The following is a 115,343-nucleotide window of genomic DNA, read 5'->3' on the forward strand; positions in this document are numbered from 1 at the left end:
CGAGATCTTTGTTTAAGTAGTTCCTTAAGAATGATACATCCCATTCGATTTCGCGTACTTCAAAGATTTTGTCACGGCCAGATCCTGGTTTTACACCGCGTCGTTTCATTTCTTCTGTCGGGTTATTGTAGCGCTCCTCTATATCTTCAAACATTTTAATACCTAGGTAGTATGGGTTAATACTTGTTTTTGATGGTTGAACTACACCTGCATTAAGCTTTGCGAATTCAATCGCTTCAGAAGATGTTAAGTCCATTTCACGGAGTATGCGTTGATGCCAGTATGATGCCCAGCCTTCATTCATAATTTTTGTTTCAAGCTGCGGCCAGAAATATAGCATTTCCTCACGCATCATCGTTAATATATCTCGCTGCCAATCTTCTAGCTCACGGCTATATTCTTCAATGAAGAGGAGTAAATCTTTCTCTGGTTGCGGCGGAATTTTCTTCTTTTTATGCATATTAGGTCGTTCTCTCTTTTTGTTTCGATCATCTAAATTCCATAAGTCATCGTACTGTGATATCTTTTTCTTTTCTACATCCTCTTCTAAATCTTCAATACTCCACGCAAGTTTTGGACGCATAATCGATGGGTCAATATGCTCTTGAATGGCAAGTACGGCATCTAAAAATGTTTCTACCTCTGCTTTTCCGTACTTATGCTCATACGCTTTCACACGGTCCGCTGTTGCCGCCATACTTTCTACCATATCTCGCTTCGTATTTGAAAAACGAATATTATTTTTGAAGAAGTCACAGTGTGCTAAAACGTGCGCTACAATTAATTTGTTTTGAATTAACGAGTTCGTATCTAATAAAAAGGCGTAACATGGATCAGAGTTAATAACGAGTTCGTATATTTTACTAAGACCTAAATCGTATTGTAATTTCATTCTAAAAAACTGTTTTCCAAAACTCCAATGTGAAAACCGCGTCGGCATCCCATATGCACCAAATGTATAAATAATTTCCGCTGGACATATTTCATAACGCATCGGATAAAAATCAAGCCCAAATCCAGTCGCAATTTCCGTAATTTCCGCAATCGCATATTGCAGTGCTTTATCGTCACTTGCTCTCATTATTTTCCCTCCTTACACTTTCCCTTAAGAAAGTGTATGATGGAGAACAAGCTTTCATGAGGATTGATTGCATAATAAAAAGACACCCCCGCAAAAACGAGAATGTCTTATCTATTAACCTTCAATAATCTCCATCTTCTCCGTAATCGGAGTACGAGCTTTTCCTTCTGGTGCTTTATCGAAATAGCCAAGGTGAAGAATTCCAACGATACGTTGACCTCTTGTTAAACCAAGTCCTTCTATAAATAATGGATTATAGTTTAATCCGCCTGATTTCCAAACACAACCTAATCCACGTTCCCAAGCAAGCAGTTGGAAGTTTTGCATAAATGCACATGTTGCAGCGTAATCTTCGTCACGTTGAATTTGACGTGGATCTTCATTAATATAAACAACGATTTGTGCGGGCGTGCTTAAGAAACGATCTGATAAAATTTTGCCGCGTTTCGCTCTTTCTTCTTCTGTGAAAGAGTTTAATACTGCGTCTACTAATTTTTTGCGACCTTCTCCAATGTATAATTTACAATTCCATGGTTCACGGTGTTTATGATTCGGTGCCCACGTTGCGTCGTTTAATAGTTCAATTAATAACTCTTTATCTACAGCTTTATCTGTGAATGTACGTACAGAGCGTCTTTCTTTAATCACATTTGCGATGGAAGTATATGTAGTCATATTTTTCTCTCCCTTATTTTTATCTATATGTATACATTTGTTATTGATATTGATTTTCAATTTCGATTATACCTTAGTTTTTTACTATTAATCAATGTTTTATGTTGGAAAACTTCTAAAAATGTCATTTAATACTGTGAATAAAAAAACTTAACTTGTTCACAAGTATTTCACATTTTATGGAAATGATATGTGTACAGTTTTCTACATTATCCATCTAGGAGGAGTTTATATGTACAAAAAAATCGCAGTAAGTATGACCATGGCAACATTATTATTCGGGGCAACCGTCTTCCCTACTTTCGCTGCCACGCCAAAAGAAGTAACATTGCACCATCATAAGCCTATTTCAGAAGAAGAAATGCAGTCGCTAGAAAAACTCGGCTACAACAAACATGAAATTTGGAGAGCTGCTCACATTGCAAGAATCAGTAAAAAAGAAATAAAAGACGTTTTAGCTTACTATAAGCAAAATAAATCTTGGGAGAAAACAGCCGAGCATTTCGGTGTAGATCCAAGTAAGCTGAAAAAACATCATATGAATAAAGAAACAAAGCAAGCACTGCTACAACAGTTAGCAACTATGCAAAAATCCACACCGGATCAGCTAAAACAAAAAATGAAAGAATATAACATCAAATTGCGTCACCTTACTGTGTTAACAATCATCTCTCAAAAAAGCAATACCCCTCTTGATGATGTATTAAAAATGAAAAAAGATGGAATGGACATGAAACAAATTGCCGAAAAATTAAATGTAAAAAGAGAAGATATACGGGCGGAAATGATGAAATTAGTGAAGTCTATTAAAGAACAAAAAACAAATTAAAATGCTAAAAAGGAAGAGCCATTCACCACTCTTCCTTTTCTTTATGAACTTTCAATTTTTAAGTATAAATTCCCGTCTTTCCCAAAAACTAACACAAGTAAATGATGTAAGTTAGGGGTGAGAAAATGTTCGGTTTATCATCTAAGAAATCAAAAAAGACTAATACAAAAACACTTTGTTCTATCCCAGAATTTATACAAACCATGAAAGAATCAAGCGATTTTGTCTCTTATAACATACTTAAAGATGAAACGTTGTGCTTATTTTATTATAAATCTGTCGTGGAAGCACTTATTATTAAACAATTCATTTTAACTCCTCTAAAAAAGGAATCGGAACAAATCCAAAACATCTCTGATTTATGTAATATCATCTCTATTGAAGACATTATTACCTCCCCTTCTATTGATGATATTCGTGAAAAATTATTAGGTGGATACATTTTAATACGATTAAAAAACAATTCGAATCCTGATCAATATGCTTTAATTCGTGCCGAAAGTACTGTTTTAGGAAAACGATTATATAACGATACAGAAAATGAGTATAGCGTAATCGGGCCTAAAATCGGTTTCGTTGAAAACCTTGATACAAATATACACTTATTACGTCGAAATATTGTAACTGAGCAACTCATCTTTAAAGAAGTTACCGTCGGATCTATATCAAAAACGAAAGTAGCAGTTGCTTATATAGAAGGAGTTACAAATGAACAATTCATCAACACCGCAATACAACGGCTAGAAGACATTGACTTTGATGTCCCATTTGATTCAACTATGATTGAGCAATTTATTAGTGATAATAGCAATTCACCTTTTCCTGTTCTATTACCTACAGAGCGATTAGATCGAGCTGTATTTGCGTTAATTAACGGGGAAGTTTTAATTTTAACAGATGGCTCTCCATATGCTTTATCAGGACCAACAACGTTACTGGATTTTTTCATTTCACCAGAAGATTATTATTTACCGTGGATGATTGGATCGTTCTTTCGTATTATTCGTTTTTTCGGAGCTATATTTTCTCTGTTTTCCTCCGCTATTTATACAGCGGCTTTAACATATCATTATCAAATGATTCCTGCCGATTTACTAGGTCCTATTATTTTCTCGAGAGCTAACGTACCTTTCCCTCCTATTCTAGAAGCACTCTTTTTAGAAATTACAATCGAATTGCTTCGTGAAGCGGGAGCGCGTTTACCGACAAAAGTCGGACAAACGATTGGAATTGTTGGGGGGATTGTAATTGGCCAAGCATCTGTTGAAGCGGCTTTGACAAGTACTATTTTACTAATTGCAGTTGCTTTATCCGCTCTTGCATCATTCACAACACCAACCGTAAAGATGTCTTCTACTATCCGGTTGTTACGCTTTCCGCTTATTCTTTTAGCCGGTGCATTCGGAGGATTAGGCCTTATTGTCGGATTTGTATTTATTTTAGCTCATTTAATTAAATTAAAATCACTTGGATCACCTTATTTATTACCTTTATATCCATTTCGTGGTTTAGGTACAGCAGAAGGTTTTCTTCGATTACCATTTAGTCAAACGGCACAAAGACCTTCTTTTCTTAGACCAAAATCAAAATGGCGCTATAATCCAAACAAATCGAAGCAAAAACGTGATGGTGAGAATGAATGAAAAAAGTTTTATTGCACCTTATCATTATCTTCTTCGTTTTACAAACTGGCTGTACACAAACGTATATAGTAGATGCACAGCGTATTATTCATATTGTTGGATTTGACATCACAAAAAACAAAAGATTCCAAGGAACTATTCTATTCCCAGAGTACACACATGGTGTAAAGTCTAAGCCAGAGACGCAAACAACATCTGCCCGTTCACTTGAAACAATTGCTTCACGATTGAATGTGAAATCTCCTCACAATGTTGTTGTAGGTCAAATGCGTGTCGTCCTATTTGGAAAAGCTCTAGGAGAACGCGGAATGGGAGAGATTATTACTAACTTACAACGTGACCCAAATATCGGGCGTGATGTACAACTAGCAATTGTAGATGGATCGGCTGAAGAGCTTTTAAATTACGGAAAAAAAAATGGGTCTTTATATATTGCTGATTTACTCGAACAAAATATAAGAAATGAGAACATTCCACAAACCACATTAAACATTTTTTTATATAATTATTACTCTTCTGTATGTGATGCCTATGTTCCTTATATTAAAATGGACGATAATCATTCTGTCGCTGTCAAAGGACTTGCCTTTTTAAAAGGCGATAAAGTCGTCATGTATACGGATAAAAGACATTCTGTTTTAGCAAAATTACTTATTAACCCTACGAAAAATGGACGTTACGAAGCTGCGATAACAAAGGATAAACATAAAGGCATGGTTGTTATACAAAACTTAGCTGGGGAAAATAAGTATGATATAGATCAATCTGGCGACATACCAAAAGTAAAAATCCATTTAAAATTAAATGGATTAATTAAAAACTCTCCTAATTGGATTGATTTAAGAAAAAAAACAAATATCAACTATATAAAAAAACAAATTGAACGAAATGTCGAAAAAGACTGTGAAGATTTAATAAAACAATTTCAAGAAAAGGAAATTGATCCTTTAGGAATACGAGATGAAATTAGAAGCCATACAAGAAAATGGAATATAAAACAAATTCGAAATATGTATAAAAATGTAGCGGTGGATATAAATTTAGATCTTAATATTGTACAATCTGGAATCGGAGAATAGTGAGGTGAAATAAGCAATGAATACAATAAATAAAACAAAGACAGTCTCTCCATATTTTGCATTTATTTTATTGCATTCTCTCCAGATTGGTATAGGAATTCTCGGATATCAACGTGTAATTTTAAAAAACGCTGGTTATGATGCCTGGATTTCTCTTATTATTGCGGGAATTGCAACTCATATTGTGCTGTTTTGTATGTTAAAAATGCTTGAAAAAGACGGAGATTTAATTAGTATCCATACAACAACCTTTGGAAAGTGGTTTGGCTCTATATTTTCTGTAATTTTCACTCTTTATTGCTTATTATTTTGCCTTACTGTTCTTCGTACATATATGGAAGTGATACAAGTTTGGATTTTCCCTACCATTAAGTTATGGAAACTTACGCTTATGTTTTTGTTAGTCACTTACTACATTATAAAAGGTGGCTTCCGTTCTGTGACAGGGATATGTTTTTGGGGTATTGTTCTTCCTATTTTCGTTGTATTCTTTTTAATCTATCCAATGAAATATGCTCATTTCCGTAATATTTTACCTATTTTTACACATTCACCTTTTGACATGCTTATATCTGCAAAACACTCTGCATTGGAATTTCTGGGGTTTGAAACAATTCTTATCTTTTATCCCTTTATTGAAAAAGGAAAATCTTTAAAACGATGGGCCCATGCTGGAATTGCTTTTAGCACCTTAATTTATGTAGTTTTAGCTATCGTATCCTTTATGTATTATAGTGAGGGTCAATTAAACCGTACTATTTGGCCTACTTTAACAATGTTAAAAATAATTAAAGTTCCTTTTATTCAGCGTTTTGAATATATTATTATTTTCGTTTGGTTTTTAATTATTTTACCAAACCTTTGCTTAACCATTTGGTCATCATGTCAAACGATGAAGCGTTCCTTTCATATTTCATTTAAATTTACATTACCGTTTTTTATTTTCATCATATTTTCAGCTTCTCTGCTTTTCACAAACCGTGAAAGTATCAATACATTAAATACCGTACTATCTCAAGCGGGTTTATATATTGTATACGCTTATATCCCAATTTTATTTCTATTTCATTCGCTAAGATGGCGTTTCAAAAATCAGTCGAAAAAATCTTCACCCGACACTCCATAATCTCTGATACAATTTGATTAATACATTTGTAAAGGGGACAAGCGAATGAAAAAGTATGTATTTTCTTTACTTGCAGTACTAAGCTTAATTCTTGCTGGATGCGGAAGTACTGGTACAAATGACAAAAAATCTTCTGAATCAAAAAAAGAAGAACATGACCATGCATCCCACACTCAACAAGCTGACATTCAAGAGAAAACAAAAGGAGTCGACACACTTCCGACCTTCCTAGATAAGCTTGATCCACAAATGAAAGATATTTACAGCGTCGCTGGGCAAAATGCAGAGCTATTAGATTGGATTCCATGCTATTGTGGTTGCGGTGAAAGTGTAGGACATAAAAATAATAAAAACTGCTTTATTCGTGAAATTAAAAAGAATGGTGAAGTTGTTTGGGATTCCCACGCAACGACTTGCGTCAATTGCCTAGAAATCGCAGTTGAATCTGCTTCCATGAAACAAAAAGGAAAATCAACGCTTGAAATTCGTAACTATATCGATAATAAATACAAAGAAGGCTATGGCAAACCAACACCTACGCCAATGCCAAAAGCTTAAAAAACGAGGGAATTCCTCGTTTTTTCTTTTCATTCTCTTTTTTTCTTAACAAATTCTTTCAAGTGTATTTCTCCTTACTTATCACACACTATATATAACTCTCGGTAAGGAGGGTACACAGTGCAAACATATAACGACTATGATAAAGCTCTCTATTACACGTATTGCTGTAATTGGGATAAGTTACTCGTTCTCATGGTTCAAACGAACGATCAATTATTTTCTAAGCGTATTGAGCATTTTTTACACGCTTATCAATACAGCAAAGAACTACCAGAAGTTGATAAACAACTGCAGCTCCTATTTCAATATATTGACCATGCATCCCAAAAGTCGCATGTAGAAGAAGTAGAGCAAATTCAAATGTAAAATATAGCGCTATTCTCTTTAGGAGAATGGCGCTTTTTTAAAATATTAATACCAATAAAAGTTTCCTCTTATAAAACTTTTATTGATAAACATATTTTTTCTTTCTTTTCTATACCACTTCATACTATAATTTAGTATGTAACTATTATAAGAGAGGTATAAAATATGGGACGAGAAAAAAAGCAAGAATATGCTTTACTTACCGCATGGGGAGCTTCTTTTGTCGCTACACTAGGAAGTCTGTACTTTTCCGAAATCATGAAATTTGAGCCTTGTGTCCTTTGTTGGTATCAACGCATTTTTATGTATCCATTCGTTTTATGGCTTGGTATTGCTGTAGCAAAGAAAGACTATCGCATCGCAAGTTATTCTTTACCAATCGCAACTATTGGCGCTTGTATTTCTTTATATCACTATGCAATTCAAAAAGTCGCAGCATTTTCAGCAGCTGGGGCAGCTTGTGGACGTGTACCATGTACGGGAGAATACATAAACTGGTTCGGCTTTGTGACAATCCCGTTTTTAGCACTTATCGGCTTTATTACAATCGCTGTTTGTAGCTTTATTGTCATTAAAAACAAATAAGGAGATGAAAGAATGAAAAAAATGCTTATATTTGGTGGTATTATTATCGCCTTGTTCGTGGCAATTTTTGCAGTAACACAAATGGAAGAAAAAAATGCTACTAGCCAAAAAATTGATAATCCTACTGAAAGTAAGACAAACGGTTCTGACTACTACACAAATAAAATCTCTCTTTCAGATCTTCAAAAGAACTTAAAAGAGAAAAAAGAAGAAACAGTATACTTTTATCAAACATCTTGCGTTCATTGCCAAAAATTATCTCCTGTCGTAGTGCCGATGGCTAAAGACTTGAACGTTGATATGAAAGTTATGGATATTGAAAAATTAGATGCTCCTTGGGATGAATATAAAATTCAAGGTACACCAACAATCATTCATTTTAAAGATGGCAAAGAAGTAAGCCGTATTAGCGGTGAACAGCCAAAAGACAAATTAAAAGAATGGCTTGAGCAAACGAAAAATTAACGAGAAAAGGAAACTCCTTCTACACATGAAATGGGCGTAAAATCCCACACTAATGTATAAGGAGGGGGTTTTATGCCAGAAGTAAGATGTTCTGTTTCCAACTGTTCTTTTTGGGGACAAGGTAACTTTTGTCAAGCAAGTGCAATCGTCGTTCAGCCTGATGCAGATGAAACTGGTCAAACTGAAAATGATTCATATACAGCTGCTGTTTTAACAAACGAGACGCTAGAAAGTTCTGTAGCAACGAGTGTAGAGACTTGTTGTCATACATTTAAGCCTAGATATTAACAATTATTCCACCTCATATACGTGAGGTGGTTTTTTCTTTCCCTCTTCTTGTTTACGTCATCTCTAATTCTCCCTATAATAAAGTTAACATTTTTATGAATACGAAGGTGAAATACTATGGCTAAAACAATTGCAGATATCGCCAAATTGGCTGGAGTTGCAAAAAGCACAGTCTCTCGTTACTTAAACGGCGGATATGTAAGTGATAAAACAAAACTTAAAATCGAAGGTATTATTCAGGAAACAAATTTCTCTCCCAATACATTTGCTCAAAGTTTAAAAGCAAAAACAACAAATTTAATTGGTGTCATCATCCCCCGATTAGACTCCTTCGCTACAATGAAAACACTTATCGGGATTGATAAAACATTACAGGAAAATAACTATCAAATGCTTGTAGCAAATGCAAATCAAACAACCGAAACTGAAATACAAGCTATGGAAAACTTTATAAAACAAAGAGTAGCTGGCATTATTTTATTAACAAAAACATTAACGAATGAACATCAAAAAATTATGGCTAATTCAAACATCCCTATTTTATTCGTCGGGCAAGAATATAAAGATCAATATTGCCTCGTTCACGATGATTATGATGCAGCTTATGAGTTAGGGGCATACGTGTTATCACAAGGTCATCGACATATTGCCTATTTAGGGATAGAAAAAGATGATATTTCTGTTGGAATAAATCGAAAAAATGGTTTTCAAAAAGCAATTGAAAATTTAGAACCGGCTTGCAACGTTTCATATTACGAAACAACTTTCCGCATAGAAGATGCCATGAAACAAGTACAACATATTTTAGATAATAATCGCCCAACTCTTATCGTATGTGCTACAGATAACATCGCTCTTGGCGCAATGAAAGTGATTCACTCCCACTCCCTTTCTGTACCAGGTGATATTTCTGTAACAGGATTCGGTGGATATGATATTTCAGAAATGGTACACCCTAGCTTAACGACAATTGCGTTTGACTATGAGTATGCTGGAAAGCTTGCTGCCACTTCTCTTTCACAGCTTGTTGAAAACAAAACTATACCAAAAATATTACACTCTCGTTATACATTAAAAATCCAAGAAAGCGTTGACAAAATATAAAGGCGCTCTATAATAAAATTAAAACCGGTTCCACATTTTAAAAACAGGATTTTCAACATCATTTCCCTGTTTTTTATTTTAACTTATTGCGGAACCGGTTCCACAAGAGAAATTTATAGTAAGGGGGAATTTTTATGGATATGAAACAAATTGCAAATCAAGTATTACAGAACATTGGTGGAAAGGAAAACATTGTTCGTGCCACACATTGCGCGACTCGCCTTCGTCTTATATTAAAGGATGATACGAAAATAAACGCTGCAGAAATCGAAAACATCGATGGAGTAAAAGGTGCTTTCGCAACGACCGAACAATATCAAATTATTTTTGGAACTGGCATAGTAAACAAAGTATATGATGAATTCTCAAAACTAATTGGAATAGCCGAACTAGATTCTACAACATCAAACGATATACCTAAGAAAAAAATGAATCCTATCGCCCGCCTAGCAAAGACACTATCCAATATTTTCGTTCCAATTATTCCAGCTATCGTCGCAAGCGGTTTACTTATGGGTCTACTCGGAATGTTGAAAGCGTTTAAATTAGTTCCTGGAGATCACTCACTTATCCAATTACTTGATATGTTCTCAAGTGCAGCTTTCATTATTTTACCTATTTTAATTGGAGTAAGTGCCGCTAAAGAATTTGGTGGAAATATTTTCTTAGGGGCAGTTGTTGGTGGTATATTAACTCACCCAAGCTTAACAAATCCTTGGACTCTTTCAAATGCAAAACCAACTGTTTTACATTTCCTTGGCATGGATATTGATATGATTGGCTATCAAGGTACTGTTTTACCTATTTTATTATGCGTATACGTTATGAGTACAATTGAAAAAGAACTTCGAAAACGTGTTCCGAACTCTTTAGATTTATTAGTTACACCATTCTTAACAATTATTATAACTGGCTTTTTATCACTTATTATTATTGGACCAATTGGATATAAAATCGGTGACGGTATTACGTACCTTTTAAATACAATTTATCAATTTGCAGGACCAGTAGCTGGTCTTATATTCGGTGGTCTATATTCAACAATTGTTCTTACTGGCTTACATCATAGCTTCCATGCTATTGAAGCAGGCTTACTCGCAAATAAAGATATCGGTGTCAATTTCTTACTCCCTATTTGGTCAATGGCGAACGTTGCACAGGGCGGCGCTACTTTAGCTGTCTATTTCAAAACAAAAAACAAAAAAACGAAAGAAATTGCAATTCCGGCAGCAGCTTCAGCATTTTTAGGAATTACAGAACCAGCTATTTTTGGTGTCAATTTAAAACTAGGTAAACCATTTATTGCAGCAGCTATTGGCGGCGCAATTGGAGGCGCTTACGTTGTTTGGATGCAAGTAGCAGCTAACGCATACGGTTTAACAGGTATTCCGATGCTTACAATTGTTGCACCTCTTGGCATGATGAACATGATTCACTATATAATTGGCTTCGCTATTGCAGTTATCACTGCTTTTGTTGCCACATTCATTTTATATAAAGAAAGTAAATAATAACGGGGTGAAAACCTATGTCAAAATATAAAACAATACTGCAATCTAATAAAGACGAATTACATTCTTTATATGAAATTGCAAACCAAGATTCATGGAAACCAATTTATCATATCCATCCACCATTTGGATTAATGAATGATCCTAACGGTGTATCATACTACAATGATGAATATCACGTTTTTTATCAATGGTATCCATTTGGTCCCATTCATGGAATGAAGCATTGGGGACATGTGAAGTCAAAAGACCTTATTAACTGGGAGCGTATGCCTGTAGCCATCATCCCTACTGAAAGCTATGAATCACACGGTGCATATTCTGGTAGTGCTATCGTAAAAGATGGCCTTCTTCATTTACTTTATACAGGGAATATAAAAAATCCTGATGATTCCCGTGATGCAAAACAATGTATGGCAACAATGGATTCACAATATACGATGACGAAATATAGTAATAATCCTGTTATTGATATAATTCCTGACGGATATACAAAACATGTACGTGATCCAAAAGTCTGGAAACATAATGATATGTACTATATGTTACTCGGTGCCCAACGTGAAAATACAACAGGAACTCTATTACTATACAAATCACAAGACCTATACAATTGGCATTTCCAAGGCGAAATTACAACAAATTTAAAAGAATTTGGATTTATGTGGGAATGCCCCGATTACTTCCAATTATCAGGGAAAGATGTACTTCTCTTTTCACCGCAAGGAATTGAAAAAGACGGAGAAAACTTTCACAATGTATACAATGTCGTTTATGCTATAGGTCATTTCGATATTAAAAATTTATATTTCCATATTGATTCCTATTACGAAGCTGATAAAGGATTCGATTTTTATGCCCCTCAAACTTTAGAAGACGCTACTAGTCGTCGCCTATTATTTGCTTGGGCAGGATCAAGTGAAATCACATATCCTTCTGATGATTATATGTGGGCTCATTGCCTAACACTTCCACGTGAATTAACATTAGAAGATAACATCATAAAACAAAAACCAGTTTCAGAATTAACAAAACTACGAACAACAAAAAAAGACATTTCAGGAGATATAACAGCTGGATTAAATGTATTATCAACGCTTGATGATGAAGGCTCCTATGAATTAATTGTTACACTTAAAACAGAAGATGCAAAGCGTTTTGGGCTTTCTCTCTTCCACAATGAGGAGGAATGTTTCCCCATTACATTTAATCGGGAACAAGGTACTATTTCTATAGACAGGGGCAACTTCTACCATCAATTTGGCGGAGAATATGGATTTGAACGCTGTAAAAAAATCGATATTCAAGATACGATAGAACTACAAATATTTGTAGATAAAAGCATCGTGGAAATTTTCTTATACGATGGTTCAACAGTCTTTACGTCCCGAGTTTTTCCTCGAAAAGACATGAAACATCATATCGCAATCTTTTCAGATGCAAAACTAAACTTTACCATCACACAATATAAGCTGAAAAGAGGGATTGTATGAGAAATGTCTTTTGTATAGGTGAACTATTAATTGATTTTGTGTGCCGAAATACTAACGTTTCTTTAGTAAACGGTTCAGATTTCGAAAAAAAAGCTGGTGGAGCACCCGCTAACGTTGCTGCTGCGATTACAAAATTAGGTGGACACGCTACATTTATGGGGCAAGTAGGAAACGACCCATTTGGTGAGTTTCTTGAACAAACTTTAGAGCGTGCGCAAGTCGATACATCCATGCTCATAAAAGATAAACAAACAACACTTGCATTCGTATCCATCGATCAAGATGGCGAACGTGATTTTACTTTTATGCGTGGTGCAGATGGTGAATATCAATTCAATAGCATTGATTTATCAAAAATACACACAAATGATTTAATACATTTCGGTTCAGCGACAGCTTTACTATCAAGCCCATTAAAAGAAACGTATTTCCAGTTGTTACAATATGCGAAAGATAACGGCCATTTTATTTCTTTTGATCCAAATTATCGAAGTGCACTCATTACAAATACAGAACAATTCTCTCAAGATTGTCTAACCTTTATAAAACATGCACACTTCGTAAAAGTAAGTCAAGAGGAAGCTACTATGCTCTCTAAAGAAAGTGATTTACAACAAGCTGCACTCAAATTATTAAATTATGGCGCAAAAGTAGTAGCTATTACACTTGGAAAAGACGGTACCCTTCTTGCGACAAATGAAGGTCAAACCATTGTCTCTTCTATTTCCATTCAACAAGTCGATACAACTGGTGCTGGTGATGCTTTCGTTGGAGCAATGTTATATCAGATTGCCCAAAGTGAACATACACTTTCGTATCATTTCAAAGACTTAACAGCGTTTATCTCCTTTGCAAATAAAGTAGGCGCTATCACATGTACAAATTACGGTGCAATTGCCTCTCTTCCATCATTAACAGATATAAAAGCATACGATTAATCGTATGCTTTTTTTACATTCCTCTCCAAAAATCATGCATAATAAAAAAGTACAAAATAACGAGAACGGCCGTCCCGCATAGGGTAATGCGCCGATATATACTCTTCTCTCCTTCCCTTGCTTTCACAAACGCCCAAATAAATCCGAAGAACAATATTAAATCAACATATGGAACATAAAAAGAAAAGACGAGAAACGCATATAAATACACGATAAATAAACAGGTCGTTACTAAGAAAACTTTAAACGCAAATTCACTTTTCATAATATAACCGCCCCCTATCTGTACTGTATTATATTCAGCAAAATACAATAGTTGCAGTTAAACTCCAAGTATAAATAAGCTACCGTCTATAATACGGTAGCCATTACGGAACATTGTATTTCCGTTTATATATATTACTTAAAATCGAAGAAGGAATTTGCTCGTAACGAATTTTCTCTCCTGTTTCATCTATAATATACGAATTGTTTCCTATATAATATATTCCATCTTTTCGTTTTGAGTACACTGGATATCTTTCATTTGGCAATACCGTTTTCACTTTCGTTAACTGTCCATTTGGTTCTTGCCAATATATATCCGCGCGGTCTACTAGCGTAAGTACTCCAATTTGTTCTTCTTCTATTTTTCGACCATTCCAGCTCACAACGCGATAACCAAGCTTATTCGCTTCATATTCGGGACTCGTATGAAAACGAGAAATGATTACTTTTGTTTGTAATTGTACTCGGTCATATAACCATTGTATATCCCTGTCATGCATGCGAATACAACCATTTGATTCCCTACTTCCAATCGTCCATTCCCGATTTGTCCCGTGAATCGCATATTCATTCTTATCTAGTCCCAGCCACCTCGTACCGAGAGGGTTATTCGGTGCACCCCCAGGTATTTTTTTTCGATGGTATTCTTTATTTTTAAATTTAGTTATAATACAAAAGTTACCTTCAGGCGTAGGTGTACGCTCTCTTCCAGTCGTTACTGGAAATGTTTTTGTGTAATTTCCATTTTCAAAAAAAGACAACTGGTTTGTCGTAAGATTTACTAATATTAAATGATCTGTATTAGCAAAAGCACTAACCGGTAGGATGAAAAATAATAGTATGACGAAACATGACTTTTTCAGCTATATCCCCCCTAGTGCTCACTATAATAAGTGGAATTAACATTACTTTGCTCTTATAAATGAAAACTATCCATTTACAATAACTCCCCCATTTACATGTATCATTTGTCCGCTAACATAGGATGAATCACTAGACGCTAAATATACATATGCTGGCGCTAATTCATATGGTTGACCAGGTCTTTGCATCGGAACATTGCTCCCAAACTGTGATACTTTTTTCTCATCAAAGCTTGATGGAATAAGTGGTGTCCAAATTGGTCCTGGCGCAACACCATTTACACGAATCCCTTTTTGCACTAACGATTGGGAAAGTGATCTTGTAAAAGCTACGATTGCCCCTTTCGTTGCGGAATAATCAATTAAAGTTTCATTTCCTTCGTATGCAACGATAGACGCTGTATTTATAATGACATCACCTTGCTTTAAATGAGAAAGTGCGGCTTTCGCAACGTGAAAATAAGAAAAAATATTAATACGAAAAGTCTTCTCTAGCTGTTCTGCTGTAATATACTCTAAGCCTTGCTGCGGATATTGCTGCGCGACATTATTTACCAAAACCTGTAAACTACCTAACTGCTGGACGGTCTCTTGAACAACATCTTTACAATGCTGTTCATCACTTAAATCACCCGGCAACAATACACACTTTACACCTTCTTTCTCAACATATTGCTTCGTCTCATTAGCATCCCCCTCCTCATCTAAATACGCAATCGCAATATTTGCTCCCTCTTTCGCAAAAGCGATGGAAACAGCTCGTCCAATTCCGCTATCTCCACCTGTAATTAATACATTCTTTCCTTTTAACTTTTCGCTTCCTTTATAATTGGGATCTTCAAACTGCGGTAGAGGATTCATTAATGATTCAATGCCAGGCTGTTTATTTTGATGTTGCGCCGGCATTGTTACAAAGTTTTTTTGCTGTGGCATAGCTTCTTTCAACTCCTTTTTCTTATAATGTGCATAATAAAAACTGGAATTCGCACATCATATTACGATTAATATTCGAATTTAAGACACAAAATATGAATTGTTGTAAACTTTTTATGCAAAACTATTGCAAAATAGTTAAAAAACGAATATTATATATAACTGTTGTGAAAATTATTCGTAAACAGAAAGGATGTTTATATGTTTAACCTTTCAAAACATAAAACTTCTATTAAAACTGAAATTATGGCAGGTATTATTACCTTCTTAACAATGGCATATATCATTGTCGTAAACCCTGTCATCCTTGGGGATGCAGGTGTTCCATTTGAACAAGCATTTACAGCAACAATTATTGCTGCTGTTGTCGGAACATTATTTATGGCAATCTTTACAAACTTACCAATCGCAATCGCGCCAGGTATGGGATTAAATGCTTACTTCTCTTACTCTGTTGTAAAAGCACATGAAGGCATGACTTTCGCAATTGCATTCTCTGCTGTATTCGTAGCAGGTATGATTTTAATTTTGCTATCATTTACATCTTTCCGTACAAAATTAATGGAAGCAATTCCTGAAAACTTAAAACATGCAATTACTGCTGGTATCGGGCTATTTATCGCCTTTATCGGTTTACGTTTAACAGGTATCGTTACAAAAAATGATGCAAACTTAGTTGGACTTGGTGATCTTCACTCTGCTCCAGTTCTACTAGCATTAGCTGGACTTGGAATTACTATTATCCTTATGTCTTTAAATGTAAATGGCGCACTATTTATCGGCATGCTATTAACTGGTATTATCGCTTTCTTCACAGGACAATTAACATTCTCAAATGGTGTTACATCAATGCCTGGATTACCAGAAGGAATTATCGTTTCAAATCCAATTACTGCTGTATCTGACGTAATTAACTACGGATTATACGGCGTTGTATTCTCATTCTTCCTTGTTACATTATTTGATACAACAGGTACATTACTTGGCGTTGCACAACAAGGTGGATTTATGAAAGACGGAAAGCTTCCAAAAGCAGGACGAGCTCTTCTATCTGACTCATTCTCGGCAACAATCGGTTCTATGTTCGGAACAACACCATCAACAGCTTACATTGAATCTTCTGCTGGCGTTGCAGCTGGTGGTCGTACTGGTTTAACAACTGTTACAGTAGCTGTTCTATTCGCACTAGCAGCATTCTTTGGACCATTAGTAAGTGCCGTTTCTGGTGTATCAGCTATTACTGCCCCATCATTAATTATCGTTGGTAGTCTTATGATGGGTTCAGTTCGCCACATCGATTGGGACGCATTTGATGAAGCATTCCCAGCATTCTTAGTAATATTAAGCATGCCACTTACATCAAGTATCGCAACAGGTATCGCACTTGGATTTATTTCATACCCACTTATGAAAGTAGCAAAAGGTAAATTCCGTGCTGTTCACCCACTTGTGTATGTATTTGGAATTTTGTTTGCTTATCAATTAATTTTCTTACCACATTAAAATCCCTCATAAAGAGGGATTTTTTCTTTTGTTACTTTTAACACTTCTCATTTACTTGTAATTCTTTACTGTACTTTTGAATGAACACTGACGAAATAACCATTACCATCCCTACACTCAACCCAATAAGCTGATCTAGTAGCATTTCATCATGAATGAACCAGCGCAGTAAAAATACACCACCAAAAATAAGCAACATAGTAAATCCAGTATGTCTAAGACCTTTATATACATTTTCCATATGTATCACCTCTTCACATACTTTTATCCATATTATACCATACATCCATCAAGCAAACGTATTGTCCTCTGGCAGCATGCAGCTACCTTTTGATCGTGTGTTACAACTAGCACCGTTTTCCCTTGTTTATGAATCTCTTTTAAGATGCTCATAATTTTCTTTCCGTTTTCTTGATCAAGAGCACCCGTTGGTTCATCAGCGAGGATAATTTTAGTATCTTGTGCTAAAGCCCTTGCTATTGCTGTTCTTTGCTGTTCTCCACCTGATAACTCGTAAGGATATTTGTTAATATGCCTCTCAATCCCTACCATTTTCAGCATTTCTTTTGAAATTTGCATACGTTTCTTATGAGAAATTCTTCTATATACAAGCGGAAGCATTACATTTTCAACAACTGTATAATCATCTAATAGCGAAAAGTTCTGAAACACAAATCCCACTTCCGTATTTCTATACTTATGATAGTTTGCCTTTAATGTACTTGTATCCACTCCATCTAAAAAATACTTTCCAGTAGAGGGGCTATCAATTAAGCCAATAATGTTAAGAAGAGTAGATTTCCCTGAACCAGAGGGGCCCATAATAGCTATCATTTCGCCTTGTTCTATTGTAAGATTAATATCTTTTAAAGCACTAAAATTACTATGTCCAAAGCACTTCGCTACATTTTCAAGCCTAATCATCTATAACACCTCTTTCATATATATTTTTTTATTTTTAATACAGTGAAATAAATGATTGCATATATAATGAAGATCATTATAATTGATAAAGCACCTATAACAACCAATGATTCTATAGAGACTTTTAACGTTCCAAAGAAAGATACTATACTATTTTCTAGCCCTTTCTGAATTTCAATTACTCCGCTATTCTCCCATTGAAAATACATTATTCCTAAACATATCGATAAAACGAATAGCAACATATACTCAATAATAAATGGAAGACATATTTGAAAAGTGCTTGCACCTAACGCTGATTTAATAGAAATATTTTTACACTCCATATAAAGTGCTGCCATTGATGTTAATACGATAGATAGAAATGAAAAAAATAAGACTGTACCGCTTAATAATAAGGGGTATGACATATTATCAATACCTTGTTTTTCATTTTCTAACAATTTATTCGGATTTGTAACATAATACGAATAACCCTTACCTTCTGTTACCTTTAATACTTTCTTTTGAAATTCATTTATATTTATCTTCTCATTTGTTTCTATAATTAACCCATTGTATAAAAGTTCTGCACTATAGAACTCTATTTCTTCTGTTCCAATTGGTAAAATCGCCATGTCATCTAATAATGTAATACGATTATCCGATATTTCACCGCTTCGAGGATATGTGAATGGTGAATTTTTTTCTAAAAAGCCAATTACTTTTAGCTTCATTTTTCCAGATGGTATAACATCACCAATAGATACCTTACCTATATAATTAGCCCCTAATATAACAGGTCTAATATCAAATACTGATTTATGAAATTCCAATTCCTCAAAATATCTTCCTTGTGAAATTCGTATATGAAAGTACTTATTAATATCTTTATCAACAATAAGAGTCTTTATCGTTCCATTTTCTTCTTTTAAACTAAGTGAATAGTTACGGAACAAATAATTTGTTTTATTTGTTATTGGTATCGTATTAGATAACCCTTGCATGAAATGTTGATAATCATTTTTCGCTTTTTCTTCGCTAAACAATGTTATATCTTGCGTCGCATAAAGTTCATAGAAATTTTTATGAGTCGATAAATTATTTGCTATCGTCATCATTTTTCGATATCCGGAAAGATTACTAACAAATTCTATTGCTGAAGAAAATGCAATAATTAAAGAAATTACTATAATCAAACTTGGTAACAACCGTTTTTTCACAGACCGTATAGAATCAAATATAAAAAACATGAAGACCTCCTACGTTCTTAAATGTTTTCCGGGATATATATTTATAATGTGCTTGATTGGAATTACAGTAACACAAATTGTAAGAAGAATTATAAAAACAACATTGCATATCAATACATATAGTGTTAACGGTTTTACTAAGTATGTCTGAAAATAAGTATGAATTGTTCCCGAAAACATTTCTAACGTAATAAAAACTAAGAACATCGCTACTAGAGAAATAAACAAAATTTGAATATATAGTTCGCAATAAATAGATATATTAGAAGCACCTACTGCTTTTTTTAATGAAATCTCTTTTTCTTTTTTATAAATCCAAAATAAAACCGCAGAAATGCCAGAAACAATTGCAACAAGAATGAATTTATAGTAATACTTATTTGCTGGATCTACATGTGTCACATCTAGTTCCTGAAGATTTCGTTCATTCAGTATTTGAACATCTCCCGAAAGCACTTCTTTACTCCTACCCATAAACTTTTTTATTTCGTTATGAATAGATGATGTAGGATTAACAACTGTTAATTGTAATTGTTTACTCGCGATAATACCTTTTTTAGATATAGTAGGTAAGTTTTGAAGTGGAACGTATATGCCTGCTACACCGACGTCACTGTCCTTTCTTGATATAGTTCCTATTTTTTTATATGTATCATCAAATTCATATAACTCCTCTACATTCGTTTGATCGCCAACAACCATATCGTTTACATTTTCACGATGAAAATATTGTCCTTCAGAAATATATGGCTTCCAATAATAATCATCTTTTAAGTTCACAGCTATGATCTTTGTTGCCCCTGAACTATTCAATGCTTTTAAATTTTCTACGTAAATATCACTTTTCACAAAAGTATCTTGTATGAGGGGAATTATCGTTTCCAATTCGGTTTCATTCGCTATCGGAACAGTTAACGTTTGATTCTTTTCTGGAAAACCAATTTGAAAGGCAGCTATAAAATTTCGTTTAGACTCTGTTAAAAGCGCGGCTACTGATATAGAAAGAAAAGAAATAAAAAATGACATAAGAAGAATTAAGAAAAACAGTTTATTACTTTTTATATTTTTAAAAGCTAGGTACATGTCTGTGCTCCTTTTAAATAAGAAGGAGATGATGAACATCCCCTTCTCCTTATCCAAATATTTATAAAAACAACTGTTTAATATTTTTTACCACTGTAATCGTAAGTTACCATTACTATCAAAAGTACCTTTGTGTGTATCTTCTTGATAGTCATTATTCTCATTCGCATAGTGCTCCGAGTATAGTCCTTTTGCACCAAAGGCGTTATATGCACCATTACTCACAGTTGCGTTTAATGCTCTTCCAGATTCATGGGATCCTAATTTGTCTGAAGCGCTTTCAATATATGAATTATTTCCATTTGATTTAATAAAAGAAATTGCTACTGAACAACGAGATGCATTTTGATTCGTAGTAGTTTGAGCTCTGTAAGATAGTAGGTTACCGCTTTTGTGACCGCTTAGAGTTGGATAGAATGCACTTGTTGAGATTGATGTTGCTAATAATACTAAAGTCGTAATTGAAAAAACTTTTCCTTTCATTAACAAGCACCTCATAAATTTAATAGTTTAGTAGCGCTACATCATCATAATATCCTTCAAATAAATTCTCCTCAATAAGAAACCTCGATGTTTTACAAACTCTTTAAACACTTAAACATTCATACATTTTTAAAAAGTAACGTATAAGTAGCAATATAAAAAGACTGCAGAGAAATTCTTCTCCGCAGCCTAATCATTATTTTTGTAAAAACGACTGTAAATCTGCAAACTGTCTCTTTGCATCTTCATAGCCTTGCTCGTATAAATTTTGTAGTTTTGCTGTATCTTTTTCCATACGATCTACTTGAAGCGGCACTTCTGGGCGAATAACAAATAAATTACCCGCTTGCTCTTCTTTTTCAATGTAGTGAAGCGTTTCATTATACACTTCATAACGATTCAGCATCGTGTTAACAAGGTTCGGATATTTTTTATAAGCTTTCGCTGCAACCCATCCAAACTTTGATTTTTTCTTCGCGTAACCATGATTTCTCGTTAAAATAACGACTGATTTTTTAAAACCATCTTCCTGTGCTTTACGAACTGGAATTGGATCCGAAATCCCGCCATCTAATAATTGCTTACCACGGTAATTTACTACAGGTGCAATGAAAGGCAATGAACTAGATGCTTGTAATAAATTTAGTGCATCATCATTCGTTCCTTCTTTTTCAAAATAAACAGACTGTCCTGTTTCACAATCTGTCGTTCCTACAAGGAAACGCTCTTGGCTATTAAAGTATGTTTCAAAATCAAACGGAACATGCTTTTCTGGAATCTCATGAAAAATGAACTCCATATCGAATAACTGGCGTTTTCTCCATAAATTTTTATACGATAAGTATTTTGGGTGTGATGCATAATCAATATTTACTGTTTTATTTCTATTTCTTTGTCTGGAAAGATACGACGCTGCATGACAAGCACCAGCTGATACACCGATTACATATGGAAAATATAAATCTTGTTCCATAAAGTATTCTAATATCCCGCCCGTGTACACACCACGCATACCGCCGCCTTCTAATACTAACCCCGTATTTTCAAGCATGTTACTCTCTCCTCTATATATATTGACTCTTTAATTATTCACCATGTTAAGTATCTTTTTCTATTATATATGAGTTCTTTCAGAAATTATATTCAAAAGACTTGAGAAAAAGGAGTTTTTTCTTCCAATTATATTTCCAAATGGTTGGAGACATCCTTTATAAATCTTTGAATAAAATCTTGCTCTTCTTTCGTATATCTATCTAAAAATAACAGCCACTTTTCTTCAGCTTGTTTATGTAATTTATCATGAGCTTTATATATTTCATTTCCGCTTTCCGTTAAACGGAAGAAGATTTCTTTTTGATTATCTAACATTTGCATCTTCTCAACGAATTTCTTTTGAAACAACTTTGTACAAATTTTAGAGATTGCACCCTTCGTCATTCCCATTTCTGTCGTAATAGCAGTTACATTCATCAAACCATTTTTCCCGATACACTCGATCACATGTAACTCAGATAAAGACATACCACTTATACCTGTCTCACGAAGAAATTTCTCATTTTGCCCTTTCAAATGTTCTTCTTTTTTATGCAAAAGTGTACGAATGTCCGAAAGTATTTCCATTTGTTTCGTTGCATAATCCAATCCGTTCGCCTCCTGAGTTTCTAAAGAAACAAATTAACTATATACCATTTTAAAATCATTTTTTCATATTTACAAGTGAGAAAATCATGTTAAAATAAATTTAGTTTCCGAGGAAACTAAATGACAAGGAGGTTAACAAGATGAAAAAATCCAAAATACATTTCATTTTATATGTCGTCTGTATGAGTGCCTTACTCGGTTCCTTCGCTCAAAATATTTACACGCCTATCTTACCGATGATTCAAGGTTCTTTTCACACTTCTCTTTATCTTGTAAATGTAACAGTTTCCCTTTTCACATTCGTTCTTGCGATTATGCAGCTCATATATGGACCTTTGATTGATACAAGAGGGAGAAAATCTGTCCTTATCCCTAGTTTGATCATTAGTACAATTGGTTCAATCGGATGTGCTTTTTCAGCGAACATATATGTATTTCTATTTTTCAGAGCTGTTCAAGCTATAGGAATAGCAGCTATACCTGTAGTAGCAGCAACGATTATCGGCGATTTATTTGAAGGAAAAGAACGAGGAGAAGCAATGAGCCTGTATCAAATGTTACTTGCTCTTGCACCTGCGATCGGCCCTCTCATTGGTGGTTATCTAGGCAGTATAAATGGCCACGTATCCGTATTTCTCTTTTTATCTATACTTGGCATTCTCTTATTAACGATAAATATTTCACTACTTCCAGAAACAAAACCAACTGTAAGTAAACAACCGCAAGCAAAAAAGAATTACTGGTTTATCTTAAAAAATAAAACTGGATTTTCTATTACTCTTATTGGCTTCATTCAATTTTGTATTTACTTTTGCTTCCTCGTTTTTTTACCGAGCATTTTAACAAATTCATTTCACTTAACTGCAAGTAAAATTGGCCTTATATTTGTACCAATGTCCCTTTCTATTATGTTAGGAAGTTATTGCTACAAGCTTTTGCAAAAACGCCTCACAACAAAGCAAGCTTTATTCATCACTAGTTTCTTCAATATTATATGTGTCACTTTATTCTCTTTCACATATAGCATCAATATCCCATTCACCATTATCGTTACATCTTTATACGGTTTTAGTATGGGACTTTCTATGCCAACTCACACTACTTTATTAACGGAAGAATTCGTACAAGAACGCGCAACAGCCATCGGTATGTATAACTTCATACGCTATCTCGGTATGGGCACAGGGCCACTTGTAGGTGGATTTCTTGTATTTAATCAAAATTACTTTTGGATTTTCTTCCTAGGTGCAATTACATTTCTATTTATCATTTTATGCGCACTGAAAATGCTACGTTTTCAGGCTGTACAAAAAGCAAAATAGAGACCTATAGATGGTCTCTATTCTAAACTCTTTGATCTGCAACGATATGAATATCAATATACTTCGTTTCTCTCATAATTTCATTTACAATTGAACCTTTTCGAATTTCTTCCCACCTTGTTCTTGCTGATTGTCCGAGTAAAATTTGCGTTACTTGTAGTCTTTTCGCAACTTCAATAATAACATCCGCTGGCTTTCTTCCTTTTGCCTCTTCTAAAACAAAACTCGCATCAAATTGATTCGTTAACGACTTCCACTCTTCAATCGTCTGCTTTTTCCCAGCTGAAATAGAATCTATATTTTCCCTCTCAACGTTTAATACGTACAATTCAGCATTTAACCGATCAGCCATGCGCCATCCCCGTCGTATTAATTTCTCCGCTGTCGAACTGTATTGTACACAAACAAGAATTTTTTCTTTTACACCAATCGGTTCTATTACTGTTTGGCTAATTTTCTCGTCCATATCATCTGCCACTTCCCGAAGTGATAATTCTCTTAGTGCCCCTAAATTATTAAGCGTAAAGAAATTTTGTAAGCTTTGCTCTATTTTTTCTTCCTTATATATCTTTCCATCTATTAACCTCTTCCTTAATACTTCCGGCGTTGCATCAACGAGCTGAATTTCATTTGCTTTTTGTAAAATAAAATCTGGAATACGTTCTCGCACTTTAACATTCGTAATTTGAGCAACAATGTCATGAACACTTTCTAAATGTTGAATATTAAAAGCTGATAAGACGGATATACCGGCATCTAGCAATTCCTGTACATCCATATAACGTTTCTTATTTTTAGATCCAGGAATATTGCTATGCGCAAGTTCATCCACAACAACGACTTGCGGTGCACGTTTTATAATTCCTTCCACATCGAGTTCATAAAATACTTTCCCTTTATACTCTATTTCTTTTAAAGGAACTTTTTCTAAATCAGCAATTGCTTCTTCCGTCTCTTTTCTACCGTGCGTTTCAATTAAACCAATTACAATATCCGTACCATCCTTTTTCATTTCTCTTGCATCAAAGAGCATTTTATAACTTTTTCCTACTCCTGGAGCCGCTCCTACATATAACTTTAACTTCCCGCGGTTTTGCTGACGAATATATTCTAAATACTCTTCTGGTGTTCGCCTTTGAAAAGTTGGTTTATAGTCATCCGCATACAAAACACTCACAACCTTTCTTTCGAAACAACGCTACCTCAATCCGTTAGATTGAGGTAGCGTTGTTTCTATTTCAGTAGTTTCTGCAATTCTAAATTTAACTTTAAAACGTTTACGCGGTTCTCTCCAAATAAGCCAAGTGCAGCACCTTCTGTTTGATCTTTAATCAACTGATTTAGCGTTTCTTTCGGAATATTCGTTAATTTAGAGATACGATCCACCTGCACAGAAGCTGCCTGCGGACTAATATCAGGATCTAGCCCTGAACCTGAATTCGTCACTAGATCAATCGGCACTTCTGTTACCGGAACAGCCCGATTTTGTTTCTTCCACTCTTCAATACTTTTCTCTACTCGTTTCTCTAAATCTGGATTAGATGGTGCATAGTTATTTGAACCAGATGCTTCAGCCTTATATTCAATACTAGAAACACGCCCTTGAAAATAACGTGGATCCGTGAAGTTTTGACCAATTAATTTAGAACCAATCACTTCATTTTTATCATTATATATTAGACTTCCATCCGCATTATCCTTCATTACTGCTTGTGCAATACCAGTAACAATAAGCGGATATACAAGCCCGCACAACACTAAAAATGTAAAAGTAATACGGATAATTGGTGATAGTATACTTTGTTTCTTCGCCATCTTTTTCCCCTCTTCCTTATATGAACAAGCCGACAATTATATCAATTACTTTAATTCCAATGAATGGTACAATCACTCCGCCAAGTCCATAAATAAGTAGGTTTCGGCCAAGTAGTGCATTCGAACTCATTGGTTTATATGCGATACCTTTCATCGCCAATGGAATGAGTAATGGAATAATAACTGCATTAAATAGTAATGCTGATAAAATCGCTGACAGTGGTGATGTTAGTTTCATAATGTTTAATGCCTCCATTTGCGGAATCGCAAGTGTAAACATCGCTGGAATGATTGCAAAATATTTTGCAATATCGTTCGCAATACTAAACGTCGTTAACGCACCACGCGTCATTAACAATTGCTTACCAATCCCTACAACCTCAATAATTTTTGTCGGGTTCGAATCTAAATCAATCATATTCGCTGCTTCTTTCGCAGCTGTCGTACCACTATTCATCGCTAATCCAACGTCAGCCTGCGCTAATGCCGGCGCATCATTTGTACCATCACCTGTCATCGCTACAAGTTTCCCTTTATCTTGCTCTGCTTTAATAACCGCAATTTTATCTTCTGGCTTACACTCAGCAACAAACTCATCTACCCCTGCTTCTTTTGCAATCGTTGCTGCTGTTAACGGGTTATCACCTGTACACATAACCGTTTTAATCCCCATTTGGCGCAATTGTTCAAAACGCTCACGCATACCTGGCTTTACTGTATCCTTTAAATAAATTAAACCGTAAATACGATTATCCACTGCAACTACAAGTGGTGTCCCGCCCTCTTTGGAAATGGAATCTGCTTTTTGATTTACATCTTTCGGAATCGTTCCACCTTGTGACCTAACCCATTCAATTACGCTACCTACAGCACCTTTTCTCACTTTCGTTCCGTCCTGTAAATCCACACCACTCATTCTCGTTTCTGCTTTGAACGGAACAAAATCACCTTGCTCTGCAATTTCTCGATTATATGATATAGCTTTCGTTTTTACATATTCTATAACTGATCGACCTTCTGGTGTTTCATCTAAAACTGAACTAATCGCGGCCCATTTCCCTACTTGCTCAATCGTCTCATTTCCTACAGGAAGCAATGTATGTGCCATTCGGTTCCCGAAAGTAATCGTACCTGTTTTATCTAAAATGATTGTATTAATATCACCCGCAGCTTCTACTGCTTTACCCGACATCGCTAACACATTGAACTTTGTCACGCGGTCCATCCCGGCAATACCAATTGCTGATAATAAACCACCAATTGTCGTTGGAATTAAACAAACTAACAACGCTACAAGTACAGCTGTATCAATTTGAAATCCTAAATAGTTTGTAAAAATCGGCAACGTCACAACAACGATTAAGAAAATAAGCGTTAAACTCGTTAATACTGTATTTAAAGCAATCTCATTCGGCGTTTTTTGACGAGCAGCTCCTTCTACTAACGAAATCATTTTATCAATAAATGATTCACCAGGATTACTCGTAATGACAATTGTAATCTCATCACTTACGACCATCGTCCCGCCTGTTACGGAACAAAAATCGCCGCCCGCTTCTTTTATTACAGGAGCTGATTCCCCTGTAATTGCAGATTCATCTACAGATGCTAACCCTTTGATTACTTCGCCATCATTCGGAATCATTTCTCCTTGTTTTACGATAACAACGTCACCTTTTCTCAGATCAGTTGCTGAAACTTGGACAATGTCTCCATTTTCTTTTACAACATTTGCAAACACATCTTTCTTCGACTGCTTTAAAGAATCGGCTTGCGCTTTACCACGACCTTCTGCTAATGCTTCTGCAAAATTCGCAAATAAAACTGTAAATAATAGAATGAGAGAAACTGTTATATTAAACCAACCTGGTATACTACTAGAACTACTTGGAAGAAAAGATAAAATGAACGTAATGATAAATCCAATTTCCACAACGAACATAATCGGATTCTTTATCATGACTTTCGGATTCAATTTCGCAATGGATTGCTTCATCGCATGTGTTACGATATCACGATCCATCGTTTTCGCTTGTCTAACTTCATCTTCTACAGCATGTATTTGTGACTCATTTAATTGTTTTTCTTTTACTACTACCGGTCTCATCATTTACCCTCCATTACTTCAATGTAAGAAATTCTGCAATTGGTCCGAGTACTAACATCGGGAAGAATGTTAATGCACCAACAATTACAATTGTTCCGATAAAGATACCACCAAATAAACTATTATCTGTACGGAACGTTCCGACTGTTTCTGGCACTACCGTTTTTTCTTTCAACGAAGCTGCCACAGCTAGCATCGTAATTAAACTGAAGTAACGTCCTAAAAACATAACTAAACCAGTCGTAATATTCCAAAACGGTGTATTATCTCCTAATCCTTCAAATCCAGATCCGTTATTCGCAGCTGACGATGTATATTCATATACAACTTGCGTTAAACCGTGGAAACCGGAATGAGAAATAGCATCCGTCCCTAAATTTGTTGAAAGAGCTAATGCCGAAAAGCCTAAAATGAGCAATGGATGAAATAGTATCGTGACCGCAATTAATTTCATTTCCTTACCTTCAATCTTTTTACCTAAAAACTCTGGTGTCCGTCCAACCATTAACCCAGATATAAACACTGCAATAATTGCATACATAATAATATTTACAAAACCTGCTCCAACGCCGCCATATACTGTGTTTAACATCATATTTACAAGTGGAACTAAACCGCCAATTGGTGTTAACGTATCATGCATCGTATTAACGGCGCCTGTTTCAGCAGCTGTCGTTACCGTTGCGTATAGTGAAGAAAATACTGTTCCAAATCGTACTTCTTTCCCTTCTGTACTTCCTTGTACATGTTCGATACCCATTCCATTTAATGCCGGATTCCCGTTTAGTTCAGATGTCGTAATTGTTATAAATCCTAGTAGAAACACCATGAATAGTGATACGAAGAGAATACGACCTTGTTTTTTATTTCCTACCATTCGTCCGTACGTAAATGGAAGTGCTGTTGGCAATAACATCATAAGCATCATTTGCAAAATATTACTCATTTGTCCTGGGTTTTCAAAAGGATGCGTAGAGTTTGCTCCGAAAAATCCACCGCCGTTATTTCCAAGTTCCTTAATGGAAACGAATGATGCAACAGGCCCACGTAATATACTTTGTTTTGCCCCATCAATCGTTTGTGCTGTAACCGCTCCATCTAACGTTTGCGGTACACCAAGTGCGACAAAGACTAGCGCCGCAATAAATGCGATAGGAAGAAACACTCTCGTTAGTGCTCTCGTAAAATCAACGAAAAAGTTACCAAGTTCTTTTCCAGCGAGCCCTCTTATAAATGCCATAACGAGTGCTAATGTCGTTGCCGGTGCTGCAAACATTAAAAATGTAATTCCGATTAATTGTGATAAATAAGATAAACCATTTTCACCGCTATAATGCTGTAAGTTTGTATCAGCCATAAAACTAATTGCTGTATTAAAAGCGAGCGTAGGCTCCATTCCTTCAATATGTGCTGGATTTAGCGGCAACACACCTTGTAATCTGAAAATGAAATATACGACAACAATCATAAATCCATTGAGTAAAACTAATGATAATGCGTACTGTTTCCACGTTTGATTGTATTCTTTTACACCCGTAATTTTAAAAATAAGTTTTTCAAAAGGGCCGAATACTTTATCTAGCATTTTGCTACCTTGAAAAGCTTTTTCTAAATAAATCCCCATTGGCTTTGCTACTAAAATAAACAAGAGCATTGTAATAATGACTGCAACCCAAATCATAATGAATGATTCCCCCTAATTAAAACTTCTCTGGATTTAATAATGCATACACTAAATACACTGTAATTGCTGCGACTATAACCGATAAGACAATCATCATGATTGCTTTCCTTCTTTCACAACTTTATCTGACCAACTTGCAAGACTTGCCATCGATGCAACTAATAAAATAAAAATCCCGACCATTACAACATCTAACATAACTATCCCTCTCTTCATTTTGTTAAAATTTACCATTTAAATATTAAAAAAGAACACTGAGCTCTACTCAGTGTTCAAAAAATGAACAACAAAAAGTAAACCTCCTCTCTAAACGCTTACGAGGTTAGCTGTCGGATTCGGGCCTAAAGAGTAGCCCTACTTTCAAAACTGAAAGATTCACCCCAAGTGACGATGCACAAAATTGGTTCCCCCGCTCCATTTCTGGAACTCAGCGATTTTAGGTTTTTTTGGAAATTTTATGAATGATTTATGAGAGTAAATATACTCCTCTATATTTCACTTGTAAAGGGGTAAATTACTGAAAATAAGAAAATATCCATCTATTTAAACGCTTACATTGAGTATTATTAATATTCTTTCATCTATTTACTCGTCTTTTCTTTCATTTTCACAGAAATGATCTTTTCAATACGAAATAAAAAGAGCGAATGACATAAAGTGCATAGCTTGTTGCACTTAGCATTCGCTCTTTTTATTTCACTATTTATTCTCCTCGTAAAAAAGCACGTAAATTTCTCCCGCGAATATAAACCTGTGACAATTCTGCATGTAGCTGCTCATATTCGGTAATATCCACCTCTAAATACAAAGCATCTTTTGATGGTAATATAATATACGGCCCTGGAAAAAGGGGATCGATCTGAACCAATTCTTGAACTCGCTCTACCGATACTGCCCAACGATTTGCTATATCTCCAAGTAATAGTACCTTCATCATTTCTTCCCCCGCTCTATTCAAAAAATAAAAAAGAAATATTATTACAATTTGTAAACACGACAAACTTAGCTCCAATTGTTTCATAGAGCCTCGCTGGATATCGTTTATTCCTTGTAACAACAGTAATAGGTGCTTGAAAAGAAAAGCGAATGTGTTCTGTGAAAAAACTAACGATTGGAAGCTCATCCCCTAGTAAAATCACCTTCTTAATACACTCAAAAATACTAGTAAAGTCCTGCTCCTTACTGCAACTATAAGTCCAATCAAACCCACAATTCCTAACTTCAGCCGCTATCTCTTCATTTGCCGTAAAAATAATTAACTCATGTTGAAATGATACTAGATCTCTTAAACTATCTACCTTACTTTCTTCTCCAACACAAATAAGTGTTAGTTCCATGTACCTCATCCTCCTTAGTATAAAAGAAATCAAACATAGATTGATATTCCCCTATACTAATCAGATCGATGAAGTGATGTATCCATCATGGCACCGTCCTCTCTCAAGACGCTTACGAAGTTAGCTGTCGGATTCGGACTTTGAGAGTAGCCCTACTTTCAAATTTGAAAGATTCACCCCTAGTGCAGACGCACAAATTGGTTCCTCCGCTCCATATAATTGGACTCAGCGTTTACAAAAAAATATATTCTGGCTGATATATTACTCCTGTATTTTGAAAAAGTAAACAGAAAAAAAGCCAGTTATAAAACTGGCTTTTCACTTATCTATACACGCTTTCTATTCACTTTATACGCAAAATGATTCGTCGGTCCATGACCACTACCAATATTCAATGGCTCTTCAATTGCTATACTAATAAATCGTTTTGCTTCTTGAACAGCATCTTCAATTGAGTATCCTTTCGCAAGTCCTGCTGTAACCGCTGAAGCAAATGTGCACCCACTTCCGTGCGTTTGCTTTGAAGGAATTCGCTCGCTTCTAAACTCAATAAATTCTTCTCCATCAAAGAGGAAATCAATTACTTCATTACCTTGATATTCTGCATGTCCGCCCTTCATAAGCACATATTTAGCACCTAATTTGTGCAATACTTTTGCAGCTTCCTTACTATCTTCAACATTATGAATCTCCATCCCAGTTAACACTTCTGCTTCTGGAACATTCGGTGTTATAACGGTTGCTACTGGTAATAAATATTCTTGTAATGCATGAACTGCTTCTTGCTGTAATAATGATGCACCGCCTTTTGCGATCATAACAGGATCTAGCACAATATTATTCCAGCCAAATTTTTTAATTTGTTCTGCAACAATTTGAATTATTTCACTACTAAATAACATTCCTAGTTTCACTGCATCTGGTGTTAAATCCGTACCAATTGAATTCAGCTGTTCTGTAATACCTTCTAAAGGAACAGGATATACCCCTTGAACGCCAAGCGTGTTTTGAGCAGTAATTGCCGTAATAGCCGTCATTCCGTATACACCAAGCTCTTGGAATGTTTTTAAATCTGCCTGAATTCCAGCACCACCGCCGCTATCAGACCCTGCAATTGTTAAAGCTTTATTCACTTTCATCCCACTCATCCTTTTCTATCCAAAATAGCGATGATAAATCGTTTTTGCTTCGCTTATATCTTTCGTTCCATGTACGAGCACACGGCCATCTTTAAAGGCGACTAACCTCTTGTCTTCAACAGAAAATGATAATAAATATGGATTTACATTTAAATCATTCACGCGACCTTCCAGCAACTCTTTATATTGTTCAAAATTTATTTCTTCTTTATGAGGTGGTCTAATTTGAACTGTATTTCGTCCGCATAAAACTGCTGTTTTTGATGTGTTCTCTTTATTTAAATATGGATACAATGCATTCTCTCCACATGAAGGACAATTATGCTGGCGAAGCTTTTGTACATTCATACATAAATACTCATTCTTCCACATATCAAACGATACAAGCCCATCTCGAAGTGATTCGTAATCTTCTACTAACAGTTTAAGAGCTTCTGTTACTTGATGAGAAACGACAAGAGATACAGCAGGTGATATAATACCCGCTGTATCACATGTTGCCCCGCCAAGCGGAATCGACTGTAATAAACATGATAAACATGGTGTTTTACTAGGAAGGATTGTGTAAGAAAGACCGTAACTACCTACACATGCACCGTAAATCCATGGAATAGAATATTTTTGTGCTATATCATTCACAATAAAGCGTGTTTCGAAATTATCAGTCGCATCAATAATTACATCAACGTTTGTAACAAGTTCTTCTAGCTCTTCAGCTGTTACATCTTGAACGAGAGCTTTTATTGTTACATCGCTATTAATCTCTTCTAAACGTTTTTTAGCCGCTATAGCTTTTGGGAGATTATTCTTTACGTCGCTCTCTGCATACAATTGCTGTCTTTGTAAATTACTCCAATCTACATAATCACGGTCAACAATTGTTATCTTGCCCACACCCGCTCTTACAAACATCTCTGCATTTGCACTACCTAATGCACCTGCACCGATAATAAGTACATGCTTTTCTCTTATCTTTTGCTGCCCTTCTGCTCCAATTGGAGAAAATAGTTCTTGGCGAGAATATCGATTATTCAACTACGCTCATTCCTTCTAAAGGACTACTTGCAGTTGCACAGCGCTTACGTGCAATACGACCTGCTTCAAATCCTAAACGGCCTGCTTCAATACTTAGTTTCATTGCTTGTGCCATTTTAATAGGATCTTTTGCTCCTGATACAGCTGTATTTAATAACACACCATCTGCTCCTAATTCCATTGCAAATGCCGCATCAGCTGGGCTACCAATACCAGCATCAACGATAACTGGTACTGTCGCTTGTTCAATAATGAAGCCCAAATTTAATGGATTTACAATACCAAGTCCTGATCCGATTGGAGATGCTCCTGGCATAATCGCATGCACGCCAAGCTCTTGTAATTTACGTGCTAATACAACATCATCAGATGTGTACGGAAGTACGATAAATCCTTCTTCCAGTAACTTTTCAGATGCCTTTAACGTTTCTACCGGATCCGGTAATAACGTTCTATCATCACCAATAACTTCTACCTTTATCATGTCACAAAGCCCAGACGCTTTTGCTAATTTTGCAATGCGAACAGCCTCTTCAGCATTTTTTGCCCCTGCTGTATTTGGTAATAACGTATATTTTTTCACATCAAGTTTCTCTAATAAATTAGGTTGCTTTGCATCAAAGATATCCATACGACGTACTGCAAACGTTAAAATTTCAGCTTCAGAAACGTCAATTGCCTTTTGCTGTACGTCAAAATCAGGGAATTTACCTGTTCCTAATAAAAGTCTAGAATGAAATGAAAATGGTCCAATGTTCAACATAATCAACCGCCTCCTACGAAAGTTACAATCTCAATTTGGTCTCCATCAAAAACAGATGTATCTGTATGATCATCTTTTTGTAAAATATCTTTATTACGCTCTACTACAACAATTCTGTTATCTAGCTCTAAATGTGTAAGTAACTCAGCTACTGTTTTTACACTCGCTGGCACTTCAATTTGGTTACCATTAATTTTTAAATTCAAACTTCCATCCCCTTTCTAAACTCTTCTAGAAAGCAATGAATCTAGCAAATGATTCTCTTGCTTTCCTTCTATTAAATCAGCCATATATTGGCCAGAAATAGGACTTAATAAAATACCGTTTCGATAATGGCCCGTGCAAGCATATAAACCTTTTATTTCTTCATGCTCTCCCATATAAGGAGCTTCATGATTCGATTGTGGTCGTAATCCTGCCCACGTGCTTTCCCATTCTGCTTCTTTTAAAGCTGGCAATATTGTATAAGCACGCTCTAATATAGAAGTTATACTTTCTGGCTGCACAGTTTTATTGAACGTATGTGGCTTCATTGTTGCCCCAATTACATAACGTCCACCGCGCTTTGGAGTAATGTAAAATCTTTCTTGAAAAATAGGTGCTTTTAAAAGTTGTTTTCTACTTCTTACCGCAACCACTTCTCCTTTAACTGGATATGTACCCCAATCACGGTGAAAATAACTGAGTAACTGCGTGCTCCATGAACCTCCTGCAATAACGACTTTCTCACATGTGACAATACCTTCACTTGTAATAACTCCAGTCACTTTATTATTTTCAATACGAATATCAAACACTTCTGTCTGTTCATATATATCAGCACCGGAAATTGCTGCAGAATGTGCGAATGCTTTCGTAAGCTCTGGTGCAATAACATGACCGTCTTTCGGATAATATACTGCTCCTATAATAGATTCGGATAGATATGGCTCTTTTTCCCGCACATGGTCTCCCGTTAGAAAATAAGAATCTTCACCTGTTTTCTGCTGCCAATCCATAATGTGAAGAATTCTTTCCTTCTCATCTGCATTTTGAGCAATACGATAAATTCCTTTTTCTTCATATCCAATATCAATACCCGTCTTTTCACGTAAAACTGCTGCAAGTTGTGGAAATATAGCTCGGCTTTCTCTAGCAAGTTCAAATAGCGGATCATACGCATCCCATTCTGCCTGAACCCCGAGTAAACCAGCAGCTGCTTTCGAAGCTTCCGATGCAATTTTTTGCTTCTCTACAATCGCTACTTTATGTCCTCTTTCTGCTAGAAAATGTGCAACTGAACTACCAATTACACCACCACCAATAATCGCTACATCATACTTCTCACACATGTTTTTCCGCCCACTTTCTTATTGATTCCTTATAAGACTTCGCTTTGCTATACGGGTTACTACTACTTACAATTCCAGACATAACTGCTATACCACTTACACCGTTAGTAAGAACATCCACTGTGTTTTCTGGGGTAATTCCTCCAATTGCTGTAATCGGTATAGATAAACACCTTGCAATGTCTGAAATTTCTTCAAGCCCTCTCGCTGGCACACCTTTTTTACAATCTGTCGGAAATACATGGCCATAAACGAGTGAATCCGCTCCATTTTTAAAAGCTACTATTGCTTCATCTAGCGAATGCACAGAATAACCGACATGCAAATACGAAAACTTTTCTTTCACTGACTTTACATCTGTACTTCGATATCCTAGTTGAACACGAGGAATATTTAATAAAATGGCGATATCAATTCGATCGTTTATGACAATTTTAGAAGCCGGAAAGCCCTCCATTAATAGACTTTCCACACCTTCATATAATTCCTTCGTACTCTTCTCACGCTCACGAATATGCAAATAATCAATCTCACTCTCAATTTGCATCGCTACATTCACTAACTCTTCGAATGGCATATGGCCATTTGAGATTACGTGGAGCTCATTTTTCATATTCATTCGCCTACTTTAAAATATTTTCGAATAGTTCATCGGCTGGGACGGTTTCTTTCGTCATTCCTTTGTCTTTCAGCCATTTATTTTGTTTTTCCCATGATTCTTTTGAATCTGATAAAAATGGCTCATCTTTCGTTTCCATCTTCTCTAATAAAATTTTCATACTTTCTTTTTCAACTTCTGGCACAAGCGGGAAGTTTTCTTTTTCTTGATGATTTAATAAAATATTTAATGCTTCATCTGGATTTTTCTTCATGAAATCATAGCCTTTTTTCGTACCACGTAAGAAGGCTTGCAACGCTTCTTTATCTTTTTTCAACGTTTTATCACCTGTTACAAATACAAGCTCATGATAATTCGGTACACCATAATCTGCTGGATTAAAGTACGCTGGTTCATGACCTTCATGACGCATAACAGGTACTTCATGGTTAATGTATGCCCCTGTTACCGCATCCACTTTTTTCGTAATTAATGCTGGTACTAAATCAAAGCCAACATCGACTACTTTCACTGTATCTGGATTACCACCAGCTTCTTTTACCATCGTTTTTAAATACATCTCACTTAAAGGTGTTCCAGAATAGCCAACTGTTTTCCCCTCTAAATCTTTTGGCGATTGAATGCCTGCTGATTTCAGCGATACAACATGATTTAATGGTGAACGTACGACAGCTCCAATTGATTTTACTGGAATTTGTTCATTTGCTTTTGCCATGACAACATCTGGCTGATAATATAAACCAACCGTTACTTTTCCTGCAGCTGCTAAAGTTAATGGATCAGTCGGATTAGAAGGGAATTTTATATTCACCTTTACTCCTTCTTCTTTAAAATAGCCTTTTTCAATTGCTGCATAAATAAAGCTATGTACCGCATTTGGGTACCAATCAAGCATGACCGTTATTTCTTTTTCCTTTTTACCCTTATCTGACGCTGAGTTACTAGAACATCCAGCAATCATTGCAACTAATAATGTCAACACAAAGATGCTTTTTAAAAATTTCATGAATACTTCCTCCAACTAATAAATTTCTTTTCTAATACTGAGATAAGTATGACGAAGAAAATAGCTAATAATGATAACAATACAATAGGTGCAAATACGCCAGCTCCATCTAACTGCGTCATCATTCTCTTACTGAAATATCCAAGCCCAGCTTGTGCACCGAGCCATTCTCCAATTGCTGCTCCGATAACACTAAGCGGAACTGCAATTTTTAAAGCTGAGAAAAAATAAGGAAGAGCAGATGGCAACTTTAATTTAAGAAAAACATCTTTTTTCGTTGCCCCATACGTAACTAATAGCTCCTCCCATTCTTTTTTCGTACTGCGTAGTCCATCATACGTATTGACCGCAATTGGGAAAAACGTAATTAAAACTGTGACAACAACCTTACTCCAAATTGTGTATCCAAACCATAAAACAAATAGCGGAGCAAGCGCAGTAATCGGAATCGTTTGTGAAGCAACTAATAATGGATAAAATGCTCTCTCCATCCATGTACTCACATTCATTAACATCGCTAGCCCTACACCTAATACGATAGAGATAACAACACCTATTAAAACGACGTATAACGTTGCAGGTAAATGAACTGTAAATAATATGTCTTTTAGTTTCCATATCTTCATTACAATCGCAGAAGGTGACGGTAAAATGTACATCTCATCTACAATTCTTGCTCCTATTTCCCACACAGCTAGTAAAGTACTAAAAAGTGTAATAGCAGGAACTAATTCTTTCAATCGGTTCATCACACAAGTACCTGCCTTTGTAACATACTAAGAAGCTCATCTTTCAGCGCTAATACTTCCGGTTTATATAAATCTTTTCGTGTTCTGTTATGATCAAGCGGTACAGTCCGCTCAGTCAAAGTCGTTATCGGCTGCTGTTCCACTACTAAAACTCGGTTTGAAAGAAATAACGCTTCTTCAACATCATGAGTAATGAATAAAATTGTTTTTTCCCACTCTTGCCATTGTTCAAACAACCATTCTTGCAAAGAGGTCTTCGTTAAAGCATCCAATGCACTAAATGGTTCATCTAACAGCAATATTTCCCCGCCTGTTAATAAAGTTCGAATAAAAGATACACGTTGTCTCATACCACCAGATAAATCTTTCGGATATTTTTTCTCATACCCTTGCAAACCAAATTTATGTAACAGTTCCTTTGCCTTTACTTGTGCTTCTTTCTTCTGTACACCTTGGCACTCTAGCGGCAGGGCAGCATTCTCAATAATTGTTCTCCACGGCAAAAGCATATCTTTTTGCGGCATATATCCTACAGGATGGTGCTTTGTTTCTGTCAGTTCTATCTGTCCAGTACTTACCTTTTCTAGACCTGTAATAAGGCGAAATAAAGTACTTTTCCCACATCCACTCGGTCCGATAATACTGACAAACTCTTTCTCATGTATAGAAGCATTTAATTCATGGATGATTGGTTTCTCATCATAATGAAAAGAAACATTATGAAACTGTAGTATGTTCTTGCTCCTCAAATCCCCACATCTCCTTACGATAGGACATATCCCAGAATAAATATTCAAATCGACTGGAATATAAGAAAATCTCCTCTAATCTTTCTAGTTCTGTCTCAGACTTTCCAACTGCCATTTCATTTAATAAATCTATTAACCAAATACACAGATTACCGTATTCTTCCGAACTATATCCTTGAATCCACTCACCAAAAAACTCATGATCTCTTGCTCCAGGAATATCATTTAAACGCTTTCCAATTTCCCAATAGCTCCACATACATGGAAGAAGCGCTGCTATTAATTCCGCAAGTGTGCCATTTTGAGATACAGACATCATGTAATTTGTATAAGCTAAATTTTTAGCAGATGGTTTCGCAGACTCTATCTCCTCTATAGAAATTCCAAGTCTTTTTGCATATTGTTTATGGATTGTCATTTCGCCATTTAATATTCCATCAATTTGTTCAGCGAACTTTCCCATTACTTGTGGATTCGTTGCTTTTACAACACCAATCGCATATAACTTTGCATAATCTAGCAGATATAAATAGTCTTGAATAATATAATACTGGAATTTATCTTTTTCTAACGTGCCATCTCCCATACCCACTACAAACGGATGATTATGACTCATCTCCCAAACCGGTTGCACAGTTTCTAATAATCTATCGCAAAATTTCATTTCTCTATCCCCTTTCAATATATGTATCTAAATAAAAAACCACTTCTATATATAAGAAGTGGTTACAGCAAATAAAGTTATACATTTATTCGATGTTCCACTTCCCTTCGCTAGTATTACCTAGATCAGGTGTTGTAAGGGTTAAGGATTATTCCTCTCTCAGCAAATCAAGCACCCCTAGTGGTTTCAATATGAAATTTTTAAATAAAAAAGCCCCGTTTCTATACGCAAAGAAACGGGGACTCATTGTTAGTGTCCGAATTGCTTCCCTACGCTAGCATAATCTAGATCAGGTAATAAAAAGGATCAAAGGCTTACGGCCTACTCTCAGCTGGCAACACCAGCTCTCCTAGCAAACTATAAAATTATCACTGTCAGTATAACACCCTAATAAGACATCATCAACTTTTTTAATTTTCTTAATTATTAACAGAATATCAAAGTTATACAATACATACATTCTATTTTAGAAAATAAAACCCCAATTAATTGCATAAGAAGGAATCATTATCCTCAAAAAATTTATTTTTATATTGATTTCATATTACATTTATGTGAATACACCCACTATATTATATCTTTATACTATAATAAAATTACAACTATACAACTAGAGGAGGTCTCTATTCCATGAATATGAAAGCTACTGCTTTAACAGCAACTACTGTAGCGATTGCTTCTTTACTTCCTTCTATGGGTGAAACAAATGTACAAAAAGCAAACGCTGAACAATTATCTAATATTAAAACTGGGTATGTCAAAGTCGATCAAGTAGCATTACATACAGAAGATAACGTAAAAAGCACATCAATTGATACAATTCGCTTTAATACAAAAGTGAACATCCTTGAAACAACTAATGAGTGGTATAAAGTATCTGTTCATAATAAAGTAGGTTATGTACAAAAAGATGCTATTTTACTAAAAAACAAACTTCATTCTAATGATCAATACATCGTTAATGCTAATGCATTAAACGTTCGCTCTGAACCTAATTTAGAATCTTCCATTTTAGATGTATTACCAAATGGCAAGTTTATTACCGTTCAAGAAGATCAAGGCGAATGGTATAAAATATCGCATAATGGCCAAACAGGTTACGTACAAAAAGCATTCATCTCTAATGGTTCACAACCCTTAGTAAAAGGAATCACCGTTCAAAATAATACAAAATATACTGTTGCAACACCTAATCTAAATGTACGTAGCAACGCTAGTACAAGTAGCGCTCTACTCGGTTCATTACAAAACGGTACACAAGTACAAGTAGTAGAAACTGTAGGAACTTGGTATAAAATTCGTTTTGGCACAGGATACGGGTATGTAGCAAAACACTATGTAGTACAAAATCAACCACAAGCTAAAACAGATCAACCTTCATCAATTCCAGCTGCTTTCAAATTCCCTGCTCAAGGAAGAATTAGCTCAACCTTTGATATACGCTGGGAACAAATGCATTATGGTATAGATATTGCCGCTCCAGGAAACGTCTCTATCCAAGCTGCTGCTGCAGGTAAAGTTGTGAAATCTTATTATTCAGCTAGCTATGGCAATGTTGTTTTCATTGCGCATCAAATCAATGGGAAATTATATACAACTGTTTATGCTCATATGAAGGATCGCACTGTACAAGCTGGTGATCAAGTACAAACTGGACAATTAATAGGTCATATGGGAAACACAGGTCATTCATACGGGCAACATCTTCATTTTGAATTACATAATGGAGAATGGAATTTTGAAAAAACAAATGCAGTAAATCCACTGCCATATTTAGTTAGGTAAATTGTATGCCACGCAATATACCTCTTATAATTGAATACGTAGCCTTTTTAGGTTTAATCTGTTGTTTAATCATTTACAATACAAACATTGTATTTTTATCTATTATTATTGCTTTTGTTGCATTAGAAATTATGATGGAATCATTTCAAGTGCAACTAAAACAAAAAATTGCCCATATTTATAATGCTATTTTTCTTTTGAGTGCTCTCATAACAAATATAATTAGTAATGGCTTTTATTTATCTACTGTATTTCCAGTATTCTTTATGGCTGTTTTATTATTTGTAGCTAGATATATTAATGTCCCTTATAAACAAAAACAAGAACAAGAACACGAAGCTTAGAAAGAGGAGACACTGTGTACCAATCTTTCAAAGATACTCCAATAAAATACATATTGAATTTGTATAAGAAAGCCAATACTTTTTTTGGTATACAAGGAAGTTATACTGCACAACTTCTCCTATATGGAATGTTGTTTCTTGTCTTAATCATTTTCTCCTTGTTTTACTAACAAAAAAGGATCTCACATAAACTGGAGATCCTTTTTAATTTATATTAATTTTTCATATCGAAAATATTGTTTATCCACAAGCATATTTTTCATAAATAAAGCTCAGATTATATTTTTTCTCTAAGCTCATTCGTTGTTCGTCATCGCACCAATAGAAAAGAATATCATGAATCGTTGCATAACGCTTATTTTTAAGAAATAGCCTAAAGAATGATGGTAAACAATCATGTAATTGTATAAATATATAATTGCGTAGTGTTTCTTCTTTATATTCAATGCCCTTACAAATATACAGTAATTCTTCACAATAATATGCATGCTGTGGAACTTGTATCATTTCGAAAAATGGCACATAAGATAGTAGCTTTCCAATAAAATGACCATATCGATCCATTACTCCTATCGTCATATGCTCCATCATTTCTTTCATCACATATAAATAATCATCTACATGCGTTGTCTTTAATGGGTCTAAGCGATCGGAAATTTGAGATAATACAGCTCTTTGACATGCTAAAACTGCCTGACTAGGTCCATAATATGATAGGAAATCTGTACACTTACGATATTTCCGTAATAAATCATGTGTATACAAATCATATACAAAAGTATTACAATACATTGCTAAACTCATCATATCACTATTTAATTGCTCTTTTGATAATGATTTCGCTCTCTTGCACATATAAAAGAATGTAAATTCCAATACTTCTTTATGAGATAATAAATGTTTACAATCGGTTATACACTTCTCATTAAATTTAACTCTATCCCAAATTTCAATATCCCTATCTGTCAATTCACCTATACGATATTTAATAATTAAATAATTTAAAGCAACTGATTGCGTCAAAAGATCCCATGTTTCATATTCCAATGAAGTATGAACAAACTCAGCTAATCCTTGCGCTATCATAAAATCATTTGCCTCTTCATACCAACCAATCTCTTGGCATAAGCGAAGAATACGCACTAAAGTTGGAATTTCATCTTTATGAAACTGCGGTAATTTCTTTGCTTTATTCATGCCATATACGATAAATGCCGCTAAATTTTCTTCTTTATAAAATTCTTTCTCTTTCCATACTAATATAGTTCGTTCTTTCCCCTCACCTTTTGGGTGACAAGGTACAAGCAAAGAAAATAATTCAGCGAAATTATTTGGTTCTATATATGTATCTGTAACCAAATTCCAATTTGGATCGCCCTGTACAGCCTTCATATAATTCCCCTTCCCTTTTCATCTATGTAGGAAATATTAATTTATTATCGCACCACTAAAAATTAATATTGTTATATTCAAAATCTATCATAATACTTATATCTATCAGTATATCATCTTTTCTCTTATTAAAAATTAAGAATAACAAATTTTAAAAAAATGTCGAAATTATTAACCGTATCCTTATTATATAATGTCTCAGATACATCACGCTAACATATTAGTTTAATCCATATATGCTAGAATAATGCATCTGAACTTTATATATAATTTAGCTCTTTATGAGTGACCATTAAACTCTCGGTTAATTAAAGTTTCAATTTACTCTGTACGCTCTGAGATTTCGCTCAAGGCAAATCCAGCTTGATCATCTGCTGATTCCCTTATAGCTAAATCTCCTAGTGCTAACATGCCAATAAGCTGACCACTATCAACTACTGGTAACCGTCTAATTTGATACTGTGCCATTAGCTCTGTAGCTTTTTCAATAGAATCATTTGGAGAAACTGAGATAATATTTGTTGTCATTACATTTGTAATTTTATTAGATCCAGGATGTTTTTCAGCAATCCCTCGAACAACTAAATCTCGATCAGTAACAAGCCCAACAACTTGCTCATTTTCAACAACAGGAATTAATCCAACCGATTCTTCCTTCATTTTTACAGCTGCCTCATATACATTGTCTAGCGGTGTACAATGTACAATATGGGTACTCATTAAGTCTCTAACTTGTGTCATTATTTATTTCCTCCTTTTTATACATACCATAGCTTTTCCAAAATTCCTTTATTTATTTCTGGAAAGTAACATTATAAAAAGGATTAACAAAATAAAAAAGAGCCAGCATAATGCTGACTCTTTTTTGTATGACCCGTACGGGATTCGAACCCGTGTTACCGCCGTGAAAGGGCGGTGTCTTAACCACTTGACCAACGGGCCATGGCTCCGCAGGTAGGACTCGAACCTACGACCGATCGGTTAACAGCCGATAGCTCTACCACTGAGCTACTGCGGAATAATATATGATGGGCCTAAATGGACTCGAACCATCGACCTCACGCTTATCAGGCGTGCGCTCTAACCAGCTGAGCTATAGGCCCATATACTTACAGGGGCAGTAGGAATCGAACCCACACTGGAGGTTTTGGAGACCTCAGTTCTACCTTTAAACTATGCCCCTAAATGATGCCGGCTAGAGGACTTGAACCCCCAACCTACTGATTACAAGTCAGTTGCTCTACCAATTGAGCTAAGCCGGCATAAAAAAAATGGTGGCTCGGGACGGAATCGAACCGCCGACACGAGGATTTTCAGTCCTCTGCTCTACCGACTGAGCTACCGAGCCAACATAAATGGCGGTCCCGACCGGGGTCGAACCGGCGATCTCCTGCGTGACAGGCAGGCATGTTAACCACTACACCACGGGACCATTTGGTTGCGGGGACAGGATTTGAACCTGCGACCTTCGGGTTATGAGCCCGACGAGCTACCGTACTGCTCCACCCCGCGACAATATTAAATTTAAAAAATGGAGGAGGTAGAGGGATTCGAACCCCCGCGCGACTCTCGCCGCCTGTCGGTTTTCAAGACCGATCCCTTCAGCCGAACTTGGGTATACCTCCATGAAGGAAAAATAAATATTTTATTATTATATGTCTAAACCATTTAAAAGAAAATGGAGGAGGTAGAGGGATTCGAACCCCCGCGCGATTCTCACCGCCTGTCGGTTTTCAAGACCGATCCCTTCAGCCGAACTTGGGTATACCTCCGAGACATATATTAAATAAAGTGGAGCCTAGCGGGATCGAACCGCTGACCTCCTGCGTGCAAGGCAGGCGCTCTCCCAGCTGAGCTAAGGCCCCATGTTTTTTGGAATATCGGGAAGACAGGATTTGAACCTGCGACCCCCTGGTCCCAAACCAGGTGCTCTACCAAGCTGAGCCACTTCCCGTTAATAAAAGCGCGCCCGAGAGGAGTCGAACCCCTAACCTCTTGATCCGTAGTCAAACGCTCTATCCAATTGAGCTACGGGCGCATATGGTGCCGAGGGCGGGGGTCGAACCCGCACGGTGGTCACCCACCGCAGGATTTTAAGTCCTGTGCGTCTGCCTGTTCCGCCACCCCGGCATGTCATATTGAAAATTGGAGCGGAAGACGGGATTCGAACCCGCGACCCCAACCTTGGCAAGGTTGTATTCTACCACTGAACTACTTCCGCAAGACATGTATGAGTTGTTTTATTAAAAGTGCGGGTGAAGGGAGTCGAACCCCCACGCCAAAGGCGCTAGATCCTAAGTCTAGTGCGTCTGCCAATTCCGCCACACCCGCATGTTTTATTAAAAATGGTGAGCCATGAAGGATTCGAACCTTCGACCCTCTGATTAAAAGTCAGATGCTCTACCAACTGAGCTAATGGCTCTTAATGGCTGGGCTAGCTGGATTCGAACCAGCGCATGACGGAGTCAAAGTCCGTTGCCTTACCGCTTGGCTATAGCCCAATAATTAAGAATGGTGGAGGGGGGCAGATTCGAACTGCCGAACCCGAAGGAGCGGATTTACAGTCCGCCGCGTTTAGCCACTTCGCTACCCCTCCGACATATATGGTGGAGGATGACGGGATCGAACCGCCGACCCCCTGCTTGTAAGGCAGGTGCTCTCCCAGCTGAGCTAATCCTCCATTTTGCCTGGCAACGTCCTACTCTCACAGGGACAAGGTCCCAACTACCATCGGCGCTAGAGAGCTTAACTTCCGTGTTCGGTATGGGAACGGGTGTGACCTCTCTGCCATCATTACCAGACTGTATTCATTTAAGACAAGAATCATTTTAACTTATTTACTTTTGAAAGTCAACAAGTTTTTATATTCTTTCAAAACTAGATAACATTGCTTCATATTATATGGTTAAGTCCTCGATCTATTAGTATTCGTCAGCTCCACATGTCACCATGCTTCCACCTCGAACCTATCAACCTGATCATCTTTCAGGGATCTTACTAGCTTACGCTATGGGAAATCTCATCTTGAGGGGGGCTTCATGCTTAGATGCTTTCAGCACTTATCCCTTCCGCACATAGCTACCCAGCTATGCCCTTGGCAGAACAACTGGTACACCAGCGGTGCGTCCATCCCGGTCCTCTCGTACTAAGGACAGCTCCTCTCAAATTTCCTACGCCCACGACGGATAGGGACCGAACTGTCTCACGACGTTCTGAACCCAGCTCGCGTACCGCTTTAATGGGCGAACAGCCCAACCCTTGGGACCGACTACAGCCCCAGGATGCGATGAGCCGACATCGAGGTGCCAAACCTCCCCGTCGATGTGGACTCTTGGGGGAGATAAGCCTGTTATCCCCGGGGTAGCTTTTATCCGTTGAGCGATGGCCCTTCCATGCGGAACCACCGGATCACTAAGCCCGACTTTCGTCCCTGCTCGACTTGTAGGTCTCGCAGTCAAGCTCCCTTATGCCTTTGCACTCTACGAATGATTTCCAACCATTCTGAGGGAACCTTTGGGCGCCTCCGTTACACTTTAGGAGGCGACCGCCCCAGTCAAACTGCCCACCTGACACTGTCTCCCGGGTCGATAAGACCCGTAGGTTAGAATTTCAATACAGTCAGGGCGGTATCCCACCAGCGCCTCCACCGAAGCTAGCGCTCCGGTTTCAATGGCTCCCGCCTATCCTGTACAAACTGTACCAAAATTCAATATCAGGCTACAGTAAAGCTCCACGGGGTCTTTCCGTCCTGTCGCGGGTAACCTGCATCTTCACAGGTACTATAATTTCACCGAGTCTCTGGTTGAGACAGTGCCCAAATCGTTACACCTTTCGTGCGGGTCGGAACTTACCCGACAAGGAATTTCGCTACCTTAGGACCGTTATAGTTACGGCCGCCGTTTACTGGGGCTTCAGTTCAGAGCTTCGCTTACGCTAACCCCTCTCCTTAACCTTCCAGCACCGGGCAGGTGTCACCCCCTATACTTCGCCTTACGGCTTCGCAGAGAGCTGTGTTTTTGCTAAACAGTCGCTTGGGCCTATTCACTGCGGCTTTCCGTTAAGAAAGCACCCCTTCTCCCGAAGTTACGGGGTCATTTTGCCGAGTTCCTTAACCAGAGTTCTCTCGCACACCTTAGGATTCTCTCCTCGCCTACCTGTGTCGGTTTGCGGTACAGGCACCTTTTATCTCGCTAGAAGCTTTTCTTGGCAGCGGGGAATCAAAGACTTCGCTCCATAAGGAGCTTCCCCATCACAGCTCAGCCTTCACGATAAGCGGATTTGCCTACTTATCAGCCTAACTGCTTGGACGTGCACAACCAATCGCACGCTTCTTCTATCCTTCTGCGTCCCTCCATTGCTCAAACGATAAAGAGGTGGTACAGGAATATCAACCTGTTGTCCATCGCCTACGCCTGTCGGCCTCGGCTTAGGTCCTGACTAACCCTGAGCGGACGAGCCTTCCTCAGGAAACCTTAGGCATTCGGTGGACGGGATTCTCACCCGTCTTTCGCTACTCATACCGGCATTCTCACTTCTAAGCGCTCCACCAGTCCTTCCGGTCTGACTTCACTGCACTTAGAACGCTCCCCTACCACTGATACCATCGGTATCAATTCGCAGCTTCGGTGGTGTATTTAGCCCCGGTACATTTTCGGCGCAGAGTCACTCGACTAGTGAGCTATTACGCACTCTTTAAATGGTGGCTGCTTCTAAGCCAACATCCTAGTTGTCTAAGCAACTCCACATCCTTTTCCACTTAATACACACTTTGGGACCTTAGCTGGCGATCTGGGCTGTTTCCCTCTTGACTACGGATCTTATCACTCGCAGTCTGACTCCTAAGGATAAGTCATTGGCATTCGGAGTTTGACTGAATTCGGTAATCCGATGAGGACCCCTAGTTCAATCAGTGCTCTACCTCCAAGACTCTTACACTTAAGGCTAGCCCTAAAGCTATTTCGGGGAGAACCAGCTATCTCCAGGTTCGATTGGAATTTCTCCGCTACCCACACCTCATCCCCGCACTTTTCAACGTGCGTGGGTTCGGGCCTCCATTCAGTGTTACCTGAACTTCACCCTGGACATGGGTAGATCACCTGGTTTCGGGTCTACGACCACGTACTAAACGCCCTATTCAGACTCGCTTTCGCTGCGGCTCCGCCTCTTCAGCTTAACCTCGCACGGGATCGTAACTCGCCGGTTCATTCTACAAAAGGCACGCCATCACCCATTAACGGGCTCTGACTATTTGTAGGCACACGGTTTCAGGATCTCTTTCACTCCCCTTCCGGGGTGCTTTTCACCTTTCCCTCACGGTACTGGTTCACTATCGATCACTAGGGAGTATTTAGCCTTGGGAGATGGTCCTCCCAGATTCCGACGGAATTTCACGTGTTCCGCCGTACTCAGGATACATTCAAGAGAGAACGAAGTTTCGACTACGGGGTTGTTACCCTCTACGACGGACCTTTCCAGGTCGCTTCGTCTACCTCGTTCCTTTGTAACTCCGTATAGAATGTCCTACAACCCCAAGAGGCAAGCCTCTTGGTTTGGGCTATGTTCCGTTTCGCTCGCCGCTACTCAGGAAATCGCATTTGCTTTCTCTTCCTCCAGGTACTTAGATGTTTCAGTTCCCTGGGTCTGTCTTCCATACCCTATGTATTCAGGTAAGGATACCATACCATTACGTATAGTGGGTTTCCCCATTCGGAAATCTTCGGATCAAAGCTTACTTACAGCTCCCCGAAGCATATCGGCGTTAGTCCCGTCCTTCATCGACTCCTAGTGTCAAGGCATCCACCGTGCGCCCTTTCTAACTTAACCAAACTAAAAATTAAAAAATATGAGCTACACTGTTATCTAGTTTTCAAAGAACATACATTTATATATGAGAGATAGTTCTCTCAAAACTGAACAAAACGAAACACGGAAACTTATATTGATGAACAGCGTTCATCAATTCTCCATAGAAAGGAGGTGATCCAGCCGCACCTTCCGATACGGCTACCTTGTTACGACTTCACCCCAATCATCTGTCCCACCTTAGGCGGCTGGCTCCAAAAAGGTTACCCCACCGACTTCGGGTGTTACAAACTCTCGTGGTGTGACGGGCGGTGTGTACAAGGCCCGGGAACGTATTCACCGCGGCATGCTGATCCGCGATTACTAGCGATTCCAGCTTCATGTAGGCGAGTTGCAGCCTACAATCCGAACTGAGAACGGTTTTATGAGATTAGCTCCACCTCGCGGTCTTGCAGCTCTTTGTACCGTCCATTGTAGCACGTGTGTAGCCCAGGTCATAAGGGGCATGATGATTTGACGTCATCCCCACCTTCCTCCGGTTTGTCACCGGCAGTCACCTTAGAGTGCCCAACTTAATGATGGCAACTAAGATCAAGGGTTGCGCTCGTTGCGGGACTTAACCCAACATCTCACGACACGAGCTGACGACAACCATGCACCACCTGTCACTCTGCTCCCGAAGGAGAAGCCCTATCTCTAGGGTTTTCAGAGGATGTCAAGACCTGGTAAGGTTCTTCGCGTTGCTTCGAATTAAACCACATGCTCCACCGCTTGTGCGGGCCCCCGTCAATTCCTTTGAGTTTCAGCCTTGCGGCCGTACTCCCCAGGCGGAGTGCTTAATGCGTTAACTTCAGCACTAAAGGGCGGAAACCCTCTAACACTTAGCACTCATCGTTTACGGCGTGGACTACCAGGGTATCTAATCCTGTTTGCTCCCCACGCTTTCGCGCCTCAGTGTCAGTTACAGACCAGAAAGTCGCCTTCGCCACTGGTGTTCCTCCATATCTCTACGCATTTCACCGCTACACATGGAATTCCACTTTCCTCTTCTGCACTCAAGTCTCCCAGTTTCCAATGACCCTCCACGGTTGAGCCGTGGGCTTTCACATCAGACTTAAGAAACCACCTGCGCGCGCTTTACGCCCAATAATTCCGGATAACGCTTGCCACCTACGTATTACCGCGGCTGCTGGCACGTAGTTAGCCGTGGCTTTCTGGTTAGGTACCGTCAAGGTGCCAGCTTATTCAACTAGCACTTGTTCTTCCCTAACAACAGAGTTTTACGACCCGAAAGCCTTCATCACTCACGCGGCGTTGCTCCGTCAGACTTTCGTCCATTGCGGAAGATTCCCTACTGCTGCCTCCCGTAGGAGTCTGGGCCGTGTCTCAGTCCCAGTGTGGCCGATCACCCTCTCAGGTCGGCTACGCATCGTTGCCTTGGTGAGCCGTTACCTCACCAACTAGCTAATGCGACGCGGGTCCATCCATAAGTGACAGCCGAAGCCGCCTTTCAATTTCGAACCATGCAGTTCAAAATGTTATCCGGTATTAGCCCCGGTTTCCCGGAGTTATCCCAGTCTTATGGGCAGGTTACCCACGTGTTACTCACCCGTCCGCCGCTAACTTCATAAGAGCAAGCTCTTAATCCATTCGCTCGACTTGCATGTATTAGGCACGCCGCCAGCGTTCATCCTGAGCCAGGATCAAACTCTCCAATAAAGTTAGTTTGTCTAGCATCTAAAAATAAAAATTGACGTTTCACGTTGTTTGTTTCGTTCAGTTTTCAAAGAACTTGTCCGCCGCTTCAGAAGCGACTTCATCATATTAACATCTTCATTTTTCGATGTCAACTAAGTTTTAAAATTTCTTTTTTGTCGTTTTTCTGCGTTTCCGCATCAGCGACGTTTATTAATATACCATCATGTTTTTTAAATAACAAGTGTTTTTTATAAAAAGCACAAAAAAATTATCTATCCTACTTTTTCTATAAAAAGAACTGTTATCCTTTCTACTAAGAATAGTTATTCTGATTGTATACTACTACACTTCATTCAACCAAATTGCATTTCACAATACCTTCCCAGATTTTCATTCTCTTCTATATAAAAATTTATAATAATTATCCTTCTATAGAATAGCGATATAAATTAGCCGTAAGAAAAAATTACATCCCAATTAAATAGCCAACCACGCGCATTAATCCCTTCCTTCCCATTCAAAAATTTAATTCCCTACAAATAACAACATTCCAACGCAAATATAAACTTAAGAATATTATTAGAATTTTTTTACATTTAATTAATGAAAGATATCCATTTTTTGTTATATAGTAAGAAAGGACGTATTCAACTATAAATAAAGCAATGGAGGAATTATTTTATGGATAGGTTAACAAAGTTTTCATTAAAAAACCGCTCCGCCATTATCATCATGATTTTTCTCATTTCCATACTCGGTGTTTATTCCGGCTCTAAATTACCTATGGAATTTTTGCCAAGTATCGATAATCCAGCAATCACCGTCACAACCTTATCTCAGGGACTTGACGCTGAAACGATGACAAAAGACGTAACTGACCCTCTCGAAAAACAATTTCGTAATTTGGAACATATCGATACCATCACTTCTTCTACGCACGAGGGATTATCACGTATCGACATTGCATATACATCAAAAGCAAACATGAAAGATGCAGCACGCGAAGTCGAAAAAGCCGTCAATACAATTAAATTACCTAAAGATGTAACCAAGCCCGTAGTTAGTCAATTAAACACTTCTATGATTCCACTCGCCCAAATTACTATCCAGAAACAAAACGGTTTTTCAAAAGCAGATGAAAAACAAATTGAAAAAGAAATCGTACCACAACTCGAAAACATTGATGGTGTTGCCAACGTTATGTTTTTCGGAAAATCAACCTCTGAATTATCTATCGTACTTGATCCGAACCAATTAAAAAACAAAAACGTAACATCACAGCAGGTACTAACTGTTTTACAAGGAAAAGAAACTTCTACTCCAGCCGGGGCAATTACTGTTAATCAGGAAGAATACAACCTCCGCGTCATCGGGGACATAAAAAATGTAAATGACATTAAAAACATCACTGTGGCACCCCAAGTGAAATTACAAGACATTGCTCAAATCGAAATCAAACAACACTACGATACAATCTCACATATAAACGGCGAAGAAGGCACAGGGTTAATCATCATGAAAGAACCGAGTAAAAATGCAGTTGCCATCGGAAAAGAGATTGATAAAAAAGTTAAAGAGATAAATAAGGAATATAAAGATCAATTTTCTATTAAACTTTTGGCTTCAACCCATGAACAAGTTGAAAATGCTGTTACTAGCATGGGAAAAGAAGTAATACTTGGAGCAATCGCTGCAACTCTAATTATCTTAATCTTTTTACGTAACTTCCGAACAACACTCATCGCTGTTGTCAGTATTCCATTATCTATTTTATTAACACTCTTTTTACTACATCAATCTAACATCACACTTAACATTTTAACCCTTGGTGGTTTAGCTGTTGCGGTTGGACGTCTCGTCGATGATAGTATCGTTGTCATCGAGAATATTTTCCGCCGTTTACAAAAAGATTCTTTCTCTAAAAATATTATTCTTGATGCAACGAAAGAGGTCGCCGTCGCAATTACTTCTTCTACTTTAACAACGGTCGCTGTTTTTTTACCTATCGGCCTCGTATCAGGAGCAATCGGAAAATTAATGTTACCTATGGTATTAGCAGTTGTATATTCTATTCTATCATCCTTAATCGTTGCACTAACAGTTGTTCCACTTATGGCTTTTTTACTACTCAAAAAAACAAAGCATCGAAAGCCAAGTTCTTCATCACGATATGTTGCTACCTTAAAGTGGTCTCTTTCTCATAAATTCATTATTCTACTTACTGCATTTTTATTATTTGCAGGATCAATTGCAGCCTATATATTACTACCGAAAGCAAACATAAAATCTGAGGACGACACAATGTTATCTATTAACATGACATTTCCAGCCGATTATAATGCTGAAGCTCAAAAACAAAAAGCATTCGATTTCGAAAAGAAATTACTTTCTAATTCAGATGTAACAGACGTTATTTTACGAATGGGATCTAGCGCAGAAGATGCACAATGGGGGCAAACAACTAAAAATAACCTCGCTAGTATATTTGTAGTCTTTAAAAAAGGTTCTGATATTGATCAATATATTAAAGAGTTAAAAAAGGAAAATAAAACTTTCGAGCCTGCTGAACTGGATTATATAAAAACAAGTTATTCAAGCTCTGGCGGCGGAAACAATTTGCAATTTAACATAACAGCTACTAACGAAGGGAATTTAAAAGAGACGGCTACTATCGTCGAAACAAAACTAAAAAGCATGGATAATCTTTCTAAAGTAAAAACGAATTTAGAATACTCTAAGAAAGAATGGCAAATTCATATTGATCAAACAAAGGCTGAACAACTAGGCTTAACACCAGAAATAGCTGCGCAACAAGTAGCATTCCTTATGAAGAGATCGCCTATTGGCGAAATTACAATTAATAATGAAAAAACTACTATTATGATAGAACACAAAAAGGAAAACATAAATAAACAAGACGATATTTTAAACACAAACTTACTATCACCTATTAATGGACCAATTCCTTTAAAAGACATCGCATCTATTTCAGAAAAACAAACACAAACAGAAATTTTCCATAAAGACGGAAAAGAAACAATTCAAATTACCGCCGAAGCTTCAAATAAAGATTTAAGTAAAGTAAACACAGAAGTAAATAAAGCGATAAATGACTTAGATTTACCTAGCGGTGCAAAAGTAAATATCGCAGGAGCTACTGAATCTATGCAAGAGAATTTTACAGATTTATTTAAAATTATGGGGATCGCAATCGGGATTGTATATTTAATTATGGTTATCACCTTCGGGCAAGCACGTGCTCCTTTTGCAATCTTATTCTCCCTGCCATTAGCTGCTGTCGGTGGTATTTTAGGATTAATCATTTCACGAACACCTGTTGATGTAAATTCCTTAATCGGTGCATTAATGTTAATCGGGATTGTCGTTACAAACGCTATTGTATTAATAGAAAGGGTCCAACAAAATCGGGAACACGGACTGGAAACGAGAGAAGCCTTACTGGAAGCAGGTTCTACTAGACTACGTCCAATTATTATGACGGCTATAACAACAATCGTCGCTATGCTACCACTCTTATTCGGTCAATCGCAAGCAGGAAGTATGGTATCAAAAAGTTTAGCCGTAGTTGTCATCGGTGGTTTAGCAGTCTCAACTGTTCTTACATTAGTAGTCGTTCCAGTTATGTATGAACTATTAGATAAAATCGGAAAAAAAAGGCGCTCCCGTAGAAAAATAAGCACTTCTACAGAAACACCCGATATTTAAAACCAAAAGGCGTTATCTTCACGAATGAAGATAACGCCTTTTCTCTATCTACTCATATAATCTATCATGTTTTCCGCATACCGCTCTAGAGGTTCACTAGAATCCACAATAAGATATTCACTATTTAAAGGTTTCTTACTACCATTTAACCACTTTTTAAAACCTACTTCCGACCTCACTTTTTCAATTTGACTAATCATACGCTTACGTGTTTGCAGTCTCGCATTAATCTCTTCCATATCATTAAGATAACACTCAATATATTTATATTTCACACCATGTTTATTTGATAATTTAATCCCTTTTTCAACCATTCCCTCATATAAACATGGACTATCCAATATAACACTATGCCCTTGTTCTAAATAAGAATCAATCAATGCCCATTCAGCATCATATGCAAGTCCACCAACTATCGTTGATTCAATACCTTTCACTTCTAGTGATTTTAACAATGCTGATTTCAAAACGTCATGATCTACAATTATAGCACCTGTTAACTTCGCTATATACTTAGAAACTGTGGATTTTCCCGCCCCTGGAAAACCTGACATTTGCAGAAAAAACAAATTAAATCCACTCCCTCATTTTCACCTCTTTATCTATATAACGAATTACAAATTCAACAATCGCTATACCTTTTCCTTCTATATTAAAATGCAAAAAGAACCCTCTACTTATAAATAGAGAGTTCTCCTTTGTAACTTATGCCGCTTTTATCTTCTTCGTCGTTTTACTTTTTCTTTTCGTTCCTGTAAAGCGCTTATGCAATACAGATGCTATCAAGCGTGAAATGACATTGAATAGTAATACCATAATAATTAATACAGCTGCAGATTTTGTCGCAATCAACTTCGCATCTGGAATAAACCCTTCAGAATTTAACTTCCAAATATGAACTGCTAACGTTTCAGCTGGTCTAAACGGATTTAAAGGATGCGCAGGACTCGAGAAGTCCGCTGCTGAATTTAAAATCGGAGATGTTAAACCCGCTGTGTAAATTAATGCTGCCGCTTCCCCAAATATACGACCCGCCGCTAAAATAATCCCTGTAATAATTTGCGGTAATGACGATGGGATAATAATACGAACGATTGTTTGCCACTTTGTTGCACCTAATCCAAGACTTGCCTCTTTTACATTATGAGGCACTTCTGAAATAGCATTTTCACAAACACGTGTTAAACCTGGTAAGTTTAAAATAGTTAAAGCAAGAGCACCACCCATTACTGTGTATCCCCAGCCTGTCATTGTAACGAACACTAACAAACCAAATAAACCAACAACAATAGATGGTAAAGACGCCATTGTCTCAATACATAAACGAACAAAATTTAAAAAGCGCCCTTGTTTTGCATACTCTGCTAAATATATTCCAGCACCTAGTCCAAGAGGAATAGATATAATAAGCGTTATAACAAGCATGTAGAATGAATTGAATAACTGCGGACCAATCCCACCACCAGCTCTTGTATTACTTGGTTCTCCAAACAAGAAATTAGGATCCCAAAAACCCCATCCCTTTTGTAAAATTTCAAACACTAAGAACACTAGCATAGCTACGACCAAAGCCGCAACCGCATAAAAGATACCCGTCCAAACTTTATTTACCGTTCTTGCATTCATTATTATCGCTCACCTCTTTGCCCAATCGCTCGAATTACTAAAATAAACAGGAATGAAATAACAAGTAAAATCATCGCTAAAGTCCATAGCGCATTATTCCAAGCAGTTCCGTTCAATGTATTTGTCATGTCCATTGTCAAAATACCAGTTAACGTTGCTGTCGGACTATATATTCCTTCTGGTAATTTAATCGTATTCCCGATTACCATTTGAACGGCTAGCGCTTCACCAAAAGCTCGCGCTAAACCTAAAACAACACCTGTTAAAATTCCTTTTTTCGCAGCAGGAACAATCACTCGGCTAATTGCTTGCCATTTCGTTGATCCTAGGCCATAAGAAGCTTCTAAATAATCAAATGGAACAGAGCGTATTGCATCAGAAGCGATACTAGCAATAGTAGGTAAAATCATAATACTTAATACAACGATACCCGCAATTAAACTAAAGCCCACTCCCCCGAACGAATCACGTAATAACGGAACTAAAATCGTAACCCCTAATAATCCGTATACTACTGACGGAATACCGACTAATAATTCTAAAACAGGCTTCAATACTTTATTTCCAAACTTCGGCGAAATTAAATTCATGAATATAGCCAGAGCTATAGCAATTGGTGCACTAATAATAACCGCACCTAACGAAACCACTGTTGAACCTACAATAAAAATTAAAGCCCCAAAAGATCCTTGATCAGCATTTGGATTCCATTTTGTCGATGTTAACATCTCAGTAAACGAGATACCACTTTGTGTAAAAGATTGAATTCCTTTGCCACAAATAAACGCAATAATAGCTAATGTAATTAAAACAATAAAAATACCACAAAACGTAACAAGTGATCTTCCTATATATTCACTTTTCACGTAATTAATTTGTTTTTTCCCCTTCATCACAGGACAGACCCCACTTCACAGATTGAAATGAACAGGACTGGCCTTGCAGCCAGCCCCATAAATTTGATTACTTATTTAATTTAGACATTGGAATGTAGCCCATATCTTCTACTTGCTTTTCAAAGTCTTTACCTTTTACATAATCGATGTAAGCTTTTGTTGCTTCTTTCGCTTCACCTTTTGTTACCATATACTCGTAAGACCAGAATGGATATTTACCAGACGCAATGTTTTCAACTTTTGGATCAGCACCATCAATTTTCACTGTTTGCAGTGCACCTTTTTTATCACCCACCATGTAAGACATTGCTAAATAGCTTACTGAACCTGGAGTAGAATTGATAGCTTGCTCTACTGCACCGTTAGAATCTTGTGTTGTTCCAGTTCCATCATTGATTTTTGCGTCTTTCATAATTGTTTTTTCGAATGTAGCACGTGTACCAGATGAAGCTGGACGATTAATTACGTTGATTTTTTCATCTTTTCCGCCTACTTCTTTCCAGTTTGTTACTTTTCCAGTGAAGATATCTTGTACTTGTTGCACTGTTAAGTTATCAACTTTTACATCTTTATTTACAACAAGAGCGAATGCAATACCCGCTACCTTGTTATCTACTAATTCTTTCGCCTTTTCAGCATCTTTTATTTTATCTCCGGACGGAACATCTGAATTACCAATTTGCACTGCACCAGATGCTACTTGGTTAATCCCAGTTCCACTACCGCCACCTTGAACTTGAATAGAAACTTTTGAATTTTTCTCCATGAATTTCTTTCCAGCTTCCTCCGCAAGAGGTAGAAGAGCTGTAGAACCAGCTGCTGCAATCGTACCCGATAATTCTTGTTTTGTATTATCGCTTCCTTTAGCAGTTTCTTTACTAGTTGTATCTTCTGCTTTTCCACACCCAACTAATGCTCCTGCTACCACTAAAGCTGCTAAAGAGAATTTAATACCTTTTTTCATAACCATGTCTTGTACCCCCATTTGGATTATCACTTTTCGAATTCATTTTCTTTCGAACACAAATTCATTGTAGGACAACAATATTATGTGAGTGTTAAGCAATTTTTAATTTTAAGTAAATGACGATAATAACCCTTAAAATCTATGAATCCCAACATTTGCAGTTAAAGAATCCAACAAAAACCACACTAACTATGCTGTAATGTAAATTTATTCTTAACAATGTAAATTCAATGTAAATGTTTTTCTCTCTTTTTCCCTTTTAGTTAAAGTTATATTTACAATTCCGCTGTATTTTGTAACTTTTACACGCCTAATTTATGCACATTAAAAAGAATTTCAGTAATATTTTTTAGTACAACTAAATAAATTGGAACAATTCTAAAATTAAATGAATATTTTTAAAGTACTAATTGACAGCATCATCCAATGTAGTCTACTATATTACTAACAAAAAGTTTACCTAAGGAAACTTTTTAAACTAACACTAACAATATAGAGAAGAGGTAACTTTTATGGTATCGGCTAATACTAAACCCCTTTCCGATTTTAAAACAGGGGAATTTGTACAAATTGAGAAGATACAATTAGAAGGAACTATGAAACGACGTTTATTAGATTTGGGATTTATCCCTGGGGCAACGATTAAAGTATTGCAACGCAGTCCACTTGGAGATCCGGTCGCCTATCAAGTGAGCAACACAACTATTGCACTGCGAAAAGAAGAAAGTTCCCTTATTTTCGGGGTATTAATAGGAGATGATTTCAGATGAGCAAACATCGTATTGCTTTAGCTGGCAACCCGAATACCGGGAAAAGTACATTATTTAATACTTTGACAGGTTTAAAACAACATACTGGAAATTGGACAGGAAAAACTGTTTTAAAAGCTGAAGGAGAATATGAACATAACGGAAGTACTTATACATTAATAGATTTACCTGGAACTTACTCACTATACTCAAATTCCGCGGACGAAGAAGTGGCGAGGGATTATATTATATTTGAAAAACCAGAAGTAACTGTAGTTGTCATAGACGCAACTGCTATGGAAAGAAATTTAAATTTAGCACTCCAAGTGATGGAAATGACAAACAATGTAGTCATTTGCATTAACTTAATTGATGAAGCCGAGAAAAAAGGTATTGTTATTGATGAAAAAAAATTAGCAAAATCACTTGGTGTACCTGTAGTTAAAATTTCAGCACGTAACCGAGTAGGCATTGGTCATTTACTAAATGTTATTGCAAAAGTAGCAAATAAAAAACTAATTCCAACACCAATTAAAATTACTTACAGCGAAAAAATTGAAAATATGATTCAAGAATTAGAACCACAAATTTATAAGGTGTTCGGTGATACGTATCCAGCACGTTGGATTGCGTTACGTATATTGGATGGAGATAAAAATTTCTTAACTACACTTCAAAAACACCATAATGAACCACTTGTAAGGGAGGTCGTAATTAATGGAATCTCACTCAGCCAGTAAAGCTCTTCCATTAGACTATATTATTCAACATGCACAAACACTTTCAAAAGAAGATATACGAGATGATATAGTCGGAGATATTTATCGAACATCTGCAAGCATATGTAAAGAATCCGTCCAATATACAAATACTGATAAATTATATCGTTCCGAAAAACTAGATAAAATTTTCACATCTCCAATCTGGGGATTCCCAATTATGCTCGGTATTTTATCTATTATTTTTTATCTTACAATCGCAGGTGCTAACGTACCATCTGATATGATTGCCGAATTCTTCGGATGGGCCGAAGGATATTTAACATCTTGGTTCCAAGCAGCGCATGCACCTGAATGGTTACATGGCATTTTAATACTTGGTTTATTCCGTGGTATCGGTGCTGTTATTAGCGTTATGTTACCACCTATGGCAATCTTTTTCCCTATGTTCGCGCTATTAGAAAACTACGGATACTTACCACGTGTCGCGTTTAATATGGACCGCTTATTCAAACGATCCGGCGCACACGGGAAACAATCTTTAACAATGGCAATGGGATTTGGTTGTAATGCAGCAGCCATTATGTCAACACGTATCATTGAATCACCACGTGAACGTATGCTAGCAATTTTAACGAACAACTTCGTTCCTTGTAACGGTCGCTGGCCTATGTTAATTTTAATGGCTTCACTATTTATGGCTGCTGGTTATACAGGCAGTATGCAAACATTGGTTACTGCTGGCGTTGTAGTTGGAATGGTTGTAATTGGTGTTATTATGACATTAACTGTTTCTTGGGTACTATCAAAAACAGCCTTAAAAGGGGTTCCAACTCACTACACACTTGAGTTACCTCCGTACCGCAAGCCAAAAGTTTGGAATACAATTGTTCGCGCAACACTCGATAAATCAATCTATGTTTTAAAACGAGCTATAGTTGTTGCTGCCCCTGCGGCTGCATTAACTTGGTTACTTGCTAACATTTTTATCGGTGACACAAGCTTACTTATGTATTTTGTAAACTTCCTAGATCCATTTGCTAAAATGTTAGGACTTGACGGGTTTATTCTAGCTGCATTCATTCTTGGACTACCCGCTAATGAAATTGTAATCCCAATTTTATTAATGTCTTACTTATCAACTGGGGCTTTAACTGAAATAGATGATTTTAATCAAATTAAAAATCTATTCCTAGAAAATGGTTGGACTTGGTTAACAGCGTTAAACACAATGTTGTTCTCACTTCTTCATTTCCCGTGTGGAACAACATTGGTTAACATATATAAAGAAACAAAAAGTGCAAAATGGACATTCTTATCGTTTGCAATCCCTACCGTTATCGCCATTGTTGTTACATTCCTCTCTACACAATTGGTACATTGGTTAGGGCTTGTATAAAGCAAAGCATACATAGAAGGTATCCCCCTTCACGTTTGCTTTGCACGAAAGAAACCTGAAAATCATTCAGGTTTCTTTTTTTGTACATCAGTATTCCACGGCTGTGCTCCATACGTTGTGAGTTTTTTATGAATAAAATATATAGCTCCTGGAAGAACTGCCATTAATATCGTGCAACTAATCCCTAAACCCGTAAACAACTTACATCACCTTATTTCACTTTCTTCGGTAAAGCTGAACCTGAATGTTCAATTGTCGGATCAACATGAACATTAATTTCAGCATTACTAAAATAATTCTGACCTTGATCCCAATTCTTACTAATTTTTTTCCACTCTTTATAATTATGCCTCTTATATACCTCTCCTAATTCCAATACATCTACCTTATATTTTTTTTGAACAAGTTGTATAGACTTTTCAATACGCTTCGTCATTTCCTTTGAAATCTCTTTCTTTAAAAGCTTTTCACTCATCACTTGTTTCGGTTCATTAAAATGCAACTCAGCTAATATGCCTTCTGTGGACAAATGAATATCAAATTTCGGTTTTGTAGCATTTTCAGTAGACACCTGGATCTTTCGGCGCAACTTATGAATTTCATATGTAATAAGCTGATTCTTTTTACGAACAGTAAAGAAACCTCCAATTTTTTTACCTATTATATAGTTCATTCCTAATGTTTGTTCTCCACTCAAAATTCCAACGCACTTATTATCCTTTCCACGAACCAATGCCGCTCCTTCCATTTGCACCCCTTGTTTTGTTAGCCCTAAAAGAGGTAATGCAAAACTTCGATTTGCAATCATTTTCCCCTGCACTTCACCAATTCTCGCCGCCTCAATCATTTGAGCGTTTTTCGGAGGATGTTCAGCTAACATATCAATATACTGCGCCGGTAAATTTTCAGGTTTTGCACTCTGTTTTAAAATAGATTCTGCATTTTTCTTTGAAACAAACAAACGAATATTTCTTCTCATTTCATGATCACGAATATATACATCTAACGTATTTTGCAAAACATACGGATTCGCCAGTAATTCTTCCGAAAAAATAATCACTTGTATATGTGGAAAAAATAATGTTCGACTAATTTTTTTAGCAATAATTCGGATTTGCTCAAAGACACTATCTGCTTTTGCACTCACATTAATATAATTTTCACTATCTCCATCCCCCTGTCCACCTTGTTGTGCTAACTTACTGGGAAGTACCATCTGATACGTCCCTTTTATAATCGGATTTGTTTTCTTTTTCTTCACAATATCGTAAGCTGCGCCTACTACAAATCCTCTTTCTTCTATTTCTTCTAGTTCAGAACACCCACTTATAAATCCAGCTAAAATCATAACCATTATAATTTTAAGAAGGTTTTTCATTTCTACCATTCCTTCTTTTTATTTTATATACAATAAAAACTAACAAAGGAGCTAACACGACAAACCCCATATCTATCCAGGCTAAATACGTTCCGTAACTTGATAACGTATCTAAATTGCCAGGAAGCATATTCAGCATAAAAATTATAGGCGCGCTTCCGAAAATAAAAATATGTTTCTTCACTTTCGGAAACATGGCACAAAACAATAAAGATGCGACGTCATAGTACATTGCTGTAGTATTATAAATAGTAATAATCCAAGTCGTAAAAAAAATCGCATCAAACCTTTCTAAAAAACCTCCACCAATCTCAATTTCTTTCCCTAATTCAATCGTTGGATATGTCAATCCACGAGTTGTCATATACGTAAAAACACTAATACAAGTTACATAAATTAAAATGTATGAGAGCACATTTACTATCACGGCTTTTGCAACTGCCATTGGTGCCTTTTTCGCTGTCTTATCATTCAATAACACAGCATAAAACAGAGCTACCTCAAATCCAATAAATGTGAATATAGAATTTTTAACCCCAACAGCGTATTGACTTACTTCCGTTTGAAAAGCTGGAAATAAATTGTTTATTTCCATTAAATTTATATTTAATAAAGAAAGAAGCATTATCGCAATTAAAACAATAGGTAAAAATAGAACATTTAACCTTAATAAGGCTGCTCTTGATCCTGCTATTCCGTAAATAACAACTAGTAAGAAGAAGAAAGACAGTAGTTGTATCGGTGTCTCACTAAATAAATACGTTTGAGAAATAATTGAAATCATTCGCGATTCATATGCTGTCAAAGCAGCAAACGTTAATACTAAAATACTACTAATTGTGTATGCAACAGGCTTTGTCAAATGTGCACTTGTATATTGAACAAAGTTTTGTTTCGGAAATAAGATAGCTACCCTCGTTACAAACCAGCCTAAAACTGCACATACCAATCCACCCAAAAGTAAAATAATCCAACCGTCCGAAAATAGAGTTTGGTTAGCGATATCTCTTGGCATAGACAATGCCCCTATGCCAATGATGGTCGACGATACTGCAAACCCAATTTCCCGAGATCCAATCTCTTCATCGCCATACTCAAATGGTTTCAATTATTTTCGCTCCTTTGGACGTATTGTAGAATCTTTCGTTTGTAAATATTCTGGTCGATCTTTCAACATTGATTTTGGCATGCGAATAAACTCTTCTTTCCAATCTTTATAAAATGCAGGAGCAATTGGAGTTGTATACGGTACACCAACACTTGTTAAATTTGTAATATGAACAGCAAGCGCAATAAGAGCTAGAATGATTCCATACAACCCAAAAGCAGTTGCTGCTAACACAAAGACGAAAAGTAAAATACGAAACGTGATCGTAATGCTATATACAGGGAGAGAAAAGGTAGCGATAGCTGTAACCGCAATAATGATAACTAAAAACGGATTTACAATTCCTGCGTTCACCGCTGCTTCTCCAATTACAAGACCACCTACAATCCCAATTGTTTGCCCCATCGGTTTCGGCAACCTAATTCCTGCTTCTCGTATTAGCTCCATCGTTAATGCCATCATTAACGTTTCAATATATGCAGGAAACGGAACCCCTTCTCTTGCTCCAGCAATTGAATAAGCTAATTTAGAAGGAATAAGTCCTTGATGATATGAGACGAGCGCTACATACATCGCTGGCATTAAAATCGCAATTATACCAGAACCCATCCGCAAAATTCTTAATAAAGTCCCAATTACCCAACGCTCATAATGATCTTCCACAGATTGAAAAATATCAACAAATACTAATGGCGCAATGAGAGCAAACGGTGATCCATCCACTAAAATAGCCGCCTTACCTTTCATTAATGAGGCCACAATATTATCAGGCCTTTCTGTGTTCAAAAATTGTGGAAACGGTGACAAATTATTATCTTGAATTAATTGCTCAATCGTTCCCGTCTCAAAAACGACATCTGTCACTATTGATTGAAGACGCCGATCTAACTCTTTTACAATGTAAGGATTAATAACGTCTTCTACATATACTAAAGTTACTTCTTTTTGGGATCTCTTCCCTATAATATAAGATTGAAATCTCAGCTTTGGGTCACGTAAACTACGTCGGATTAACATTTTATTCACATTAATATCTTCATTTAATCCGATCCTCGGTCCACGTATTAAATCTTCAGTTACTGGTGGTTCTAAACTTCTTTTTTCCCAAGCCCTACTATTAATAACGATAGCAGTTTGAATATTATCAATTAATATAACTGTATCTCCCGCTAAAATCGCATTCATAATGTCTGGAAACTTCGTCTTTACACCCACTTCTGCGATAGAAATAAAACGATCCAATAACGTTTGAACAACGGCTTCCTCACTTGGAATTTCTTCGTATTGCAGCGTACGAACGACATATTTATAAACATTATCCTTGTCTGTTAATCCACATAAAAACACAACCGCACAACGTGTAAAACTCCCAGCAAGAGCAACTTCTCTAATTGTTAAATCATTAGGTGAACCTAACTCATCCCTAATTTCTTTCATAACTTCAAATAAGTTACCTTCAAGCTCTAACAATTTCCCCACCTAACTTCCTTTTCAACAAGTTTTTAGTTAGATTCCGCTAATAGAAGAAAATATATACAAAAAAGAGCTATCTCTTTTCAAAGATAGCTCTAATAAACGAATTACTTTTCTACTATTATGCTGTTTTTCTTTATAGATACACTTTTTGTAAATCCACTAACTACAAACATCACAATCATATTAATTAACAATGCGACTATACCTACATTTAAATCTTTTATAGACTGCGGAAAACTCGGAAACATCGTAGCTATATTAGAGCCCGATAAAGTGATATATGCAACAACTAATAACCCCATTCCCATTCCTGCAATCGCTCCTTGCTTCGTAATAACCTGGCGTGGAAACAAACTACAAACAAGTGCAGGGAAAAGTTGTGTAACGATACTGTATCCCATTAACAGAAGGGCTCCTATTGTTTCTCCTCCTTTAAATGTAAATAAAACTGCTACGAGCGTTACTACAGGTACAAATAACTTTGCAGCTTTAGCAACTTGTCTATCTGAAGCAGATGGAACCATCGTTCGATAAATATTTTTCGCTAACAGTGTAGAAGCCGCCATAACAAGCATAGAGCCTGGAACTAACGCCGTTAATACTCCCGCACTACCAATAATTCCAATAAACCAAGGATCAAAAGTTTGTAAAGCAAGACGGAATAACGAAAGATCCACATCCGCTCCCTTTAACCCAGGAACTTGCAATATAGCAGCAAACCCTGCAAAAAATACGAAAAGTAACACTAAAGAATACAATGGCATAATTGCTGCATTTTTACGAAATACTTTTTCATTTTTTGCAGAAAAAGCAGAAGCAAATGTATGAGGCCACATATAAAAACCTAGGGCCGTTAATATAATAGTAGAAACAAACCAAGAAATACTCATTCCTTCTTCAGGTAAAGATAAAAATCCCGGCTTCGCTGCTTCTACAGCCTCAAACATAGGCTGAAATCCTCCATAATAATGATACGGTAAATATATACCTAAAAACATAACGATAAACAGTATCATAATATCCTTCAAAGCAGCCGTCCAAGCCGAACCGTGTATACCTGAAACCATTACATATATAGTTATAACAATAGCACCAATCCATACTGCAACAACAGGTGACACCCTTCCGTAAGAAGCTTCTGAAACGATAATCCCCAGTCCCTTTAACTGTAAAACAAGATATGGGATGATGGAAACAACACCAACAACTGAAACAATAAGTCCAAGCGCTTTACTTCTATATTTCTTCGCAAAAAAATCCGACTGCGAAACAAGGTTATGCTCTTTCGCATACTTCCAAATTGGTGGTAATAAAAAATACGATAAAAGATAAGCTAAAGCACCATATCCCAAAATATAAAAGGTAGGCGCTCCTTTACTATACGCCCAGCCGCTTCCCCCTAAAAATGTAAATGTCGTATAAATCTCACCTGCCATCAGGAGAAAAACAAAAATAGTGCCAAATCCTCTTCCCCCAACTGACCATTGCTCTAAATTCATATCTTTTCCATGTTGTGCCCGAATCCCTAAAAATAGTGCGAGAAACAAAAATAAAATAATAATAAGTAATGCAGTCATTTTACATCCTCCTTATTAGCAGGATCAAACACGTACACAAGCCCCATACAAAGAGATGTAATAAACACTGATAATAATACCCAAAATAATAAAAATGGCATCCCTAATACGTAAGGAGTAACTGAATTCGCAAATATTGGCCCAACTACTAAACAAAGTACTGGAATAAGCGCTAAGATGTGTATTTTCTTCATCTCATTCTCCTTTACTTATAAAATTCATAATGGCTGATACAAAGACTTCCACTCCAATCGGTAATGCATCTTCATCAATTGTAAAACGAGGATGATGATGAGGATATATAATACCTTTCTCTTTATTTCCCGCTCCGATAAAAAAGAATGTCCCTGGTGCCTTTTGTAAAAACGCTGAAAAATCTTCTCCAGCCATCGTCGGCTGCAAACGAACAACTCTATCTCTTCCATAAAGTTGTAATGCCGTTTGTTCAATAAGCTCTGTAACTTCATAATTATTTACAACTGGTCGATATCCATATTCATAAGAAAACGTATATTTCGCTCCGTAAGATTCCGTAATATGCTTCACAATCCGCTCAATCTTCTTCTCTGTTTCACCTCGTAACTCATGTCTTAAACTTCTCACTGTCCCTTCAATCTCCGCTTGCTCTGGTATTACATTATGAGTTGTCCCCGCATGAAATTGAGTAACGGATATTACGAGAGAATCTAATGGATTCGTGAGGCGAGATACAATTTGCTGAAGTTGCGAAACGACTTGTGTACCGATTGCGATACTATCCACCGTTTCATGAGGGATTCCAGCATGTCCACCTTTTCCCTCTATCCTAATTTTAAAAACATCCGGTGCAGCCATTGCAGGACCATAAATAACGCCTATTTTCCCAACCTCTAACGACGCCCAAAGGTGAGCACCAATGATATAATCCACACCTTCCATTACACCTGCCGCAATCATCTCCTCTGCACCACCAGGAAAATTTTCTTCAGCATGTTGGAATAGAAAACGAATCTCCCCTTTAATCTTCTCTCTTGCTTCTACTAACTTATATACAACCCCAAGTAATATCGCTATATGTCCATCATGACCACACGCATGCATCACACCTTTATATGTAGAAATAAAATCAAACTCATTTTCTTCATGAATAGGAAGAGCATCCATATCGGCTCGAACCGCAACTGTTTTGCCCGGCTGTTTACCTACTAACTTTGCCATCACACTATATTTAGTCGGCCGTGACACTTCTAAATATGGGCATTTCCGAAGTATATCGAACACAAACTGCGATGTTTTTTCTTCTTGAAAAGATAACTCTGGATACTTATGAAAATGCCTTCTCCACTCAACTAACTGATTTTTTGACAAAACAAGTTCCTTTGCAACATCCATACCCCTTCACTCCTTCTTCACCAAGTTAAATGTTATTATAACGTGAATTGTTAACTTTTAAAAGAATCTTCTGAATTTTCAAATATGATAAACCAAAAAGAAAAAGCCATCCAAAAGATGACTTTTTCTTTATTATAAAATAGTAATCGCTTGTTTTCCCATTTGCTCCCAAGCTTTCTCAAATTCTGCTCGTGGAACAGCCAAACGTGGATTATTTTTCAGAGGATCATTTACATATACAAAGTTTTGATCATATCCAATTACTACTGCACTATGCTCATAATATGTAATTTTCACTTCGCCTGAACTCGTATTCCATGTTTCAAAACTACTTTCAGCTAGCGGCTTAAACGTCGTATTAATAATGACCCATACCGGGGAGCCAGAACTAATTACTTTATATATATCTTGCATGTCTCTACCTGTTAAATTAATTACTTTTTCAGGAACATATTTTTCTGCTAAATCAAAGATTGGTTTATTGTATACACCATATCCAGGCTTTGCCTTTGTATAAATATTTCCTACAAACCCCTCGTAAGGATTTCCACGCAAACCATTTTGTTCAAATGGAACACGATAAATTTCGCTAGCAAGTTGCATCTTATCTACTTGTACACCTTTATATTGCAGCAACATAGCTAAACTTGTCACTTCACATCCTCGAGGTAATTCTGGTAATTGTTTAATAAACGGAACATCTTCAATCATAGCTGCTTCTTTCATTTCAGATAGAAACTCTAAGCGTAAAACTTGCGCCTTTTGCATGATTTTATCTTTCCCTATAAAAAATGCAGCAGCAAGTATAATACCAAAAACAAAAAGATATTTTAACTTTTTCATTATAAACAAAACTCCATTAATTATTATTTTACAGACACAACTCTTATCATTGTACCCTTCTTCTTACTAGTTTACTAGAAAGATCATGTGAATTATCGCTCATAGAATTAATTATAAAAATTCTAATTATTTTTAATAAAAAGAAAAATAAATATACATTTCCAAAATTTTTTGCTAAAATCAAAATTGTTAACATGGTGAAGATATCACCATGTTAACAAACATTCTTAGAGTATTTAGTCATAGTTCATTTTTTACATACTCCATTCATTTCATAGCAAATAAACCGAGTGTGTGTTGCATCCCCCACTAATGATTAAAAACTCAGAATAAAATGAAGTTCACACATTCAAGAAAATACGGGGTGAGGGGCATATGAATCAACAAATTGAACAAACAAATTTAAAACGAACAATGAAAAGTAGACACCTATTTATGATTGCACTCGGTGGTGTTATCGGAACCGGGCTATTTATGGGATCTGGTCAAATCGTCCATAATGCCGGACCTGGTGGCGCTATTCTTGCATTTTTAGTCGGTGGATTTGTTATGTATTTAACGATGTTATGTCTTGGTGAATTATCTGTTGCTATGCCAGAAGCAGGTTCATTCCAAAGCTATGCAAGCAAATTCATTTCACCTGGTTTTGGATTTGTTGTCGGTTGGATGTATTGGTTAAATTGGGCTGTTACAGTTGGCGTAGAGTTAACAACTGTAAGTATTTTAATGAAACGCTGGTTTCCAGACGTTTCTTCATGGATTTGGTGCGTTACATTTGCAGCAGCGCTCTTCCTCGTAAACGCTTTATCAGCAAAAGCATATGCAGAAGCAGAGTTTTGGTTCGCAAGTGTAAAAGTTGCAACAATTGTTATTTTCATCGTACTTGGTGGCGCTGTTATGTTCGGTTTACTAGACTTTAACGGAAAGCCAGCTCCGATGCTTCATAATTTCACTGAAAATGGCGGGCTATTTCCAAACGGTGCATTAGCTGTTCTTCTTACGATGATTACAGTAAATTACTCCTTCCAAGGAACAGAATTAATCGGAATCGCTTCAGGAGAAAGTGAAAATCCTGAAAAAACAATTCCAAAAGCGATCAAAAATACAATTTGGCGAACTCTCTTCTTCTTCGTCTTAGCGATATCAGTTGTTGTAGGTTTACTCCCATGGCAAGAGGCTAATCTAGTCGAAAGTCCGTTTGTACTTGTTTTTGATGTAGCCGGTGTCCCATATGCAGCAGACATTATGAACTTTGTTATTATTACAGCTGTATTATCCGTTGCTAACTCTGGTCTATACGCAAATTCTCGTATGCTGTGGGCGATGGCAAAACAAGGAATGGCAAGCCCAGCATTTACGAAATTAACTAAAAAAGGTGTACCGCTAAATGCATTAATTTTCAGTCTGATTTTTGCTAGCCTTTCCTTATTAACAAGTGTATTTGCGGCAGATACTGTCTTTCTAGTTTTAACATCTATTGCAGCAATGGCTGCCGTTGTCGTTTGGATGTCAATTGCCGCTTCACAGTTTTTCTTCCGTAGAAATTTCGTAAAAAATGGTGGCGACATAAATGATTTAAAATATCGTACACCGCTCTATCCGCTAGTTCCAATCGTGGCGTTCTTACTCAATTTCATTACATTTGTTAGTTTGGCTTTCATTCCAGATCAAAGAATTGCTCTTTATTGTGGCATTCCATTTATGATTATTTGTTACATTTTATACCAATTTAAATATAAAAAAATTGTCACACTTGAACAGCCACGAACTATCACACAAAAAATAAACTAAATATACAAAATATTCAGCTATCTTTCTTATGATAAGATAGCTTTTTTCTATTTCTTGGATATCCTGGTATAACTTTATTTATCTTAAAATTTTCACAATCACGTTTTTCTCTGGAAAATAGTTTACAATGTAATCAAGTTACAAATGATATTCACCTTAAAAAGTGTGCATTTGTGTCTATTTTTTAACAATATATCAAAAACTATTGCCTTCTATAAATTAATAGGTTTATATTGTTTTATTGGCATAGTTTCAATCCAAGGAGAAAGGAGATTTTCAATCGTGCAACTAAAGAAAGCGTTTTGGAAGTTGGCTTCGCTTCTTCCGTTATCATTACTTCTGTTCCTCGGTGGCTGTGATAAAAAACTCGCAGTATTAAATCCGCAAGGACCTGTTGCAAAAGCACAGTATGATTTAATTGTTTGGTCATTCTTGCTTATGTCATTAATTATCGCAATTGTATTCATTCTGTTTACAGTCATCTTGATTCGTTATCGTGAAAAACCAGAGAATATGGACTATGAGCCACCTGAACAACACGGTAACACATTACTAGAAATTATTTGGACGCTTGTTCCTGTTATTATCGTTATCGCATTATCGATTCCAACAGTAAAAGCAACTTATGCTTCGGAAGAGGTTCCGAAAGAGTCCAAACATATTAAACCAGTTGAAATTTATGTTACATCTGCAAACTGGAAATGGTTATTCAGTTACCCAGAGGAAAAAATTGAAACCGTTAACTATTTAAATATCCCAGCTGGTGTACCAATTCAATTCAAACTGACTTCTGTCGGCCCAATGAATGCTTTCTGGGTACCAGAACTTGGTGGTATGAAGTACACAATGGATGGCATGATTATGGATCTTTATTTACAAGCTGATAAGCCAGGTTCTTACCTAGGCCGTAGTGCGAACTTCTCTGGTGAAGGATTCACACACATGGAGTTCGAAGTTGAAGCAAAAACTAAAGAGAAATATGACAAGTGGGTTAAAGAAGTACAAGAAAAGGCTGATAAGTTAACCGAAGAGAAGTACAACGAAATTATTAAACCTGGTGTAGTTGGACGCATGACGTTCTCTAGTCACCACTTAAGTTATGTAGATCCAAAATCACTTGAATATTGTGATTACAACTACTACAAAAACAAAAAATAATAGCTATTATTCCAACAGATTGGAGTGAACACAGTGAAGCTTGATGAATTCTTTGTCACAGGTGACCCGATTATTTACGGTGCAGACGCTTCTATCGTTCTTGTGACATTAGCAATCATTTTCGTACTAACAAAGTATAAAAAATGGAAATGGCTTTGGGACGAATGGTTGACAACTGTTGACCATAAAAAAATCGGAGCCATGTATATTATTTCTGCGGTTATCATGTTATTCCGCGGTGGTATGGATGGTTTAATGATCCGTGCACAGTTAACATTCCCAGAAACAACTTATTTAAACGCTGAACACTATAACGGAATCTTTACAACGCATGGTACAGTAATGATTCTTTTCATGGCAATGCCATTCGTTATGGGATTAATGAACCTTGTAGTACCATTACAAATTGGTGCTCGTGACGTTGCATATCCGTTCTTAAATGCTTTAAGTTTCTGGTTATTCTTTGTCGGAGCAATGTTATTCAACATCGCTTTCGTAATCGGTGGTTCTCCAGACGCTGGGTGGACTTCTTACTTCCCAATGGCAGGTACAGAGTTTACTTCAGGCGTAGGAAATAACTACTACGCAATTGCATTACAGATTTCAGGTCTCGGTACGCTAATGACCGGTATTAACTTCCTTGTTACTATCTTAAAAATGCGTACACCTGGTATGACTTTCATGAGAATGCCAATGTTTACTTGGTCAATCTTAATTACAACAATTATCATTATTTTCGCTTTCCCAGTATTAACAGTTGCTCTTGCATTAATGACATTTGACCGTCTATTCGATGCTCACTTCTTTACGATGGCGAGCGGCGGTATGCCGATGTTATGGGCCAACCTGTTCTGGGTATGGGGTCACCCTGAAGTATATATCGTTATTTTACCGGCATTCGGTATTTTCTCTGAAATCATTAGTACATTCTCACGTAAGCGTCTATTCGGTTACAGTGCGATGGTATACTCAATGGTTGCAATTTCTTTACTAAGTTTCGTCGTATGGCTTCACCACTTCTTCACGATGGGTGCAGGTCCAGCGGTTAACTCATTCTTCTCGATTTCGACAATGGCGATTTCGATTCCAACCGGGGTTAAGATCTTTAACTGGTTGTTTACACTGTATAAAGGACGTATTCGTTTTACAGTTCCAATGCTTTGGTCATTGGCATTTATTCCAAACTTCGTAGTCGGTGGGGTTACAGGGGTTATGCTTGGAATGGCAGCAGCTGATTATCAATACCATAACAGCTACTTCCTAATTGCTCACTTCCACTACGTATTAATCGCAGGTACAGTATTCGCTATGCTTGCTGGATTCACATTCTGGTATCCAAAAATGACTGGTCATATGTTAAATGAACGCCTAGGTAAATGGACATTCTGGATCTTTATGAGCGGATTTAACATCTGTTTCTTCCCAATGTACTTCTTAGGTTTAGACGGTATGACTCGTCGTATGTACACTTACTCTGAAAGTCTTGGATGGGGATGGCTAAACCAAATCGCATCTGTTGGTGCGGTAATGATGGGTATTGGCTTCCTACTTCTTTGCTACAACGTAATTTGGAGTGCACGTCACGGTGAACGTGACACAACTGGAGATCCATGGGATGGTCGTACACTTGAATGGGCAACTCAATCTCCTGTACAACATTACAACTTCGCAAAGCTTCCTGAAATTAAAGAAGCTGATGCTTTCTGGTACATGAAAAAACGCGGAGAAACAGTTACACCAGCAGCAGAAGATATCAAACCAATTCACATGCCAAGTAACTCTGGTGTGCCTATTATTGCGTCTTTATTCTTCGGTCTTGCAGGTTTCGCATTAGTATTTAGCTGGTTCTGGCTTGCAGCAATCGGTGGTATTGGTATTTTAGCTTGCTTAATCTATCGTTCATTCGATTATGACGATGGTTACTACGTAAGTGTTGATGAAATTAAAGAAACAGAACATATAGCATGAGAGGTGAAATAACATGGCGGCTTTAGATAAAAGCTTACCTTTGGAATATCAATCCGAACAAAGCAGATTGAATATCCTAGGATTCTGGATTTTTCTTGGGGCTGAAATTATGCTGTTCGCAACACTTTTCGCCTCTTATCTAGTCCTTGCTGGTCGTACGGCAGATGGCCCAACTCCAGCGCAACTGTTTGAACTTAAAACGCTTTTAATTCAAACATTACTACTTTTAACAAGTAGTTTCACATGTGGTATCGTAATTCACGAAATGCGTAAGCACAACCAAAAAGCGATGCTTGGATGGTTCGTCCTTACATTACTTTTAGGTGCAGGTTTCCTATTCTTCGAGATTGAAGAGTTCATTATGTATATTGGTGAAGGCGCAACAATTCAAACAAGTGCTTTCCTATCTGCATTCTTCGTTCTTCTTGGAACGCATGGAGCCCACGTAACAGGCGGTATCATTTGGGCAATTTGTGTTATTATCCAAATTTTAAAACGAGGTCTAACACCAGTTACAGCTCGTAAAGTATTCATTATCAGCTTATACTGGCATTTCCTTGACCTTGTTTGGGTCTTCATTTACACACTAGTTTACTTGAACGGGATGGTGGCGTAAATGGCTCAAAACAACAATCAAGCAAATGGGCATGCGCATAGCGGATTCCCTTGGTCACACGTTTTCGGATTTATTTTATCGCTTGCATTAACGTTTCTAGCGTTATACGTGGCACTTTACACAACATTGCCACTTTCAACAGTCTTAACAACTATTATCATCATGGCTGTTGCGCAAGCATTGTTACAATTAATTATGTTCATGCATTTAAAAGAAGGAGAAGGAAGAGTTCAAATTCTTACAATGATATACAGTTTCTTCGTTGCAACTGCAACAGTTGGTTTAACTGTATGGATCTTCTTCTCAATGTAATGTACATGAAAAAGACTGCTGAGATTCCTCAGCAGTCTTTTTTTATCCCCTCCCCTATTACATCCACATTACGGAATTAACAACAGAATCATGAAAAATATACTTATTATGACAAATGTTAAGAAAAGTCTTTCTTTATGAAATCGAATCCATATGCGTTGCTTTTCTACCTATTATATGGCTAAATAGGTACTATATTTATTTGAAGGGAGAGAACGCAATGGAACATCATACTTCTGTTCTATCACTTATGGTTGTCGTTGCAATCGCGTTTTTCGTTCCCCTTTTGTTACAACGCTTTAAATTAAAAGCACTTCCTGTTGTCGTTGCAGAAATTATTGCAGGAATCTTTGTAGGTAAAAGTGGGTTTAATATTATTGAGCCAGATATATGGCTTCAAGTTTTATCAACATTAGGATTTATCTTCCTCATGTTCTTAAGCGGTTTAGAAATTGATTTTTCTATCTTTAAACAAAAAGGGAAAAAAAATACGACAAACGAGCCAAATACATTTCAAGCAGCAAGCATTATCTTCTTATTTATTTTCATCTTATCTTATGCCCTATCATTACTATTCGTATGGCTAGGATTCGTAGATAATGCAATGTTCATGACTTTAATTATTTCAACTATTTCTTTAGGGGTTGTTGTACCAACATTAAAAGAGAACAACCTAGGAAAAACTGCAATCGGACAAATCATTTTATTAGTTGCTGTTATTGCAGACTTAGTTACAATGATTTTACTCGCTGTTTTCGTCGGATTAAATTCCGAAAGCGGCCAAAGTATGTGGCTCTTACTTCTTCTATTCGGTGCCGGTATTGTCATTTACTTTATTGCAAAACGCTTTAAAAACATTCCATACTTAGATAGTTTAAAAGCTGGTAGTGTACAAATTGATACACGGGCTGTTTTTGCACTCATTTTAATCTTAGTTGGTTTATCGGAATCTGTTGGAGCAGAAAATATTTTAGGTGCCTTCTTAGCAGGCGTACTTGTATCGTTATTATCACCAAATGAAGATATGGTTGAAAAACTTGATTCCATCGGCTATGGTTTCTTCATCCCTATTTTCTTCGTAATGGTTGGTGTAAATCTAGAGGTATGGTCTATTTTTAAAGAGCCTTCTAGCATGCTAATGATCCCAATCTTAATTGTAGGACTCTTTATTTCAAAACTCTTACCATCACTCGTCTTACGAAAATGGTATCCACGTAATATCGTACTTGGAAGTGCAATTTTATTAACATCGACACTTTCTTTAGTTATTGCGGCTGCACAAATTGGTGAAAAACTGGGGATTATCAGTCCAAGTTTATCTGCCTCTCTTATTTTAAGCGCAGTTATTACTTGTATTTTTGCACCTATATTATTTAAAAAAATGTTCCCAAAAGTAGAAACACCAAAACCAAAAGTAGCTATTATTGGCGCGAGCAGAATTACCCTTCCGTTATCACTAGATTTAAAACGAGAAGATTATGACGTAACGCTATATATGATGCGTCAAAACAAAATAAATGATGAAGAAGCGAAATCACATGACTTTCCTATCGTGAAATTAGATGACATCACAATTGCATCATTAACTGAACAAACAGCATTTGATGCAGATCGCGTCGTTGTTGCAACAAGCGATGATGAACAAAACTTATTATTGGCAGAACATGCAAAAGAGCTAGGTGTTGAACATGTTATTGCAAGTGTAGAAGATCCACTTCTACAAGAAAAAGCAACGCAAGAACATATCGCTGTATTCTCAACAATTAACTCTACACGTATTTTATTACGTGCACTTATTGATAAACCTAGTCTCGTTCGCTTAATTACAACAGCAAACGAAACAGTACGCGAAGTTGAACTGCGCAGCAATAAATATAACGGCATTGCGCTTCGCCGCCTCCCGTTTTTAGGTGATGTACTTGTCATTCAAATCTACCGCGTTAATAAAGCATTAATACCACATGGTGATACAAGACTACAACACGGTGATACATTACTTGTAACAGGTTCGAAAGAGCATATCGATACACTAAAAAACATATTAGAGTAAAAAAATGCCCCCCACATAATTGAGGGGCATTTTTTAATTTTTATATGGTAAAATGTTACTATCACATATTATGAGGATGGATTACATTATGTCTATTGTAACTTTAGCTCTCTTATTATTAGCAGAAGTACTCGTCGCCATTATTCTCATCGGTGTTAGCATTGAAATTTGCAGCTATGGTTGGAAAAAATCAAATGGAGTTAAATACTCATGCCTTTTTCTTTCACTCCTTCTAGGAACCGCTAGTATACTCGGCCTTCTCGCTGCACCTGCATACTTCTTTATACAACTTATAGAAAAAGGTTTATAAGAAAGGATGATAATATGATTACTGTGCAGTATATTGATGCATCCGAGACACACTTATTACGCCAAGCGGTGTTGCGTCCCAATCAGTCCCTAGCAGACTGTAAATACTCTTCTGACTACGAAAAAGACACATTCCACTTAGGTGCCTTTATAAACGATGAGTTAATTAGCATCGCTTCCTTCTCAAAAGAAATATATCCTGATTTGCAAAATGGTATCCATTATAGACTACGAGGAATGGCAACATTACCTAACTTTCGGAACAAAAGAGCTGGAAGCTCCTTAATTCAGAAGGCAGAACAAATTTTAAAAGAACGGAAAGCAAACATTCTATGGTGTAATAGCCGTATTACTGTAACTGACTATTACAAGCGATTAGACTTTCAGGAGCATGGTGAAATCTTTGAAATTGAACCGATTGGCCTTCATAAAGTTTTGTATAAAAAGATATAAGAAAAGCTTTCCTCAATACGGGAAAGCTTTTCTTATATTTCAATCTTCACTTTTTATCTTTTTCATATATATGTAGATAAATAAACTAGGAACTAAAAAACAAGCAAACATAATAAGTGCTGTTATATTTATTTCTTTTATCGAGATATCTGGTGTTACAATGATACAAACAGCTAATATCCCAATAATAATACCTACTGGAATTAATAATAATTTCATGAAATAGCTACGTGACACTCCGCCTGTGTGCTCATATACCTCTACAGAATGTTTTAAATTTAAGAAGTTAATAACTACGATCCCGCCAATAAATATCATTAATAAATCCGAAACACTTTCATATCCTGCCTCTTGCAAGACATAGCGGTAAAAGATGATAGCTAGTATGACGATATTTTGTAAGATGAAAGCCCATCTAATATGTTTTAACCCTTCAATCATTAAACGTTCATCTTTCACGATTTTCATCCTATCACTCCTTTTCCTCCCAAAACAACTCATTCAACGTTTTATCTACTGCATAACAAATTTTCAAACATAAATCTAAAGATGGATTGTATTTCCCCTTCTCAATTAAACTAATCGTTTGCCTTGTAACGCCTACTTTTTCTGCTAATTGTTGCTGTGTTAAATCTAACTGAACACGCGCGACTTTTATTTTACTTACAGCCATTCATGTTCCTCCTCTACCTTTATTGTAACATATATATTCCTTTAAGTAATTTATATTTTACAAAACCAATTAAGTTTTCACCTTATTCCAATTAGTGCGGGCTAATACACAGTGGGGATCCTCCCTACTGCCTATAGTCTCACTTTATTATACACAAAAAAGGAGCCTCTCATAAGAAGCTCCCTCTCCTATATCTATATTATAAGAATAAATGACATCCAAATAAAATTGTAAATAAGTATAGTAATGGATGTACTTCCTTTCCTTTACCCTTCACAATTTTCAAAACTGGATATACTAAAAACCCAATTGCGATTCCATTTGCAATACTAGATGTTAACGGAATACCTATAAAAATCAAAAATGCTGGTAACGCATCTTCAAATTCATTCCAATTAATATCTCGAATGCTTTGTGCCATTAAACTACCTACTATAATTAATGAAGGAGCTGTAATAGCGGCCACACTTGATAAAGAAGCAATAACAGGACTGAAAAATGCCGTTATAATTGTTAGACCAACAACTACAATCCCTGTTAATCCAGTTTTCCCACCTGCAGCAATACCTGCTGACGATTCAATCGTCGCTGCTGTTGGGCTTGTTCCAAAGATAGAACCTGTAGTCCCTCCAATTGCATCTGCAATAAACGCTTTACCAAAACGCTTCTCTGTATTGTCTGTAATTAAACCTGCTTGTTTAATTAAACCAAGTAATGCACCTGTTGTATCGAATAAAAGTACAAGTAAAAATGAAAATACAACACCATATAATCCGTATTCAATTACATCTGAAAATGCATTGGTTGGGTTTGAAACGATAATACCCTCTGGCAAATGAGGCATCGCCACAATTTTATCAGCAAACTTCAATTGCCCTGTAAAGAAGGCGATAATTCCTGTCACAATCATACTAATAAATAATGCACCACTCACACGTAATGCCATTAATACCGCCGCTAATATTAAACCAATTAAAGTTAAAATAACAGCTGGAGAATGAAAATCACCAATCGTAACTAAATTAGACGGATGATCTACGATAATTCCAGAAAGGCGCAATCCAATAAAAGCAATAAATAGTCCAATTCCACCTGCAATTGCATGCTTTAAACTATCAGGAATTGCTAAAATTAACTTTTGCCTAAACGAAGTAAAAGATAATAAAAGAAAAATAATCCCCGTTACAAATACAGCTGAAAAGGCAACTACATATGTAATCCCTTCTGCCTTCTGTACAACAGAATAAGCAAAATATGCATTCATTCCCATAGCTGGAGCAATAACAATCGGGTAATTCGCGAAAATTGCCATACCTACTGTTCCAACAACGGTGGCAATAATTGTTGCTGTAAACGCTTGGTCAAATGGTACACCTGCATCAGATAATATTTTTGGATTGATGACAAGAATATACGCAAATGTAAAAAAAGTTGTGATGCCAGCTAAAAACTCTTGCTTCACAGAAGTGTTATATTTTTGTAATTGAAACATGCTTATGTACCCTTCCTACACCTGAATTATTATCACACATTCTTTTCTTACTAGTATGTGAGAAAATATAATACTTAATCTTAACAATCAATAAAAAGAAGAGTCAATATATTCCCTAATAGTTCGAATTTTAAGTTTAAGTCTGACAAGTACAGATGTAGTACAGTTCATTATGATTATTTTTGTAGCATAACAGATAGAAATGTTTTATAATTTGAAATAGTTAAACATTTAACAAACGCATTCAAATATCGTTCACTCTACAAGGGGGATTCTTCTTATGCAGCACACAAACAAATCTGGAACTTTAAATCGTGGTTTAAAAGAACGACATATTACTTTAATGTCACTTGGCTCAGCTATTGGTGTTGGGCTATTTTTAGGATCCGCTTCCGCTATTAAACTAGCCGGTCCTTCTATTTTACTAGGCTATATGATTGCCGGACTCGTTATTTTTTTCATTATGCGAGCTCTCGGGGAAATGGCAATTGAACAACCTGTTGCCGGTTCTTTTAGTAAATATGCATATGATTATATCAGCCCACTCGCTGGTTATATTACTGGTTGGAATTACTGGTTCTTATGGGTTGTTACTTGTATGGCTGAAATTACAGCAGCTGGTATTTACATGCAGTACTGGTTCCCAGATATCCCGCGCTGGACTTGGGCATTACTTGCTCTATTGTTAATGAGCGCTTTTAACTTCTTATCAGTAAAAGTATTTGGAGAACTTGAGTTTTGGTTTGCTCTCATTAAAATTGTCACAATTATCTGTATGATAGTAGTCGGCGCTGGTATTATTTTATTCGGATTCGGAAACGGTGGTATCGCTACTGGTATTTCAAACCTTTGGTCACATGGTGGCTGGTTCCCAAATGGTTTTTCTGGGTTACTACTCTCCATGCAGATGGTACTATTCGCTTATTTAGGCGTTGAATTAATCGGTGTCACAGCTGGTGAAGCTCAAAATCCGAAGAAAACACTCGCAAAAGCAATTGATAACGTATTTTGGAGAATATTACTGTTCTACGTAGGAGCGCTATTCGTTATGATGGCAATTTATCCATGGAACGAACTTGGTGAGAAAGGAAGCCCATTCGTATTAACATTCCAGCAAATTGGTATCGCAAAAGCAGCAGGTATTATTAACTTTGTCGTATTAACAGCAGCTCTTTCTTCTTGTAACGGTGGTTTATTTAGTACAGGCCGTATGCTATTTACATTAGCTCAGCAGAAAAAAGCTCCTGAAAGATTTGGTCGTTTAAATAAAAACGGCATTCCAAGCCAAGGAATTGTAGCAACTGCTATCGTTTTACTCATTGGTGTTATATTAAACTATCTCGTACCTGCAAAGGTATTTACATGGCTTACTAGCATTTCAACTTTCGGCGCAATTTGGACTTGGGGAATTATATTAGTTGCTCAAATTAAATTCCGTAAAAGCTTACCTACTCAAAATAAACAAAAGTTATCATATAAAATGCCTTTATACCCATTAAGCTCATATTTCTCACTCGTTTTCCTTGTATTAGTACTAGGTATAATGGCGTATTCAGAAGATACACGAATTGCATTGATTGTCGGCCCAATTTGGCTTATCGGCTTAGCAATCGTATATTACATGAAAGGGTTTCATAAGATTGATGAAACACCTAACTCAAAAATTAGTTAAGCAAAGCACCCCTTCCTTATTACTTGGAAGGGGTGTTTTTATATCTATATAAATATTTCTCAACAAAATTCACGGTATTTTTACAATCTTTTAATATTTTTTATGTTTTCCGTCTTTATTTTTACAGAAAAATAAATTACATTATTAAAGCACATATATTTATTATTAGGGGGATTCTTCTATGAAGAATAAAAAATGGATTACATTTTCTTTAGCAACAGCAATTACACTAAGTATAGGGACCTCGTTCATACCGTCTACTTATGCCGAAAGCTCTGTAGACCCAGCTCCTGAAATTGCTGCAAAAGTTGTAAATCAAAACAATGGGAAGAAAGTATTATTCGATAATACACACGGTCAAACTGCTGGGACAGCTGACTGGGTTATTGACGGCGGCTTTTCTGACTTCGGAAACGGCATTGCAAAAAACGGATATCACGTAAAAGAACTTCGTAAATCAACACCTATTACGTACGAAGACCTAAATGGTTACAATGTATTTATCGTTCCAGAAGCTAATATTCCTTACAAAAAATCTGAGCAGGACGCTATGTTACAATATGTAAAAAATGGTGGTAGTATCTTCTTTATTGCCGATCATTACAATGCGGATCGTAATAAAAATCGCTGGGACTCTTCTGAAGTATTTAATGGATATAGACGCGGTGCTTGGGATAATCCAGCAAAAGGAATGTCTAATGAAGAAGCAAATTCACAAGCTATGCAAGGAGTAGAAAGCTCTGATTGGCTATCTGACAACTTCGGTATTCGCTTCCGCTACAATGCACTTGGTGATGTTTCAGCGAAAACAATTGTATCGCCTGAACAATCTTTCGGAATTACAAAAGGTGTTTCTTCTGTAGCAATGCATGCTGGTTCTACTCTAGCAATTACAAACCCAAAACTAGCAAAAGGACTTGTTTACCTTCCAGAAAATCCATCAAAATGGAATAACGCTGTTGATAGTGGCGTTTATAATGGCGGTGGTATTGCAGAAGGCCCATATGCTGCAATTGCAAAAATAGGACTTGGAAAAGCTGCCTTTATTGGTGACTCTTCTCCTGTTGAAGATGCAACGCCAAAGTACGTTCGTGAAGATTCTGGCCAAACAAAGAAAACTTACGATGGTTATAAAGAAGAAAACGATGCGATTTTATTAGAAAACATCGTAAATTGGTTATCGAATAAAGAGACATTTACAAGTTTAGATCAAGTAAATGGTTTACAACTTGATTCACCTACAGCTCTACAAACATTTGAACAGCCAAGCTTATCAACAGAACCACAACCTGAACCTTGGAGTGCACCAAATGCAGGTTATCAATGGTTTAATACAAATACTTTTAAACCAGGTTCATACGGTTATAACGGTGCGGTAACAACAAGCGACTACGTCGTTACACACCCTAGCATTCTACCAAACAATGAAATTTTCCAAATGAAGATTCAAGTAAACAACTTCCTACCTAATACAACTTATAACAACTATTCTTTAGGTATATTCACTACTGGTGGAACACAAGTAGCAAAAGTTCAAAATACAAACGGCACTTGGCCATCTGCTTTCGGATATAGTAGTGCATTCTCTTTCACAACAAACAGCTTAGGCTCTGCTGAAAAAGTTGTAAATGTACAGATTGATTCAAATACAACTGGACAAGCAACGCTTCGTCTACGTCAAAATACAACAGCGAAATATAATGAAACTGTAACGATTAATAAAAAATAATGAAAAAGGCAATCCATACATGGATTGCCTTCTTTTCACTTCTCTTCTTTTGAGAAAAACATTCTTGAAATAACGATACCTATACTACCGACGATTAGGAATAACACTGCCCTAATCATCATCGAAACCTCCGGTAAGTCAAGTAGGAATAACTTCCCTACCGTTACTACTAATACGATTAATCCAGCATATAATATTTCATTCATCTGTCTATAACGGCCAAACCAAACTGCAAATAACGCATATATCATCCATAATAACGATACAGATACGCTAATTATACTTCCATCTGTAGAAAGAACTTCACCAATTCTAGTGATTGTAATAAATACAATGACCATTAACCAGTAGAGCGCTATAGAGTACACATACTTACCAAAACTCGCTAACACTTCTTTCGCTTGTCTCATGCAATAATAGAATGTTCCTATTAAAATAATATGAGCAACAAAGCCTGCCGAAATAAATTGATCAAACGGACTAAAAATCGTTTGTATCATTCCAATCGCGTAAATCGTTGCACTAACATACAATTTTATCTGTTGTTTTCCTTTAATAGAAGTAACCATTCCAAGGAAACCTTGTAATAATAGTACGATCGCTGCATTCACTAAACTATACTCGTATAAAATCGCTAAACTAAATGCTCCCATCGTGAAACCAAATAAGAGATTTGTAAATGTAGAATGTCTATTCTTCCTATACTCAAGCACAAACATAGCAGCGTGCACAATTGCACTAATAATCAATCCCCATGTTGTAAAATCAGGTATTTTAGCAATAGCTAGTATAAAGAAAACTGCATTCGCACTAAATATCGCCAAACGCGGTTCTGGTATAAAACTTCTCTCCGTAAACATATGCCAAAATAATAGTAAATGAATCAAACCATATACAATCGTTAACTGTATTTGCAAGTTCTCTACTAACATTGACATAACAGCAAAGAAAACGAAAAGGACAATGGCAGCAACAGCATAAGAAATCATATATAAATATTTATAACGATTTTTCAACGCATACCATAATAAACTAAGTGTTAACACTGTCTCATATCCAAAGAAAATATAAGGATTAGGAGTCGTACTATTTAACAAAAATGGTACGAAGAACGCTCCGACCGCTACGAAAATAGTGAGATATTCCGATTGATATCTTTTCGCTAAATAAATGCCTAAAATAACCCATGCAATATTACAGAGAAACGCGACACTTGCCGGAATAAATCCGTATAAATAATGTGCTGCAAACGTTGTTAGAACAATCCCGGTAATACTTCCTCCAGCTAATACTAATCCTAACGCTTGCCGCTCTCTTTTAACTTGAATATCTCCTATATAATACAACCCGATAGATACTGCGATACCAAACACAATTCGTATCGCTGGTGTTAATAAACCAGCATCTACCCCTGCTTTAAATAACCAGATCACTCCAAGCAACATAATACCGACAAATACACGTGGTAACCACGTTTGACAAAACTTAATAATATTAAATGGCTCTGGTTTAAAAGCAGATATATCTACTTGTTTTACCTCACGTTCTTGCAAAGGCTCTTTTATCTTAACTATTTCTTCTTTTGGCTTTTCCTCCATTACCGTTTCAATATATTCTTTCTTATCCTTACTAACATGTTGCTGAGCGTTTTCTACTTCTATTTCCCTTTGCTTCACCTTTAATTCAGCAAGTGCTTCTTGAATCGTTTCAATTGCCGTTTCGAGTGCTTCTATTTTCTTATCCAAATCCTTCTTCATATGCTCCCCCCTTATTCGTAACTCTCATTAAACCTATATATTACCAATTACCTTTATCATACTCTTAGTCTATTCATTTTCAATAGTATTTTTCCAAAAAAAGAAAGGTGTCTTCCCAAAATAGGAAAACACCTTTTTACTCATTTATTCTTATTTAAAGCAATGCTAACGATGAAACCAAGACACATGCCTACAATAGCTGGAACAATCCATCCAACACCTTCTGTATAAAACGGAATGTATTTTAATACTGACGTCCACTGATTCATCATTACATTTTTATTTAAAATATCAATTGCACTAAATATTGCTACAATCCAAACAGTTACTGCATATACGTATGCATACTTCCCAATATACTTATGGAATAACCCTAGAATAATAAGCGTTAATGCAATTGGATAAATAAATCCAAGAATTGGTACTGATACTTTTAAAATTTGCGTTAATCCTAAATTAGCTAAGATCATACTAACAACGCTTACTATAAATGCCCACACTTTATAAGATACTTTCGGAAATGCACTCGAAAAAAATTGACTACAAGACGTAACAAGTCCAATTGAAACACATAAACATGCGATAGTAAAAATAAGACCTAATAAAACGACTCCACCCTGTCCAAATAATGTAGTCATAACTTGTGCTAACACTTTGGCACCGTTATCAAATGTTCCTAATGAGCCACTAATTGCCCCCACATATCCAAGGATGACATAAATAATCGATAATAATAGTCCTGCCCCGATTCCAGCAATACTCATATATTTCGCTAAACCTTTATCATCTTCAATACCCTTTGCACGTAATGCATTTGCAATAACAATTCCAAAGATTAAAGCAGCTAACGCATCCATTGTTAAATATCCATCTAAAAACCCTTGAAACATAGGAGCTTGGCCATAGTTCCCTATTGGTTCTTTCATATCTCCTACTGTTGTAAACATACTCTTTATAAAAATAAGTGCAATCATACATAATAATAACGGCGTCAAGACTTTTCCAAACAACCCCATTAGTTTAGATGGTGATAAACTTAACCAGTAAACAATACTAAAGAAAATAACTGTGTAAAACAATAATACTCCGCTTCCTGCTTCAGGGAATAACTGACCTGGCCCCATTTCAAAGGCTAAACTTCCCGCACGTGGTATACCAAGCCCAGGTCCAATAAATACATACACGATACATGGAAAAATAATTGCAAATGAAGAATGAACTCTACCCGCTAACGTTTGAAAACTTCCTGCTTTTGCAATAGAAATAACACCTAATATAGGAAGACCTGTTGCTGATATAATAAATCCTACTAACGAAATCCACACATGTTCTCCTGCTTCATATCCAAGAAAAGGTGGGAATATAAGATTCCCTGCTCCAAAGAACATCGAGAATAACATAAGACTAATAAGTAAAATTTCTTTTTTCTGTAACAATTTCATTTCTTTCTCCTTCTTTAATTTCATCTTTTATGAAATCAATTCCACATATAAAAAAAGTACAATAACCCGCTTCCTTACAAAGAAAACATAGTCCATAGTCTATCACAAAAGAAACACCCCTTCTATAGCTATTCCCTTTTTCCAATCTCTTCTGAAAAATCAACCTTTATTGACTTATAATAGTTAATAAGGTAAAATATTAAATGTACAAAATTATTAACTTTGTTTTTGTTTGTGTCAGGAGGAAAATAACATGGAATCAGCGATACAACTAGAAAGAGAACAACAAAGAAAAAAGAAACATCCTCCAGGTTTATACTTACTCTTCTTTACAGAAATGTGGGAAAGATTTAGTTACTATGGATTACGAGGATTATTAACATTATATTTAACGACAGCTTTAGTAAGCGGTGGTCTTGGGTTTAGTCCCGCATGGGCACTCTCTATTTACGGATTTTATACTGGAGCCTGTTATTTCACACCAATGATTGGTGGATACTTAACAGACCGTTTTCTAGGTAGAAGAAAAGCGATCACAATTGGTGGTATAACAATGGCAATCGGTAACCTTACACTATTTGCCTTGCAAAACCAATTAGGCCTATACCTCGGATTAGCGCTTATTATTATCGGTAACGGATTCTTCAAACCGAACATCTCTACACTGGTTGGAGAATTATACGAAGAGAACGATCCAAAACGTGATAGTGCATTTACCATTTTCTATATGGGTATTAACGTCGGGTCATTTTTAGCTCCACTCGTTTGCGGGTTTTTATCAGAAAATTTATTCAAAACAACAGTTGATGGCGTTGTACATTACGGATTCCGTTACGGTTTCTTAGCCGCTTCAATCGGAATGATTATTGGACAAATTTTATTTACAACATTATCAAATCGCTTCCTTGGTGATATCGGTAAAAAACCAACTCGCGATTTACAAACAACAGATGGACAACCATCAGTAGGAGATACACCGTTAACAAAAAAAGAAAAACAACGTACCGCAGTTATCGTCATTTTAACATGCTTCGTTGTCTTCTTCTGGGCTGGCTTTGAACAAGCTGGTAGCTCGTTAACATTATATACAAACAAATTTGTAGACCGCTCTGTGTTCGGATGGGAAGTTCCAACATCTTGGTTCCAATCGGTCAATCCATTATTTATTATTTTACTTGCTCCAGTCATTTCTGCATTATGGGCAAAACTTGCAACTCGCAAGCGCGGTGATTTAAAAATCCCAACTAAAATGGGACTTGGTATGATCTTGCTTGGTATCGGTTATATCATTCTCGTTATCGCTACATTAAAAACAGGTAGTGATGAACATAACATTACAGAAAAAGCAAACTTACTATTTATCGTCTTTACGTATCTTTTCCATACGTTAGGTGAGCTATTCTTATCACCTGTCGGACTATCAATGGTTAGTGCGCTTGCTCCGGTAAAATTAGCATCTTTACTAATGGGTGTATGGCTAGCAAGTTCAGGTATCGCCAATATTTTAGGCGGACAACTTGCAAGCTTTACAACCTCACTTGGATACGCTGAAGTATTCACAGTTATTGGCGCTGTGGCAATTATATTAGGTTGTGTTTTATTACTAATTTCTAAGAAATTAGTGAAATGGATGGATTAAAAAAGATGAGGAATTTCTCCTCATCTTTTTTATGCCGTTTTACCTTTTTCTATTGCTTGTTCGTACAGCTCTTTATGTTCTTTATATTCACTTGGTACGAAACTCTTATAGAAGAATGAGAACCAGCTGTCTCCCTTTTTATACCCTTCTTCTCGAATTTCTGCTGCTTTTTTATTCAATTTAAACCCTTCAGTAAACCATTTCTTTAACAATTCATTTCTTTCATACTTAGCAGGAACTTTTAAATTATAGTTTTCAAATGCATACTTATAGCCAGCCTTTTCTACTGCCTTTTTTGTAGACTTATAGCCTTTTTCATACGCTGTTTCATATGCCTTCACGTATACTTCTTTCTCTCTATTTCCAGGATTCTTTTCAGCAAGTTCTTTCCCTGTCTTTTCTCCTAATTCAGCTTGTTCTTTTTCAATTTTTTCTGTTCTTTCTTTATTCCCTACTTTGAACCCGTCTACAAAGTTTACCTTAAACTCTGGAGCAACTTGACTATCGTCCATCGTCTCTTGTGCTAAACCTTGTTCTTTTCCTTTTTCAAAATGCGTTTTCTTCTGCTCTTCTAAAGACCATGCGGCTGCATAAGTCGCTTTAAACGCTTGTTTATATGCATCAGATTTTCCAGCTACATGCACTTCTGCATCATTTTTTCCTGCTTTAAAATCAGTTTCTCCATTCTTTTGACCTTCAAGTTGACCTTTTTCCATATCAGCTTGGCGCTGCGCTTCCTCTTGCTTACGTGCCTCTTCAGCTTTTCTTTGTTCTTCGGCTACACGTTGTCTCTCTTCTTCAGCTTTACGCTGTGCTTCTGCATTACGTTGTTTTTCAGCCTCAGCGTTGCGCTGTGCTTCTGCAGCACGTTGTTTTTCAGCCTCAGTATTGCGCTGTGCTTCTGCTTGTCTCTCAGCTTCTACAGCACTATTATTATTCTGGCTAGGAGCTGGGCTCGTTGCACCACTACTAGAAGCTGGTTTATTGTGATAATGATATTCCCCGTACTGTAATCCCCATTTCTCACAATTTGTACGACACGTATGTCCGCCGTTAGCATCTGTACGCCCTGGATGCCCATAAGCTGAAATTGGAGCTACCAATAACGCTATACTCGTTGTTAAAAGAAGTTTCTTCACCTGTTGTCTCACTCTTGTTCCTCCCAAAATATAGAATTATAACTTTATTATACACAAATAGAAGAATACTTAAATACAAACCAAAACATTCTATTTTTTCTCAACATTAGTAAAAAAGAAGGTGAACTCTTTAAAGAGTTCACCTTCTTTTTTACTTCTTCGCCTTCGTTCCTACTAAATCACCAGCAACAACATAACGCTTAGAATTATCCTTTACAGATACACATGTAATAAGCGTTATCTCATCTTTCCCATGATCCTCCACAACTTCCCACTTATCAGGAGTTACTTCAGATACACCAGTAACCGCATACTCATATTCATTTTCATTGTCATACAAATAAATTTTATCGCCTTTTTTCAAAGAAGCTATATCACTAAATAAAACACCTTTTTTAGACATGTTATGTCCTGCTAGTGCGTAATTTCCTTTTCCCATAACTTGATTCTCTTTTACTGTCGCTGCACCTGTTAATAAGTTTTTTTCAGTAGAAGCTTTCAAAACAGGCAGTTCTACTGAAACACTTGGAATCGAAATACGACCAATTACTTGTTTCTTATCTAATGATGCATTCGCTACTTCCGCCAAGTCTGGTTGATTAATTTTGGAAGCATCTACAAATTCCGTCTCATGCTTTTCATAATCCATCTTTTGAACAGCCTGCACATTTTCAGTCTGTTTCTTTTCAGCCTGATATCCATCATAAAATGGCTTTCCAATTAACACCCCACCTACAACAAATAGCAGGATTGCTACTATACTATAAATTCTTTGCTTATTCATATACAATTCCTTTCCCTTACAAAATCTTACTCTATATAAAATGATAAAATAATATCGCCATATGTACAAGTATTAGCTGAAAAGAAACCTTCTTGCCGGTGCAAGAAGGTTTCTTTTTAAGCTAATTTATTTCGGTATAGTGATACGTGAAAGATCGTCATCTGAATAAAGAAGATACTAAATGCAATATATATCGGATATGCAGGAACATATAGAATAACAATTGGAGAAAGAGTTAAAAAACCAACTGCACAAGGCAACACATACCATAATGACATAAATGTAGTACGACAAGCCTTTTCTGTAATTGCCTTTTCACGCTCATCTTCTTGAGGAAATAATAGTGGAAACATCCAATACGAGAGCTCTTTATATTTTTTCTTTTGAATTTTATAAATAACGGTCGATACAATACCAAATGTTAAAAGTAACCCGAGCGGTATTAAACTTATTGAAATTTCGAATGGTACTCTCTTCGTTTGAATAAAATTAGCGACTTCAATAGTAAAATAATATAACTCAATAAAAGCCCAGCCTGCTAATACCATTAAAAGTACATTTAGCATATAGGAAAATACGAGTCTATTCATCCTCTTCCCCCTCCTTATTTAAAACAAACACATCTTCCATCTTTAACTGGAACACATCACAAATCATAAGCGCTAATAACAACGAAGGAACGTAATCCCCTTTTTCAATTGCTGCAATTGTTTGTCTCGTTACTCCAACCTTTTCTGCTAATACACTTTGCGAAAAATTAAATCTTGCTCTTAATTCTTTTACTCTATTTAAAATGGTCAAATTTACCACCTCTCACCATTATTGTATGCTTACCTTAACAAAATGTAAACTCAACTTAACATTAATATTATAAAAAAATCCAACTTTACATTGTAAAGTTGGATTTTATGTTAGTTTAAAATTGTCACTTTAACATTTTTTCTGCCCCAATTACTAGATGAAGCTTTATCTGGCATTAAAACATCGATTTTGTGACCTTTAATTGCGCCACCAGTATCTGCTGCAATTGCTTGCCCATAACCTTCAACATATACAATAGAACCTAATGGAATAACACTTGGATCTACAGCAATTAATTTCATTCCTGGGTTTGCAGTTAAATTATAAGGTTTACCACCTGGTCCCCATGCAGAGTATACTTGTTGACCTGATCCATAACCATTTTCAGATGGATCTGCTGTATAAGCTGTTGCGTGTACATAAAGTTCTTTCCCACCAGCAGCTGGTTTCGAAGGTTGTTCAGGCTCTACCTTCGAATTATTACTAACAACAGGTTCAGCTGGTTTAGCTGGTTTACTAGCTTTTTCTTGCTTTTGCTTTTCAGCAATTTCCGCTTGTGCTTTCGCTAAAGCTTCTTGCTCAGCCTTTGCAGCCGCTTCTGCTTTTGCACGCTCTTCCGCTGCGATTCTTGCTGCTTCTTGCTCACGAGCAATCGTTTCTTGTACTGCCTTCATATTTGACTCAATTTTAGCTTTCTCTTCCGTAGCTAAATTAAGTTGACTTGCAACCTCATTATATTTAGCTTGAACTGCTTGTAAGTTATCTTGACGTTTTTTCAAGTTATCTTGCAGTTCAGCTTGTGCTTTTGCTAATTTTTGTTTGTCTACTACTAAAGATGCTTCTTTTTCGTCAATTGTTTTCTTATCTTCTTCAATTTGACGAAGATCTTGTTCTTGTAGACGTAAAATTTCTTTATCAGCTTCTAGAATAGTAGAAACTGCATTCATACGTTGTAAGAAGTCTGCAAAGTTTTTTGACTCTACCACAACTTCTACTACTAAACTTGTATTTGAACTGTTTTGAACAGAAACCATACGTTTTCTCATAATATCTTTACGAGCAAGGACTTTATCCTCTAAAACGACAATTTCTTGCTTTTTTTGCTCAATCTGCTTATGTGTTTCATCGATTTTACGTTGAATAGCAGCTTGATCCTCTTTATTTTTTGCAATTGTATTATTTAAATTATGTAGTTCGTTTTCAATACCTTTAATTTCTTTACTAACAGCTTGCTTCTCTTGCTCTTTCTTTTGCATTTCTGCATCGTTTTGTTGCAATTGCTGTTGCATGTTGTTAAGTTTCTCGTCGTTTGACTCTGCTTTTACAGCGACTGTACTAGAAAGAACGATAATTCCTGCTAATACTAGACTACTGATTCGCTTAAAATAGTTCATAATCCGACTCCCTTCTTATACAGTTATACATGATTTATTTTACAGTTTGTTTACAAAACGATTAAATACAGTTTATTTTTCGTGACGAAAAAAAGAGAATTATGAATAAAATGTAATAGATTCTTAAATATTTAACAATTCCTATATTTAAAAAATACAAAAGATGCTAAAATCCAAATATAGAGAAAATATAACTTTTGAAGGCGGTTGAAATAAATATATGTTTACTCAAAAGAAATCACTCCAACATACAATTGCTCAATTAGAAGAGCGTATACAAGAATTAGAAGCAGAATTGAAACAAAAAGATATTGAAAAACAAGAGACTATTTCGACTATCCACGATCGTGTACAAAGCGTTGTACAAGAGCATCAACTTGTAAATAACCAACACAATACACTCCAAAATTTAGTTCAACAATTAAGTTCATGTTTCGAAAATGTTTCAACACGTACGACACATTCCAATGAGTTAAATAATGAAATGTTGCAAAAGGAACAAAGCTTAATTCAGTCTATTGCAGAAATTATTGACTGCTCTAATGAAGGAAAAGAATCCGTTCACCGCTTACTTATTGTAATTAATAAATTAGGTGAACAATCTCAACGCACGTCTAATAGTATGAATCATCTAAGCGAACGCTCAAAGGAAATCGAGCAAATTGTAGAAGTCATTCAAAACATTGCAGCACAAACAAATTTACTTGCCTTAAATGCGAGTATTGAAGCCGCACGTGCTGGAGAGCACGGTAAAGGATTCGCTGTCGTTGCCAATGAAGTAAGAAAACTAGCGGAAAGTACAGCAGAAAGCACAAAAAACATCGGCAACTTAACGAAAAAAATTCAAGAAGAAATTGAAAAAGCATACGATAATACAAAAGATAATTTACATTTAGTCGATGAAGGTGTAGAAATGAGCGCCGATACAAACGCTAGAATTGAAAATATTTTAGTTATGATTCAAACGTTACAAAATGGCGCTACAAATGTTATTAAGGCTATTGAAAACCAAAAGTCTTGTAATGATGACATATTACGAGAATTCGCTAACACACAACAAATGTTCCAAAAATTAAATACTACTATTATGAATCATATTCATGATGCTGAAAAAGTCGATGTTCAATTGTCTAAAAGTCTTCAAGGAACAGTAACTTCTTAATTAAAAATAAAAATCCCTTATACTGCTATAAGGGATTTTTATTTTATTTCGAATATTTATTTCTTTTCAATATTCATCCATATCTTTGTTATAATGGAAAAGTTGTTTCTTTCAACTAATAAACAAGGAGGTTATTATGGAACAATTTTACTACGTTTTAAAATATTTAATTCTCGGTCTGTTCCAAGGACTAACAGAACCAATTCCGATTTCTTCAAGTGGTCACCTCGTTTTAGCACAACATTTGCTAGAACTAAAAATAGAAGGATTTAGCTTCGAACTACTTGTTAATTCAGCTTCATTATTAGCTGTATTACTTATTTATAGAAATGATTTAATTCGTCTGACGAAGAATGGTCTCTCTTATATATTTACAAGAGCAGAAGACGCGAAATCAGATTTCTTCTTTATTATTTATCTTGTTATTGCAACCATTCCAGCAGGTGTTATTGGTGTTTTATTTAAAGATTACATCGATCAGTACTTAAAAGGTGTGAAGATGGTTGGGATTTCCCTTCTTATTACTGCTGTCGGCCTTTGGATTATTAGAAATTTACGCGGTCGTAAAAATGATGGCGACCTTTCTATGAAAGATGCAATCATCGTCGGATTAGCACAAGCTTGCGCACTGATTCCTGGAATAAGCCGATCTGGTGCCACAATCGTAGCAGCAATGTTACTTGGTATGAAGCAAGAAACAGCTCTTCGCTTCTCATTCTTACTATACATTCCTGTTAGCTTAGGTGGCTTATTGTTAAGCATTACAGACATTGCAAATGATCCAAATCTAGACACATTATTCGTACCATATGTCGTTGCATTCATCGCAACATTTATCATGACGTATATTTCACTAAAATGGTTTATGAACATTATGGCAAAAGGAAATTTAAAGTATTTCTCTTTCTATTGTATTATCGTAGGTGTACTTACTCTTATTTTCTTATAAAGTGAAACTTACAAATCGAAAGCGAGTCATTCTATTACACTAGATGACTCGCTTTTTTATACCTTTATTAAGTTAAAACCTATCATTTACTTCGAATTTCCAGAATAGTATAATAACGATCAAGTTCACTATTATAGTAATTCTATCTTTCCTACTATTATCGTAAAAGAGGTGTTTATATGCTTATAGTTACTAAACTCATTCACATTAAGTACGGATATGAAAGTGAGCTACTTTGTGAGCTTAAACAATATTATCCTTCCCCTGGAACGAACGGTTTTATTAACATAGAGTTTTCACATGTTCATCGTACAAATGATAAGACAGAATATATGTTTCGTATGTTATGGAAAACACAACAAGATTACCATACATGGCTTTCTCAAAGAGAAGGCCATGTAACTTTGAAGTACAAAATACAAGGCTATATCCTTTCTTCCAAATCAAATGCTACCTATGTGCATTAACTCTTCTCTTTTTATTCCTTGCGAGGAGAAAAATGATAAAGTGAAACTTTAATCCTCACCAATCGTGCTTCCCACAAATAGCGGGATAAAGAGCCCTCTTACTTTTCATACTGTAAGAGGGCTTCTCTTATGCATACACTTTCTTTTCTTGACAATACAAACGAATAACATGTTTATTTTGTTGAAATACATCATGCGTCAGACGAATAATAATAAAGTTTCGTTTTGTTTGATCATCATGAACAAAAATCTGTTCTCCCTCCTGAAAACGCCATGCACTTTCAAAAGTCGTAATATGATCCCCACTTACAGAAAAAAGTTCATATCGCATCTCTTGTACCCTCTCTCAACTTACATAATCATAATATCCTTATATTAAATTTATTATAACTTAATTCCTATAAAATTAGTAATTATTTCTATTTCGAAAGATTTTAACTTTGTATTTAAATATTTTTAGCGCTATAATGATAAACGAATTTTTATTGAAAGGAGTTTCACTTTGACTGCATATTTATTTCCAGTAAAAACAGCATTTATTTTATTTCCTTTTTTAGCAATGTTTCTTTTAATCCCTTTTCTAATATTTAATTATCGAAAATACGGTTATTTAAATAAATGGCGCTCATTTATTTTATACTCATTATTACTTTACTTATTAAATGCCTATTTTCTTGTTATTTTGCCGTTGCCACAAACGTTTGATACTTGTAGCCTACAATCGGCTAATACACAACACATGCAACTCTCACCATTTTATTTCATACAAGAGATTAGTAGTCATACATCGGCAGTTTTAACGAAACCGGCTACTTATTTCTACTTATTAAAAGAGTCTGCTTTTTTACAAGTTGCATTTAATGTTCTATTAACTGTTCCATTCGGTATTTACTTACGTTATTATTTCCGACGTAGTTTCCTACAAACAATTTGCATTTCCTTTTTCCTTTCACTATTTTTCGAGCTAACACAAGTGACTGGATTATACGGTATATACAATTGTGCATACCGATTATTTGATATCGATGATTTGTTTTTAAATACATTAGGTGGCGTAATTGGTTTTATCATTGCACCAATATTTACGTACTTCCTTCCAAAAACAAACGAGTTAGATAGTCATATTGATTTGGAAACGAAACCAGTCGGATTCATTCGTCGTCTTATCGCGATGCAAATTGATTGGATTTTCTTATCTATCGTTGTACCTGTCATTAAAAACAAAGGAAATTCTTTCTTCGTTTCTAATATGCAATCTTACACCAATATGTATGAACTCATTTTCATTACGTGTTCAATCCTTATTTACTTTATTATTATTCCATACTTTACGAATGGAAAAACAATTGGGAAAGCATTGCTTCGCATTCACCTGAAAGGAAAATCAGATCGTATTACATTAAAAGAACTATTTATTCGATACGGTATATTTTATTTTGCGTTAGGCGGAATCAATTATATTCTTTCTAGTAGTTCTATGTTAAATCATACAGAACCTTTAGTATTACTCGTTACATTGTTATTCCTATTCATCATTAACGGCCTGTTTATTATTCATGTTTTACTGCATGTATTTAGCCGTGATAAACTACTATTTTATGAGCATATTAGTCATACAAGAAATGCAATTACACTAAAAAAAGCTGACAAATAATTATTTGTCAGCTTTTTCATATACATAATGTGAAACTTTAATCAACCCTCCCAAAACGAGCGGTTATCTCCCACCGAATTTTGAGATGGGAGTATTACTGCCCGTTAATGCGGGATAAATAACTTTTCTCCATAAGGATTAAAAAACATTCCAAGTTCATCTAGAGACTTCCTCGCCTGTAAAAACGAATGAAACTCTGGATATATATCTTGTAATTGCTCATACGATAATGTATGCATTTTCCCCCAATGCGGACGCCCTTCATACTTCAGAAAAATTTTTTCCACTTCGCCAAAGTAAGCAGCATATTTCATACCTTTATACATATGAACAGCGATATACGCTGAATCTCTTCCATAGGCTGGACTAAGCCATATATCATCACCTTTCACATAGCGGCATTCGATCGGGAAGTGCACCTTATACTTTTTCTTTTCAATAAGATTTGAGATTTCTTCTACCACAGTCCTCATATACTTTGAAGGAATGCTATACTCCATTTCATAAAATGGTACCGTACGTGATGTAGCAAATACTTCATAGCTCGGGCCAATTATTTTTGTGTTTGGTACAGCCTTAGCTGATAATCGACTCACTCCTTTACTTATAGAAGGAAACCATTTACACCCTTTAGATAGTAAAGAGAACATCCTATTTTCAAGTAACTCCACCTTTAGTTTATGCCATTTCAAATCACTGCCTGTATTCGTTGTTTCGTTCGTAAGTTTTACTTGTACTTCATCAGAATAAGGAAAAACGAAAAATTCAAAGTGACGATGCTTCTTATACTCTTCTAGTTTGTTCATTACAGTAGATAATGACTGTTTTTCACTTTCATAAACGAGTGAATACGCTGGAATAACCTTCAATTTTATCTTTACAATGATACCTAACATTCCAAGTGACAACTGAAACGCTCTCCAATATTTTACGTTCTCAGCTTCCGAACAAACTATACTCTCACCATTAGATAAAACTGCCGTAATCTCTATAACTTGTGTTGATAAGCTCCCAAAGGTAATACCCGTTCCATGAGTCCCCGTACTAATCGCTCCTGCAATAGATTGCGAATCAATATCCCCTAAATTTTCTTGCGCATAACCTTTTTCCTCAAGTAACTTCCCTAAATCATATAACTTTGTTCCTGCCCACACTTCAGCGACCATCTTCTCTTCATCAATATTCACAATGCCCTTCAATTCATCTAAAGAAACTAAAACTTCTTCCGTTTGCACAAGGGGTGTAAACGAGTGTCCTGAACCAACAACACGAATTTTCTGCCCCTTTTTTCGTGCAACCCCCACTACTTCTACTACATCTTGTATACTTTCTGGATACATCGTATAATGCGGCGTTCCTTCTACATTCCCTGTCCAATTCCTCCACCTTTGTCCCTTTATAGAAAGCATTGGCCATCCCCCCGATATGTTGAATACTCCCCAACAATCTCTCCTTGTTTAACACGATACAAAAAAGGAAAGCGTTCACATAATTCACCAGCCTTACTATGACGAAACAAAATGGACTCTCCTATGTCCACTCGTTCCTCGCCGTTATAAAAAATTGGCGTTTGTACCTCGCCAGCACCTTCTAAAGCTAATAGTTTTGCACCCTTTGGTCTCCAAACTTCAGGCTCTTTATCTTTTCCAACTGCTCCTGAAGCAATATATCCACCACCTAGGCAAGTGTAAATAAACGGGACTGGTTTACGCACAACTGGTAAGGCAAATCCGATCGCTGGATGAAATTTCACCTCTTTATAATAATCAAACAGCTTCGGAGAATAAAAAGCAGAACCTATTGTAATCTCTGAAACTGAATTATCTTTCTCAGTTGTTTTTATGCTTCCTGTTCCGCCTCCATTTACAAACCTTAGCTCAATACCAAGGTTTTGTATTGCTTTTACAATATGTTCTCTTCTTTCTTTAACTTCTAACACTGATTTCTTCTTTAAATACGAAATCACCTTACTTTTCAGCCATTGATTTGGTATACGATCGCCTACCCCAGCAATTTGAGCTTCATAACCCATCACACCATCTAACATTAAATATGATGACCTTCTCACCTTTTCTACTACTTTCAACGCATCCTGCACATTTTTTACTGGGGATCTTTGTACACCAAAATGAAATTGAAAGAAACGACTACTCATATCAATATCCAAACAAACACGAAAACATCCTTTAGATTTCTCAGCAATTTTTTCTAAATACACAATATGCTCTTCACAATCCACCATACAAGTTATAATGAAACCTTTCTTTGTTAGCAAACTAATTTCATACAAAGCTCTTTCATCATAAGCAGGATATCCAAGCAATAAATCATTAAATCCTTGTTCTATTAAAAATAAAGTCTCTCTAGGTGAAAAGCACATAATACCTTGAAATCGATCATTTGCAGCTAAAATCTTTTGCATAATCGGAACAGAACGTAACGATTTACTCGCTATACGAATCTTCTTATTTCCACTTAACTCTATAATTGATTGAATATTTCTATCTAAAGCCACTTCATCCAAAAATGCACACGGTAATGGAACTTCTTTAAAAATTCCTCGATCCACATTTTTCTCTCCTCTTCTCAATATGTCTTATACATATTGGAAAGAAAGTGTGATTTTCCTGTTTGCAAATAAAAAAAGTTTCTTCTTTACGAAGAAACTTTTTGAAACTACTTCATAGAAATAGTCGCCTCTACTGGATAATGATCAGAGTAATCATTATACGTATATTTTTGGAACCATGATGTAACAGTCCATTGTGGAGATTTCGGCTGTAACACCTTATTCTCTATATACGGTGGGTTCGCATGGTCTTTACTTGCAATAATATAATCTAAATACTCAGCAGGACTATCAGGGAAATTATATTTTGCAATACTGTTTGTCGTTGCATCCCAAGTCGCTGTATGTCCAGTATAAGATGGTACAGAAGCGTTCAATGTTTTAAACATAGATGCATACTCTGAATCATTCTTGTTCTCTGTATTTATTTTATTTACGTTCATATCACCACCAATTAACACATACTCATTATTTGGTATATTTTTATTTTTAATAAAATCTTGAATTTCTTTTAATTGGTTCGTACGTACAGATGCTGGTGAAGTTTTTCCGCACATACTATCTTCCGCCTGCAAATGCGTCCCAATTACGTGAACGAAGCGATCGTTTTTCTTAATTTTCGTATATACAAATCCTTTATTCGATAAATTATCTGGCCCGCATCCTTTTGCAAATACATATTGAATCTTTTCAGCGATTGGCCATTTGCTGACAATCGCAACGCCACCATCTTCAGGAGTTGAAGATGAATAGTTCCCTAACGTTTTATCCCATTCGCTTCCACTACTACGACCTAATACTGCTGTTTGATTTGGATATTCTTTCTTCAAATTGCCTAATAAACGATCTGATGCGCTATTATCAAACACTTCATTTAATATAACAACATCTTGATTCTTTATATAATCTGCCGCCCCAATTAAATCAGCACGCTCAGTTTGTCCCCAGTTTGGATATAAGTTTGTTGATAGCATATATACATTATGCGTCATCACTTTTAATGTATCATTTTGATTTGTAGATGCTTCTGCTTGAGCTGACGTTCCGCTATATAAAGCTCCTAAACCAACACCTAAGCTAAGTACACCTTTTAGCAATTTACCTTTCACGTTTCATACCTCCATGTATTGTATAGTGATAAAAAGGCCAAATACTCTATTCTGAGATTTGACCTTCTTCAAATACTTAACGATTTCCGTACGTATCAAACCAAAGCTGAATATATCCAGCAGTAACACGTTGTGCATCCATTAAACGCTTACCTGTCATTGGTGTAACTTCAGCGCGCCATTTATCTGCATATTCTTGTGATACAGCTGCTCTTACGAACCAATCTTTCGTATTATCATTTACAATGCCAGCATAATCTTGCTTCGCAACTACTGCCGCTCCATGAATCCAATCTTCTGGATTCGTACCTTTCCAGTTCCAATACCCATTTCCATCCGTTACTTTATAATTATCTTTTATCGTATCTACAAAGTTTTCATATTTAGAATGGAATCCTTGTGGATACGAAAGATTCGTAAAGTTTGCCGCATGCATCGGTTGGTTTACATCACCTAAATAATGAAGAGATAATCCTAAATAGAAGAATGCTTGTTTCATATCTTTATTTTTGTAAGACTCACCAGCTAATTTAAAATATTTAGCTCCAGTTTCCTTTGCCTGCTTTGCATACGGAATATAAGTTTTCCCATTGTCAGGGTCATAGAAATGTGAAGCAAATGTGCTATTATCATAATAAGGATTTTCATAGTCAGCAGCATAAATACCGTTCTCTAACTCAGTACGCCATTCATTTAATAGTGCAACTCGATCTTGTTTTACAAGTGTTGTATTACGAGACATAATATCAATTGCACGATTTACAATCCATAAATGAGAATTCACGCCTTCTTTATGTTTATCTTCAGCAGACCAGCGCGGAATAACTCCAAATCTCTGTCCCCCATCATTTTCATGAGCAAATGCAACACTTTGTAATGGAGCAACTAATGTAATAGCTGCCGCTAAAGCAAGTACTTTCTTTTTCATATAAAATCCTCCATTTTATAATTGAATTATTGTAAACATTTTGTTAGGATCCTATGATGTCATCCGGTTAACCTATGACTAGAATATCCCACCTTTCATGAAAATTCTATCACTAAATCAAAATATGCAAATGTTCATATCATTATAACTTTATACACAGTGAATATAATGAATGAATACACTTTCATTTTAATAAACTATTATTAAGGCTTGTCTAAACTAATGTAAAAAAAGAGTAAAGCATCTGAATGCTTTACTCTTTTTTTCTATTTGATAATATCGTTGGTAATTGTACATTAGTTGCCAGCTTACGAATAAATCCAAACACTAATCCCATTCCAATAAATATATATAATATCGTGAAAACCTTTCCAAAATCTGTCTGAGGACTAAAATCTTTATCTCCTACAGTTGTCAATGTCACAACACTAAAATATAACGCATCTAAAGGACGTAACCCTTCAACCGTACTATAAAAAATCGTACCCGATATTAAAGTCAAAATTGTTAATACGAATAATACTTGAAATTCTTTATCTTTCCACGCTCGTAAACAGGCTCTTAACATTCGCTTTAAAGTTAACAAAAATGAAAGCATTAGATTCTCCCTTCCAAACAAAAATACATTTAGTCAAAGGAAAGTCTATCACCTTTCAGTATAGAAAAAAAGTAGCCCTCTTCTATTTCTAGAAAAGGGCTACTCTTTTCGATTCTATCTTATTTAGGTGAAACAAGAATTTTCACTTGTGTTTTATCTTTTACAAGTGCTTCAAATCCTTCTTCAACAACTTGATCCACTGTAATTTTTTTCGTAATTAATTTCTCTGCTTGAATTTGACCAGAGCTAATTAATTTAATAACAGCTGGGAAGATGTGACGGTATCCTAAAATACCAATAACTTCTTTTTCTTTTAATACTAAATTATTCGGAGTAATTGTTGCGTCTTTTTCCCATACACTAACAATTACAGTTTGTCCTTCGAAGCTTGTACTTTCAATCGCTTGGCGTAATACAACTTCAACACCTGTTACTTCAAAGCTAACATTTACACCTAAACCATTTGTTAAGTTACGAATTTCAGCTAGCACATCTTGAGTTGCTGGATTTAATACATAGTCTGCACCTGCTAATTTCGCTAACTCTTGACGTTCTTTAGAAAGTTCAACTGCAATAACAGGAGTTGCTCCTGCTGCTTTAGCTGCTTGGATAACAAGAAGTCCAATTGGACCGCAACCAAATACTGCTACAGCTTCCCCTTCTTTTAATTTACTTTGACGTACTGCATGAACTGCTACTGCTGCTGGTTCTACAAGCGCACCTTGTTCATACGTCATTTCATCTGGAATGTGATGAACCATATCTTCTGGTACTACTGTATATTCAGAGAAACCGCCGCCTTCTCCGCCAAGACCGTGGAAAACAAGTTGTTCACAAACATTGTAATGTCCATGTTTACAAGCTTCACATTTACCACAAGAATAAATTGGTTCTACAACAACGCGGTCTCCCACTTTATGAGATGTAACTCCTTCACCAATCTCTATTACCTCACCACTAAACTCATGACCTAAAATAACAGGTGCTTTCACATGTGTTAATGGATGTTCTTCTGTTGGAATAAAAATAGGCCCTGCTAAATATTCATGCAAGTCTGTCCCACAAATACCACACCATTTAACTTTGATTTTCACTGTTCCTGGTTTTACTGTTGGTTCTGGTACTTCTTCTACTCGTACATCACGTTGATTATGCCAAAGTAGTGCTTTCATTTTATACATCCCTCTCTATGTATATACTTAACCTGGTGAAGTTTACAAATCTATTATAATACTTCTATCCATATATTTCAAAAAAACAATCACATCCCTACTAATTTTTTACAAATAACGTTCAATATTTTGTCACTTTGTACTTTTTTCCACATCTGTTAATTCAATTTCATTGCAGGTGAAATTAGCATTGTGCCATAATAGCATTGGAGAGGTGAATATCGCTTGAAATATTTTATTTACTTTATCGTTATCGTGGCATTTTTAGATACATTTTCACAATTACCTATTATGAGTACTTTCGCTCAAAGCCTTGGAGGAACTCCTCTTATTATCGGGCTAGTTGTCGGTATGTACTCATTCGCTAATATGATTGGTAATATTATTGCTGGAGCCGCTGTCGATAAATTTGGTGCAAAAAAAATCCTTTATATAAGCATGGGAATTACGAGTTTCATAGTCTTGTTATACACCGTTGTTCAAAGTGGTGAACAACTATTAGTTGTGCGCTTTATGCATGGATTTAGTGATGGCTTTTTAATTCCTGCTGCCTTTACATTTTTATCAAAACAAACAAATGCAAAAAGACAAGGAAAAGCAATGGCTCTATCTGGTGCTGCTGTTGGAACAGCGGCAATCGTAGGACCTGCTTTCAGCGGTATTATGAAAGCAACAGCTGGCGTAGAATGGGTCTTCATTACTATTTCTATTTTAATGGCTCTTGGTACAATCGTATCTCTATTCTTCTTACCAAATAACGTATCAAGAAAAGATACATCAAGAACGCAAATGATGAACAAAGAAGATATGATTGAACTGTTAAAATCAGAACCGTTATTACAAGCATATATTGGTGCTTTCACATTAATGTTTTCACAAGGAATTGTCACTTATATGTTACCAGTAAAAGTTGAGGCATTAGCGCTTAAAGCATCTACAACAGGCATGATGTTAAGTGTATTTGGTATTACTGCTATCCTCTTCTTCTTGCTTCCAACAAATCGTATTTACGATCGATTTAATCGTTCGAAACTAATGCTAATCGGAATTGCAGTTATGGCATTCGCATTATCTTTACTCGGATTATTTGCTACAAAAGGTATGCTCTTTATTGTAATGATGATTTATGGAATTGGATTCGCAATCCTCTTTCCGTCTATTAACGCTTTACTCGTTGAAAATACTACAGACGATAATCGCGGAAAGGCATTCGGATTATTTTATGCCTTCTTCTCATTAGGAGTTGTTGCTGGCTCCTTTACAGTCGGCGCAATCGGAGCATCACCTAGCATCAGCTTCATTATCGGGACAGCATTTTTATTAACATTTGCTGGGATGATTTATGTAAGAAGCAAAGTAAAAAAGACAATGATGGGATAATCCATCGTTGTCTTTTTTAAAATGCATATTGATATAATCCGTAATATAATGGAAGCGTTGGAATAATGCCAATTAATTTAAATATAAAAGGTAATGGCTCATCTCGCTCTTCATATAAACGAAAAACAAAAACTGCAGTTAAAGTCCAAATGACGCTAAACAAGAAGATACATTTCCAAACAATCGAGGTTAATATTTGTATATCAAATACAAAACCAAAGAGCCCTATCCACGTAATAATAGATACTACAAAGTCAAACTTTTGAATTGGTGTTTGAAACATACCCCTTACTAACGAAATAATAGCTAACATTGCTACAATAACTAAATATATTTTCCAAAGCATAATGATAATCTCCTATTCAATTCAACTTTTAACTTTCAGCAAACCATATTTAATAAACAATATAGCATTATATTTTTCATAGAAATAATACAATGGATAACAAAATAAAAAGAAAATAAGTACAGTTGGTACATTGTCTACAATAGAAAAATATTTTACTAGTAATTCCTTAATACTCTCTCCAATAATAATAAACAATGGAATTATACAAATCATCGCTAATATTAAACATGACGTTACCCTTATTTCTTTCAACTTCACCTTACAATGTGGACACCTTAATGAAAAAGGATGTGGGAGATCAATAATATGTTGTACAGTAATATCCCCTTCACACTGTGGACATCCAATAACTTCTTTCATTTATCGCTTAATCCTTTCTATCTATAAAAAGAGCCCTATTGAATAGAACTCTTTTTTGCCCAATATATTACTTTTGTGTATAACCAAATAACAATGTAAATAAATTGAGCCGTAAAGGCAATAATACATTACTTCTTTTAAAAAGAAAGTTTATAAATAACGACGATACTTCGACAATTTCCTCGGAAATATTTCCTTTCCCCACATAATTTGATACACTACACATGAATAAACACTTGTATTACATAAACTAAAATAATAACTTACTGTACAAATTAAAAAGCACACTCTTCATATGAAGAATGTGCTTTTATGTTATTAACGTTTAATCCAAACAGCGCCTGCCGATTTATCTTCTGCCTGTCCAACAACTTGGAATTTAAGTCCAAGGTTTGGAACTTTTCTTCCTGCGTCTGCAATTTGCTTGTTACTATATACTTTTGAATCATCAAAAGTTGTAACACCTTGTAATCCAGAATAGTTAAACTGACCACGTGTTAATGAATTTACACTCCATGCTGGTGTTTTATCAAATGAAAATGCAGCATCTGCAATTTGCATGCCCGTATTACCGTATGCTGGTTTTCCGTTTAAATTACCAACTAGCGCTTCTGGATGAGAATCTACAACACCAAGGAATCCTTCACCTGGATGCACCCCAACCCAGTTATCTTTAAAACTATCATCTGCATACCAAACGACAAGACCTGTATTATACACTGGACCTTTTCCTGCTTTTAAACCATTATCTGATCCCGCATAGTTTCTCCACTCTAAGTAGTAATAATGAGCTTTCTTCTCTGTCCCATCAGAAACAACAAAACCATTTAAATTCATTTTAGACTGTCCTTCTGCATCATCAGAAAATACAACTTGTCCATCAACAGTTACATTTACATTGTCCATCGCAAAACCTTTATATGTTACAGCCGGATCTGTAATATAGTCTAATTGTAGTTTCACTTTTTTGCCTTTAAATTGACTTAAATCATATGATTTATCAATCCATTTCCCATCTGTTGTATCTTTATCTCCTTGGACTACTTTTTCTCCAAGTCTATCAATTAACGTCTTCGTTCCATCTTCTGTTACTGCATGTACTTCGACGAAATCGCACTCTGCTTCTAACTCATAATTTGCTTTATAATCGAATTTTGCATTTGTTCCTTTTGTTAAATCAAAGAAAGGTGTCTCTAACGTTGTATGCATATCATCGCCTCTTGTACTATAATATGCATGCTTTCCAAACTCCGGTTTAATCGTTTCAACACTTTTACCTGGTAAGTTAACACGTACAACGCCTGGACGATTTGATTTCGTAACACTTTGATCAATATAGGTAGGAACTCCCACACCACTCTTAATTTTATCGTAATCTACTTCTAATATTTTTGCCCAGTTGCCACCCATATTCTTTTGTAAGAAGTCTTTATTTTGTGGTGAAAAACTTGTCGGCTCCGTTCCTGCGATTTTTCCTGTCCAACTACCTCCACTCATTAATGACCAAGCTTCGACAGGTGAACCATTTCCAGTATATTTCGTGTCATATTCATCTGGTAATCCAAGATCATGTCCAAATTCATGCGCAAACACACCTACAGCTCCATCTTCTGGTTCAATTGTGTAATCATGTGCTGCTACTTTTCCACCAAAGTAATCTACTTTTGATTTTGTACCTTCAATCGCTACTGGATCTACTGCTAATTTTGAACGATGTGACCAGATCGCATCATCACCTAATTTACCACCACCTGCTTCTTGACCAACACCAGCATGGATTACCATTAAATGATCAATTACACCGTCAGGTTCATTTTGATTCCCATCCCCGTTTGTATCATACCTATCAAACTGATCAAACTGAGATAAATCTAGTCCTTTCTCAGCAGCTGCATGCAAAGCTTCTTTCACTAAATCACGTGCACCTTTCGGACCTTTATTATCGTGACCACTGCTACCATCAGCTCCATAATCAGATGCTTTTCCTGGAACTGTTAGCCACTCCGTTACATATCCGTCTGTCGTATAACTACCACCAGACTGCTCTTCATAGTATTGTTTAAACGTTTTTACTTTTGAACCATCAAATAATGTATAAGGCTCCTTACCGAACAACATCTTTTGATAATGTTCTCTACTAAAGTCTTTCGAATACATATAACCTGGTGTTTGATCAATATTATTATGTTTATAATCACTAAATTCAACGAGTAGCACTAATACTTTATCTGATCGAACAGATCCTTTATATGGAGCTTGCTTTGCTTTTGAAGTTGGAACTTGCCCATTCAATTGCTTTTTATTTGGTTCTGGCTTTTGCTCAAGATTAATATTTTTTTCAGTCTTTTTTACATTTTCCTTTTCTTCCATCTTTTTCTCTTTTACTTTTTTTGTGAAATCAGACGTTTCTTGTGAGTGAGCATCTGGAAGAATTTCTTTGTTCGCCTGATCTCCTTGTTTCTTTTCAATATATTGCTCGACAGCCTTTTTCGTCTCTTCTTTAGAAGATGCTGGATTAATTGTTCCTCTTTCTTTCAAAGCTTCCGCTAAACGATCTTCTTGAATTAAATTGTAATCAATTGGCGTTGTAGACACATTCTCTTTCTCTTTTGCTGGCGTTTCTGCATATGCTAACGGCGCACTCATTACAGATGTGCATCCGATAATTGCTGCAATTGCTAATGATGACAACACTTTAAATGGGGCTTTTCTTCTCATTCCATTTCTCTCCTTTTATAAAACTTAAAATTCAGATAAATCGGTGCGTTTTTGTCGAAATCTCTGTTTACTACCCTCCCTATATAAAAAGACATAATTCTATAAACATTAAACTTTCTGTTATAGAATCATGCCCTCCAGTTTTCTGGTCAGACCCTCTATCTGTTTATCCCTTGGTTCAACTAATAATCAGTGTGCTGATGAACAAAGCCCCCACTTATTAACGTTTCACTTTATATCGAAATATGAAAAATAAAGAGTTATGTGATATATATTAAATATCTTATATAACAAATTTAAAAGACAATATGCAAAATTGCATGAAAATTCTTTTAAATAAAAAAGAATCCTAGTCAATTAAACTAGGATTCTTGATTTTCTATTATTTCTCTTGTGTTTTTTCCCAATCAGCTAAGAATTTCTCAATTCCTTGATCTGTTAATGGGTGCTTCACTAATGAAGCAATTACGTTTGCTGGGATTGTTGCAATATGTGCACCGTTTAATGCTGCATCAGTTACGTGAACGCTGTGACGTACAGATGCTGCAATGATTTCTGTTTCGATGCCATGAATTGCAAAGATTTCTGCGATTTGACGAATTAAATCCATACCGTTATGACCGATATCATCTAAACGACCTAAGAATGGTGAAACATATGTTGCACCAGCGCGAGCTGCAAGTAATGCTTGCACTGCTGAGAATACTAATGTAACGTTTGTACGAATTCCTAAATCAGAGAACGCTTTTACTGCTTTTAAACCTTCTGTTGTCATTGGAACTTTTACAACAACGTTTGGAGCAATCTTCGCTAATTCTTTTCCTTCTTCAATCATTTTATCAGCTTCTAAGCTAATTACTTCTGCACTTACAGGTCCTTCTATAAAGCTGCAAATTTCACGAATACGCTCATGGAAATCTACGCCTTCTTTTGCTACAAGTGATGGGTTTGTCGTTACTCCAGCTACTACGCCTAATGCATTTGCCTCTTTAATTTCGTTAATGTTTGCTGTATCAATAAAAAATTTCATTTGTTATTCTTCCTTCCTAATTTTCATTTTATATTTATTTATTTTTCTTAATAAGCTCTAATTCAATCGGAATAGATTTGTCCACTTTTTTACCTTGTGTTATCTCTTTTGCTGTTTGCATCGCCTTCTCTCCGATTAATTCCGGTTTTTGAGCGACTGTTGCAGCCATACGCCCATCGTTAACCGCTTTCACAGCATCTTCAGTTGCATCAAATCCAACAACGACTACATCTGTTTTTCCAGCAGACTTCAATGCTTCAAGTGCACCTAATGCCATCTCGTCGTTATGCGCAAACACGGCTTTAATATCGCTATTTGCTTGCAAAATGTTTTCCATAACAGATAATCCTTTCGCTCTATCAAAATCAGCCGCTTGTTTGGCAACTACTTTTAAAGACTTATCGGCTACGTTATGGAATCCTTTCCCACGTTCACGAGCAGCAGACGATCCAGGGATTCCTTCTAACTCAGCAACGTTTGCTCCTTCGCCGACTAATTCACGAATGTAATCACTAGCCATTTGACCACCTTCGATATTGTTAGAAGCAATGTGAGAAACAACCTTACCTGAATTTGCAACGCGGTCTACTGTAATAACAGGAACATTTGCTGCATTTGCCGCACTTACCGCTGAAGCAACAGCATCTGAATCGGTCGGATTAATAACAACTACATCGACACCCTTTTGAATTAAATCTTCAACATCGTTCGTTTGCTTTGCTGCATCATTTTGCGCATCAACAGCAATCAATTCGATGCCGCTATCTTTCGCTTTCTTTTCTGCACCCTTTTTCAAAGTTACAAAGAAGGGATTATTTAAAGTTGAAACAGAGAATCCAACTTTAATAGTTTTATTTCGACCTTTATCGCTAGAATCCTTTGCCCATTCTGGTGGTTCCATTGAACAACCAGCAGTAATGACCATAATACATGCAACGAGTATAAGTAACCATTTCTTCATGAACTGTCCCTCCATTATGCTTCTTTTCGGCGATCAATTAATACAGCTAGTAAGATTACAAGTCCTTTTACAACTTGTTGGAAGAAAGAAGATACACCTAATAAATTTAAACCGTTATTTAGTACACCGATAATTAGTACACCGATGAATGTACCAACAATCCATCCTCTTCCCCCAGAAAGACTTGTTCCACCTAATACAACTGCTGCAATTGCATCTAATTCGTAAGAAGTACCTGCAGTCGGCTGTGCAGAATCTAGTCGTGATGTTAAGACAATACCTGCAAGCGCTGCCAAAATTCCAGAAAGACCGTAAATCATTACTTTAATTCTCGTAACATTAATACCTGATAGTGCTGCTGCTTCTTCATTTCCACCAATTGCAAATGTACGACGGCCAAATGTCGTTTTCTTCAAAATGAAGTACAGTACTGCGAAAGCGATCATCATTGTAACAGCTGGTACCGGAATACCAAGAAAATAACCGCGGCCAAACATTTGGAACATTAAATGATCACCAAGACCGGTGATCGGACGTCCGTCCATATAAACAAGCGTCAACCCACGAAAAATAGTCATTGTTGCTAAAGTTGCAATAAATGGAGCTACTTTTCCTTTCGCAATGATAATACCGTTTACAATTCCCATTACAAGACCTGCTAATAGTCCAACTGCCATTGCAAGGAACGGATCCATGCCACTTGCCATCCTTCCAGCAACAAGTGCACTTGATAATGCTAAAATAGAACCTACCGATAAGTCAATACCCCCTGTTAAAATTACGAAGGTCATTCCGAATGCAATAAGCGCATTAATCGATACTTGACGCAGTATATTAAATAAATTTGGAATTTCAATGAATGCTGGATTTAAAGCTGTAATTACGACGATAATTAATACTAAACCGATTAAAGAACCGAGTTGTTGTAATACATTCCCCTTCTTAGCCATCCTTACTCTCCCCCTGTAGCTAGTGCCATAATAGACTCTTGTGATGTCTCATCTTTCCCTAAAATGCCGCCGACTTTTCCTTCATGAATGACAAGAACTCGATCACTCATCCCTAAAACTTCCGGAAGCTCAGATGATACCATAATAACGGCATCGCCTTGCTCTGTAAGCTTATTCATGATAGAGTAAATTTCTTTTTTCGCTCCAACATCTACACCTCTTGTTGGCTCATCTAAAATAAGTAATTGCGGATGAATGCCTAGCCATTTTGCGATTACAATCTTTTGCTGATTTCCACCAGAAAGAGATTTCACTGCCTGCTCCCCGCTAGATGCTTTCACATTAAGAAGCTTCATCATATCTTCTGTAAACTGCTGTTCTAGCTCGTTGCTCAGAACACTTCCTTTTGAAAGACTTTCTAAATTCGGTAACGATAAGTTTTCGCGAATAGAGAAATCTAACACTAATCCTTCAGATTTTCTATCTTCTGTAATGAAAGCAATTCTCTGTCTAATTGCATCTATCGGACTATCAATTTTTACTTCTTGTCCATTTATAAAAATTTGTCCAGAATCTAAAGGTTCATAACCAAATATCGCTTTCATAATATCAGTGCGTCCAGCTCCCATCAAACCAGCAACACCAAGGATTTCACCTTTTCTTACTTGAAACGAAACATTTTCAAATTTCCCTTTCTTCGTTCCGTTACGCATTTCAAAAATGACATCACCAATTTGACTATTTCGCTCTGGGTAACGTTCACCAATGCTGCGCCCCACCATCATACTCACTACTTCATCAAATGATGTTTCTGGAATTAATCTCTTTCCGACGTATTCTCCATCACGCAAAATCGTAATGGCATCACATATCGAGAAAATCTCTTCCATACGATGCGAAATGTACACGAATGAAACACCTTCTTTACGTAACTTATTGATTACTATAAAGAGCGTTTCGATTTCACGATCCGTCAGTGCCGCAGTAGGTTCATCCATAATAATAACGCTCGCGTTTGTCATTAATGCTTTCGCAATTTCGATAATTTGCTGTTGTCCAACCGATAGTTCCTCTGCTAACATAGCGCCTCTTACATGCAATCCTAGCTCTGCTAGTTGCTGCTGCGCAATCGCGTTCATTTGTCGAGTGCGTAAAATACCTGTTTTCCCATACATTAACTCTTTACCGAGAAACATATTTTCAGCTACTGTTAAATTCGGCAATATGTTTAGTTCTTGATGTATAAATGCTATGCCGTACTCTTCAGCTTCTTTCGCATTTTTAAAGGTGCGCTCTTGCCCATCAATCGTGATTGTCCCACCATCTTTTTTGTATACACCTGTTAAAATCTTCATGAGCGTTGATTTACCCGCTCCATTTTCCCCCATCAATGCATGGACTTCTCCTGTTTCAATCATAAACTGTGCATTCTTCAAAACAGAATTGCCATTGAACGCTTTTGAAATGTTTTTCATTTCAATATGCATTCCCATCACTTCCCTTTATTAAAAAATCACGCCTGCATGTAAAATTACATTTGCATAAGGCGTAGCCTCGCCTGTACGAATAATCGCCTTCGCTTTCTTTGTATGCTCTTTAAATTGTTCATGAGATACATACTCAAATGCTGGCTCTATTAATTTCTGCTCGATCTCTTTATTTACTTCCGCATTATTTATAATGACTTCTTCTGCTAACGTCACTTTTTCGATTGCCATATCATCAGCTACAACTTGTAACACCTCTAAAAAACTCGGTTTTCCAATCTCAACAGCTAAATCAATTCGTTTTACTCCATACGGAATCGGTAACCCGCAATCAGCAATTACAACCGTATCTGTATGCCCAAGTGAAGCAAGGACTGCCGCGATTTCACTGTTTAATACACCATGCTTTTTCATCCAACAATCACCTGCACTTCACGTACTCGATCTCTCGTTGGCATACCGCCCTGTGCTCCAAGTTTCGTTACAGAAAGACCACCGGCAATATTCGCGAAACGAATTGCTTTTTGAAGTGTCTCTCCTTCAGAAAGTGCAACTGCTAACGCACCATTAAATGTATCACCAGCTCCAGTTGTATCCACTACATCAACAGCAATGCTAGGAACATGTACAATCTCCGTGCCATTGTGGAAACGAACACCGTTAGAACCTTCTGTCATCAATAGTTTATTTGGATATTTAGCCAGTAAATCTTCAATTGGTGATTTAAAATCATCTAATACGATGCGGCACTCATGTTCATTTGGCGTAATATAAGTTGCTTTTTCTAAAATTTCTTCTGATAAAACTTGTGCTGGCGCTGGATTCAACATAACAGGAATATTATGTTCCTCACAAATAGCCAATACATATTTTACTGTTTCAAGTGGAATTTCTAGTTGAAGAACAACCATATCCGCTTTTACAAGAAGGTCTTTGGAGCGATCTACAACTGACTTATTTACAAGAGCATTTGCCCCTTGTACGACAACAATACTGTTATCTTCTTCTGCTAAAACGATATGAGCAATTCCTGTCGTTCTATCTGTAACCGGTACCACATAATCGATAAAAATGCGTTCGTTCTCTAAATTTTTTCTAACTACTGTTCCATAATCATCATTTCCTACCGCTCCAACCATTGCTACATTTGCTCCTAACCTAGCTGCAGCAACTGCTTGGTTTGCCCCTTTCCCTCCTGGGATTGTATGAAACGCTTCACCAATTACTGTTTCTCCTGCTTTCGGCCGTTTTTTTGAAACAGCCACTAAGTCCATTGAAATGCTTCCTACTACTGCAATATTTGGCATCTGTTTCATCTCCTTACTTCGTTGTATTTCGTTCTATAATTTCAATCGGCAAACGATAGTGTTTCTCTTCTAATGTATTTCCTTCCATTTGTTCTAACAACAACTCTGTTGCAATTTTCCCCATTTCATATATCGGTTGTGCAACTGTTGTAATAGATGGATACATCATTTCTGTTAAAGAAATTCCATCAAATCCAATAATTTGTAAATCATCTGGAATGGCAATCCCCTTTTGAAGTGCAGCCTTTACAATACCAATCGCAATTAAATCATTCCCAGCAACAATACCATCAATATGCGGGTATTCTTCTAATAATTCCATCGCTACACGCTCACTATTTGCTGGATCAAACGTACTCTCTGCAATCATATACGAAAGATTATTTTGCGTAATAACGTCTACAAAACCTTCAAAACGTTCATTTGCAGTACTCACATCACGTGGACCGCGAATATGTGCAATATGTTTACATCCTTTATCTAGTAACAACTTTGTCGCAGCCTGACTTCCTGCATAGTTATCTGCATATACAGTAGGAATACGCTCATTAAACATACGGTCAATCGCAACAACCGGGACAGATAAATTCATGTAATTAACACTATTTTGTGGATTCGTTGCTACAATAAATCCATCTACATTATTTTGTCTAAGTACATCAATGTATTGTTTCTCTTTTTCTAAACTTTCATCAGAGTTACAAAGGACAACTGTGTAACCTTGTTTATGTGCTACATCTTCTACGGCACGTGCAACTTCTGGAAAGAACGGATTCACGATATTTGGAACAACTAAGCCAATTAAACGAGACTTTTTATTATACAGTGAACGCGCTACTGTACTAGGCTTATAATCTAACATCTCAATTGCACGCTCTACCTTTTTTAATGTATCTTCGTGAACATATCCATTTTTATTTAAAACTCTGGAAACGGTCGCAACAGATACTCCCGCTAATTTCGCAACGTCTTTAATCGTACTCATTCTCTTTTCTCCTCATTTCATGTAACCGTTTACAGAAAATAATATAACGTATTTCTAAAAATACGTCAATCATTTCTCACTAAAAAGCTTTTAAGGTTATACTCAAAAAAAACACCACCATAAGGCGATGCTTCTTCATTACGAGTATGATACAGTTTTTTCTTTTTCTTCTACAGCAGGCTCTTTAGCATCTTTTTTACGATCTGATAATTTAATTTTTTGTAAGAAAATCGTAAAGATGGCACCTACTACGATAAATACTAATCCTGTTAAGAATACAGTATGAAGCGAGTCTACTAAAGAGTTTTTCAAAATAGGTACAATGCTGTTAGCGAACGCTTCTGGCATTTGTTTTAATGCCTCTGGGCTAAATAGCATCGAATATAAACCTTGTGGATCTGTGTGAATCATATCTTTAAATTTCGTTACCATTTGTCCCGCTTCTTTCGGGAATGTATCTAATACAGGTACTAATTTATTTGTTAACGTTGTACCTGAAGTGTTATTCATAATTGATCCTAAAATTGTAATACCAAATGTTCCACCAATTTGACGGAAGAACTGACTTGATGACGTTACGACACCAAGGTCTTTTTTCGGGAAGCTTTCTTGTAACGCTAATGTTAATGTCGGCATTACAAGACCCATTCCTAAACCGATAACCATCATATAAGAAGTAGCTGTAAGCTTCGTTGTGTGCATATCCATCGTTGTTAATAACCAGAAACCACCCGCCATAATAAGCATACCTGCGATAATTTGTGGTTTTACACCAACTTTTAATACAAGTTGCCCACCGATAATACTCATTACAATCATTGTAATCATCATTGGAGTCATAATTGTTCCTGATTCAGCAGCACTTACTCCTACAATACCTTGCATGAAGAATGGTACGAACATAATCGCGCCGAACATTCCAATACTCATAAAGAATCCAATCGCATTCAGTATTGTAAATGTGCGATTTTTAAAGAAATGCATTGGTAAAATCGGCTCTTCAGCTTTCGTTTCAACAATAACAAAGCTAACGATACCAATTACAGCTAGTGCAAATAAACCGATAATTTGCCAAGAGTCCCATGCATAATCTTTTCCGCCAAACGTTAGCGCAAGTAATAAACTTACAACACCTAGAATCATCGTAAAGATTCCAGCGATATCAATTTTAATTGGTCCTGTTTGTTTATGTGATTTTAATCCCATTGCAATAAAGATTGTTGCTAAAATACCAACCGGTAAGTTAATGTAGAATACCCATCTCCAGTTCACTGCATCTACAATCCACCCACCAACTTGTGGTCCAATTACAGAAGCAAGACCGTATAACGCACCAAAAATACCTTGCCATTTCGCACGTTCTTTTCCCGTGAACATATCTCCAATAATAATCATAGCCATTGGCATCATAATACCGCCACCAAGACCTTGAATACCACGGAAAATAATTAATTCTGTCATACCATTCGCCATACCACATAACGCCGAACCAATCATGAAAATAACTAGCCCTGTTATATATACGTTACGACGACCAAGTAAATCCGCTAATTTACCTGCAATTGGTACAACTGTCGTTGATGTTAACATATAAGCTGTCGTTAACCATGTCATTAAACTTAATCCGCCTAGGTCACCGACGATACGTGGCATTGCTGTACCAACAATTGTTCCATCTAATGCAGCAAATAGCATCGCGATTACTAAACCGATTAACAACAACTTTCTATTTTGATTTTCTTGTTGCTCCATGTAATCTCCTCAATTCCTCTTAGTTATTCTCTTTTTTCTCTTGTGTCCCGCAAATAATGGTTTCTAACTTCTCAAAGAGACGTAATAAATCTTCTCTTTCTTGCAACTCTAAATGTGAAAAGTATTTTGCAATATGCTCGTTGCGAGCTGTCATTGCCTCTTCTACTCTAGCTTTCCCCTTTTTCGTTAACTCGATGATGACAACACGACGGTCATCTTTGTCGTGATAGCGTTCTACAAGTTCTTGATCGATTAGACGATCAATCATCACTGTAATCGCGCTAGGCTTCACATACATCTTTTTTGCTAATGTTGTCGCTCTTGAAGCCCCATAATGATCTAGAATCTTTAAAATATAAAACTGCGGTGGTGTAAGTCCTGTTGCTTGCATTTGTTCTAATAACTCCGTCTGCATTTTCTTTCCAATC

The 115,343-nt window shown here is 36.3% G+C and carries 108 protein-coding genes, 20 tRNA genes, 3 rRNA genes, 2 pseudogenes and 4 riboswitches (2 of these 137 only partly in view); of the genes and pseudogenes, 37 read left to right on the plus strand and 96 right to left on the minus strand.

The features are described from left to right. Window positions 1–1,081, minus strand: partial view of a stage V sporulation protein SpoVR gene (gene spoVR, locus N2V92_RS03545; RefSeq protein ID WP_001202690.1) — the 5' portion only. It extends 335 nt beyond the left edge of the window; only the first 1,081 of its 1,416 coding nucleotides appear in the window; the start codon lies at window positions 1,079–1,081; its stop codon lies off the left edge, out of view. A 114-nt stretch (window positions 1,082–1,195) separates the two neighbouring features. Further along, window positions 1,196–1,756, minus strand: coding sequence for a nitroreductase family protein (locus tag N2V92_RS03550; protein ID WP_000214808.1), 561 nt, complete (start codon window positions 1,754–1,756; stop codon window positions 1,196–1,198). A gap of 232 nt (window positions 1,757–1,988) precedes the next feature. Between N2V92_RS03550 and N2V92_RS03555 the strand changes: the two genes are divergently transcribed. From N2V92_RS03555 to N2V92_RS03615, 13 genes are all read left to right on the plus strand, one after another. Next, entirely contained in the window at window positions 1,989–2,585 is a 597-nt protein-coding gene (locus N2V92_RS03555; protein ID WP_000276997.1) for a hypothetical protein, read from the plus strand. A 125-nt stretch (window positions 2,586–2,710) separates the two neighbouring features. Continuing rightward, a complete protein-coding gene (locus N2V92_RS03560) occupies window positions 2,711–4,228 on the plus strand; it encodes a spore germination protein (RefSeq protein ID WP_000467499.1) in 1,518 nt (505 codons plus the stop codon). After that, window positions 4,225–5,307 carry a Ger(x)C family spore germination protein gene (locus N2V92_RS03565; RefSeq protein ID WP_042597182.1) on the plus strand — a complete coding sequence of 361 codons (1,083 nt, stop codon included), beginning with the start codon at window positions 4,225–4,227 and terminating at the stop codon, window positions 5,305–5,307. The genes N2V92_RS03560 and N2V92_RS03565 overlap by 4 nt, the downstream gene beginning before the upstream one ends. Before the next feature lie 16 nt (window positions 5,308–5,323). Beyond that, window positions 5,324–6,433 (plus strand): GerAB/ArcD/ProY family transporter, encoded by a 1,110-nt coding sequence (locus N2V92_RS03570; RefSeq protein ID WP_001092365.1) that lies wholly within the window; start codon window positions 5,324–5,326, stop codon window positions 6,431–6,433. 45 nt (window positions 6,434–6,478) lie between these two features. Next, the gene (locus N2V92_RS03575) at window positions 6,479–6,991 is read left to right on the plus strand and encodes a PCYCGC domain-containing protein (protein ID WP_000761022.1); all 513 of its coding nucleotides are present in this window, start codon (window positions 6,479–6,481) and stop codon (window positions 6,989–6,991) included. Between the two features lie 120 nt (window positions 6,992–7,111). Continuing rightward, a complete protein-coding gene (locus N2V92_RS03580) occupies window positions 7,112–7,360 on the plus strand; it encodes a YhdB family protein (RefSeq protein ID WP_001195459.1) in 249 nt (82 codons plus the stop codon). 165 nt (window positions 7,361–7,525) lie between these two features. Further along, the gene (locus tag N2V92_RS03585; protein WP_000532272.1) at window positions 7,526–7,945 is read left to right on the plus strand and encodes a disulfide formation protein C; all 420 of its coding nucleotides are present in this window, start codon (window positions 7,526–7,528) and stop codon (window positions 7,943–7,945) included. Between the two features lie 12 nt (window positions 7,946–7,957). Continuing rightward, complete coding sequence (locus N2V92_RS03590) at window positions 7,958–8,410, plus strand: thioredoxin family protein (RefSeq protein WP_000738452.1); 453 nt, start codon at window positions 7,958–7,960, stop codon at window positions 8,408–8,410. Window positions 8,411–8,482: 72 nt separating this feature from the next. After that, window positions 8,483–8,698 carry a DUF1540 domain-containing protein gene (locus N2V92_RS03595; protein ID WP_016078097.1) on the plus strand — a complete coding sequence of 72 codons (216 nt, stop codon included), beginning with the start codon at window positions 8,483–8,485 and terminating at the stop codon, window positions 8,696–8,698. Between the two features lie 117 nt (window positions 8,699–8,815). Continuing rightward, window positions 8,816–9,802 (plus strand): LacI family DNA-binding transcriptional regulator, encoded by a 987-nt coding sequence (locus tag N2V92_RS03600; RefSeq protein WP_001140399.1) that lies wholly within the window; start codon window positions 8,816–8,818, stop codon window positions 9,800–9,802. 134 nt (window positions 9,803–9,936) lie between these two features. After that, entirely contained in the window at window positions 9,937–11,313 is a 1,377-nt protein-coding gene (locus N2V92_RS03605; protein ID WP_000367316.1) for a sucrose-specific PTS transporter subunit IIBC, read from the plus strand. Between the two features lie 17 nt (window positions 11,314–11,330). Then, window positions 11,331–12,806 (plus strand): beta-fructofuranosidase, encoded by a 1,476-nt coding sequence (scrB, locus tag N2V92_RS03610; protein ID WP_000049745.1) that lies wholly within the window; start codon window positions 11,331–11,333, stop codon window positions 12,804–12,806. Beyond that, window positions 12,803–13,744, plus strand: coding sequence for a carbohydrate kinase family protein (locus tag N2V92_RS03615; protein WP_016078098.1), 942 nt, complete (start codon window positions 12,803–12,805; stop codon window positions 13,742–13,744). Before scrB ends, N2V92_RS03615 begins: the two co-directional genes overlap by 4 nt. 13 nt (window positions 13,745–13,757) lie before the next feature. On the opposite strand, the gene N2V92_RS03620 is transcribed toward N2V92_RS03615, so the two are convergent. From N2V92_RS03620 to N2V92_RS03630, 3 genes are all read right to left on the minus strand, one after another. Further along, window positions 13,758–14,009: a hypothetical protein gene (locus N2V92_RS03620; protein WP_000834195.1), complete on the minus strand. Its 252-nt coding sequence runs from the start codon at window positions 14,007–14,009 to the stop codon at window positions 13,758–13,760. Window positions 14,010–14,112: 103 nt separating this feature from the next. Next, entirely contained in the window at window positions 14,113–14,874 is a 762-nt protein-coding gene (locus tag N2V92_RS03625) for a L,D-transpeptidase (RefSeq protein WP_033669406.1), read from the minus strand. A 66-nt stretch (window positions 14,875–14,940) separates the two neighbouring features. Then, on the minus strand, window positions 14,941–15,807 hold the full coding sequence (locus N2V92_RS03630) for an SDR family oxidoreductase (protein WP_001136284.1): 867 nt from the start codon (window positions 15,805–15,807) through the stop codon (window positions 14,941–14,943). Between the two features lie 201 nt (window positions 15,808–16,008). Here N2V92_RS03630 and N2V92_RS03635 point away from each other — a divergent pair, with 201 nt between their 5' ends. Beyond that, complete coding sequence (locus N2V92_RS03635) at window positions 16,009–17,310, plus strand: NCS2 family permease (RefSeq protein WP_000482710.1); 1,302 nt, start codon at window positions 16,009–16,011, stop codon at window positions 17,308–17,310. Between the two features lie 37 nt (window positions 17,311–17,347). Here the strand turns inward: N2V92_RS03635 and N2V92_RS03640 are convergent, their stop codons facing one another. The 7 genes and pseudogenes from N2V92_RS03640 to N2V92_RS03670 all read right to left on the minus strand — a co-directional run bounded on the left by N2V92_RS03640 (window position 17,348) and on the right by N2V92_RS03670 (window position 22,673). Further along, entirely contained in the window at window positions 17,348–17,551 is a 204-nt protein-coding gene (locus N2V92_RS03640) for a hypothetical protein (protein WP_000432821.1), read from the minus strand. A 32-nt stretch (window positions 17,552–17,583) separates the two neighbouring features. Continuing rightward, window positions 17,584–18,234, minus strand: coding sequence for an ABC transporter ATP-binding protein (locus N2V92_RS03645; RefSeq protein ID WP_000620150.1), 651 nt, complete (start codon window positions 18,232–18,234; stop codon window positions 17,584–17,586). Next, a pseudogene (locus N2V92_RS03650) lies at window positions 18,235–19,466 on the minus strand (ABC transporter permease). 9 nt (window positions 19,467–19,475) lie between these two features. After that, window positions 19,476–20,549, minus strand: a complete 1,074-nt coding sequence (locus N2V92_RS03655) for an ABC transporter permease (RefSeq protein WP_000280233.1) — start codon at window positions 20,547–20,549, stop codon at window positions 19,476–19,478. A gap of 87 nt (window positions 20,550–20,636) precedes the next feature. Next, window positions 20,637–21,032 carry a hypothetical protein gene (locus N2V92_RS03660; protein ID WP_000676983.1) on the minus strand — a complete coding sequence of 132 codons (396 nt, stop codon included), beginning with the start codon at window positions 21,030–21,032 and terminating at the stop codon, window positions 20,637–20,639. 196 nt (window positions 21,033–21,228) lie between these two features. Continuing rightward, the gene (locus N2V92_RS03665; protein ID WP_016078102.1) at window positions 21,229–22,083 is read right to left on the minus strand and encodes a patatin-like phospholipase family protein; all 855 of its coding nucleotides are present in this window, start codon (window positions 22,081–22,083) and stop codon (window positions 21,229–21,231) included. 128 nt (window positions 22,084–22,211) lie between these two features. Beyond that, on the minus strand, window positions 22,212–22,673 hold the full coding sequence (locus N2V92_RS03670; protein WP_000384217.1) for a MarR family transcriptional regulator: 462 nt from the start codon (window positions 22,671–22,673) through the stop codon (window positions 22,212–22,214). A gap of 140 nt (window positions 22,674–22,813) precedes the next feature. On the opposite strand from N2V92_RS03670, the gene N2V92_RS03675 reads away from it, so the two are divergent. Then, the gene (locus tag N2V92_RS03675) at window positions 22,814–23,995 is read left to right on the plus strand and encodes an MFS transporter (RefSeq protein WP_000748586.1); all 1,182 of its coding nucleotides are present in this window, start codon (window positions 22,814–22,816) and stop codon (window positions 23,993–23,995) included. Window positions 23,996–24,017: 22 nt separating this feature from the next. Here the strand turns inward: N2V92_RS03675 and kdpDN are convergent, their stop codons facing one another. The 18 genes from kdpDN to tenA form a co-directional block, all read right to left on the minus strand. Beyond that, on the minus strand, window positions 24,018–25,172 hold the full coding sequence (gene kdpDN, locus N2V92_RS03680; protein ID WP_074790778.1) for a KdpD-like non-kinase potassium sensor: 1,155 nt from the start codon (window positions 25,170–25,172) through the stop codon (window positions 24,018–24,020). A 56-nt stretch (window positions 25,173–25,228) separates the two neighbouring features. Continuing rightward, window positions 25,229–25,810, minus strand: a complete 582-nt coding sequence (kdpC, locus tag N2V92_RS03685) for a K(+)-transporting ATPase subunit C (protein WP_001085562.1) — start codon at window positions 25,808–25,810, stop codon at window positions 25,229–25,231. A gap of 16 nt (window positions 25,811–25,826) precedes the next feature. Further along, complete coding sequence (gene kdpB / locus N2V92_RS03690) at window positions 25,827–27,917, minus strand: potassium-transporting ATPase subunit KdpB (protein WP_025988994.1); 2,091 nt, start codon at window positions 27,915–27,917, stop codon at window positions 25,827–25,829. A gap of 13 nt (window positions 27,918–27,930) precedes the next feature. Next, a complete protein-coding gene (kdpA, locus tag N2V92_RS03695) occupies window positions 27,931–29,598 on the minus strand; it encodes a potassium-transporting ATPase subunit KdpA (RefSeq protein WP_000638320.1) in 1,668 nt (555 codons plus the stop codon). 19 nt (window positions 29,599–29,617) lie between these two features. Continuing rightward, window positions 29,618–29,698: a K(+)-transporting ATPase subunit F gene (kdpF, locus tag N2V92_RS03700; RefSeq protein WP_000973728.1), complete on the minus strand. Its 81-nt coding sequence runs from the start codon at window positions 29,696–29,698 to the stop codon at window positions 29,618–29,620. After that, complete coding sequence (locus N2V92_RS03705; protein ID WP_000887894.1) at window positions 29,695–29,799, minus strand: SipW-dependent-type signal peptide-containing protein; 105 nt, start codon at window positions 29,797–29,799, stop codon at window positions 29,695–29,697. The genes kdpF and N2V92_RS03705 overlap by 4 nt, the downstream gene beginning before the upstream one ends. Window positions 29,800–29,898: 99 nt before the next feature. Next, window positions 29,899–30,044, minus strand: a riboswitch (cyclic di-AMP (ydaO/yuaA leader). A gap of 260 nt (window positions 30,045–30,304) precedes the next feature. Beyond that, window positions 30,305–30,538: a hypothetical protein gene (locus N2V92_RS03710; RefSeq protein WP_003309103.1), complete on the minus strand. Its 234-nt coding sequence runs from the start codon at window positions 30,536–30,538 to the stop codon at window positions 30,305–30,307. Between the two features lie 13 nt (window positions 30,539–30,551). Further along, window positions 30,552–30,938 (minus strand): hypothetical protein, encoded by a 387-nt coding sequence (locus N2V92_RS03715; RefSeq protein WP_016078105.1) that lies wholly within the window; start codon window positions 30,936–30,938, stop codon window positions 30,552–30,554. Window positions 30,939–31,031: 93 nt separating this feature from the next. Continuing rightward, window positions 31,032–31,179, minus strand: a riboswitch (cyclic di-AMP (ydaO/yuaA leader). 85 nt (window positions 31,180–31,264) lie between these two features. Continuing rightward, on the minus strand, window positions 31,265–32,077 hold the full coding sequence (gene thiD, locus N2V92_RS03720) for a bifunctional hydroxymethylpyrimidine kinase/phosphomethylpyrimidine kinase (protein ID WP_016078106.1): 813 nt from the start codon (window positions 32,075–32,077) through the stop codon (window positions 31,265–31,267). 15 nt (window positions 32,078–32,092) lie between these two features. Next, on the minus strand, window positions 32,093–33,112 hold the full coding sequence (thiF, locus tag N2V92_RS03725; RefSeq protein WP_001065410.1) for a thiazole biosynthesis adenylyltransferase ThiF: 1,020 nt from the start codon (window positions 33,110–33,112) through the stop codon (window positions 32,093–32,095). After that, complete coding sequence (thiG, locus tag N2V92_RS03730; protein WP_000931979.1) at window positions 33,105–33,875, minus strand: thiazole synthase; 771 nt, start codon at window positions 33,873–33,875, stop codon at window positions 33,105–33,107. The genes thiF and thiG overlap by 8 nt, the downstream gene beginning before the upstream one ends. 2 nt (window positions 33,876–33,877) lie before the next feature. Beyond that, on the minus strand, window positions 33,878–34,081 hold the full coding sequence (gene thiS / locus N2V92_RS03735; RefSeq protein WP_001049502.1) for a sulfur carrier protein ThiS: 204 nt from the start codon (window positions 34,079–34,081) through the stop codon (window positions 33,878–33,880). Between the two features lie 15 nt (window positions 34,082–34,096). Next, a complete protein-coding gene (thiO, locus tag N2V92_RS03740; protein ID WP_016078108.1) occupies window positions 34,097–35,206 on the minus strand; it encodes a glycine oxidase ThiO in 1,110 nt (369 codons plus the stop codon). Continuing rightward, window positions 35,199–35,819, minus strand: a complete 621-nt coding sequence (tenI, locus tag N2V92_RS03745; RefSeq protein ID WP_000787170.1) for a thiazole tautomerase TenI — start codon at window positions 35,817–35,819, stop codon at window positions 35,199–35,201. The genes thiO and tenI overlap by 8 nt, the downstream gene beginning before the upstream one ends. Before the next feature lie 10 nt (window positions 35,820–35,829). After that, window positions 35,830–36,831, minus strand: coding sequence for an ABC transporter substrate-binding protein (locus N2V92_RS03750; protein ID WP_000670447.1), 1,002 nt, complete (start codon window positions 36,829–36,831; stop codon window positions 35,830–35,832). Then, window positions 36,828–37,580, minus strand: coding sequence for an ABC transporter permease (locus N2V92_RS03755; RefSeq protein WP_001080852.1), 753 nt, complete (start codon window positions 37,578–37,580; stop codon window positions 36,828–36,830). The genes N2V92_RS03750 and N2V92_RS03755 overlap by 4 nt, the downstream gene beginning before the upstream one ends. Continuing rightward, the gene (locus N2V92_RS03760; RefSeq protein WP_001256793.1) at window positions 37,580–38,329 is read right to left on the minus strand and encodes an ABC transporter ATP-binding protein; all 750 of its coding nucleotides are present in this window, start codon (window positions 38,327–38,329) and stop codon (window positions 37,580–37,582) included. Before N2V92_RS03760 ends, N2V92_RS03755 begins: the two co-directional genes overlap by 1 nt. Beyond that, the gene (gene tenA, locus N2V92_RS03765) at window positions 38,298–38,993 is read right to left on the minus strand and encodes a thiaminase II (protein WP_000666828.1); all 696 of its coding nucleotides are present in this window, start codon (window positions 38,991–38,993) and stop codon (window positions 38,298–38,300) included. Before tenA ends, N2V92_RS03760 begins: the two co-directional genes overlap by 32 nt. Window positions 38,994–39,078: 85 nt before the next feature. Further along, window positions 39,079–39,182: riboswitch (TPP riboswitch) on the minus strand. A 60-nt stretch (window positions 39,183–39,242) separates the two neighbouring features. Next, a riboswitch (TPP riboswitch) is annotated at window positions 39,243–39,354 on the minus strand. A gap of 269 nt (window positions 39,355–39,623) precedes the next feature. Between tenA and N2V92_RS03770 the strand changes: the two genes are divergently transcribed. Beyond that, the gene (locus N2V92_RS03770; protein ID WP_001056031.1) at window positions 39,624–40,778 is read left to right on the plus strand and encodes an SH3 domain-containing protein; all 1,155 of its coding nucleotides are present in this window, start codon (window positions 39,624–39,626) and stop codon (window positions 40,776–40,778) included. A gap of 5 nt (window positions 40,779–40,783) precedes the next feature. Then, complete coding sequence (locus N2V92_RS03775; RefSeq protein ID WP_001137822.1) at window positions 40,784–41,122, plus strand: hypothetical protein; 339 nt, start codon at window positions 40,784–40,786, stop codon at window positions 41,120–41,122. A 240-nt stretch (window positions 41,123–41,362) separates the two neighbouring features. Here the strand turns inward: N2V92_RS03775 and N2V92_RS03780 are convergent, their stop codons facing one another. The 25 genes from N2V92_RS03780 to N2V92_RS03900 all read right to left on the minus strand — a co-directional run bounded on the left by N2V92_RS03780 (window position 41,363) and on the right by N2V92_RS03900 (window position 50,035). Then, window positions 41,363–42,514: a DUF3965 domain-containing protein gene (locus tag N2V92_RS03780; RefSeq protein WP_000648912.1), complete on the minus strand. Its 1,152-nt coding sequence runs from the start codon at window positions 42,512–42,514 to the stop codon at window positions 41,363–41,365. A gap of 321 nt (window positions 42,515–42,835) precedes the next feature. Continuing rightward, window positions 42,836–43,255, minus strand: a complete 420-nt coding sequence (locus tag N2V92_RS03785; RefSeq protein WP_000195543.1) for a CBS domain-containing protein — start codon at window positions 43,253–43,255, stop codon at window positions 42,836–42,838. Between the two features lie 129 nt (window positions 43,256–43,384). Then, a tRNA-Glu gene (locus tag N2V92_RS03790) sits at window positions 43,385–43,456 on the minus strand. A gap of 1 nt (window position 43,457) precedes the next feature. Beyond that, a tRNA-Asn gene (locus N2V92_RS03795) sits at window positions 43,458–43,532 on the minus strand. A gap of 11 nt (window positions 43,533–43,543) precedes the next feature. After that, window positions 43,544–43,617 (minus strand) — tRNA-Ile (locus tag N2V92_RS03800). A 9-nt stretch (window positions 43,618–43,626) separates the two neighbouring features. Next, window positions 43,627–43,697 (minus strand) — tRNA-Trp (locus tag N2V92_RS03805). 6 nt (window positions 43,698–43,703) lie between these two features. Then, window positions 43,704–43,776: transfer RNA gene (locus N2V92_RS03810), tRNA-Thr, on the minus strand. A gap of 10 nt (window positions 43,777–43,786) precedes the next feature. Then, a tRNA-Phe gene (locus N2V92_RS03815) sits at window positions 43,787–43,862 on the minus strand. Window positions 43,863–43,870: 8 nt separating this feature from the next. Next, window positions 43,871–43,946: transfer RNA gene (locus N2V92_RS03820), tRNA-Asp, on the minus strand. A gap of 3 nt (window positions 43,947–43,949) precedes the next feature. After that, window positions 43,950–44,026, minus strand: a tRNA-Met gene (locus N2V92_RS03825). A 20-nt stretch (window positions 44,027–44,046) separates the two neighbouring features. Continuing rightward, window positions 44,047–44,139, minus strand: a tRNA-Ser gene (locus N2V92_RS03830). Window positions 44,140–44,193: 54 nt separating this feature from the next. Further along, window positions 44,194–44,286 (minus strand) — tRNA-Ser (locus N2V92_RS03835). 20 nt (window positions 44,287–44,306) lie between these two features. Further along, window positions 44,307–44,379: transfer RNA gene (locus tag N2V92_RS03840), tRNA-Ala, on the minus strand. 15 nt (window positions 44,380–44,394) lie between these two features. Continuing rightward, window positions 44,395–44,468, minus strand: a tRNA-Pro gene (locus N2V92_RS03845). A gap of 10 nt (window positions 44,469–44,478) precedes the next feature. Then, window positions 44,479–44,552 (minus strand) — tRNA-Arg (locus N2V92_RS03850). A 3-nt stretch (window positions 44,553–44,555) separates the two neighbouring features. Then, window positions 44,556–44,644: transfer RNA gene (locus N2V92_RS03855), tRNA-Leu, on the minus strand. Window positions 44,645–44,660: 16 nt separating this feature from the next. Next, a tRNA-Gly gene (locus tag N2V92_RS03860) sits at window positions 44,661–44,735 on the minus strand. 29 nt (window positions 44,736–44,764) lie between these two features. Next, a tRNA-Leu gene (locus tag N2V92_RS03865) sits at window positions 44,765–44,845 on the minus strand. Between the two features lie 15 nt (window positions 44,846–44,860). Beyond that, window positions 44,861–44,936, minus strand: a tRNA-Lys gene (locus tag N2V92_RS03870). 4 nt (window positions 44,937–44,940) lie between these two features. Then, window positions 44,941–45,015 (minus strand) — tRNA-Gln (locus N2V92_RS03875). 11 nt (window positions 45,016–45,026) lie between these two features. Continuing rightward, window positions 45,027–45,110 (minus strand) — tRNA-Tyr (locus tag N2V92_RS03880). 8 nt (window positions 45,111–45,118) lie between these two features. Beyond that, window positions 45,119–45,194, minus strand: a tRNA-Val gene (locus tag N2V92_RS03885). Window positions 45,195–45,199: 5 nt separating this feature from the next. Continuing rightward, a 5S ribosomal RNA gene (rrf, locus tag N2V92_RS03890) occupies window positions 45,200–45,315 on the minus strand. A 100-nt stretch (window positions 45,316–45,415) separates the two neighbouring features. Next, a 23S ribosomal RNA gene (locus tag N2V92_RS03895) occupies window positions 45,416–48,337 on the minus strand. A gap of 146 nt (window positions 48,338–48,483) precedes the next feature. Next, window positions 48,484–50,035: ribosomal RNA gene (locus N2V92_RS03900) — 16S ribosomal RNA — on the minus strand. Together the 16S, 23S and 5S rRNA genes with 20 tRNA genes alongside form the textbook arrangement of a ribosomal RNA operon. A 660-nt stretch (window positions 50,036–50,695) precedes the next feature. Between N2V92_RS03900 and N2V92_RS03905 the strand changes: the two genes are divergently transcribed. Next, on the plus strand, window positions 50,696–53,740 hold the full coding sequence (locus N2V92_RS03905; RefSeq protein WP_000375600.1) for an efflux RND transporter permease subunit: 3,045 nt from the start codon (window positions 50,696–50,698) through the stop codon (window positions 53,738–53,740). 44 nt (window positions 53,741–53,784) lie between these two features. Here the strand turns inward: N2V92_RS03905 and N2V92_RS03910 are convergent, their stop codons facing one another. From N2V92_RS03910 to N2V92_RS03925, 4 genes are all read right to left on the minus strand, one after another. Then, window positions 53,785–54,309 carry an AAA family ATPase gene (locus N2V92_RS03910; protein WP_000465748.1) on the minus strand — a complete coding sequence of 175 codons (525 nt, stop codon included), beginning with the start codon at window positions 54,307–54,309 and terminating at the stop codon, window positions 53,785–53,787. A 136-nt stretch (window positions 54,310–54,445) separates the two neighbouring features. Further along, window positions 54,446–55,366, minus strand: a complete 921-nt coding sequence (gene pstA, locus N2V92_RS03915) for a phosphate ABC transporter permease PstA (RefSeq protein ID WP_000994151.1) — start codon at window positions 55,364–55,366, stop codon at window positions 54,446–54,448. Window positions 55,367–55,368: 2 nt separating this feature from the next. Further along, window positions 55,369–56,259 carry a phosphate ABC transporter permease subunit PstC gene (gene pstC, locus N2V92_RS03920; protein ID WP_000676676.1) on the minus strand — a complete coding sequence of 297 codons (891 nt, stop codon included), beginning with the start codon at window positions 56,257–56,259 and terminating at the stop codon, window positions 55,369–55,371. A 70-nt stretch (window positions 56,260–56,329) separates the two neighbouring features. Next, window positions 56,330–57,232: a phosphate ABC transporter substrate-binding protein PstS family protein gene (locus N2V92_RS03925; protein ID WP_000245111.1), complete on the minus strand. Its 903-nt coding sequence runs from the start codon at window positions 57,230–57,232 to the stop codon at window positions 56,330–56,332. A gap of 509 nt (window positions 57,233–57,741) precedes the next feature. Between N2V92_RS03925 and N2V92_RS03930 the strand changes: the two genes are divergently transcribed. The 3 genes from N2V92_RS03930 to N2V92_RS03940 are packed head-to-tail and all read left to right on the plus strand — an operon-like array spanning window position 57,742 to window position 60,096. Next, window positions 57,742–57,999, plus strand: a complete 258-nt coding sequence (locus N2V92_RS03930; RefSeq protein WP_000252988.1) for a FeoA family protein — start codon at window positions 57,742–57,744, stop codon at window positions 57,997–57,999. Further along, the gene (locus tag N2V92_RS03935) at window positions 57,996–58,718 is read left to right on the plus strand and encodes a FeoB small GTPase domain-containing protein (RefSeq protein WP_000033873.1); all 723 of its coding nucleotides are present in this window, start codon (window positions 57,996–57,998) and stop codon (window positions 58,716–58,718) included. Before N2V92_RS03930 ends, N2V92_RS03935 begins: the two co-directional genes overlap by 4 nt. Then, window positions 58,696–60,096 carry a nucleoside recognition domain-containing protein gene (locus tag N2V92_RS03940; RefSeq protein WP_000443602.1) on the plus strand — a complete coding sequence of 467 codons (1,401 nt, stop codon included), beginning with the start codon at window positions 58,696–58,698 and terminating at the stop codon, window positions 60,094–60,096. The genes N2V92_RS03935 and N2V92_RS03940 overlap by 23 nt, the downstream gene beginning before the upstream one ends. 62 nt (window positions 60,097–60,158) lie before the next feature. Here the strand turns inward: N2V92_RS03940 and N2V92_RS03945 are convergent, their stop codons facing one another. From N2V92_RS03945 to N2V92_RS03980, 8 genes are all read right to left on the minus strand, one after another. Beyond that, entirely contained in the window at window positions 60,159–60,296 is a 138-nt protein-coding gene (locus N2V92_RS03945) for a hypothetical protein (RefSeq protein ID WP_000493991.1), read from the minus strand. Between the two features lie 11 nt (window positions 60,297–60,307). Beyond that, complete coding sequence (gene gerLC, locus N2V92_RS03950; protein WP_042597170.1) at window positions 60,308–61,474, minus strand: spore germination protein GerLC; 1,167 nt, start codon at window positions 61,472–61,474, stop codon at window positions 60,308–60,310. Next, window positions 61,458–62,582, minus strand: a complete 1,125-nt coding sequence (gene gerLB, locus N2V92_RS03955; RefSeq protein WP_000802021.1) for a spore germination protein GerLB — start codon at window positions 62,580–62,582, stop codon at window positions 61,458–61,460. The genes gerLC and gerLB overlap by 17 nt, the downstream gene beginning before the upstream one ends. Further along, complete coding sequence (gene gerLA, locus N2V92_RS03960) at window positions 62,583–64,061, minus strand: spore germination protein GerLA (protein ID WP_003276720.1); 1,479 nt, start codon at window positions 64,059–64,061, stop codon at window positions 62,583–62,585. Window positions 64,062–64,162: 101 nt separating this feature from the next. Next, window positions 64,163–65,635, minus strand: coding sequence for a sodium:solute symporter family protein (locus tag N2V92_RS03965; RefSeq protein WP_000125940.1), 1,473 nt, complete (start codon window positions 65,633–65,635; stop codon window positions 64,163–64,165). Further along, window positions 65,632–65,829: a DUF3311 domain-containing protein gene (locus tag N2V92_RS03970; protein ID WP_000719836.1), complete on the minus strand. Its 198-nt coding sequence runs from the start codon at window positions 65,827–65,829 to the stop codon at window positions 65,632–65,634. The genes N2V92_RS03965 and N2V92_RS03970 overlap by 4 nt, the downstream gene beginning before the upstream one ends. A 1-nt stretch (window position 65,830) precedes the next feature. Then, window positions 65,831–67,006, minus strand: a complete 1,176-nt coding sequence (locus N2V92_RS03975; protein ID WP_000382122.1) for an amidohydrolase — start codon at window positions 67,004–67,006, stop codon at window positions 65,831–65,833. Between the two features lie 132 nt (window positions 67,007–67,138). Next, a complete protein-coding gene (locus N2V92_RS03980; RefSeq protein WP_000734492.1) occupies window positions 67,139–67,849 on the minus strand; it encodes a C39 family peptidase in 711 nt (236 codons plus the stop codon). Between the two features lie 375 nt (window positions 67,850–68,224). On the opposite strand from N2V92_RS03980, the gene N2V92_RS03985 reads away from it, so the two are divergent. From N2V92_RS03985 to N2V92_RS04020, 8 genes are all read left to right on the plus strand, one after another. Then, window positions 68,225–69,640, plus strand: a complete 1,416-nt coding sequence (locus N2V92_RS03985) for an amino acid permease (RefSeq protein ID WP_001075766.1) — start codon at window positions 68,225–68,227, stop codon at window positions 69,638–69,640. A 282-nt stretch (window positions 69,641–69,922) separates the two neighbouring features. Further along, window positions 69,923–70,798 carry a cytochrome aa3 quinol oxidase subunit II gene (locus tag N2V92_RS03990; RefSeq protein ID WP_001176164.1) on the plus strand — a complete coding sequence of 292 codons (876 nt, stop codon included), beginning with the start codon at window positions 69,923–69,925 and terminating at the stop codon, window positions 70,796–70,798. A gap of 33 nt (window positions 70,799–70,831) precedes the next feature. Further along, window positions 70,832–72,766, plus strand: a complete 1,935-nt coding sequence (gene qoxB / locus N2V92_RS03995) for a cytochrome aa3 quinol oxidase subunit I (RefSeq protein ID WP_042597166.1) — start codon at window positions 70,832–70,834, stop codon at window positions 72,764–72,766. Between the two features lie 13 nt (window positions 72,767–72,779). Beyond that, complete coding sequence (gene qoxC / locus N2V92_RS04000; RefSeq protein WP_000729316.1) at window positions 72,780–73,382, plus strand: cytochrome aa3 quinol oxidase subunit III; 603 nt, start codon at window positions 72,780–72,782, stop codon at window positions 73,380–73,382. After that, window positions 73,383–73,694: a cytochrome aa3 quinol oxidase subunit IV gene (qoxD, locus tag N2V92_RS04005; RefSeq protein WP_000068425.1), complete on the plus strand. Its 312-nt coding sequence runs from the start codon at window positions 73,383–73,385 to the stop codon at window positions 73,692–73,694. Between the two features lie 220 nt (window positions 73,695–73,914). Continuing rightward, window positions 73,915–75,744 carry a monovalent cation:proton antiporter family protein gene (locus N2V92_RS04010; protein WP_000399964.1) on the plus strand — a complete coding sequence of 610 codons (1,830 nt, stop codon included), beginning with the start codon at window positions 73,915–73,917 and terminating at the stop codon, window positions 75,742–75,744. Window positions 75,745–75,796: 52 nt separating this feature from the next. Continuing rightward, window positions 75,797–76,054, plus strand: coding sequence for a DUF4022 family protein (locus tag N2V92_RS04015; protein ID WP_003260542.1), 258 nt, complete (start codon window positions 75,797–75,799; stop codon window positions 76,052–76,054). Window positions 76,055–76,068: 14 nt separating this feature from the next. Then, window positions 76,069–76,506 carry a GNAT family N-acetyltransferase gene (locus N2V92_RS04020; protein ID WP_000633848.1) on the plus strand — a complete coding sequence of 146 codons (438 nt, stop codon included), beginning with the start codon at window positions 76,069–76,071 and terminating at the stop codon, window positions 76,504–76,506. Between the two features lie 39 nt (window positions 76,507–76,545). Here N2V92_RS04020 and N2V92_RS04025 read toward each other — a convergent pair whose 3' ends face one another. The 3 genes from N2V92_RS04025 to N2V92_RS04035 form a co-directional block, all read right to left on the minus strand. Beyond that, the gene (locus N2V92_RS04025; RefSeq protein ID WP_000706646.1) at window positions 76,546–76,974 is read right to left on the minus strand and encodes a hypothetical protein; all 429 of its coding nucleotides are present in this window, start codon (window positions 76,972–76,974) and stop codon (window positions 76,546–76,548) included. A 4-nt stretch (window positions 76,975–76,978) separates the two neighbouring features. Continuing rightward, window positions 76,979–77,179, minus strand: a complete 201-nt coding sequence (locus N2V92_RS04030) for a helix-turn-helix transcriptional regulator (protein ID WP_000301184.1) — start codon at window positions 77,177–77,179, stop codon at window positions 76,979–76,981. Between the two features lie 199 nt (window positions 77,180–77,378). Beyond that, a complete protein-coding gene (locus N2V92_RS04035) occupies window positions 77,379–78,671 on the minus strand; it encodes an NCS2 family permease (RefSeq protein WP_000487187.1) in 1,293 nt (430 codons plus the stop codon). A 280-nt stretch (window positions 78,672–78,951) separates the two neighbouring features. On the opposite strand from N2V92_RS04035, the gene N2V92_RS04040 reads away from it, so the two are divergent. Next, window positions 78,952–80,343 (plus strand): amino acid permease, encoded by a 1,392-nt coding sequence (locus tag N2V92_RS04040; RefSeq protein WP_001164901.1) that lies wholly within the window; start codon window positions 78,952–78,954, stop codon window positions 80,341–80,343. Window positions 80,344–80,524: 181 nt separating this feature from the next. Beyond that, window positions 80,525–82,072, plus strand: coding sequence for a hypothetical protein (locus N2V92_RS04045; RefSeq protein ID WP_000791515.1), 1,548 nt, complete (start codon window positions 80,525–80,527; stop codon window positions 82,070–82,072). A gap of 35 nt (window positions 82,073–82,107) precedes the next feature. Here N2V92_RS04045 and N2V92_RS04050 read toward each other — a convergent pair whose 3' ends face one another. Both N2V92_RS04050 and brnQ1 read right to left on the minus strand, forming a co-directional pair. Then, window positions 82,108–83,829: a DUF2339 domain-containing protein gene (locus tag N2V92_RS04050; protein WP_000710908.1), complete on the minus strand. Its 1,722-nt coding sequence runs from the start codon at window positions 83,827–83,829 to the stop codon at window positions 82,108–82,110. A gap of 140 nt (window positions 83,830–83,969) precedes the next feature. After that, window positions 83,970–85,271, minus strand: coding sequence for a branched-chain amino acid transport system II carrier protein BrnQ1 (gene brnQ1 / locus N2V92_RS04055; protein WP_016078610.1), 1,302 nt, complete (start codon window positions 85,269–85,271; stop codon window positions 83,970–83,972). A 253-nt stretch (window positions 85,272–85,524) separates the two neighbouring features. Here brnQ1 and N2V92_RS04060 point away from each other — a divergent pair, with 253 nt between their 5' ends. Continuing rightward, complete coding sequence (locus N2V92_RS04060; RefSeq protein ID WP_000443140.1) at window positions 85,525–86,910, plus strand: peptide MFS transporter; 1,386 nt, start codon at window positions 85,525–85,527, stop codon at window positions 86,908–86,910. A gap of 29 nt (window positions 86,911–86,939) precedes the next feature. Here the strand turns inward: N2V92_RS04060 and N2V92_RS04065 are convergent, their stop codons facing one another. The 5 genes from N2V92_RS04065 to N2V92_RS04085 all read right to left on the minus strand — a co-directional run bounded on the left by N2V92_RS04065 (window position 86,940) and on the right by N2V92_RS04085 (window position 91,028). Beyond that, window positions 86,940–88,061 carry a YHYH domain-containing protein gene (locus tag N2V92_RS04065; protein WP_001249825.1) on the minus strand — a complete coding sequence of 374 codons (1,122 nt, stop codon included), beginning with the start codon at window positions 88,059–88,061 and terminating at the stop codon, window positions 86,940–86,942. Between the two features lie 139 nt (window positions 88,062–88,200). Beyond that, window positions 88,201–88,833 (minus strand): class A sortase, encoded by a 633-nt coding sequence (locus tag N2V92_RS04070; protein ID WP_001041729.1) that lies wholly within the window; start codon window positions 88,831–88,833, stop codon window positions 88,201–88,203. A gap of 116 nt (window positions 88,834–88,949) precedes the next feature. Next, window positions 88,950–89,423: a hypothetical protein gene (locus tag N2V92_RS04075; protein ID WP_001081104.1), complete on the minus strand. Its 474-nt coding sequence runs from the start codon at window positions 89,421–89,423 to the stop codon at window positions 88,950–88,952. Further along, window positions 89,416–89,634, minus strand: a complete 219-nt coding sequence (locus N2V92_RS04080) for a helix-turn-helix transcriptional regulator (protein WP_000154007.1) — start codon at window positions 89,632–89,634, stop codon at window positions 89,416–89,418. The genes N2V92_RS04075 and N2V92_RS04080 overlap by 8 nt, the downstream gene beginning before the upstream one ends. Window positions 89,635–89,744: 110 nt before the next feature. After that, window positions 89,745–91,028 (minus strand): 3D domain-containing protein, encoded by a 1,284-nt coding sequence (locus tag N2V92_RS04085; protein ID WP_016078611.1) that lies wholly within the window; start codon window positions 91,026–91,028, stop codon window positions 89,745–89,747. Window positions 91,029–91,659: 631 nt separating this feature from the next. On the opposite strand from N2V92_RS04085, the pseudogene N2V92_RS29980 reads away from it, so the two are divergent. The 3 genes and pseudogenes from N2V92_RS29980 to N2V92_RS04100 all read left to right on the plus strand — a co-directional run. Further along, window positions 91,660–92,190 (plus strand): annotated as a pseudogene (locus N2V92_RS29980) (methyl-accepting chemotaxis protein); the annotation flags it as partial. Between the two features lie 136 nt (window positions 92,191–92,326). Continuing rightward, window positions 92,327–93,139 (plus strand): undecaprenyl-diphosphate phosphatase, encoded by an 813-nt coding sequence (locus N2V92_RS04095; RefSeq protein ID WP_000434788.1) that lies wholly within the window; start codon window positions 92,327–92,329, stop codon window positions 93,137–93,139. Window positions 93,140–93,318: 179 nt separating this feature from the next. Further along, window positions 93,319–93,606 carry a hypothetical protein gene (locus N2V92_RS04100; RefSeq protein WP_000909751.1) on the plus strand — a complete coding sequence of 96 codons (288 nt, stop codon included), beginning with the start codon at window positions 93,319–93,321 and terminating at the stop codon, window positions 93,604–93,606. A 127-nt stretch (window positions 93,607–93,733) separates the two neighbouring features. Here N2V92_RS04100 and N2V92_RS04105 read toward each other — a convergent pair whose 3' ends face one another. Then, window positions 93,734–93,937: a hypothetical protein gene (locus N2V92_RS04105; protein ID WP_001268332.1), complete on the minus strand. Its 204-nt coding sequence runs from the start codon at window positions 93,935–93,937 to the stop codon at window positions 93,734–93,736. 171 nt (window positions 93,938–94,108) lie between these two features. Here N2V92_RS04105 and N2V92_RS04110 point away from each other — a divergent pair, with 171 nt between their 5' ends. Continuing rightward, a complete protein-coding gene (locus tag N2V92_RS04110; RefSeq protein WP_000128030.1) occupies window positions 94,109–95,260 on the plus strand; it encodes a VanZ family protein in 1,152 nt (383 codons plus the stop codon). A gap of 104 nt (window positions 95,261–95,364) precedes the next feature. On the opposite strand, the gene N2V92_RS04115 is transcribed toward N2V92_RS04110, so the two are convergent. From N2V92_RS04115 to bdhA, 6 genes are all read right to left on the minus strand, one after another. After that, window positions 95,365–96,669: a D-arabinono-1,4-lactone oxidase gene (locus N2V92_RS04115; RefSeq protein WP_000948965.1), complete on the minus strand. Its 1,305-nt coding sequence runs from the start codon at window positions 96,667–96,669 to the stop codon at window positions 95,365–95,367. Then, entirely contained in the window at window positions 96,657–97,829 is a 1,173-nt protein-coding gene (locus N2V92_RS04120; protein WP_000373750.1) for an amino acid deaminase/aldolase, read from the minus strand. Before N2V92_RS04120 ends, N2V92_RS04115 begins: the two co-directional genes overlap by 13 nt. 107 nt (window positions 97,830–97,936) lie before the next feature. Then, window positions 97,937–98,938 carry a sphingomyelinase C gene (gene sph / locus N2V92_RS04125; RefSeq protein WP_000676800.1) on the minus strand — a complete coding sequence of 334 codons (1,002 nt, stop codon included), beginning with the start codon at window positions 98,936–98,938 and terminating at the stop codon, window positions 97,937–97,939. A gap of 76 nt (window positions 98,939–99,014) precedes the next feature. Then, on the minus strand, window positions 99,015–99,866 hold the full coding sequence (gene cerA / locus N2V92_RS04130) for a phospholipase CerA (protein ID WP_000730997.1): 852 nt from the start codon (window positions 99,864–99,866) through the stop codon (window positions 99,015–99,017). A gap of 253 nt (window positions 99,867–100,119) precedes the next feature. After that, complete coding sequence (locus N2V92_RS04135) at window positions 100,120–100,464, minus strand: potassium channel family protein (RefSeq protein ID WP_000948213.1); 345 nt, start codon at window positions 100,462–100,464, stop codon at window positions 100,120–100,122. Window positions 100,465–100,583: 119 nt separating this feature from the next. Continuing rightward, window positions 100,584–101,636 carry a (R,R)-butanediol dehydrogenase gene (gene bdhA, locus N2V92_RS04140; protein WP_000645827.1) on the minus strand — a complete coding sequence of 351 codons (1,053 nt, stop codon included), beginning with the start codon at window positions 101,634–101,636 and terminating at the stop codon, window positions 100,584–100,586. 225 nt (window positions 101,637–101,861) lie between these two features. On the opposite strand from bdhA, the gene N2V92_RS04145 reads away from it, so the two are divergent. Further along, window positions 101,862–103,016, plus strand: a complete 1,155-nt coding sequence (locus tag N2V92_RS04145) for an MFS transporter (RefSeq protein ID WP_000873268.1) — start codon at window positions 101,862–101,864, stop codon at window positions 103,014–103,016. Window positions 103,017–103,032: 16 nt separating this feature from the next. Here the strand turns inward: N2V92_RS04145 and N2V92_RS04150 are convergent, their stop codons facing one another. The 12 genes from N2V92_RS04150 to N2V92_RS04205 all read right to left on the minus strand — a co-directional run. Next, window positions 103,033–103,362 carry a hypothetical protein gene (locus tag N2V92_RS04150; protein WP_000964465.1) on the minus strand — a complete coding sequence of 110 codons (330 nt, stop codon included), beginning with the start codon at window positions 103,360–103,362 and terminating at the stop codon, window positions 103,033–103,035. Window positions 103,363–103,383: 21 nt separating this feature from the next. Beyond that, the gene (locus N2V92_RS04155; RefSeq protein WP_000665762.1) at window positions 103,384–103,725 is read right to left on the minus strand and encodes a hypothetical protein; all 342 of its coding nucleotides are present in this window, start codon (window positions 103,723–103,725) and stop codon (window positions 103,384–103,386) included. Between the two features lie 318 nt (window positions 103,726–104,043). Continuing rightward, the gene (gene inhA2 / locus N2V92_RS04160; RefSeq protein WP_001252976.1) at window positions 104,044–106,443 is read right to left on the minus strand and encodes a M6 family metalloprotease immune inhibitor InhA2; all 2,400 of its coding nucleotides are present in this window, start codon (window positions 106,441–106,443) and stop codon (window positions 104,044–104,046) included. Between the two features lie 382 nt (window positions 106,444–106,825). Beyond that, window positions 106,826–107,473 (minus strand): fructose-6-phosphate aldolase, encoded by a 648-nt coding sequence (fsa, locus tag N2V92_RS04165; RefSeq protein ID WP_000667666.1) that lies wholly within the window; start codon window positions 107,471–107,473, stop codon window positions 106,826–106,828. 34 nt (window positions 107,474–107,507) lie between these two features. Then, window positions 107,508–108,434 carry a ribose ABC transporter substrate-binding protein RbsB gene (rbsB, locus tag N2V92_RS04170; protein WP_000758976.1) on the minus strand — a complete coding sequence of 309 codons (927 nt, stop codon included), beginning with the start codon at window positions 108,432–108,434 and terminating at the stop codon, window positions 107,508–107,510. Window positions 108,435–108,448: 14 nt separating this feature from the next. Next, a complete protein-coding gene (locus N2V92_RS04175; protein WP_016078612.1) occupies window positions 108,449–109,384 on the minus strand; it encodes an ABC transporter permease subunit in 936 nt (311 codons plus the stop codon). Between the two features lie 2 nt (window positions 109,385–109,386). Beyond that, a complete protein-coding gene (gene rbsA / locus N2V92_RS04180; RefSeq protein ID WP_014894838.1) occupies window positions 109,387–110,871 on the minus strand; it encodes a ribose ABC transporter ATP-binding protein RbsA in 1,485 nt (494 codons plus the stop codon). An 18-nt stretch (window positions 110,872–110,889) separates the two neighbouring features. Then, the gene (gene rbsD / locus N2V92_RS04185) at window positions 110,890–111,285 is read right to left on the minus strand and encodes a D-ribose pyranase (RefSeq protein ID WP_000716153.1); all 396 of its coding nucleotides are present in this window, start codon (window positions 111,283–111,285) and stop codon (window positions 110,890–110,892) included. Next, window positions 111,282–112,178, minus strand: coding sequence for a ribokinase (rbsK, locus tag N2V92_RS04190; RefSeq protein ID WP_001132863.1), 897 nt, complete (start codon window positions 112,176–112,178; stop codon window positions 111,282–111,284). The genes rbsD and rbsK overlap by 4 nt, the downstream gene beginning before the upstream one ends. Window positions 112,179–112,191: 13 nt before the next feature. Continuing rightward, entirely contained in the window at window positions 112,192–113,163 is a 972-nt protein-coding gene (gene rbsR / locus N2V92_RS04195) for a ribose operon transcriptional repressor RbsR (RefSeq protein WP_000104047.1), read from the minus strand. A gap of 138 nt (window positions 113,164–113,301) precedes the next feature. Beyond that, window positions 113,302–114,915, minus strand: coding sequence for an MDR family MFS transporter (locus N2V92_RS04200; protein WP_000437648.1), 1,614 nt, complete (start codon window positions 114,913–114,915; stop codon window positions 113,302–113,304). Between the two features lie 19 nt (window positions 114,916–114,934). After that, a protein-coding gene (locus tag N2V92_RS04205) for a MarR family winged helix-turn-helix transcriptional regulator (protein WP_001132365.1) crosses the window boundary here: on the minus strand, window positions 114,935–115,343 show its 3' portion. Its footprint extends 50 nt past the window's final position; 409 of the gene's 459 nt are visible here — the last part of the coding sequence; its start codon lies off the right edge, out of view — the gene reads right to left on this strand; the stop codon is at window positions 114,935–114,937.

Source organism: Bacillus sp. CH_48, assembly GCF_038008465.1.
GTDB lineage: Bacteria > Bacillota > Bacilli > Bacillales > Bacillaceae_G > Bacillus_A > Bacillus_A thuringiensis_S.

Bases quoted from the DNA above. Each gene is read 5' to 3' on its own strand.
- N2V92_RS03975 (WP_000382122.1), bottom strand. From the start codon at position 67,006: ATGGATGTTGCAAAGGAACTTGTTTTGTCAAAAAATCAGTTAGTTGAG.
- bdhA (WP_000645827.1), bottom strand. From the start codon at position 101,636: ATGAAAGCACTACTTTGGCATAATCAACGTGATGTACGAGTAGAAGAA.
- N2V92_RS04070 (WP_001041729.1), bottom strand. From the start codon at position 88,833: ATGAATAAGCAAAGAATTTATAGTATAGTAGCAATCCTGCTATTTGTT.
- N2V92_RS04155 (WP_000665762.1), bottom strand. From the start codon at position 103,725: ATGAAAGAAGTTATTGGATGTCCACAGTGTGAAGGGGATATTACTGTA.
- N2V92_RS04020 (WP_000633848.1), top strand. From the start codon at position 76,069: ATGATTACTGTGCAGTATATTGATGCATCCGAGACACACTTATTACGC.
- N2V92_RS03615 (WP_016078098.1), top strand. From the start codon at position 12,803: ATGAGAAATGTCTTTTGTATAGGTGAACTATTAATTGATTTTGTGTGC.
- kdpF (WP_000973728.1), bottom strand. From the start codon at position 29,698: ATGATGATTGTCTTATCGGTTATAGTCGCAGCAATTACAGTGTATTTA.
- N2V92_RS04050 (WP_000710908.1), bottom strand. From the start codon at position 83,829: ATGAAGAAGGATTTGGATAAGAAAATAGAAGCACTCGAAACGGCAATT.
- cerA (WP_000730997.1), bottom strand. From the start codon at position 99,866: ATGAAAAAGAAAGTACTTGCTTTAGCGGCAGCTATTACATTAGTTGCT.
- N2V92_RS04085 (WP_016078611.1), bottom strand. From the start codon at position 91,028: ATGAACTATTTTAAGCGAATCAGTAGTCTAGTATTAGCAGGAATTATC.
- tenI (WP_000787170.1), bottom strand. From the start codon at position 35,819: ATGAAAAATGAGCTCCACGTAATCTCAAATGGCCATATGCCATTCGAA.
- N2V92_RS03785 (WP_000195543.1), bottom strand. From the start codon at position 43,255: ATGACACAAGTTAGAGACTTAATGAGTACCCATATTGTACATTGTACA.
- tenA (WP_000666828.1), bottom strand. From the start codon at position 38,993: ATGAAATTTTGCGATAGATTATTAGAAACTGTGCAACCGGTTTGGGAG.
- N2V92_RS04045 (WP_000791515.1), top strand. From the start codon at position 80,525: ATGAAGAATAAAAAATGGATTACATTTTCTTTAGCAACAGCAATTACA.
- N2V92_RS03660 (WP_000676983.1), bottom strand. From the start codon at position 21,032: ATGAAAGGAAAAGTTTTTTCAATTACGACTTTAGTATTATTAGCAACA.
- N2V92_RS03905 (WP_000375600.1), top strand. From the start codon at position 50,696: ATGGATAGGTTAACAAAGTTTTCATTAAAAAACCGCTCCGCCATTATC.
- fsa (WP_000667666.1), bottom strand. From the start codon at position 107,473: ATGAAATTTTTTATTGATACAGCAAACATTAACGAAATTAAAGAGGCA.
- N2V92_RS03600 (WP_001140399.1), top strand. From the start codon at position 8,816: ATGGCTAAAACAATTGCAGATATCGCCAAATTGGCTGGAGTTGCAAAA.
- kdpB (WP_025988994.1), bottom strand. From the start codon at position 27,917: ATGAGACCGGTAGTAGTAAAAGAAAAACAATTAAATGAGTCACAAATA.
- N2V92_RS03930 (WP_000252988.1), top strand. From the start codon at position 57,742: ATGGTATCGGCTAATACTAAACCCCTTTCCGATTTTAAAACAGGGGAA.
- N2V92_RS03620 (WP_000834195.1), bottom strand. From the start codon at position 14,009: ATGAAAAGTGAATTTGCGTTTAAAGTTTTCTTAGTAACGACCTGTTTA.
- N2V92_RS04200 (WP_000437648.1), bottom strand. From the start codon at position 114,915: ATGGAGCAACAAGAAAATCAAAATAGAAAGTTGTTGTTAATCGGTTTA.
- rbsB (WP_000758976.1), bottom strand. From the start codon at position 108,434: ATGAAGAAATGGTTACTTATACTCGTTGCATGTATTATGGTCATTACT.
- N2V92_RS03570 (WP_001092365.1), top strand. From the start codon at position 5,324: ATGAATACAATAAATAAAACAAAGACAGTCTCTCCATATTTTGCATTT.
- kdpC (WP_001085562.1), bottom strand. From the start codon at position 25,810: ATGGCGAAGAAACAAAGTATACTATCACCAATTATCCGTATTACTTTT.
- N2V92_RS03965 (WP_000125940.1), bottom strand. From the start codon at position 65,635: ATGACTGCATTACTTATTATTATTTTATTTTTGTTTCTCGCACTATTT.
- qoxD (WP_000068425.1), top strand. From the start codon at position 73,383: ATGGCTCAAAACAACAATCAAGCAAATGGGCATGCGCATAGCGGATTC.
- N2V92_RS03750 (WP_000670447.1), bottom strand. From the start codon at position 36,831: ATGAAATTTTTAAAAAGCATCTTTGTGTTGACATTATTAGTTGCAATG.
- N2V92_RS03605 (WP_000367316.1), top strand. From the start codon at position 9,937: ATGGATATGAAACAAATTGCAAATCAAGTATTACAGAACATTGGTGGA.
- N2V92_RS03925 (WP_000245111.1), bottom strand. From the start codon at position 57,232: ATGGTTATGAAAAAAGGTATTAAATTCTCTTTAGCAGCTTTAGTGGTA.
- N2V92_RS03985 (WP_001075766.1), top strand. From the start codon at position 68,225: ATGAATCAACAAATTGAACAAACAAATTTAAAACGAACAATGAAAAGT.
- rbsA (WP_014894838.1), bottom strand. From the start codon at position 110,871: ATGCATATTGAAATGAAAAACATTTCAAAAGCGTTCAATGGCAATTCT.
- N2V92_RS03665 (WP_016078102.1), bottom strand. From the start codon at position 22,083: ATGCTTGAAAATACGGGGTTAGTATTAGAAGGCGGCGGTATGCGTGGT.
- qoxC (WP_000729316.1), top strand. From the start codon at position 72,780: ATGGCGGCTTTAGATAAAAGCTTACCTTTGGAATATCAATCCGAACAA.
- inhA2 (WP_001252976.1), bottom strand. From the start codon at position 106,443: ATGAGAAGAAAAGCCCCATTTAAAGTGTTGTCATCATTAGCAATTGCA.
- N2V92_RS03555 (WP_000276997.1), top strand. From the start codon at position 1,989: ATGTACAAAAAAATCGCAGTAAGTATGACCATGGCAACATTATTATTC.
- N2V92_RS03775 (WP_001137822.1), top strand. From the start codon at position 40,784: ATGCCACGCAATATACCTCTTATAATTGAATACGTAGCCTTTTTAGGT.
- N2V92_RS04015 (WP_003260542.1), top strand. From the start codon at position 75,797: ATGTTACTATCACATATTATGAGGATGGATTACATTATGTCTATTGTA.
- N2V92_RS04025 (WP_000706646.1), bottom strand. From the start codon at position 76,974: ATGAAAATCGTGAAAGATGAACGTTTAATGATTGAAGGGTTAAAACAT.
- N2V92_RS03705 (WP_000887894.1), bottom strand. From the start codon at position 29,799: ATGTTAGATGTTGTAATGGTCGGGATTTTTATTTTATTAGTTGCATCG.
- N2V92_RS04010 (WP_000399964.1), top strand. From the start codon at position 73,915: ATGGAACATCATACTTCTGTTCTATCACTTATGGTTGTCGTTGCAATC.
- N2V92_RS04095 (WP_000434788.1), top strand. From the start codon at position 92,327: ATGGAACAATTTTACTACGTTTTAAAATATTTAATTCTCGGTCTGTTC.
- N2V92_RS03590 (WP_000738452.1), top strand. From the start codon at position 7,958: ATGAAAAAAATGCTTATATTTGGTGGTATTATTATCGCCTTGTTCGTG.
- rbsR (WP_000104047.1), bottom strand. From the start codon at position 113,163: ATGAGTACGATTAAAGACGTTGCGAAATTAGCGGGAGTATCTGTTGCG.
- N2V92_RS04060 (WP_000443140.1), top strand. From the start codon at position 85,525: ATGGAATCAGCGATACAACTAGAAAGAGAACAACAAAGAAAAAAGAAA.
- N2V92_RS03595 (WP_016078097.1), top strand. From the start codon at position 8,483: ATGCCAGAAGTAAGATGTTCTGTTTCCAACTGTTCTTTTTGGGGACAA.
- N2V92_RS04075 (WP_001081104.1), bottom strand. From the start codon at position 89,423: ATGAATAGACTCGTATTTTCCTATATGCTAAATGTACTTTTAATGGTA.
- pstA (WP_000994151.1), bottom strand. From the start codon at position 55,366: ATGAATGCAAGAACGGTAAATAAAGTTTGGACGGGTATCTTTTATGCG.
- N2V92_RS03640 (WP_000432821.1), bottom strand. From the start codon at position 17,551: ATGGAAAATGTATATAAAGGTCTTAGACATACTGGATTTACTATGTTG.
- thiG (WP_000931979.1), bottom strand. From the start codon at position 33,875: ATGTTGAACATTGGACCATTTTCATTTCATTCTAGACTTTTATTAGGA.
- N2V92_RS04150 (WP_000964465.1), bottom strand. From the start codon at position 103,362: ATGCTTTGGAAAATATATTTAGTTATTGTAGCAATGTTAGCTATTATT.
- N2V92_RS03755 (WP_001080852.1), bottom strand. From the start codon at position 37,580: ATGAACCGATTGAAAGAATTAGTTCCTGCTATTACACTTTTTAGTACT.
- N2V92_RS03635 (WP_000482710.1), top strand. From the start codon at position 16,009: ATGTTTAACCTTTCAAAACATAAAACTTCTATTAAAACTGAAATTATG.
- kdpA (WP_000638320.1), bottom strand. From the start codon at position 29,598: ATGATTTGGGTTGCAGTCATTATTACAATGCTCTTGTTTATTTTAGTA.
- N2V92_RS04105 (WP_001268332.1), bottom strand. From the start codon at position 93,937: ATGCGATATGAACTTTTTTCTGTAAGTGGGGATCATATTACGACTTTT.
- N2V92_RS03940 (WP_000443602.1), top strand. From the start codon at position 58,696: ATGGAATCTCACTCAGCCAGTAAAGCTCTTCCATTAGACTATATTATT.
- N2V92_RS03585 (WP_000532272.1), top strand. From the start codon at position 7,526: ATGGGACGAGAAAAAAAGCAAGAATATGCTTTACTTACCGCATGGGGA.
- N2V92_RS03675 (WP_000748586.1), top strand. From the start codon at position 22,814: ATGAAAAAATCCAAAATACATTTCATTTTATATGTCGTCTGTATGAGT.
- scrB (WP_000049745.1), top strand. From the start codon at position 11,331: ATGTCAAAATATAAAACAATACTGCAATCTAATAAAGACGAATTACAT.
- thiO (WP_016078108.1), bottom strand. From the start codon at position 35,206: ATGTGTGAGAAGTATGATGTAGCGATTATTGGTGGTGGTGTAATTGGT.
- N2V92_RS03550 (WP_000214808.1), bottom strand. From the start codon at position 1,756: ATGACTACATATACTTCCATCGCAAATGTGATTAAAGAAAGACGCTCT.
- N2V92_RS04030 (WP_000301184.1), bottom strand. From the start codon at position 77,179: ATGGCTGTAAGTAAAATAAAAGTCGCGCGTGTTCAGTTAGATTTAACA.
- N2V92_RS04135 (WP_000948213.1), bottom strand. From the start codon at position 100,464: ATGCTTTCATTTTTGTTAACTTTAAAGCGAATGTTAAGAGCCTGTTTA.
- N2V92_RS03935 (WP_000033873.1), top strand. From the start codon at position 57,996: ATGAGCAAACATCGTATTGCTTTAGCTGGCAACCCGAATACCGGGAAA.
- N2V92_RS04040 (WP_001164901.1), top strand. From the start codon at position 78,952: ATGCAGCACACAAACAAATCTGGAACTTTAAATCGTGGTTTAAAAGAA.
- thiD (WP_016078106.1), bottom strand. From the start codon at position 32,077: ATGAAAGTGAATAAAGCTTTAACAATTGCAGGGTCTGATAGCGGCGGT.
- N2V92_RS04175 (WP_016078612.1), bottom strand. From the start codon at position 109,384: ATGGCTAAGAAGGGGAATGTATTACAACAACTCGGTTCTTTAATCGGT.
- N2V92_RS04100 (WP_000909751.1), top strand. From the start codon at position 93,319: ATGCTTATAGTTACTAAACTCATTCACATTAAGTACGGATATGAAAGT.
- N2V92_RS03970 (WP_000719836.1), bottom strand. From the start codon at position 65,829: ATGAAGAAAATACACATCTTAGCGCTTATTCCAGTACTTTGTTTAGTA.
- gerLC (WP_042597170.1), bottom strand. From the start codon at position 61,474: ATGAAAAACCTTCTTAAAATTATAATGGTTATGATTTTAGCTGGATTT.
- N2V92_RS03630 (WP_001136284.1), bottom strand. From the start codon at position 15,807: ATGCCACAGCAAAAAAACTTTGTAACAATGCCGGCGCAACATCAAAAT.
- brnQ1 (WP_016078610.1), bottom strand. From the start codon at position 85,271: ATGAAATTGTTACAGAAAAAAGAAATTTTACTTATTAGTCTTATGTTA.
- N2V92_RS03710 (WP_003309103.1), bottom strand. From the start codon at position 30,538: ATGATGAAGGTACTATTACTTGGAGATATAGCAAATCGTTGGGCAGTA.
- N2V92_RS03645 (WP_000620150.1), bottom strand. From the start codon at position 18,234: ATGATTAGGCTTGAAAATGTAGCGAAGTGCTTTGGACATAGTAATTTT.
- N2V92_RS03780 (WP_000648912.1), bottom strand. From the start codon at position 42,514: ATGAAGGCTGTACAGGGCGATCCAAATTGGAATTTGGTTACAGATACA.
- N2V92_RS03565 (WP_042597182.1), top strand. From the start codon at position 4,225: ATGAAAAAAGTTTTATTGCACCTTATCATTATCTTCTTCGTTTTACAA.
- N2V92_RS03655 (WP_000280233.1), bottom strand. From the start codon at position 20,549: ATGTACCTAGCTTTTAAAAATATAAAAAGTAATAAACTGTTTTTCTTA.
- N2V92_RS03980 (WP_000734492.1), bottom strand. From the start codon at position 67,849: ATGAAAAAGTTAAAATATCTTTTTGTTTTTGGTATTATACTTGCTGCT.
- N2V92_RS03770 (WP_001056031.1), top strand. From the start codon at position 39,624: ATGAATATGAAAGCTACTGCTTTAACAGCAACTACTGTAGCGATTGCT.
- N2V92_RS04115 (WP_000948965.1), bottom strand. From the start codon at position 96,669: ATGCTTTCTATAAAGGGACAAAGGTGGAGGAATTGGACAGGGAATGTA.
- N2V92_RS03715 (WP_016078105.1), bottom strand. From the start codon at position 30,938: ATGGAACTAACACTTATTTGTGTTGGAGAAGAAAGTAAGGTAGATAGT.
- N2V92_RS03560 (WP_000467499.1), top strand. From the start codon at position 2,711: ATGTTCGGTTTATCATCTAAGAAATCAAAAAAGACTAATACAAAAACA.
- N2V92_RS04035 (WP_000487187.1), bottom strand. From the start codon at position 78,671: ATGTTTCAATTACAAAAATATAACACTTCTGTGAAGCAAGAGTTTTTA.
- rbsD (WP_000716153.1), bottom strand. From the start codon at position 111,285: ATGAAAAAGCATGGTGTATTAAACAGTGAAATCGCGGCAGTCCTTGCT.
- rbsK (WP_001132863.1), bottom strand. From the start codon at position 112,178: ATGCCAAATATTGCAGTAGTAGGAAGCATTTCAATGGACTTAGTGGCT.
- pstC (WP_000676676.1), bottom strand. From the start codon at position 56,259: ATGAAGGGGAAAAAACAAATTAATTACGTGAAAAGTGAATATATAGGA.
- N2V92_RS03575 (WP_000761022.1), top strand. From the start codon at position 6,479: ATGAAAAAGTATGTATTTTCTTTACTTGCAGTACTAAGCTTAATTCTT.